General features: G+C 68.5%; 81 protein-coding genes and 1 riboswitch (2 of these 82 cut by a window edge). Of the genes, 45 read left to right on the forward strand and 36 right to left on the reverse strand.

Going from position 1 to position 115,343, the window contains the following annotated elements:
- On the forward strand, window positions 1-33,109 hold the 3' portion of the coding sequence (locus tag MTBSS4_RS19140) for a LamG-like jellyroll fold domain-containing protein (protein WP_173984963.1). 2,114 nt of this gene lie to the left of the window's left edge; 33,109 of the gene's 35,223 nt are visible here — the last part of the coding sequence; its start codon lies beyond the left edge, outside the window; it ends in the stop codon at window positions 33,107-33,109.
- A gap of 65 nt (window positions 33,110-33,174) precedes the next feature.
- Here MTBSS4_RS19140 and MTBSS4_RS19145 read toward each other — a convergent pair whose 3' ends face one another.
- Window positions 33,175-34,551, reverse strand: coding sequence for a carbohydrate porin (locus MTBSS4_RS19145; RefSeq protein ID WP_254432664.1), 1,377 nt, complete (start codon window positions 34,549-34,551; stop codon window positions 33,175-33,177).
- A 330-nt stretch (window positions 34,552-34,881) separates the two neighbouring features.
- On the opposite strand from MTBSS4_RS19145, the gene MTBSS4_RS19150 reads away from it, so the two are divergent.
- Together MTBSS4_RS19150 and MTBSS4_RS19155 are read left to right on the forward strand one after the other, a co-directional pair.
- Window positions 34,882-36,435 carry an alginate export family protein gene (locus MTBSS4_RS19150; protein WP_173984964.1) on the forward strand — a complete coding sequence of 518 codons (1,554 nt, stop codon included), beginning with the start codon at window positions 34,882-34,884 and terminating at the stop codon, window positions 36,433-36,435.
- Between the two features lie 128 nt (window positions 36,436-36,563).
- The gene (locus MTBSS4_RS19155; RefSeq protein ID WP_173984965.1) at window positions 36,564-36,920 is read left to right on the forward strand and encodes a PilZ domain-containing protein; all 357 of its coding nucleotides are present in this window, start codon (window positions 36,564-36,566) and stop codon (window positions 36,918-36,920) included.
- Window positions 36,921-36,938: 18 nt separating this feature from the next.
- On the opposite strand, the gene MTBSS4_RS19160 is transcribed toward MTBSS4_RS19155, so the two are convergent.
- Window positions 36,939-37,400: an FxsA family protein gene (locus MTBSS4_RS19160; RefSeq protein WP_173984966.1), complete on the reverse strand. Its 462-nt coding sequence runs from the start codon at window positions 37,398-37,400 to the stop codon at window positions 36,939-36,941.
- A gap of 78 nt (window positions 37,401-37,478) precedes the next feature.
- On the opposite strand from MTBSS4_RS19160, the gene MTBSS4_RS19165 reads away from it, so the two are divergent.
- The 5 genes from MTBSS4_RS19165 to MTBSS4_RS19185 all read left to right on the forward strand — a co-directional run bounded on the left by MTBSS4_RS19165 (window position 37,479) and on the right by MTBSS4_RS19185 (window position 41,045).
- A complete protein-coding gene (locus MTBSS4_RS19165) occupies window positions 37,479-38,141 on the forward strand; it encodes a Tim44/TimA family putative adaptor protein (protein ID WP_173984967.1) in 663 nt (220 codons plus the stop codon).
- A 4-nt stretch (window positions 38,142-38,145) separates the two neighbouring features.
- Entirely contained in the window at window positions 38,146-39,333 is a 1,188-nt protein-coding gene (locus MTBSS4_RS19170) for a murein transglycosylase A (protein WP_173984968.1), read from the forward strand.
- A gap of 85 nt (window positions 39,334-39,418) precedes the next feature.
- Window positions 39,419-40,105: a hypothetical protein gene (locus MTBSS4_RS19175; RefSeq protein WP_173984969.1), complete on the forward strand. Its 687-nt coding sequence runs from the start codon at window positions 39,419-39,421 to the stop codon at window positions 40,103-40,105.
- Window positions 40,102-40,686: a Smr/MutS family protein gene (locus tag MTBSS4_RS19180; protein WP_173984970.1), complete on the forward strand. Its 585-nt coding sequence runs from the start codon at window positions 40,102-40,104 to the stop codon at window positions 40,684-40,686. Before MTBSS4_RS19175 ends, MTBSS4_RS19180 begins: the two co-directional genes overlap by 4 nt.
- On the forward strand, window positions 40,683-41,045 hold the full coding sequence (locus tag MTBSS4_RS19185; RefSeq protein WP_173984971.1) for a helix-turn-helix domain-containing protein: 363 nt from the start codon (window positions 40,683-40,685) through the stop codon (window positions 41,043-41,045). Before MTBSS4_RS19180 ends, MTBSS4_RS19185 begins: the two co-directional genes overlap by 4 nt.
- A 9-nt stretch (window positions 41,046-41,054) precedes the next feature.
- On the opposite strand, the gene MTBSS4_RS19190 is transcribed toward MTBSS4_RS19185, so the two are convergent.
- The 5 genes from MTBSS4_RS19190 to MTBSS4_RS19210 form a co-directional block, all read right to left on the reverse strand.
- Window positions 41,055-41,702, reverse strand: coding sequence for a phosphoribosylanthranilate isomerase (locus MTBSS4_RS19190; RefSeq protein ID WP_173984972.1), 648 nt, complete (start codon window positions 41,700-41,702; stop codon window positions 41,055-41,057).
- A gap of 2 nt (window positions 41,703-41,704) precedes the next feature.
- Window positions 41,705-42,418, reverse strand: a complete 714-nt coding sequence (pyrF, locus tag MTBSS4_RS19195; RefSeq protein ID WP_173984973.1) for an orotidine-5'-phosphate decarboxylase — start codon at window positions 42,416-42,418, stop codon at window positions 41,705-41,707.
- A 1-nt stretch (window position 42,419) separates the two neighbouring features.
- Window positions 42,420-42,713: a lipopolysaccharide assembly protein LapA domain-containing protein gene (locus tag MTBSS4_RS19200; RefSeq protein ID WP_173984974.1), complete on the reverse strand. Its 294-nt coding sequence runs from the start codon at window positions 42,711-42,713 to the stop codon at window positions 42,420-42,422.
- Window positions 42,713-43,003 (reverse strand): integration host factor subunit beta, encoded by a 291-nt coding sequence (gene ihfB / locus MTBSS4_RS19205; protein WP_173984975.1) that lies wholly within the window; start codon window positions 43,001-43,003, stop codon window positions 42,713-42,715. The genes MTBSS4_RS19200 and ihfB overlap by 1 nt, the downstream gene beginning before the upstream one ends.
- Window positions 43,004-43,118: 115 nt before the next feature.
- On the reverse strand, window positions 43,119-44,111 hold the full coding sequence (locus tag MTBSS4_RS19210; protein ID WP_173984976.1) for an NAD(P)H-dependent glycerol-3-phosphate dehydrogenase: 993 nt from the start codon (window positions 44,109-44,111) through the stop codon (window positions 43,119-43,121).
- A 262-nt stretch (window positions 44,112-44,373) separates the two neighbouring features.
- Between MTBSS4_RS19210 and MTBSS4_RS19215 the strand changes: the two genes are divergently transcribed.
- From MTBSS4_RS19215 to gyrB, 5 genes are all read left to right on the forward strand, one after another.
- Window positions 44,374-44,883, forward strand: coding sequence for a MarR family winged helix-turn-helix transcriptional regulator (locus MTBSS4_RS19215; protein WP_173984977.1), 510 nt, complete (start codon window positions 44,374-44,376; stop codon window positions 44,881-44,883).
- 80 nt (window positions 44,884-44,963) lie between these two features.
- Window positions 44,964-47,282 (forward strand): bifunctional salicylyl-CoA 5-hydroxylase/oxidoreductase, encoded by a 2,319-nt coding sequence (locus MTBSS4_RS19220; RefSeq protein WP_173984978.1) that lies wholly within the window; start codon window positions 44,964-44,966, stop codon window positions 47,280-47,282.
- A gap of 104 nt (window positions 47,283-47,386) precedes the next feature.
- On the forward strand, window positions 47,387-48,505 hold the full coding sequence (dnaN, locus tag MTBSS4_RS19225) for a DNA polymerase III subunit beta (RefSeq protein ID WP_173984979.1): 1,119 nt from the start codon (window positions 47,387-47,389) through the stop codon (window positions 48,503-48,505).
- Entirely contained in the window at window positions 48,505-49,665 is a 1,161-nt protein-coding gene (gene recF, locus MTBSS4_RS19230) for a DNA replication/repair protein RecF (RefSeq protein WP_173985174.1), read from the forward strand. Before dnaN ends, recF begins: the two co-directional genes overlap by 1 nt.
- Window positions 49,666-49,669: 4 nt before the next feature.
- Complete coding sequence (gene gyrB, locus MTBSS4_RS19235) at window positions 49,670-52,120, forward strand: DNA topoisomerase (ATP-hydrolyzing) subunit B (protein ID WP_173984980.1); 2,451 nt, start codon at window positions 49,670-49,672, stop codon at window positions 52,118-52,120.
- Between the two features lie 66 nt (window positions 52,121-52,186).
- On the opposite strand, the gene moaA is transcribed toward gyrB, so the two are convergent.
- Both moaA and MTBSS4_RS19245 read right to left on the reverse strand, forming a co-directional pair.
- Window positions 52,187-53,173 carry a GTP 3',8-cyclase MoaA gene (moaA, locus tag MTBSS4_RS19240; RefSeq protein ID WP_217425585.1) on the reverse strand — a complete coding sequence of 329 codons (987 nt, stop codon included), beginning with the start codon at window positions 53,171-53,173 and terminating at the stop codon, window positions 52,187-52,189.
- A 67-nt stretch (window positions 53,174-53,240) separates the two neighbouring features.
- Entirely contained in the window at window positions 53,241-54,008 is a 768-nt protein-coding gene (locus MTBSS4_RS19245; protein WP_173984981.1) for an enoyl-CoA hydratase, read from the reverse strand.
- A 153-nt stretch (window positions 54,009-54,161) separates the two neighbouring features.
- Here MTBSS4_RS19245 and MTBSS4_RS19250 point away from each other — a divergent pair, with 153 nt between their 5' ends.
- Together MTBSS4_RS19250 and MTBSS4_RS19255 are read left to right on the forward strand one after the other, a co-directional pair.
- A complete protein-coding gene (locus MTBSS4_RS19250; protein WP_173984982.1) occupies window positions 54,162-54,896 on the forward strand; it encodes a 3-deoxy-manno-octulosonate cytidylyltransferase in 735 nt (244 codons plus the stop codon).
- A gap of 14 nt (window positions 54,897-54,910) precedes the next feature.
- Window positions 54,911-55,768: a prephenate dehydratase gene (locus MTBSS4_RS19255; RefSeq protein ID WP_173984983.1), complete on the forward strand. Its 858-nt coding sequence runs from the start codon at window positions 54,911-54,913 to the stop codon at window positions 55,766-55,768.
- On the opposite strand, the gene MTBSS4_RS19260 is transcribed toward MTBSS4_RS19255, so the two are convergent.
- Genes MTBSS4_RS19260 through MTBSS4_RS19280 form a run of 5 tightly spaced genes read right to left on the reverse strand, consistent with a single transcriptional unit; the run spans window position 55,769 to window position 60,969 of the window.
- Window positions 55,769-56,500 (reverse strand): SDR family oxidoreductase, encoded by a 732-nt coding sequence (locus MTBSS4_RS19260; RefSeq protein WP_173984984.1) that lies wholly within the window; start codon window positions 56,498-56,500, stop codon window positions 55,769-55,771.
- A complete protein-coding gene (locus tag MTBSS4_RS19265) occupies window positions 56,497-57,810 on the reverse strand; it encodes an FAD-binding oxidoreductase (protein WP_173984985.1) in 1,314 nt (437 codons plus the stop codon). Before MTBSS4_RS19265 ends, MTBSS4_RS19260 begins: the two co-directional genes overlap by 4 nt.
- A complete protein-coding gene (locus MTBSS4_RS19270; protein WP_173984986.1) occupies window positions 57,807-59,291 on the reverse strand; it encodes a radical SAM protein in 1,485 nt (494 codons plus the stop codon). Before MTBSS4_RS19270 ends, MTBSS4_RS19265 begins: the two co-directional genes overlap by 4 nt.
- Window positions 59,292-59,299: 8 nt before the next feature.
- The gene (locus MTBSS4_RS19275; RefSeq protein WP_173984987.1) at window positions 59,300-60,022 is read right to left on the reverse strand and encodes a bifunctional 2-polyprenyl-6-hydroxyphenol methylase/3-demethylubiquinol 3-O-methyltransferase UbiG; all 723 of its coding nucleotides are present in this window, start codon (window positions 60,020-60,022) and stop codon (window positions 59,300-59,302) included.
- A complete protein-coding gene (locus MTBSS4_RS19280; protein ID WP_173984988.1) occupies window positions 60,019-60,969 on the reverse strand; it encodes a glycosyltransferase in 951 nt (316 codons plus the stop codon). The genes MTBSS4_RS19275 and MTBSS4_RS19280 overlap by 4 nt, the downstream gene beginning before the upstream one ends.
- A gap of 149 nt (window positions 60,970-61,118) precedes the next feature.
- Here MTBSS4_RS19280 and asnB (MTBSS4_RS19285) point away from each other — a divergent pair, with 149 nt between their 5' ends.
- The 5 genes from asnB (MTBSS4_RS19285) to MTBSS4_RS19305 are packed head-to-tail and all read left to right on the forward strand — an operon-like array spanning window position 61,119 to window position 67,839.
- Complete coding sequence (gene asnB / locus MTBSS4_RS19285) at window positions 61,119-63,011, forward strand: asparagine synthase (glutamine-hydrolyzing) (protein ID WP_173984989.1); 1,893 nt, start codon at window positions 61,119-61,121, stop codon at window positions 63,009-63,011.
- Window positions 63,004-63,957: a glycosyltransferase gene (locus tag MTBSS4_RS19290; RefSeq protein WP_173984990.1), complete on the forward strand. Its 954-nt coding sequence runs from the start codon at window positions 63,004-63,006 to the stop codon at window positions 63,955-63,957. The genes asnB (MTBSS4_RS19285) and MTBSS4_RS19290 overlap by 8 nt, the downstream gene beginning before the upstream one ends.
- Window positions 63,945-65,795: an asparagine synthase (glutamine-hydrolyzing) gene (gene asnB / locus MTBSS4_RS19295; protein WP_173984991.1), complete on the forward strand. Its 1,851-nt coding sequence runs from the start codon at window positions 63,945-63,947 to the stop codon at window positions 65,793-65,795. Before MTBSS4_RS19290 ends, asnB (MTBSS4_RS19295) begins: the two co-directional genes overlap by 13 nt.
- Window positions 65,792-66,898, forward strand: a complete 1,107-nt coding sequence (locus MTBSS4_RS19300; protein ID WP_173984992.1) for a DegT/DnrJ/EryC1/StrS family aminotransferase — start codon at window positions 65,792-65,794, stop codon at window positions 66,896-66,898. The genes asnB (MTBSS4_RS19295) and MTBSS4_RS19300 overlap by 4 nt, the downstream gene beginning before the upstream one ends.
- Window positions 66,895-67,839: a GNAT family N-acetyltransferase gene (locus tag MTBSS4_RS19305; protein ID WP_173984993.1), complete on the forward strand. Its 945-nt coding sequence runs from the start codon at window positions 66,895-66,897 to the stop codon at window positions 67,837-67,839. Before MTBSS4_RS19300 ends, MTBSS4_RS19305 begins: the two co-directional genes overlap by 4 nt.
- Here MTBSS4_RS19305 and MTBSS4_RS19310 read toward each other — a convergent pair.
- The gene (locus tag MTBSS4_RS19310; RefSeq protein ID WP_173984994.1) at window positions 67,826-68,413 is read right to left on the reverse strand and encodes a regulatory protein RecX; all 588 of its coding nucleotides are present in this window, start codon (window positions 68,411-68,413) and stop codon (window positions 67,826-67,828) included. The two genes, MTBSS4_RS19305 and MTBSS4_RS19310, sit on opposite strands and share 14 nt — an antisense overlap.
- Before the next feature lie 15 nt (window positions 68,414-68,428).
- Here MTBSS4_RS19310 and MTBSS4_RS19315 point away from each other — a divergent pair, with 15 nt between their 5' ends.
- Together MTBSS4_RS19315 and MTBSS4_RS19320 are read left to right on the forward strand one after the other, a co-directional pair.
- On the forward strand, window positions 68,429-69,241 hold the full coding sequence (locus MTBSS4_RS19315) for an ABC transporter permease (RefSeq protein ID WP_254432665.1): 813 nt from the start codon (window positions 68,429-68,431) through the stop codon (window positions 69,239-69,241).
- Window positions 69,242-69,348: 107 nt separating this feature from the next.
- Window positions 69,349-70,767 (forward strand): trypsin-like peptidase domain-containing protein, encoded by a 1,419-nt coding sequence (locus MTBSS4_RS19320; protein WP_173984996.1) that lies wholly within the window; start codon window positions 69,349-69,351, stop codon window positions 70,765-70,767.
- Window positions 70,768-70,782: 15 nt separating this feature from the next.
- Here the strand turns inward: MTBSS4_RS19320 and shc are convergent, their stop codons facing one another.
- From shc to MTBSS4_RS19350, 6 genes are all read right to left on the reverse strand, one after another.
- On the reverse strand, window positions 70,783-72,708 hold the full coding sequence (shc, locus tag MTBSS4_RS19325) for a squalene--hopene cyclase (RefSeq protein WP_256367424.1): 1,926 nt from the start codon (window positions 72,706-72,708) through the stop codon (window positions 70,783-70,785).
- A gap of 135 nt (window positions 72,709-72,843) precedes the next feature.
- Entirely contained in the window at window positions 72,844-73,698 is an 855-nt protein-coding gene (hpnD, locus tag MTBSS4_RS19330) for a presqualene diphosphate synthase HpnD (protein WP_173984998.1), read from the reverse strand.
- Window positions 73,695-74,879, reverse strand: coding sequence for a glycosyltransferase (locus MTBSS4_RS19335; RefSeq protein ID WP_173984999.1), 1,185 nt, complete (start codon window positions 74,877-74,879; stop codon window positions 73,695-73,697). Before MTBSS4_RS19335 ends, hpnD begins: the two co-directional genes overlap by 4 nt.
- Window positions 74,876-75,868, reverse strand: coding sequence for a hopanoid-associated sugar epimerase (gene hpnA / locus MTBSS4_RS19340; RefSeq protein WP_173985000.1), 993 nt, complete (start codon window positions 75,866-75,868; stop codon window positions 74,876-74,878). Before hpnA ends, MTBSS4_RS19335 begins: the two co-directional genes overlap by 4 nt.
- Window positions 75,869-76,065: 197 nt before the next feature.
- The gene (locus MTBSS4_RS19345) at window positions 76,066-77,772 is read right to left on the reverse strand and encodes a methyl-accepting chemotaxis protein (protein ID WP_173985001.1); all 1,707 of its coding nucleotides are present in this window, start codon (window positions 77,770-77,772) and stop codon (window positions 76,066-76,068) included.
- Between the two features lie 215 nt (window positions 77,773-77,987).
- Window positions 77,988-78,548 (reverse strand): gamma-glutamylcyclotransferase, encoded by a 561-nt coding sequence (locus MTBSS4_RS19350; protein WP_173985002.1) that lies wholly within the window; start codon window positions 78,546-78,548, stop codon window positions 77,988-77,990.
- Window positions 78,549-78,687: 139 nt separating this feature from the next.
- Here MTBSS4_RS19350 and MTBSS4_RS19355 point away from each other — a divergent pair, with 139 nt between their 5' ends.
- A complete protein-coding gene (locus tag MTBSS4_RS19355) occupies window positions 78,688-78,951 on the forward strand; it encodes a hypothetical protein (protein WP_173985003.1) in 264 nt (87 codons plus the stop codon).
- A gap of 35 nt (window positions 78,952-78,986) precedes the next feature.
- On the opposite strand, the gene MTBSS4_RS19360 is transcribed toward MTBSS4_RS19355, so the two are convergent.
- Window positions 78,987-79,604: a class I SAM-dependent methyltransferase gene (locus tag MTBSS4_RS19360; protein WP_173985004.1), complete on the reverse strand. Its 618-nt coding sequence runs from the start codon at window positions 79,602-79,604 to the stop codon at window positions 78,987-78,989.
- 116 nt (window positions 79,605-79,720) lie between these two features.
- Between MTBSS4_RS19360 and MTBSS4_RS19365 the strand changes: the two genes are divergently transcribed.
- Both MTBSS4_RS19365 and MTBSS4_RS19370 read left to right on the forward strand, forming a co-directional pair.
- Window positions 79,721-81,106 carry a class II 3-deoxy-7-phosphoheptulonate synthase gene (locus MTBSS4_RS19365; RefSeq protein ID WP_173985005.1) on the forward strand — a complete coding sequence of 462 codons (1,386 nt, stop codon included), beginning with the start codon at window positions 79,721-79,723 and terminating at the stop codon, window positions 81,104-81,106.
- Between the two features lie 78 nt (window positions 81,107-81,184).
- Window positions 81,185-81,586, forward strand: a complete 402-nt coding sequence (locus MTBSS4_RS19370; protein ID WP_173985006.1) for a Rieske (2Fe-2S) protein — start codon at window positions 81,185-81,187, stop codon at window positions 81,584-81,586.
- Between the two features lie 3 nt (window positions 81,587-81,589).
- Here the strand turns inward: MTBSS4_RS19370 and hemW are convergent, their stop codons facing one another.
- From hemW to asnB (MTBSS4_RS19385), 3 genes are read right to left on the reverse strand one after another with little or no spacing between them, the layout of a single operon-like run.
- Window positions 81,590-82,711, reverse strand: coding sequence for a radical SAM family heme chaperone HemW (hemW, locus tag MTBSS4_RS19375; RefSeq protein WP_173985007.1), 1,122 nt, complete (start codon window positions 82,709-82,711; stop codon window positions 81,590-81,592).
- Entirely contained in the window at window positions 82,708-83,526 is an 819-nt protein-coding gene (locus tag MTBSS4_RS19380; RefSeq protein WP_173985008.1) for a polysaccharide deacetylase family protein, read from the reverse strand. The genes hemW and MTBSS4_RS19380 overlap by 4 nt, the downstream gene beginning before the upstream one ends.
- Window positions 83,523-85,283, reverse strand: a complete 1,761-nt coding sequence (gene asnB, locus MTBSS4_RS19385) for an asparagine synthase (glutamine-hydrolyzing) (protein ID WP_173985009.1) — start codon at window positions 85,281-85,283, stop codon at window positions 83,523-83,525. The genes MTBSS4_RS19380 and asnB (MTBSS4_RS19385) overlap by 4 nt, the downstream gene beginning before the upstream one ends.
- A gap of 145 nt (window positions 85,284-85,428) precedes the next feature.
- Between asnB (MTBSS4_RS19385) and MTBSS4_RS19390 the strand changes: the two genes are divergently transcribed.
- Both MTBSS4_RS19390 and MTBSS4_RS19395 read left to right on the forward strand, forming a co-directional pair.
- A complete protein-coding gene (locus tag MTBSS4_RS19390; RefSeq protein ID WP_173985010.1) occupies window positions 85,429-87,327 on the forward strand; it encodes a nucleoside-diphosphate sugar epimerase/dehydratase in 1,899 nt (632 codons plus the stop codon).
- A 65-nt stretch (window positions 87,328-87,392) separates the two neighbouring features.
- Window positions 87,393-88,343, forward strand: a complete 951-nt coding sequence (locus MTBSS4_RS19395) for a UDP-glucuronic acid decarboxylase family protein (protein WP_173985011.1) — start codon at window positions 87,393-87,395, stop codon at window positions 88,341-88,343.
- 3 nt (window positions 88,344-88,346) lie between these two features.
- On the opposite strand, the gene MTBSS4_RS19400 is transcribed toward MTBSS4_RS19395, so the two are convergent.
- The 4 genes from MTBSS4_RS19400 to MTBSS4_RS19415 all read right to left on the reverse strand — a co-directional run bounded on the left by MTBSS4_RS19400 (window position 88,347) and on the right by MTBSS4_RS19415 (window position 92,912).
- Entirely contained in the window at window positions 88,347-89,816 is a 1,470-nt protein-coding gene (locus tag MTBSS4_RS19400) for a hypothetical protein (protein WP_173985012.1), read from the reverse strand.
- Window positions 89,817-89,969: 153 nt separating this feature from the next.
- Window positions 89,970-90,770, reverse strand: a complete 801-nt coding sequence (locus MTBSS4_RS19405) for a glycosyltransferase family 2 protein (protein WP_173984900.1) — start codon at window positions 90,768-90,770, stop codon at window positions 89,970-89,972.
- On the reverse strand, window positions 90,767-91,834 hold the full coding sequence (locus MTBSS4_RS19410; protein ID WP_173985013.1) for an NAD-dependent epimerase/dehydratase family protein: 1,068 nt from the start codon (window positions 91,832-91,834) through the stop codon (window positions 90,767-90,769). Before MTBSS4_RS19410 ends, MTBSS4_RS19405 begins: the two co-directional genes overlap by 4 nt.
- 13 nt (window positions 91,835-91,847) lie before the next feature.
- Window positions 91,848-92,912, reverse strand: coding sequence for an NAD-dependent epimerase/dehydratase family protein (locus MTBSS4_RS19415; RefSeq protein ID WP_173985014.1), 1,065 nt, complete (start codon window positions 92,910-92,912; stop codon window positions 91,848-91,850).
- Window positions 92,913-93,112: 200 nt separating this feature from the next.
- Here MTBSS4_RS19415 and MTBSS4_RS19420 point away from each other — a divergent pair, with 200 nt between their 5' ends.
- Window positions 93,113-93,871: a trans-aconitate 2-methyltransferase gene (locus MTBSS4_RS19420; protein ID WP_173985015.1), complete on the forward strand. Its 759-nt coding sequence runs from the start codon at window positions 93,113-93,115 to the stop codon at window positions 93,869-93,871.
- Here the strand turns inward: MTBSS4_RS19420 and MTBSS4_RS19425 are convergent, their stop codons facing one another.
- The gene (locus MTBSS4_RS19425; RefSeq protein WP_173985016.1) at window positions 93,872-94,519 is read right to left on the reverse strand and encodes a hypothetical protein; all 648 of its coding nucleotides are present in this window, start codon (window positions 94,517-94,519) and stop codon (window positions 93,872-93,874) included.
- A gap of 129 nt (window positions 94,520-94,648) precedes the next feature.
- Window positions 94,649-94,752: riboswitch (glycine riboswitch) on the forward strand.
- A gap of 195 nt (window positions 94,753-94,947) precedes the next feature.
- On the opposite strand from MTBSS4_RS19425, the gene gcvT reads away from it, so the two are divergent.
- From gcvT to MTBSS4_RS19460, 7 genes are read left to right on the forward strand one after another with little or no spacing between them, the layout of a single operon-like run.
- Window positions 94,948-96,063 (forward strand): glycine cleavage system aminomethyltransferase GcvT, encoded by a 1,116-nt coding sequence (gcvT, locus tag MTBSS4_RS19430; RefSeq protein WP_173985017.1) that lies wholly within the window; start codon window positions 94,948-94,950, stop codon window positions 96,061-96,063.
- 3 nt (window positions 96,064-96,066) lie between these two features.
- The gene (gcvH, locus tag MTBSS4_RS19435) at window positions 96,067-96,444 is read left to right on the forward strand and encodes a glycine cleavage system protein GcvH (protein WP_173985018.1); all 378 of its coding nucleotides are present in this window, start codon (window positions 96,067-96,069) and stop codon (window positions 96,442-96,444) included.
- A gap of 11 nt (window positions 96,445-96,455) precedes the next feature.
- Window positions 96,456-97,808 (forward strand): aminomethyl-transferring glycine dehydrogenase subunit GcvPA, encoded by a 1,353-nt coding sequence (gene gcvPA / locus MTBSS4_RS19440; protein WP_173985019.1) that lies wholly within the window; start codon window positions 96,456-96,458, stop codon window positions 97,806-97,808.
- Between the two features lie 25 nt (window positions 97,809-97,833).
- Entirely contained in the window at window positions 97,834-99,330 is a 1,497-nt protein-coding gene (gene gcvPB / locus MTBSS4_RS19445; protein ID WP_173985020.1) for an aminomethyl-transferring glycine dehydrogenase subunit GcvPB, read from the forward strand.
- 49 nt (window positions 99,331-99,379) lie between these two features.
- Complete coding sequence (locus tag MTBSS4_RS19450) at window positions 99,380-99,664, forward strand: BrnT family toxin (RefSeq protein WP_173985021.1); 285 nt, start codon at window positions 99,380-99,382, stop codon at window positions 99,662-99,664.
- Window positions 99,645-99,929 carry a BrnA antitoxin family protein gene (locus tag MTBSS4_RS19455; protein ID WP_173985022.1) on the forward strand — a complete coding sequence of 95 codons (285 nt, stop codon included), beginning with the start codon at window positions 99,645-99,647 and terminating at the stop codon, window positions 99,927-99,929. Before MTBSS4_RS19450 ends, MTBSS4_RS19455 begins: the two co-directional genes overlap by 20 nt.
- Window positions 99,930-99,938: 9 nt before the next feature.
- Window positions 99,939-100,892, forward strand: a complete 954-nt coding sequence (locus MTBSS4_RS19460; protein ID WP_305792035.1) for a GDP-L-fucose synthase — start codon at window positions 99,939-99,941, stop codon at window positions 100,890-100,892.
- Here MTBSS4_RS19460 and MTBSS4_RS19465 read toward each other — a convergent pair.
- The 3 genes from MTBSS4_RS19465 to purH all read right to left on the reverse strand — a co-directional run bounded on the left by MTBSS4_RS19465 (window position 100,879) and on the right by purH (window position 104,570).
- On the reverse strand, window positions 100,879-102,078 hold the full coding sequence (locus MTBSS4_RS19465) for a nitrate/nitrite transporter (protein WP_173985023.1): 1,200 nt from the start codon (window positions 102,076-102,078) through the stop codon (window positions 100,879-100,881). The genes MTBSS4_RS19460 and MTBSS4_RS19465 overlap by 14 nt on opposite strands.
- 179 nt (window positions 102,079-102,257) lie before the next feature.
- Window positions 102,258-102,971, reverse strand: coding sequence for a glycosyltransferase family 2 protein (locus MTBSS4_RS19470; RefSeq protein WP_173985024.1), 714 nt, complete (start codon window positions 102,969-102,971; stop codon window positions 102,258-102,260).
- Window positions 102,972-102,989: 18 nt separating this feature from the next.
- Window positions 102,990-104,570 carry a bifunctional phosphoribosylaminoimidazolecarboxamide formyltransferase/IMP cyclohydrolase gene (gene purH / locus MTBSS4_RS19475; protein WP_173985025.1) on the reverse strand — a complete coding sequence of 527 codons (1,581 nt, stop codon included), beginning with the start codon at window positions 104,568-104,570 and terminating at the stop codon, window positions 102,990-102,992.
- A gap of 123 nt (window positions 104,571-104,693) precedes the next feature.
- Between purH and wecB the strand changes: the two genes are divergently transcribed.
- From wecB to MTBSS4_RS19495, 4 genes are read left to right on the forward strand one after another with little or no spacing between them, the layout of a single operon-like run.
- A complete protein-coding gene (wecB, locus tag MTBSS4_RS19480; RefSeq protein WP_173985026.1) occupies window positions 104,694-105,803 on the forward strand; it encodes a non-hydrolyzing UDP-N-acetylglucosamine 2-epimerase in 1,110 nt (369 codons plus the stop codon).
- Between the two features lie 9 nt (window positions 105,804-105,812).
- Window positions 105,813-106,433: an SIS domain-containing protein gene (locus tag MTBSS4_RS19485; protein ID WP_173985027.1), complete on the forward strand. Its 621-nt coding sequence runs from the start codon at window positions 105,813-105,815 to the stop codon at window positions 106,431-106,433.
- 29 nt (window positions 106,434-106,462) lie between these two features.
- Window positions 106,463-108,109, forward strand: a complete 1,647-nt coding sequence (locus MTBSS4_RS19490; RefSeq protein ID WP_173985028.1) for a hypothetical protein — start codon at window positions 106,463-106,465, stop codon at window positions 108,107-108,109.
- Window positions 108,106-108,450 (forward strand): hypothetical protein, encoded by a 345-nt coding sequence (locus tag MTBSS4_RS19495; RefSeq protein ID WP_173985029.1) that lies wholly within the window; start codon window positions 108,106-108,108, stop codon window positions 108,448-108,450. The genes MTBSS4_RS19490 and MTBSS4_RS19495 overlap by 4 nt, the downstream gene beginning before the upstream one ends.
- Here MTBSS4_RS19495 and MTBSS4_RS19500 read toward each other — a convergent pair.
- On the reverse strand, window positions 108,431-109,384 hold the full coding sequence (locus tag MTBSS4_RS19500; protein WP_173985030.1) for a bifunctional 2-polyprenyl-6-hydroxyphenol methylase/3-demethylubiquinol 3-O-methyltransferase UbiG: 954 nt from the start codon (window positions 109,382-109,384) through the stop codon (window positions 108,431-108,433). The genes MTBSS4_RS19495 and MTBSS4_RS19500 overlap by 20 nt on opposite strands.
- Before the next feature lie 111 nt (window positions 109,385-109,495).
- Window positions 109,496-110,518, reverse strand: coding sequence for a Fe(3+) ABC transporter substrate-binding protein (locus MTBSS4_RS19505; protein ID WP_254432666.1), 1,023 nt, complete (start codon window positions 110,516-110,518; stop codon window positions 109,496-109,498).
- A 170-nt stretch (window positions 110,519-110,688) separates the two neighbouring features.
- Here MTBSS4_RS19505 and hisB point away from each other — a divergent pair, with 170 nt between their 5' ends.
- The 6 genes from hisB to MTBSS4_RS19535 all read left to right on the forward strand — a co-directional run bounded on the left by hisB (window position 110,689) and on the right by MTBSS4_RS19535 (window position 114,221).
- A complete protein-coding gene (gene hisB / locus MTBSS4_RS19510; protein ID WP_173985032.1) occupies window positions 110,689-111,288 on the forward strand; it encodes an imidazoleglycerol-phosphate dehydratase HisB in 600 nt (199 codons plus the stop codon).
- Window positions 111,285-111,935: an imidazole glycerol phosphate synthase subunit HisH gene (gene hisH, locus MTBSS4_RS19515; RefSeq protein ID WP_173985033.1), complete on the forward strand. Its 651-nt coding sequence runs from the start codon at window positions 111,285-111,287 to the stop codon at window positions 111,933-111,935. Before hisB ends, hisH begins: the two co-directional genes overlap by 4 nt.
- 3 nt (window positions 111,936-111,938) lie before the next feature.
- Window positions 111,939-112,658 (forward strand): 1-(5-phosphoribosyl)-5-[(5-phosphoribosylamino)methylideneamino]imidazole-4-carboxamide isomerase, encoded by a 720-nt coding sequence (hisA, locus tag MTBSS4_RS19520; RefSeq protein WP_173985034.1) that lies wholly within the window; start codon window positions 111,939-111,941, stop codon window positions 112,656-112,658.
- 5 nt (window positions 112,659-112,663) lie between these two features.
- Complete coding sequence (gene hisF / locus MTBSS4_RS19525) at window positions 112,664-113,422, forward strand: imidazole glycerol phosphate synthase subunit HisF (protein ID WP_173985035.1); 759 nt, start codon at window positions 112,664-112,666, stop codon at window positions 113,420-113,422.
- 80 nt (window positions 113,423-113,502) lie between these two features.
- Complete coding sequence (locus tag MTBSS4_RS19530; RefSeq protein ID WP_173985036.1) at window positions 113,503-113,832, forward strand: phosphoribosyl-ATP diphosphatase; 330 nt, start codon at window positions 113,503-113,505, stop codon at window positions 113,830-113,832.
- Window positions 113,833-113,852: 20 nt separating this feature from the next.
- A complete protein-coding gene (locus MTBSS4_RS19535; RefSeq protein ID WP_173985037.1) occupies window positions 113,853-114,221 on the forward strand; it encodes a histidine triad nucleotide-binding protein in 369 nt (122 codons plus the stop codon).
- A 31-nt stretch (window positions 114,222-114,252) separates the two neighbouring features.
- Here the strand turns inward: MTBSS4_RS19535 and MTBSS4_RS19540 are convergent, their stop codons facing one another.
- Window positions 114,253-115,343: the 3' end of a [protein-PII] uridylyltransferase gene (locus MTBSS4_RS19540; protein WP_173985038.1), read on the reverse strand. 1,672 nt of this gene lie beyond the right edge of the window; the window shows 1,091 of its 2,763 coding nt (coding positions 1,673-2,763); its start codon lies beyond the right edge, outside the window — the gene reads right to left on this strand; its stop codon occupies window positions 114,253-114,255.

Consider the following 115,343-nt stretch of genomic DNA (forward strand, 5'->3'; position numbering starts at 1 on the left):
GTCGGTGCTGGACGCCTGGACCACCGGCGCCGCCGCCGCTGCCGAGGCCAGCGCCGAGACCGCGCGCGAGGCCGCCGAGGCGCTGGTCGTCCAGGACCAGGCGGCGCTGACCACCCTGGTCGGCGAATTGCAGACGCTGCGCGATGGCGAGACCACCGTGCTGAACGCCTACCAGACCGCCCTGGCGGTGCAGGCCGCCTATGACGTGGCCGAGGCCGCCGCGCTGGCGCTCCGGACCAAGGCGCAAAGCGCCCTCGACGCCTGGGGCTCCTCGTTCCTGACCACGCTTTCCGGCGCCTCCTCCGACCTCGACAACGCCGTCGCAGTAATGGCCGGGGCCATCCGCGACGACTTCGCCGCCGACGCCGCCGCCAAGATCGACCAGGCCGTCGCCCTGGCCGAGGCCGGCTACAATCAGGCGGTCCTCGACCACTACAACGCCAACAATCCCGACTGGGCCGACACCCTGGCGGCGTTCGTCGCCGATTCGGGCGGCGCCACCTTCACCGCCGCCGTCACCGCCGCCGCCGCCGATTTCGCCGTCAATTCCTGGTCGGTGGCGGTGCAGGTCGCCACCACCGCCCAGACGGCGCTGAGCGGGCTCGACACCGACGACGACGTGGCGACCGGCGCCGCCGCCATCGTCATCTCGCAGGCCTCCAGCGCGGCGGTCAGCCTGGAAGGCTATTACGACGGTCTCTACGACCTCTACGACGATTCCCACGCCGACATCCAGGCCGACGCGGCGACGCAGCGGGCCGCCACCGACGCCGCCGAGGACGACTACAACGACTACGCCGCCCTGATCACCGCCAAGCAGGCGGCGATCGAGGCCAAGCTCGGCACCACCCTCGACCATCTCGACGACGTCGGCGAGGCCCGCGCCACCGAGGCCTCGGCGGAATGGTACCTGGACGCCGCCCACGTCGCCGCCCAGGCCAAGGCCGAGACCGATCTGGCCGCCGCCCTGGCCGCCGCCACCGCCCATGCCGCCACCGCCGTGGCCAAGGCCGGCGCGCCCGGCACCTCGAACGTGGACGGCAACGGCGACCCGCTGGACGCCGCCACCGCCGCCGCCCAGGCCAAGACCGCCGCCGACAGCGCCTATGCCCTGTTCCAGGGCGACCAGAACTATTCGTACGTTAACCCCGGCCTGAGCGAGCCCGACCTGTCGGCCCCGGCCAACAAGGCCCCCGCCTATACCAACCTGTACGATTCCGCCCTGGAGGCCGACACCCTGGCCGACGGCTTCGACGCCGCCGCCGCCGCCGCCCTGGCGCAGGCCCAGACCGCCCTGGCCGCGGTCGAGGCCGCCATCGCCTGGGCCCAGACCTACGCCGTCTATTCCGCGTCCATGGCCGCCAGCCTGACCGCCGCCCAGGCGGCGGTGTCGAAGGCGTCGCAGGCCGCCGCCGCCGCCCATTCGGTGGCGCTGTCGACCCAGGCCGCCCTGGATCTGGTGATCGCCACCGATCCCGATCCGGCGGCGGTGGCCAGCGGCATCATCGAGAAGAACGCCGCCGAGGCCGCCGCCAACAGCGCCGCCCTGGCCAAGCTGAAGCAGGAGGCCGCCGCCGCCGCCAGCGAGGCCGCCTACCAGGACCAGCAGGCGGATTCCGCCATCGCCCTGGCCGACGCCGCCCACACGGCCTTCGGCGGTTATTCCGACGAGGCCGGCGCCGACGTCGCCGCCCTGGCCACCCATCGCACCGATGCCCTGGCCGCCGAGGCCGCCGCCGACGCCGCCGCCGACCGAGCCGCCGCCCTGGCCGCCCAGGTCCAGGCCGCGACCACCGTGATCGACGCCAAGACCCTGCTGGGCCAGGACCGCCACCTTCATACGGACACCGGCGACACGGTGCTGGACGCCAACGGCGATTACGCCAGCGGCGACCCCATCGCCACCACCATCGCCGGCATCGCCGACGACGTCGTCACCGCGCTTTACATCGCCACGGTCCAGACGACGCTGGCCCAGGCCAAGACCGTCGCCGCCATCGCCTCGGCCGCCGCCATCGTCGACGCGCTGGTCGACGCCGCCGCCACCGACGCCGCCGCCGCCGTCACCGCCGCCGCCACCGCCGCCACCGAGGCTGACGCCGCCCTGGCCGCCGCCAAGGCGGCGCTGGGCGACATGACCCTGGCCGACAATTCCGCCGATGCGGTCAACACCGCCGTCGCCCTGGTTCTGGCCCGCAAGACCACCGCTGCCGAAAAACTGGCCGAAACGCAGGCCCACCTGTCGGTCATCGCCGCCGCCGCCGAGGATCTGGCGGCGCTGGGCGGTGGCGTCGAGAACGAGGCACTGGCCGTCGCCCAGGCCCGCGCCGCCCTGGAATCCCAGGTCGCCACCCTGCTGAAGCACAGCCAGACCGCGTCGACCGCCTACGATCAGGCCCTGACCGTCGCCACCGCCGCCGCCGCCAAGCATGACGCCCTGGTGTTCGCCCAGACCGCCCAGGATGCCGCCGAGGCCGCCGCCGAGGCCGCCGCCGCCGAGGCCCAGGCCCAGATCACCGCCCGCCAGCAGGCCCGCGCCGCCGCCGAGGAACAGGCGCACGAAACCGCCGCCGCCCATGCCGCCACCGCCGCCGCCAAGGCCGGCAGCGCCAGCCTGCTCGACGGGCTCGACACCGCCGCCAAGACCTATACCGAGGGCGGCCAGCTACGGACCAGCGTCACCGTCGCCGACGCGGTCACCGCCGAAATCCAGACCTATCTGGATTTCTGGTCGGGCAACCTGGAAAAGATCGCCGCCAACGCCGCCCTGGCCAAGAGCTATGCCGCCGAGGCCCAGGCCGCCTTCGACGCCGCCGCCCTGGCCGGACAGGGCTACCAGACCGCCGCCCAGGACGTGGCCGCCGCCAGCACGGCGCTGACCCGCGCCAAGTCGGCCGCCGCCATCGCCGAGGCCTTGTCCGACACCGCCGACGACCTGGCCACCGCCGCCGAATCCTGGCGCGCCGGCACCCTGATCAGCGACCGGATCGCCGCCGACGCCGCCACCGTCACCGCCAATGCCGCCTGGACCGCCGCCAAGGCCGCCTATGACACGGCCTATGCCGCCGCCGCCCAGGCCGAGGAGGACACCAACGATCCGCTGGTGGCCCAGGCCGCCGCCGACGCCACCCTGGTCTCGCAGCAGGATTCGCTCCATACCGCGCTGTACAAGCTGCTGAACGCCCTGGGCCAGACCCCGGCCTCGACCGCCCTGGCCGACCTGGTGGCCAAGGTCAACGCCTGGGCCGGAACCGCCCTGGCCGACGCCGCCACCGAGGCCCAGATCAACGCCGCCGTCACCGCCAAATGGGCCGCCGCCCCGGGTGACGTGGTGGCGGAAGCCTGGCACGACGCCTACGATTCGTCCTACGCCGCCTACGAAAACGCGGCCACCGCCGCCGCCGAGGCTACCGCCGCGGTCGAGGCGGCGGTGGCCCGCGCCGCCACCTTGCAGCTTCAGGCCACCGAGGCGGCCACCGCCTTCACCCAGGCACAGAACAACCTGTCGTCCGCCGCCGCCGCCGAGGCCTCGGCCGAGACCCTGGAAATCGCCGGCGAGTCGGTGGCGGAAAAGCAGGCGCTCAGCCTGCTGGCCGATGCCCTGGCCGATGCCGCCGCCGCCCTGGCCACCGCCTCGGCCAAGGCCGACGAGGCCGCCGACGCCGCCACGACCGTCGCCGCCAAGGCCACCGCCGCCGCGACCGCCTTCGGCCTGGACGACGATGCCGCCCTGGCCCTGGCCGTCACCGAGGCCGATGCCGCCCTGGCCCTGGCCGTCGCCGCCGATCAGGCCGCCGAGAACGCCGTCCTGGTCGCCGATACCGCCCTGGCCGACGCGCTGAAGGCGCTGAACTGGGCCAACACCACCATCGCCAATCTCGACGACGCCCTGGCCCAGGCCAAGACCGCCTGGACCCAGGCGCTGGCCCAGGCCCAGGCCGACTACGCCAAGGTGGTGGCCATCAGTGCCGAGGTCAACCGCGAGGCCGACGTGGCCGACGCCCAGCGCCTGGCCGCCGTCAACGCCTATTCCCAGGTGCAGGCGGTGCAGGAACAGCAGGAGGCGGCCGACGCCGCCGACGTCGCCGCCGCGCGGCTGGCCACCGAGGCGGCTGTCACCAAGGCCCAGGCCGCCGAGACCGACGCCGCCACCGCCGCCGCCAAGGCCGATCAGCTGGCCCACATGCTGGACGGCGCCGCCGATGCCGGCGACGGCGGCCTCGCCGATGTCCGGGCGCAGTTCGACGCCGCCTCGACCAGCGCGGCAACCAAGCTGGATGCGTTCGAGGCGACCCTGGCGGGCCTGGTGTCCAGCGGCGCCGGCCAGACCAACGCCCAGGCGGTGCTGACCCACTACAACGCCAACAATGACCCCGATTTCGCCGGAACCCTGACCGAGTTCCTCGCCAGCGCCGGGTTCGAGGCCGCCGCCCTCGCCGCGCGGACCGCCGGCGCCATCACCACCGCCTGGGAAACGGCGCTGAACGGCATCGCCGCCGCCTATGATTCCATTATCGAGGCCGAGGGAACCCTGGCCGGCCTCGATACCCTGGCCGACACCGCCCTCGGCGATGCCCAGGCGGCGGCGACCCTTGCCGGCCAGAAGGCCGCCGACGCCACCGCCAACGCCGATACCGCCGAGGCGCAGGACGCCATCGCCGACGCCACCAGCGACGACGGCGTCGCCGCCACCGCCGCCGCCACCGCCGCCGCCGCCGCCAAGGACGCCGCCGACGCCGCCTTCGCCGCCCGAACCCAGGTCGCCATCGCCGCCGCCAAGGTCTCGACCGTCGCCAACCTGCAAACCCAGATCGGCGCCGACGTCTCCGACGCCGCCACCCTGGTTTCGTCGGCGGTCAACAAGACCACCATCCTGGCCGCCATCACCAGCGCCACCGACTACCACGCCGCCGCCGACGCCAACCGGACGCTGGCCCAGGCCGACATCGCCACTATCGCCAGCGCCGTCGGCACCTCGGGCGACGCCAACACCGCCGCCGGCAGGCTGGCGACCCTGACCGCCCTTTACAACACCTGGGTGGTGAACCAGACCGCCGCCGCCTCGGCCGATCCCCAGACCCGCGCCCTGATCGATTCCGCCTACAAGCTGGCGGTGCAGGCCGACGGAGTGATCCAGTCCGCCAGGACCAAGGCGGCCGATCTGTTCGACAAGACCGGCTCCGCCCTGGACGTGGAGGGCCAGCTGGCCGCCGCCCTGGCCGCCAAGACCGCCGCCGCCGCCGCCGCCACCGCGTCGGACGCCGTCAAGGCCGCCACCGACGCCAAGGCCGCCGCCGACCTGGTGGCGCAGTACACCGTGCTGATCGATTCCGCCGCCGCCACCGCTACCGGCAATACCGGCGTCATCACCACCCAGCTAAGCAACGCCACCACGGCGGCCTCGGTGCTGACGGCGGCGACCAACACCAAGGTTCACGCCGACACCGCCGCCGCCCAGGCGGCCATCGCGGCGACGCAGGAAGCCATCGCGACGGCCAAGGCCGCCGAGGCCAAGGCCGAGGCCGCCCTGGCCGGCGACGCCGCCGCCAATGCCGCCAACGCCATCATCGCCGATCCCCTTGCCGACATTTCCGCCCTGATCAATTCGGCGGCAAGCCATGCCGCCCTGGCCCACGCCGCCGCCGTCGCCGCCAGCGCCGCCCAGGATGCGGCCAGCGCCGCCAGCGTCGCCGCCGATGCGGCCGCCGCCAGCGCCGCCACCGCCGCCAGCGGTCAGGCGGTGGGTTCGGCCGCCGCCAGGCTGGCGACCGCCGCCCAGACCTCGGCCACCGCCGCCCAGGCCTCGGACACCGCCGCCACCGCCGCCGAGACCGCCGCCATCGCCGCCGATTCCAAGGCGGCCGACGCCGCCGACGCCGCCGCCGACGCCGCCACCGACGCCACGGCGGCGCTGGCCAGGGCGATCGACGCCATCGAGGGCGACATCGCCTCGCGGGCGCTGGCGTCCGAGGCCAACAAGACCATCGCCCAGGCTCAGGCCACCCTGGCGGCCAACACCTACGACGCGGCCGGGTCCACCGACGACGTCAAGGGACGCCTTGCCGCCGTCATTGCCGACATGCAGGACTGGTACAACGATCACCTGACCGATCTGGGAACCGCCACCCTGTCGACCCTGTCGACCCTGATCGGCAAGGCGGGGCAACTGGACGCCCTGGCCGCCGCCAGGGCCACCGCCGCCGACGCCGCCGCCCAGCTGGTGACCACCGCCGACGCCGCCATCGACCAGAACGTCATCGACATCGCCGCGCTATCGGCCGAGGCGACCCCCGACGCCGCCGACATGACGGCGGCCCAGGCCGAACGCGCCGACACCAACGCCCAGGCGCTGGTCGCCGCCAACCAGACCGCCATCGCCCAGGCGGCGACCCAGGCGGTGTTGCAGGTCCAGGCCAATGTGGGCGCCATCGAGACCGGCTTCGCCAATTTCAAGTCGCAGGTCAGCGCCACCATCAAGGCCGCCAACGCCCAGGCGATCAAAACCGCCGAGACCGGCGCGGCGCCGGTGGCGGCGGCCGATTCCGCCACCCTGAACGAGAATATCGGCCTTGCCACCAACAAGGTGACGGTCGGGGTGCTGTCCAACGACACCTATCTCGGCACCGCCACGGTGTCGGCGATCAGCGGCGCCGCCAACGGCACCGTGGTGCTGAATTCCGACAACACCATCACCTATACGCCCAACAAGTATTTCTCGGGCACCGAGACCATCACCTATACCCTGACCAACACGGCGACCCTCAACGTCGCCCAGAGCAAGGTCGAGGATTCCGACCCCGATTCGGTGACGCTCAACCGGGTGTTCACCACCACCGGCACCCTGACGGTGACGGTCAACCACGTCAACGTGGCGCCGACCATCACCAACCTGACGGTGGTGGGGCTGGAGAACACCTCCGGCTCGCAAAGCGTCGCCTTCACCGCCAGCAGCTTCACCAACGCCTATACCGACCTGAACGGCCAGGCGCTGTCCAAGGTGATGATCTCGACCCTGACCGCCCACGGCACCTTGCTGCTGAACGGAACGGCGGTCACCCTGAACCAGGAGATCAGCGCCGCCCAGCTGGGCAACCTGACCTATCGGCCGAACCAGTACTACAACGGCATCGACACCTTCCAGTGGAAGGCCTCGGACGGCGAACTGTATTCCAGCGCCGCCGCCACCGGCTCCATCAGCCTTCAGGCGGTGGTCACCGCGCCGACCGTCACCACCGTCAGCGCCAGCGGCAACGAGAACACCACCGCCACGTTGCAGCAGGTTCCGCTGTCGATCACGGTGGCGGACGCCGACACCAGCGATTTCATCAAGTCGGTGGTGATCACCGGCGTGCCGGCCAATGTCAGCCTGTCGGCCGGCACCATGACCAGCTCCGGCACCTGGAGCCTGACCGCGGCGCAGCTGACCGACCTGAAGCTGATTCCGGCCCAGAACTACAACGGCAGCTTCGATCTGACCGTCACCGCGACCTCGGCCGACCTGACCGACGTCAACAAGACCTCCAAGACCGTCAAGACCCTGCATGTGGACGTGGCGCCGGGGCTCAGCGCCCCCACCGTCGTCCTGTCGGCCGCCGGAACCGAGGCGTCGACCGGAATCGCCCATGCCGCACCGATCGCCATCACCACCGCAGACACCGTCAACTCCATAAAGATTTCCGGCCTGCCCGCCGGCACCAGCCTGTCGCTGGGCACCACCGCCCTGACGGCGGTGGGCGGCACCTATACCCTGTCGGGCAGCAGCAACCTCGCCGCCCTGAACGACACCCTGGCGACGCTGAAGATCAACACCCCGGCCTATTTCAACGGTACCGTCAGCCTGAACGTGGCGGTCCTGGTCAGCGACGGCGGCCTGAGCCAGACCTATGCCAGCGTCAAGCCGTTCGTCATCGCCCCAGTCGCCAGCGCCGCGACCCTGACCACGCCCACCGCCGCCGGCGCCGAAACCGCGCTTGGCGCCGTCATTCCGCTCAGCGTGTCGGCGGTGAACGCCGATACCTCGGACGATTCGCTGACCATCCGGATTTCCGGCCTGCCGGCCGGCGCCACGCTTTCGGCCGGCACGCTGTCGGGGGGCACCTACACCCTGACTCCGGCCCAGCTGAGCGGCCTCGCCATGCAGGTGCCGGCCTATTTCAACGGACCGGTCGACCTGACGGTGCAGGCCGTCACCGTCGACGGCGCCTCGACCCAGACCGCCACCTCCACCTTGCATGTGGACGTCGCCAACACGGCAAGCCTGCCCACCATCACCGCCCCGGCGGCGTCCGGCAATCAGGACGGCGACATCGCCCTGTCGCTGTCGGTGGCCAATCCCGACACCTCCGACACGGTGGCGGTCAAGATCTTCGGCCTGCCGGCCGGCGCCACCTTGTCGGCGGGAACCCTGTCGGACGGCACCTATACCCTGACCCCGGCGCAGCTGTCGGGGCTGTCGCTCACCCCGGCCGCCGGCTATTACGGCTCGTCCACCCTGACCGTCCAGGCGATTTCCACCGACGGCAGCGCCAGCCAGACCGCCACCTCGCCGCTGCTGCTGGAGGTGCTGCACCCCAACGAGGCGCCATCGATCAGCGTCGGCGGCAGTTTCAGCGTCGGCGAGGACAGTCCCTCCTCGCTGTCGGGCCTGTCCATGTCCGATCCGGATTCCCTGCCGACCGACGATGTCCTGGTCACCCTGACGGTGGAGCACGGGGTCCTGACCCTGTCCACCACCGGCCTGACCTTCACCGTCGGCGACGGCGCCGGCGACGCCACCATGACCTTCACCGGCGCCAAGACCGCCGTCAACGACGCGCTGGCGACGCTGTCCTATCTGGGCAACCCGGATTTCAACGGCAGCGACCAGCTGACCGTCACCATCGACGACCTGGGTCATTTCGGCACCGGCGGCCCGCTCACCGCCACCGAGACGCTCAGCTTCACCGTCGACGCCGTCAACGACGCCCCGGTCATGATCGGAGCATCGGTGCTCGACGTCGCCAACATCGCCACGGCGACCGATACCGCCATGGCCACCGACGTCGATACCGGCGACACCGTCACCTATCATTTGTGGGACGGCAGCTCTCCGACCGGCAGCCTGGTCACCCTGCACGGCACCGTCACCATCGATTCGGTCACCGGCGTCTATACCTATACCCCCGCCCCCGCCACCAGCGAGATGGAGGTCGGCGACAGCCAGGCCGATTCGTTCCAGGTGGTGGCGATGGACAGCCATTCCGAGCTTTCCAGCCCGGTCACCGTCAACGTGTCGATCACCGCCCCGGCCATCGGCACCGTCGGCGACGACACCTTCCACAGCGGCGCCGGCGACGACGTCATCAACGGCGGAGCCGGCTCCGACGCGGTGGTCTATGACGGCCAGATGGCGGATTACGCCATTTCCACCGATGCCGGCGGCACCCTGACCGTCGCCGATGGCGGGGCCAACGACGGCACCGACAGCCTGACCGGCATCGAGACCCTGATCTTCGCCGACGGAACCCTGACGGTGGCCGGCGGCGCCGGAACCCAGACCCTGCTGGGCGGCATCGGCGTCGAGCACGTCACCGGCGGCGGCGGCTTCGCCGTGATCGACCTGGGCGACGGCGACGACTCGCTGACCCTGGCGGGAGCCGACCTCGCCGGCCTCGCCACCCTGAGCGGCGGCCTCGGCGCCGACACCCTGACCCTGACCGGCCTGCCCGGCCTGGTGACGGATTCCGTCTTCGGCCAGACCTCGGGCTTCGAGACGGTGAAGCTGCCCGCCCTGGGCGGTCCGACCCTGTCGGTGGGAACGCAGGCGGGGCTGTCGGGCATCGGCACCATCGACACCTCGGCCGTCACCGGTCCGCTGACCCTGGCGGGCGGCGGCGACCCGGCCCTGGACATCACCCTGATCGGCGGCAGCGGCGATCTGGTCCTGCCGGCGGCGATGAGCGGCACCCTCACCCTGGTCGAGACCGGCGACACCCATGTGCTGGACGCCTCGGCGGTGCCGGATTCCGGATTCAAGGGCGCGCGGCAGATCGGCGACGATCTGGCGCTGATCCTGTCGCCCGCCGCCGGCGGCGGCACCTTGGTGGTCCAGGACCAGTTCGCCGGCACCGGCACCGGCATCAGCCATGTCCACACCGGTTCCGAGAACGACCCCGACGAGACCTTCATCGGTTCGGTCGGGGGCCAGACCACCCTGACCGGCGGCACCGGCTCCGAGATATTCGTGTCCAATCCCAACGTCGCCACCATGATCGGCGGCGGCGGCGACGACACCTTCTTCATCGCCGAGGCCGATCAGACCGTGATCGGCGACGCCGCCGCCCAGCATGGCGGCATCGTCGGCGGCGAGGTCAACTTCACCTTCGCCACCGGGCCGGTGGTGGGCGACAACCTCGGCGCCAGCTTCGCCGGGGTGACGACGACGATGGTCGATATCGACCACATCGTCGGATCGGCCTTCGACGACACCCTGAGCGGCGGCACCGGCTACGTCACGCTGGAGGGGGCGGGCGGCGACAACACCCTGAGCGGCGGCGGCACCACCACCGTCAGCTACCAGCACGCCATCGCCGGCATCGTCGCCAACCTGTCGGCCACCGACCTGACGGTGGGAACCATCACGGTCGCCTCGGGAACCGTGCTCAACGGCTTCGGCGGCACCGACAGCCTGACCGGCATCTACCGCATTCGCGGATCGGAAGCCGCCGACGTGATCAGGGGTGGCGATTCCGGCTTCCACGTCCTGGACGGCAGGGGCGGCGCCGATACCCTGATCGGCGGCGCCGGCGACACCCAGTTCCGGACCAGCCTGGGCGGCGGGGCCACCGTCATCGGCGGCGCCGGCTTCAACTCGCTGGCCTTCGGCAATTACATGGGCGGCGCGGTGGGCGATGCCGCCTTCGCCAACGTCAGCGCCATCCAGACCCTGAGCCTTTACGGCAACGGCACCACCGCCACCGCCGCCTCGATCACCCTCGGCACCGCCTCGGCGGCGGCGGGAATCACCACCGTCGACGGCCAGGGCTGGACGGCGGGGGTCACCATCGACGCCTCGGCGCGGAGCAACGCCCTCACCTTGCGCGGCGGCGCCGGCGACGACACCCTGATCGGTGGAGCCGGCATCAACACGCTGGTCGGGATGAATGCCGGCAGCGGCGGCGAGATGGAGATGGGCAGCAGCGCCAATGCCGCCATCACCGTCAACGCCGCCGCCACCACCATCGTCGGCGCTGGCGGCATCGACGTGATTGTCGGCGCGTCCCAGGACATCGTCTTTTCCGACGGAACCGTCGCAATCCGGGGCGGCGGCGCCACCGTGACCGGCGGCGGCGGCAACGACCATCTGGTGGTGGGCGCCACCACGACCCGCGTCGAGGCCGGCTTCGGCGACGACGTCATCATGGCCGATGCCGGCGATCAGGTCTTCGCATTCGACGCATCGCAGATCAACGCCCAGGACACCATCGCCGGCGGCAGCGGCGTCGACACCATCGCGCTGACCGGCTTCGCCATGCTCGACGACGACGCCTTCGCCAATGTGAGCGGGGTGGAAAGGCTGAGCCTGGATGCCGGGGCGACCCAGGCCGGACTGATCCTGGGGGCCGAGGCGCAGGCGGCCGGCATCGCCGCCGTCGACGCGGCGCTGACCACCGGTTCGGTGGCGGTGGACGCCTCGGCCATGTCGTCGGGAATCACCCTGATGGCCGGCAGCGGCGTCACCTCGCTGCTGGGCGGGGCGGGAACGGATCGCGTCCAGGTGCTGGCCGATCAGGCCGACGCGGCCCTGTCCAGCTTCTCGGGCGGATTCCAGGCCTCGTTCTCCGGGGCCTACGCCACCGCCAGCCTGATGGCCGCCGGCGTCGAGGAACTGTACTTTGCCGACGGCAAGAGCCTGACCCTGGCGCACAACGCCGGCCTCGCCACCGTGATCGGCGGAACCGGCGACGACGTCATCCGGACCAATTGGGGCGTCAACGTCATCGACGCCGGCGCGGGCGGGTCCGACACCCTGATCAGTGGCGGCGGCAGCCCCGCCACCTTCCGCCTCCACGACGGGCTGGAATCCACCGACACCATCATCGGCGGCGTATCCTCCGGCGACGTGATCCAGCTTGGCGGCGGCGTCATCGCCGACGCCGCCTTCGCCAACGTCACCGGCATCGAGACCCTGTCCCTGACCGGGGCCGCCACCGTCACCCTGGGGGCCGAGGCCCAGGCCACCGGCATCATGATGGTCGACGCCTCGGACTCCGTCGGCGGCGTCACCATCGACGTCGGTTCCGGCGGAACGCCGATCTTCGCCACCGGCGGGTCGGGCGACGACACCTTCACCGGCGGCGTCGGCAACCACAGCTTCGACGGCGGCGACGGCATCGACACGGTGACGTATGGCGGCACGATGGCCGGATACCGCATCGGCGCCGTCAACGGCGTCCTGACGGTCGAGGATATCAATCCCGGCGACGGCGACGACGGCGTCGACACGCTTGCCAATGTCGAGCAACTGCTGTTCACCGACGGCACGCTGAGCGTCGCGATGGGCAATGGCAGCCTCGGCACTCTCACCGCCGCCGGGACGCTCGCCCTGGTCAATACCGTCACCACCAGTAATCAGGAAATGCCGCATGTGGCGGCGCTGAGCGGCGGCGGCTATGTCGTCACCTGGCGGAGTATCGCGCAGGACGGCGACAGCTGGGGCGTCTATGCCCAGCGCTACGATGCCGCCGGTGCTCCGGTGGGAGTCGAGACCCTGGTCAACACCACCACGGGGTCCGAGCAGTGGGGCGAGACCGTGGCCGGGCTGGCCGGTGGCGGCTTTGTCGTGTTGTGGCACAGCAACGGCCAGGACGGCAGCGACTGGGGTGTCTACGGCAAGGTGTTCGACGCGAACGGCGTCCCCAACGCCGCCGGCGAGTTCCTGGTCAACACCACCACCACCGGCTTCCAGGCTTGGCCGGCGGTCACCGCCCTTGCCGATGGCGGTTTCATGGCGACCTGGGACGGCGGCAACCCCCGCCAGATCTACGGCAAGCGTTTCGATGCCGACAGTTCCATGGTGGTCGACGAGTTCCAGATTTCCACCAACACGGTCGCCGATCCGGTCGAGTCCCTGATCACGCTGCCTGGCGGCGACATGGTGGTCTTCTGGCACGCCGATGGCCAGGAAACCGGCGCAAGCCCCACGTCCGGCGTTTTCGCCCAGCGCTTCAGCCCATCCGGGGCCAAGGTGGGAAGCGTCTTCCAGGTCAACACCACCGAGGCCAGTGTCCAGCATGGCGCGGCGGCGCAGCCGCTGAGCGGCGGCGGCTTCGTGGCGATGTGGCACAGCGACCAGCAGGACGGCGACAACTACGGGGTGATCGGGAGGGTTTACGATTCCTCCGGAGTGCCGGGGGCGGAATTCATCGTCAACACCACCACCGCCGGCTTCCAGGCCTACCCCGCTGTCACCGCCCTGCCCGATGGAGGCTTCCTGGCGGTGTGGGACGCCTATCCACCGGCCTCCACGGCGCACAACGTCTTCGGCCAGCGCTTCAGCGCGCTGGGCCAGAAGGTCGGAAGCGAGTTCCAGATCACCACCGACAACTTTACCGGCGAGCATCATCCGGTGATCACCACGCTGACCAACGGTGATGTGGTGGTGGCGTGGTATGCTCCTGACGCCGATCAGACCGGCATTTACACTCAGCGCTATACCTTAACCGGCGGTGTGGCGGATGGGGCCACCCTGACCGGCGGCGACGGCGCGGACCAGATCAATGTCGGCAGCGGCATCGCCGCCATCGACGCCGGCATGGGCGACGACACCATCGCGCTGGCGGTGGGCGGCCTGACCTCGGCGCTTACCGTCAACGGCGGCAGCGGCGTCGACACCATCGCGCTGACCGGCTTCGCCATGCTCGACGACGCCGCCTTCGCCAATGTGAGCGGGCTGGAAAGGCTGAGCCTGGATTCCGGGGCGACCCAGGCCGGACTGATCCTGGGGGCCGAGGCGCAGGCGGCCGGCATCGTCGCCGTCGATGCGGCGTTGACCACCGGTTCGGTGGCGGTGGACGCCTCGGCCATGTCGTCGGGAATCACCCTGATGGCCGGCGGCGGCGTCACCTCGCTGCTGGGCGGGGCGGGAACGGATCGCGTCCAGGTGCTGGCCGATCAGGCCGACGCGACCCTGTCCAGCTTCTCGGGCGGATTCCAGGCCTCGTTCTCCGGGGCCTATGCCACCGCCAGCCTGATGGCCGCCGGCGTCGAGGAACTGTACTTCGCCGACGGCAAGAGCCTGACCCTGGCGCACAATGCCGGCCTCGCCACCGTGATCGGCGGAACCGGCGACGACGTCATCCGGACCAATTGGGGCATCAACGTCATCGACGCCGGCGCGGGCGGGTCCGACACCCTGATCAGTGGCAGCGGCGGCCCCGCCACCTTCCGCCTCCACGACGGGCTGGAATCCACCGACACCGTCATCGGCGGCGCGTCCTCCGGCGACGTGATCCAGCTTGGCGGCGGCGTCATCGCCGACGCCGCCTTCGCCAACGTCACCGGCATCGAGACCCTGTCCCTGACCGGGGCCGCCACCGTCACCCTGGGCGCCGAGGCCCAGGCCGCCGGCATCGCCGTCATCGATACGGCCTTCAACAGCAGCGCGGTCACCATCAACGCCGCCGCCATGTCGAGCGGCATCACCATCTTCGACGGCGCCGGCAGCGACACCGTCATCGGCGGCAACTTCATCCAGTTCAACATGCCCGGGCCGGCCGAGACGGTCACCGTGGCCGGCGGCACCGTCGCCATCAGCAGCGGCGGATCGGACGACCTGCTGTCCGGCGCCAATGTCTGGCTCGACTATGGCGGCGGCGACCACCTGTCGGTCAACAGCAACGGCACCGAGATCATCGGCGCCGTCGCCGACGACAATCTGATCGTCGGGACGGGAGTGGCCTATGCCGACGGTAGTTTCGGCAACGACACCATCACCTTGCAAAACGGCGGCATGACCCTGGCGGTCGCCGGCGTCGAGACCCTGATCGGCGGCGACGGCAACGACGCCGTGACCCTGGCCGGCGAATTCTCGGGCGGCAGCATCGATCTGGGCGGCGGGATCGACACCCTGATCCTGACCAATCTGCCCGGCTCGACCGTGGCCGACGCCGCCTTCGCCGACGTTTCCGGGGTCGAGAGGCTGGCCCTGGCGGCGGGCGTGACCACCGCGACCATCGCCCTGGGGGCCGAGGCGCAGGCGGCCGGCATCGCCGCCGTCGACGCGGCGCTGACCACCGGTTCGGTGGCGGTGGACGCCTCGGCCATGTCGTCGGGAATCACCCTGATGGCCGGCAGCGGCGTCACCTCGCTGCTGGGCGGGGCGGGAATGGATCGCGTCCAGGTGCTGGCCGATCAGGCCGACGCGACCCTGTCCAGCTTCTCGGGCGGATTCCAGGCCTCGTTCTCCGGGGCCTACGCCACCGCCAGCCTGATGGCCGCCGACGTCGAGGAGCTTTACTTCGCCGACGGCAAGAGCCTGACCCTGGCGCACAATGCCGGCCTCGCCACCGTGATCGGCGGAACCGGCGACGACGTCATCCGGACCAATTGGGGCATCAACGTCATCGACGCCGGCGCGGGCGGGTCCGACACCCTGATCGGTAGCGGCGGCCCCACCACCTTCCGCCTCCACGACGGGCTGGAATCCACCGACACCATCATCGGCGGCGTATCCTCCGGCGACGTGATCCAGCTTAGCGGCGGCGTCATCGCCGACACCGCCTTCGCCAACGTCACCGGCATCGAGACCCTGTCCCTGACCGGGGCCGCCACCGTCACCCTGGGCGCCGAGGCCCAGGCCGCCGGCATCGCGCTGGTCGACGCCTCGGACTCCGTCGGGGCGGTGAACGTCAACCATGCCGGCGGTGGCCCCGGCATCCAGATCAGGGGTGGCAGCGCCAACGACATCCTGGTCGGCAACGGCGTCGCCATGGATGACGCCAGCCCGTATTTCCCGGATTTCCTCGACCTGTCGGCGGCGACCGGGGCGGTCACCGCCGACCTGACCGCCGGCAGCGCCAGCGGTTCGGGAATCGGCGCCGACAGCGTTAGCGGCTTCCACGCCGTCATCGCCGGCTGGTACGGCAACACCCTGACCGGCAGCGCCGCCGGCGATCTGTTCTGGACGACCCATCTCGCTAGCCTGGGAACCGGCGACACCATCCACGGCGGCACCGGCGCCGACGCCTTGCAGGTCAACGCCACCACCGATCTGCGCGGCGCGACGATCGACGGCATCGAGATGATCACCGCCGGGGCCAGCCAGGGGTTGAACCTGACGGTCAACCTGTCGCAACTTTCAGCCATGGCCGCCTCGGCCCTGACCGAGGGCACCGGCGTCCTCGGCATCGATTTCGGTCTGGATGCGGCGCCGACCTCGCTGACCATCGCGGTGGACGGCTCCGGCAGCCTGACCGACATCCTCAACACCAGCTCTCCCCAGCTTTACAACCTTGACCGCGTGATCCTCGACGCCTCGGCCCTGACCACCGGCCAGACCCTGGGCGAGGGGATCAACACCGTCACCACCATCCTGGGCGGCAGCGGCAACGACACCATCAGCGTCCATGCCGGCGTGGTCCATGACGGCTGGATACTCGACGGCGGCGGCGGCTCCGACACGGTCCTTGTCGCCGATGGCGGTCTGGTCGACCTGACCCAGGCCACTCTGAACGGCGTCGAGACCATCGCCATCCAGGCGGGCAACAGCGCCGCCACGGTGGCGCTGACCCTGGGCCAGGCCGCCGGCGTCACCCTGGACGGCGGGAACACCGATTCGGCGCTGACCGTGGACCTGCGGCTGGCCGACGGCGGCGCGACATTCGATGCCGCCACCCTTGCCCTGGTCAATTGGGGGGCCGAGGACGCGCTGCGCATCACCGGCGGCGGCGGCGACGACACCATCACCGGCGGTTCGGGCAACGACGTCTTCGGAATCAGCGGAGGAGCCGACACCATCGATGGCGGCGGCGGCGATGACCTGCTGGACCTCTATGGCCTGTCGGGAGGAGCCACCGTCAACCTTGCCTCCGGCACGGTGATGTCCAGCCTGGGCACCACGGCCGTTTCCTCGGTGGAGCGGGTGGCCGACAGCGCCGATGTGGACACCTTGATCGGCGGTTTCGGGGCCGATGTCTTCCAGTTGCACGGCGGCGTCCACGAGGCCGACGTGATCGACGGCGGCAGCGGCGGCGACACCATCTGGCTGAGCCAGGGCGCCGACCTGCGGGCGGCAAGCATCGCCAGCATCGAGACCCTGGCGGTGAACGGCTCGTATTCCACCGTCACCCTCGGCAAGGACCAGTTCGGCACCGGCCTGTCCAGCGCCCTTCAGCTTACCGGCACCGGCATCGGCAGCCGGCTGGAGGTCGAGGTGCTGACCGCCGGCTTCGACGCCTCGGGCTTCACCTTCGCCAACTGGACCGACCTGAGCGACTGGAGCACGTCCAACGGCAATTCCGTCAAGCTGAACGCCGCCTCGGCCAGCGGCCTGGTGACGCTGACCGGCAGCAGCGGCGCCGATTACCTGCTGGGCTCGGGCTATGCCGACACCCTGACCGGCGGCGCCGGAGCCGACAAGATGGATGGCGGCGGCGGCAACGACGTCTTCCAGCTGTTCGCCAACGACGCCCAGGCCGGCGAGACCATCATCGGCGGCGGCGGCCTCGACACCATCAGGCTGATGGGCGGCAACGACCTGCGCGGCGTCGGCTTCACCGACGTCGAGACGCTGAGCCTGAACGGCTATTCCGCCATGATCCGGGCCGACCAGATTCCGTCGGGCTCGGTGCTTTCGGTGGTGGCCGGGACCGGCAACGAGACCTTGTACGTCTACGGCGACGACAGCGTCGGCACCGATTTCCGGACGGTCATCGGCAATCTCAGCCTGTCCGGCTTCGCCATCGGCGACCGGGTCTCGTTCATCGGCGGCAGCGGCGACGACGTCCTCAAATCGACCATGGTGATCGATGCCCTGGACGGCGGCGAGGGCAACGACACCCTGATCGCCACCTCCGGCGCCGACACCTTCCTCGGCGGCGGCGGCGACGACCTGTTCGACTTCACCACCAGCGGCCTCAACCTGGGAGTCGGCACCACCATCAGCGGCGGCGACGGTTTCGACACGTTGCAGGCCAACGGCAACGGCGCCAACGGGAGCAGCAACTACAGCTTCTACAGCAACTCGATCTCGATCAGCGGCATCGAGCGCATCGTCGTCCGCGACACCCAATACACCTTCAACTCCGCCGATTTCAACGGCCAGGCCGTCGAGTTCCAGGGCCTGGGCGCCCTGGGCACCGCCTCGGCCCAGCTGGTGTTCAAGATGACCGGCGGCGCCAGCGCCGATCTGTCGCAACTGACCTTCGGCGGCACCATTCCGGTTTCCGTCACCCTGGATTACGCCGGTTCCGCCATGGCCGGCGACATGGTGGCCCTGGTGGGATCGACCATCGGCGATTCCATCGTCGGCGGCGTCGCCAACGACACCATCACCGGCGGACTGGGGGCCGACATCCTGGCCGGCGGGAGCGGAGCCGACGTCTACCGCTATACCGCCGCCACGGACTCGACTGGCGCCGATACCGACGTCATCAACGGCTTCGTGTCGGGCCAGGACGTCATCCGGTTCGAAGGGATCGGCGGCATCGTCTACGACTCCACCGCCTATTCGTGGCAAGGTTCGCTGGCGGCGTCGCTGGGGGCGATCTCGGCCATCGACAATAAGCTGGTGTTCTTCACCGACGGGACCGACGGCTGGCTGCACGTCAAGGGCGCGGGAACCGGCACCAGCTTCGACGGCACCCTGATCAAGCTGGCCGGAATCATCGCGCCGCCGTCGCCGTCCAGCCTGGACGGCGTGACCCCCAATGCGGCGCCGGTCCTGACCCAGGTCGGCACGCAGACGACGCTTTACACCTTCGACAACCTGATCGCCGGCCAGACCATCGACGGTCAGGACGGCTGGGTCGCCAATACCACCGACCTGACCGGGGTGGCGGCGGCGACCGCGTCGGGCGACTATGCCGGATCGACCGCCTTCATCGCCGGCAACAGCGGCGGCAACACCACCCGCGGCGCCTCGCACCTGTCGAACGGTTCGCTGATGATGCCGAGCCTGACCCAGGGCACCAATCTGGCCCTGGAATTCGACATGTCCCATAATTATTGGGGCAGTTCCTTCCGGGTCGGCCACGACGCCAACGCCAACGGCAGCATTCTGGAATACGGCCCCAATCACGAGACCCCCAACGTGGGCGAGCAGGCCATCGGCCTGTTCCTGAACCCCCAGGGCAGCAGCCTGACCCTGTTCGCCGCCGACGGAACCCCGACCACCATCGCCTTCACCCCGCCCGGCCAGTGGCTGCGCTTCCACATCGACCTGGACACCGGCGCCAACGGCGGCCAGGGAACCGTCAGCCTGTCCTACCGCGATCTCAGCAATTCAGGGCCATGGACCCCCATCACCGGCTTGCAGGGCCTCGACGCCCATCTGGATTGGGTGTCCTCGACGGCGACCAACCCGACCCTGTGGAACGGCGTTCAGTTCTGGGGCGAAAGCGGCACGTTCGCCATCGACAACATTTCCATGACCAATTCGCCGCTGTCTCCCATCGCCGAGGATAGCGGCGATGGCGCCGGCAATGCCGGCACCCTGGTCTCGGCCCTGCTGGCCGGCCACGGCAGCGACGCCAATGTCGGAACCGTCCTGGGCGCCGCCATCACCTGGGCCGACGACACCCATGGCGATTGGGAATACAGCACCGACGGCGGCGCCACCTGGGCCGACATGGGCATGGTGTCCGGCACGGCGGCGCGGGTCCTGGACGCCGCCGCCAGGGTGCGGTTCGTGCCCGATTCCGATTTCAGCGGCAACGTCGGACTCATGTTCCGCGCCTGGGACCGCTCGGACAACGCCGCCAGCGGTTCCACCGTCGACCTGACCGCCGCCGACCCGGTTTACGGCGCCTACAGCACCCTGACCGCCAACGCCACCCTGGCCGTCACTCCGGTCAACGACGCCCCGGTCCTGTCGGGCGTCACCCACGGCGCCCAGATGACGCCGAGCCTGCTGTTGAACGCCGAACCCGGCATGGTCCGGTCCGGTCATGTCGTCGCCACCGACGCCGACATCGTCACGGGCGACATCCTGACCTATTCGCTGGGCGGCGGCACCCTGACCGCCCATGGCACCGTCACCATCGATTCGATGACGGGGACCTTCAACTATCAGGCCAATGCCGGCTACCAGGGCAGCGACAGCTTTTCGGTCACCGTCACCGACAGGCATGGCGGCAGCGATACCGAGACCATCAATGTCGCCGTCTATCCCTATCACAGCCTGACCATCCCCGGCACCATCATCCCCCATGTGTCGCAGGGCGGCACCCTGAGCATCGGCGCGGCCTATCTGAAGGCCTTGGAAACGCTGCCGGTGGACGATTCCACCATCGTCTACACCCTGACCGACACGGTCGATCACGGCACCCTGACCCTGTCGGGCGCGTCGCTGGGCGTCAACGGCACCTTCACCCAGGCCCAGATCAACCAGGGATTGGTGAAGTTCGCCGCCGACGCGGGCTATGCCGGAACCGACATGTTCATGGCCTCGCTGTCGGACGGCATCGGCGGCACCGGCAGCGGCAGTTTCTCGCTCAGCATCTATGCCGGCACCAACGAGGCGCCGGTGATCTCCACCGGTGCGCTGACCGCCGACCAGGGCGCCATCACCGCCATCGGCGCCGGACAGCTGAACGCCACCGACGCCAATACCGCCAACGGCATGCCGGCCAGCCAGCTGGTCTACACCATCACCGCCCTGCCGGCCCATGGCGCCCTGATGGTCAACGGCGCCGTGCTGTCGGTGGGATCGACCTTCACCCAGGCCGACGTCAACAATGGCGGCGGCGGCATGGCGGGGCTGAAGTATTTCAGCGACGGCAGTTCCTATCACCCCGGCGATTTCTTCTCGGTGACGGTCTCCGACGGCCAGACGACGACCGCCGCCGCCTCGGTCACCATCGGTATCGACGCCGTCGACCAGGCGCCGGTGGCCGGCAACGGCGCCGGCCACGCCCGCTATTTCGACGGCACGTCGCCGTCGTCGATCATCGTCGCCGATCCCAACAACCGGCTGGCCTTCACCGATTCGGTAACGCTGGAAGCCTGGATCAAGCCGGACTGGACCGAATCGCCCGGCGCCCGGACCCTGTTCGCCAAGGGCATGAGCACCCTGTCCATGGATTACGGCCTGCTGGTCAAGGAAGGGCCAGACGCCGAGTCCTTCACCCTGGTGCCGGTGGTCAACGGGGTCGAACTGGCCGAAAGCTCCATCGTCTTCGGCAATGACGCCTGGCATCATGTGGCGCTGTCGCTGAACGCCGCCACCGGCGTCGCGATGGTCTACGTGGACGGCGTCGCCGCCGACCCGGCCAGCTTCGCCGCCGGCTCGCTGCCCGCGACCATGAGCAACCTCCACATCGGCCAGTCGCCGGCCGGCAGTTCGTTCTATCGCGGCCTGGTCGACGAGGTGCGGATATGGCACGACGTCCGCACCGAGGCCGAGATCACGGCCGGCATGACCGGCCGCCTGAGCGGATTCGAAACCGATCTGGCCGGTTACTGGCGCCTGGACGAACAAAGCGGTTCCATCGTCGCCGACCTCACCCCCAGCCAGCTTCACGGCACCACCGCGACCGGATACACCCCCGAGGTGTCGGACCGGGCGCCGGTCACCCCAACGCTGGATGCCGGCGGCAACGGCCAACTGACCGGATTCGATCCCGAATCGGGCAGCCTGACCTATGTCATCGTCGATCAGCCGACCCACGGAACCATCACCCTCAACCCCAGCACCGGCGCCTTCGTCTATACCCCCGATTTCGGCTTCGACGGCGCCGACCGGATCACCTACAAGGTGTTCGACGGCACCCATTATTCCGCGCCGGCGGTGGCCGACCTAATTCCGCTCGACGTCAACGACGCCCCGCTCCTCCACGGCGTGAGCGCCCGCGGCGGAGCGCTGGTCATGAACGGCGGCGTCGCCGGAGCCACGGCGGCGATGCCCAGCAGCCTGTTCCCGAGCGTCGCGGCCACGTTCGAGTTCGACGTCAACCTCAACGTCGCCAACGTGACCCAGCAACTGATCAGCCTGTCGTCGACCCAGTCGCCGACCGACAAGATGATCATCGGGGTGAATGCCAGCGGCCATATTTACGTCCAGGAGGGCAATACCTCCCAGGTCAGCACCGCCACCCTGTCGCCCGATGGCTGGCATCACGTCTCCGTTTCCGTCTCGATCGAGACCGGAGTCGCCACCATCGTCGTCGATGGGCAGGGATACGGCCACGTCGACGCCTTCCCCATCAGTCTGATGAATGTGGACCGGATCTCCATCGGCGGCCCCGCCGACGGCTCCGCCATCGAGACCCTGAACGGCATGATCGACAATGTGCGGGTGTGGTCGACGGAAAGAACCCCGCTGGAAATGGCCGCGCAGGCGGGCGTCTCGCCGACCGGAGACGAGCCCGGACTGGTCGCGGCCTGGACTTTCGACGCCGCCGGCGGCGGCATGGTCGCCGACCTGACCGGCCGCCATCCGCTGACCCTGTCGGGCGGAGCCGCCACCCTGGCCCCGCCGGTCGAGGCGATGCATTTCAACGGGTCGAGCCAACTGGCCACGACCAGCGTGGTCAGCTTCGCCGACCACACCGTCGAAACCTGGATACGGACCGGCAGCGGCGCCTCGCAGGCGCAGATCATCGGCACCCACGACCCGGCGACGGATGGCGGCGCCAGCCTGTACCTGATGTCCGGCGGCACGCTGAGGGTGCAGGTGCAGACCGGCGCCGGCGATTACCAGACCTGGGACACCTCCACCCCGGTGGCCGACGGCCAGTGGCACCACGTCGCCTACAGCTTCGACTCCGTCGGCAAGACCGCCGTCATCTATGTCGACGGCGTCGCCCAGGCCACCACTCCCGGCGGCGGCGGCAGCCTCGGCACCCTGGCGGTGACCGGCAAGGAACTGGACATCGGTTCCGCCCAGAACCTGTCGCTGCGCTTCACCGGCGATCTGGGCGACGTGCGGATATGGAACGACATCCGGACCGGAGCCGAGATTTCCGGCGGCATGAACCGCGACATGATCGGCGACGAGCCCGGCCTGCTGTACAATTGGGTGGTCGAGGCCGGCGGCCTTGTCCGGACCACGCCGTCCGCCATCGGCGTCGGCCTGTCCGGCATCACCATGATCGCCGACGGCGCGCCGTCCGGCGCGTTGACCGAACCGACCCTGCGCGAGGGCACCACCCTCAACGGCCGGGCGGTGGCGTTCGACCTGGACGGCGACACGCTGACCTTCTCGATGGCGACCGGCGGCGATCCGCTGCACGGCAGCCTGACCGTCAATCCGGACGGCACCTACGCCTACACCCCGACCGCCGGCTATGTCGGCGGCGACAGCTTCACCCTGCGGGTCACCGACGGCACCCTGAGCGCCGAGCGGACCATCGCCGTCACCGTCACCGATTCCACCGTGGTGCACGGCGTCGCCTCCGCCACCGGGGTTCTGTTCGCCGACGGAGCCGGACAGGCGGCGCTCGCCCGGCTGGACAGCCGCGACTTCAGCGCCAATCAGGCCAGCATCGAATTCGACGTCTCGCTGTCCGGCGCGGTTTCGGGAACGCAGCGGCTGGTGGCCCTGGCCAATTACAACGGCGTCGCCGATCTGGAGGTCACCGCCAACAACGACGGCTATATCAGCCTCCGGCTGGGCGCGACCAGCGTCGCTTCCGCCGAGTTCGAATACCAGGACTGGAACCGCGTCACCGTCACCTTCGACGGCGCCGGCGCCAACCTCTACCTGAACGGCCGGCTGGTCGGCGGCTCGACCACCGGCGTCACCGCCGACATGCTGACCGACGCGGGCAAGCTGCTGATCGGTCCGGAGACCAGCGCCACCTCGCTGTCGGCGATGTTCGACAATGTCAAGCTGTGGAACCGGACGCTGAACCCGGACGAGATCGCCGGCGGCGGCGACATCCCGGCCACCGGACTGGTTGGGCACTGGAGCTTCGACCAGCCCGGCTCGACCGCCGAGAATCTGGCCGGCAATTCCTGGAGCGACCTGACCCTGTCGTCCTCGGCCCATATCGGGCAGCCGCCGCTGCGGGCGGCCCGCTTCGACACCGGCCAGGCGGTGGACATCGCCGGTGGCCTGGCCAGCGGCACCGGCCCCGTCACCTACGAGGCCTGGGTCCGCACCACCATGGTCGGAACCGGCACCATCTTGTCGCTGGGCGACACCAGTTCCGCCACCGGCGGCGTCTCGATGATCGTCGATGACGGCCAGCTCGCCCTGATGAACCATCTGGGTACCCAGATCGTCACCTCCACCGCCGTCATCAATGACGGGATGTGGCACCATGTGGTGGTGACCATGGTGGGGCAGGACGCCCGCGTCTACGTGGACGGCGCGCTGGACACGATGCTCGCCTCCGCCGAGCCGGCGCTGAACATCACCAATGGCGCCGGCCGCATCGGCAGCTGTCTTGATAGCGGCACGCCCAATCCGTTCACCGGCGACATCGCCGATGTGCGGGTGTGGAACGTCGCCCTGACCAGCGGCGCCGTCGAGCGCAACATGAATACCCAGCTGACCGGCCAGGAGGCTGGGCTGGTGGGCTATTGGAAGCTGGACGAGGGCGGCGGCGCCACCGCCTACGATCTGGCGGGTACGGCGCAGAATGGGACCTATTCCGGCACCCCCGCCTGGGTGACGGCCGATCATGGCGACCTTACCGGCGGCGGGATCGTGAAAACCGCCCTCACCTTCGCCGGCGATCAGGCGGCCAATGCCGGCGACATCTTCGACCTGGGCCGGGGCGATTTCTGCATCGAGGCCTGGGTCAGGCCGACCAGCATCACCGGCGAGCACGTCATCGTCAGCAAGGACGCGGTCGGCGCCACCCAGCCGGGCTTCAGCCTGAGGCTGGACGAGGGCATTCCGGTCCTGAGCGTCGCCGGCACCGACATGGTGTTCGGCAACGTGGCCCTGACCGCCAGCCTGTGGACCCACGTCTCGGTCAGCCGCTGGAACGACATGTACATGCTGACCGTCAACGGCCAGCCGGTGGGGGTGGTCCAGGGTCCGGACCTCAACCTCGCCAACGATTACGACCTGCTTCTGGGGGCCCGCGCCGGCAGCGGCGGCACCGGCATCGACAACGCCACCAGCTTCCAGGGCCAGATCGCCGGCGTCAGGCTGTGGAACGACAGCCGCGACCCCGAGGATATCGCGGAAAACATGTACCGCGCCGACATCGCCGACCACGACCTCGTGGCGTCGTGGACCGGCGACGGCGTGGCCGACGCATCGGGCAACAACCATGTCCTGACCCTGGACGGGGCCACGGTGGCGGCTGTCGCGGGCACGCTGTATCTCGGCGACAGCATCCTGGAGATCGACAGGAACCAGCCCTATCACGGCACCCTGCTGGCGACCGACGACAGCGGCGCCGCGTTGACCTATTCGGTGGCGACCAATCCGGAGCATGGCGCCATCGCGCTCAATGCCGACGGCAGCTTTGCCTATACGCCGAATGCCGGCTATGTCGGCCCCGATAAATTCGTGCTGAAGGTCAATGACGGACGCGGCGACACCACCAAAGAGGTGATGCTGACAGTGCGCGACACCACCGACATCCTGGGAGCGCGCCAGCAGGATGCCGTACTGGCCTTCAAGGCCGGCCAGACCGCCGCCATCGCCAATACCGGGGCCATGGCGCTCCTGGGACAGGGTGACTTCACCATCGAGGCCTGGATCAATCCGGTCACTATCGCGGGCGCCCAGACCCTGGTCTCCAAGGGCAGCGGCGGCGAGGCCCTGTCGCTGTCGCTGGTGGCTGGCAAGCTTTCCTTCACCGTCACCGACAATAGCGTCACCTCCACCGTGCAGGCCCCGGCGGCGCTGACCGCCGGCCAGTGGGCGCATGTGGCGGTCACCCGCCACGGCAGCGAGTTCGCCCTGTTCGTCGACGGGCAGCAGATGGCGGCCGACACCATCGCCGGCATCACCTCGCTGCTGCCGGCCGGCAGCCTGACGCTGGGCGGCAGCTTCACCGGCATGATGGACGAGATCCGGGTATGGGATCGCGGCCGCACCGCCTTCGAGATCGCCGATTCCGCCCATGAACGGATCGATTACGACAACGGCCTGATCGCCCAGTTGAACGGCCAGGATTACGGCGGCAACATCTTCGAGGACCAGTCCGGCAACTACGACGTCGATCTGTCCACCGGGCTTGCTCCCAACACCTCGTCGCCGTTGAACAAGGCGCTGCATTTCGACGGCTCGGCCTCGGTCAACATCGGGAACAATCTCGGCCTGAGCACCGGGCCGTTGACCATGGAAGCCTGGATCAGGTGCGAGACACTCGGCAGCAACAAGGCCATCATGGCCGTCGGCTCCGGAGCCTCTCATAACGGACTCGCCCTGTTTGTCGGCCCCACCGGCAAGCTGGGGGTGGAGATGTCCGGTTGGGGCGATGTACAGGGCAATGCCGTGGTCGCCGACGGAAATTGGCATCTGGTCACGGCCTCCATCGCCAGTAACGGCGCCGTCAGCTTCTACGTCGACGGCATCGCCGACGGCACCGGCTCCATACCATTTACCTACGACCTCACCGCCGGCGTGGCCCGCATCGGCACCTCCTACGACGGCACTGCCTACACGTTCGTGGGTGATATCGCTGATACCCGCATATGGGGCTCGATCCGCACCGCTGCCGAGATTCAGGGCAGCATGAACACCCAGTTGACCGGCTCCGAGGGATCGTTGCTGGGCAATTGGCAGATGAACGAGATCGTTGGCGGCACCGCCGTGGTGGATGTGGCGTCGGTTCCTCACAACGGCACCATCATCGGGACCGTGACCGTCATCGATAATGGCGGGCCGCGCATCGTCGAACCACCCAGCGCGGCCATGCATCTCGCCAGCGGTACTGTCATTGACCTGGGCAACACCACCGTTCCCCAGGGGGTCCACGACTTCACCTTCGAGACCTGGGTGCGGACCTCCGCCACCGGGCAGGCGCAGAATCTCTATGTCGCCGGCAATGGCTCTGCCTCCAGCGAGTTCCTGGTCAATACAACGACAGCCAGCATCCAGGATCAGCCAAGCGTAACGGGGCTTGATGGTGGCGGCTTCGTGGCGACGTGGCGGGATTTCAGCCAGAGCGGCGACGACACCAGCAGCTACGCCATCCGCGGACAATTGTTCACGGCCAGCGGCGCCAAAAGCGGCGGCGAATTCGTGGTCAACACCACGACCGCGTCGCACCAGGAAGAGCCCAGCGTCGCGAAGCTGGATGGCGGCGGCTTCGTGGTGACGTGGACGGACAGCAGTTTCAGCGGCGGCGACACCAGCCTCTATGCCGTGCGCGGGCAGATGTTCAATGCCAGCGGCACCAAGACCGGCAGCGAATTCCTGGTCAACACCACGGTCGACAATGCCCAGGACCAGTCCAGCGTGACGGGGCTTGATGGCGGCGGCTTCGTGGCGACGTGGCGGGACTACAGCCAGAGTGGCGGTGACGCCAGCAGCTATGCCGTGCGCGGACAGCTGTTCGATTCCAGCGGCGCCAAGACCGGCGGCGAATTCCTGGTCAATACCACGACTACTGGAGGGCAGTACGCCCCCAGTACGGCGGCGATTGACGGTGGTGGATTCGTGGTGACTTGGTTTGACGCCAGCGCGACCGGCGGCGATACCAGCGGCAATGCCGTGCGTGGGCAGATATTCGATTCCAGTGGCGCAAAGTCTGGCGGCGAATTCCTGGTCAATACCACGACTCTTAATGGCCAATTGGCTCCCAGCGTATCGAACTTGGCCGGTGGTGGTTTCGTGGTGACGTGGGAAGATTTCAGCCAGACCGGTAGCGATACCAGCGACTATGCTGTGCGCGGCCAGGTGTTCGCAGCCGGCGGCACTAAGATCGGGAACGAGTTCCAGGTCAACACCACCACTTCCGGCGCTCAGGATGCAGCCAGTGTGTCGGGACTGGCGAACGGCGGTTTCGTGGTGACGTGGGAAGATTACAGCCAGACCGGCGGCGACGGCAGCGACGCCGCCATCCGGGGACAGGTCTTCAATGCCAGCGGCACCAAGATCGGCGGAGAGTTCCTGGTCAACACCACGACATCCGGAATCCAGAATATCCCAAGCGTTACCGGGCTTACCAACGGCGGTTTCGTGGTGACGTGGCAGGATTACAGCCTGAGTGGCGGCGACACCAGCGCCGCCGCCATCCGGGGGCAGGTGTTCAACGCCAATGGCGAACCCGCCTCCGGTCAGGGCGCGGCCATCCAGATCCTCGCCGATGGCCGGATCGGCATCGGCTCCGGGTTCTCGGGGACCGGGGCACTTGCCTCCAACGATGTGGTCAATGACGGACTGTGGCACCATGTGGCGGTCAGCGTCACCGGCGCCACCGGCGATTACCAGATCGTCATCGATGGCCAGACCAGTGGCATCGGCACCTTGGGAACCTCCATCGACCTGACCGGCCATGCCGCCGTCGGCAGCGGCTGGAATGCCGGCGCCCCGGGGGCGAATCCCTTCGTCGGCGATCTGGCCGATCTCCGGGTGTGGGATACGGTTCGCACCGCCGCCCAGATTGAGGACGCCATGGGCCGGCAACTGGGCAGCGTTCCCGATCTGGTGGGTAATTGGCACCTGGACGCGGTCGACGGAGTCTCGGTGACGGATTCCTCCGCAACGCCCCACAACGGTACCGTCACCGGTACCCTGACCCCGGTTTCCACCGGCTCGCCCATTTACGAGCAGGTGATCCACGCCGATTTCGGCGCGCCCTATCACGGCGTTCTGGCGGCGGAATCGTCCATGGGGGCCATCGCCTGGGCGCCGGCCGGCGGCAGCGCCGGCACGGCGTTCGACACCGCCCACGGCACCATCACCATCCAGGGCGACGGCAGCTTCGTCTATGTGCCGGACGCCGACTGGCACGGCATCGACAGCGTCATCGTCGAGGCCATCGGCGCCGGCGGCTCCATCACCAAGAAAGCCATCGCCATCGAGGTCGGAAGCCCGGTCGAGCCGGTCGGCATCGGCGCCGCCGGCGCGACGTTGCAGTTCAACGGCACCAGCCAGTATGCCCAGAGCAGCGCCATCTCTCTGGCCAACACGTCCTTCACCTTCGAGATATGGGCCAACCGCACCCGGACCGACGCCGACGAGATGCTGATCGGCCAGGGAACCTCGGCCAGCCTGGATCAGTCCCTGCATATCGGCTATCAGGTCAATTCCAACACCTTCAAGATGGATTTCTGGGGCGACGCCATCACCTATACCGACGCATCGCCCAATCTGAACACCTGGGTGCACTGGGCCGGCAGCTACGACGCCGCCACCAACCAGGCGGTCTTGTATAAGAACGGCGTCGAGGTGGCGCGCCAGGCCATGGCCGGCGACTTCAACGGCACCGGTCCACTGACCATCGGCCAGGCGTTCGGCGGGAATTTCTTCGCCGGCCAGCTGGACGAGATCCGCATCTTCAACGACGTGCGCAGCGCCGCCGAGATCGCCGACGATTACCGCCGCCGCGACCTGGAGGACGCCGACCACCTGCTGGCCCAGTGGTCGATGGACCGTGTCCTGAACGCCAGCCAGGGCGTGGCCCATCCCTTTGTCCCGGATTCGTCCGGGGCCGGCCGTCATCTGGTCCTGGGCAGCGGAACCGCCTATGACTCGACCGTGCCGCAATTCGTCAATGTCGGCGGCCGGGCGACGTCGTTCAACGGAACATCGTCGAAGATCACGGTCCCCGACACCGGCGACATCGCCAGCCTGGGCAGCGGCGATTTCACGCTGGAGGCGTGGGTCAACCTCGCATCCGCCAGCGGCGAGGCGACGCTGCTGTCCAAGGAGACCGCCGGGCATGAATTCCGCCTTGGCGTCAAGGACGGCAGCCTGTTCTTCCAGGCCAACGACGGACTGGGGCAGACCCTCTGGAACACCGGCGGTTCGGACTATTACCTCAAGGCGGCAAGCGCGCTGAGCGTCGGCCAGTGGAGCCATGTGGCGGTCACCGGTTCCGGCGACACCTTCACCTTGTGGATCAACGGCGGCGTGGCGGCGACCTACACCGCCGCCGGCATGGGCGAACTGGCCACCGCCAGCGCCCTGGCGATCGGCGCCCGTGTCGTCGACGCCAGTTCCTCGGATTATTTCTCCGGCATGATCTCGGATGTGCGGGTCTGGAACCACGCCCGCAGCCAGTCCGACATCATGAGCTACATGAACACCCGCCTGTCCGGCGACGAATACGGCCTGGCCGGCAACTGGCGCCTTGACGACCTGTCGGCCGGAACCGCCCCCGACACCACCGGAACCGCCGCCGGAACCGGCACCAGCGTCAGCATGTCGGGCGTCAAGCCGCTGGTCTACGCCGACACCGTCACCACCCGCGAGGGAACCATGGTGCGTGGCGGCCTGCTGGCCATCGACGGCGATCCCGACGCCGCCATGACCGCCGCCGTCGCCCAGCAGGCGAACAACGGCACCGTCGTCATCACCGGCAGCGGCGCCAGCCTGGCCTACGCCTATACGCCCAACGACAATTTCGCCGGCAGCGACAGCTTCATGATCGGCATCAACGACGGCAGCGGCAACCTGACCTACGCCACCATCGGCGTCCTGGTGCGCCAGGTGCATCAGGCGCCGCAGATCAGCGGCGCTACGTCCTACACCACCGATTGCTGCGGCGCCCAGGTCCTTGGCCTGACCGTCACCGACGACATCGGCGACGTCGGCTATCAGAAATACCAGCTGGAGCTGGACGCCGGACACGGCATCATCACCCTGGCCGCCACCGGCGGGCTGACCTTCGGGTCGGGAACCGTCAACGGCTCGTCGGCCATCGTGGTCACCGGCACCCTGGACCGGATCAACGCCGCCCTGGCCACCGCCACCTACGCCGCCGATCCCTATTGGAACGGCGGCGGCGGCGACAACCTCGCCGTCAAGGTATGGAACATTTCCGCCGATGGCGCCGGCCACACCCTGGTGACCGAGACCGCCCTGCCGATCACCGTCGCCGACCGCACGCCGGTCGCGACCTCGGCCGCGCTGGCGGCGGCCATCGACGGCGCCGCCGTCACCGGAACCTTCACGGTGCTGGACCCCGAGGGCGCGCCCCTGACCTTCGGCACCATCAGCGGCCCCAGCCACGGCGTCCTGACCCTGAATTCCACGACCGGCGCCTACAGCTATGCCGCCAGCGACGCCAATTTCACCGGAATCGACAGCTTCACCTGGAGCGCCAGCGACGGCACCCGGACGCTTCAGCACACCGAGCGGGTCGAGGTGTACGGACACCAGACCGCCTACGCCTTCGAATCGAACCCGCTGGCGGCCGATCCCCTCGGACTGGCGGCGCTGGACAACGCGACCCTGTGGCACAGCGCCGGCAACGATGCCGTCGGCGGCCTGTCCCTGACCTCGTCCACCCTGTCGGTAAGCGGCGGAAGCGTCACCATCGACGTGGGGGCCTCGATCAACGCGGCGTCGCTGCTGTCGGTCGAGTCCGGCGGCAGCGTCGAACTGGCGGCCGGCGGCCTGATGACGTCCGGCGGCCTGATCAGCCTGTCCGGCGGCACCCTGACCGGCGCGGGCACGGTGTCGCAGACCGGCGGCACCATCGCCATCCGCGGCGCCGACAATTATTTCGGCGCCGCCTACCAGAACGCGGCCGCCACCGTGCTGTTCATCGGCCACGAGATCGATTCAGATTCGACGGTGGTGTTCGAGCACGGATTCGCCAATCAGGGAACCCTCAACCTGCATTCCGGCAATTCCTATTCGTGGTCGGGCGTCAACGTCCTCGGCGCTCTCGACAATCACGGCGTCTTGCTGTCGTCCGGCGCCGAAGCGGGCCACAACTTCATCAATGCCGCCAGCCTCGACAACAACGCCATCTTCCAGGTGGACCGCACCCTGGAACTGACGGTCGCCGACTTCGACAACCATGGCCGGCTGATCCTGGGAGGATCGGGGACGGGGGCCGCCCTGACGGTGGCGGGATCGTCGCCGTCCACCGCCGCCCTGTTCGACAGCCACGGCAACATCCAGGGCAACGGCACCATCGACGTGACCAACGCCACCTTCGTCAATCACGGCTACATCACCCCCGGCGCCGCCGGAATCGCCGGCACCTTGCATGTGAGCGGCGACCTGATCCTGAGCGGCGAATCGCACGTCGTCCTGGACGTCTGCCCCACCGGCATCGGTTCGGGAGCCAGCGACCAGCTATGGGTAGACGGCAACCTGACCCTGGACGGCGTCCTGCACGTCTCGGCCTCGGCCCGGCCGGACCTTCCGGTCCTGGCGCTGAACTGGGGGTCCTACGACGGGGCGTTCGATTCCATCACCGGCCTGGACAACAGCGCCGGCGGCTGGCTGCTGGACCCGGTGTTCAGCAATACCGGCCTGACGCTGACGGCGCAAACCGCCACGGTGATGACCTCGAACGCCTCGTATTCCGACACCGGCATCACCGACAGCTACGTCATCGCCACCGGCAGCGGCAACGTCGCCCATCTGGGCGGCGGCAACGATGTGTTCATCGGCAAGGGCGGCAACAACGTGGTCGGAATCGGCGACGACGACTTCCACTTCCTCAACGGCGGCTCGGGCGGCGGCAATCAGTTGTGGTGGGAAAGCGCCGACCTCAACAAGGCGTTCGACATGACCCAGTTGCAGACCAACGCCTTGCAGAATTTCGACGTGCTGGACCTCAGCCGCGCCGGCAACGGCAGCGCCATCCTCGACCTGGCCCACATCCTGTCCATGACCAATGGCGTCAACGCCGTCACCGGCCAGGCCAACCAGCTCGTGGTGATCGGCGCCGACAGCGGCTCGGTCAGCTTCGCCGACAACGGCTGGCAGGCGGTGGGACAGGTGGAGCTGGTGGTCAACGGCCAGCAGGACAGTTACACCCAGTACAGCAAGAACGACACCCAGGTGCTGGTCAGCAGCGACACCCATGTAAGCTGACAGGAAGAAAGGCCCGGAGCCGTCGGCTCCGGGCCTTTCATTTTTCCGCCGTGACGGCTTTCCGGCTACAGCTTGAAGACGGTCCTGAGGCCCAGCACGGTGGCGTCGGGAATGGCCTTGGCGCCATTGTCGGGCAGGGTGGCGCTGCCACCCGGATTGAACAGGTACTGGGCGTCGCCGACCAGGGTCCACCACGGTGTCACCTGATAGCTGTACATCAGCTCGACCACCGCCTCGTAATCGTGATCAGGCGCGTTGGCGGTGCCGAAACGGCGGGCGTCGGCGTCGCGGGCGGCCAGTTCGTCGCTCATCCCGCCATAGGCGAAGGCGATGGCGGCGACGTCGTCGTCGCGACTCTCGAACGTGCCCTTCAGGGTCAGGCCGGTGTCGAACCAGAACGACATCTGGTTGCGGTCCTCCGGCATGGCGGTGGTGCGGAAGAAGGCGCCGAGGCCGCTGTCGACGGTGCCGGAACGCTTCCACAGCATGTGGTCGACAATGCCGTAGACGGCCCAGTTGCCGTGATGGGTACGGGCGTTGCCGCTGGAGGCGGCGCTGCCCAGCGACAGCCCGTCCTCGTCGTAATGCTGATCGGTGGCGCGGCCGTTGTAGTAGAAGCCGCCCAGCTTGAAGGTGGCGGGCAGGCCCTTGGATTCCTTGTCCTGATTGATGGAATAGCTGGCCTCGCCGAACCACACCGGCGGCTGGTCGACGGTGAAGTCGAGACCGCTGCGATTGCGCTTCTGGGCGTCACCGCCCACATTGGTTCCGGGGGCGACGTTGCCGCTGAACACGGCCGCCATCAGGGCGATTTCCTCGGTGGGCTGCACCTTGAGGCGCACGCCGGCGTTGGACAGCGGATAGCCGCCGCCGCCCGAGGGCAGGTTGGCGGCATAGATGGCCGGCCAGCCAAAGGCGCTGTTGACCATGTAGGCGGCGTAGGTGCTGGTGTAGAACTCTTCTTGCATCGGCACGCTGCCGAAGCGGACCGAGACCTTGTCGTCCAGCAGGCTCTGTTCCATCCACAGCGAGAACAGACGGGTCGAGGGGGCCGCCTCGATGCTGCTGACCGGGATCAGGCCGCCGATAAAATTGGCGGTCAGCTGACGGCCCTGGATGTGGAAGCCGGTGGCGTGGATCTTGCCACCCTGCCAGCCGACCGCCTTCTCAAGGTCGATGTCCAGGTCGCCCTGGAGCAGCCCGGCGGCGATGGTGCGCTTGCGGATGCCGCCGCTCATGGTGCGCATGGTCTCGGCGGTATAGGTGGCGGTCAGTTCGATGCCCCGGTCGGCGAGGCTGGTGCGCAGGCCGCCCCAATCGCCGGTCAGTTGCTCGCGCTCCCAGAATCCCTGGCCGGCCTCTTCGGCCCGCCCCGCCGACGGCGCCAGAAGCAGCCCGGCGAGCAGAAGCGGCGCCAGCGCGCCGCGTCCTTGAGTTGTCATGCTGATCCCCTTCGGATGTGACTGCGAATTATCCTCAAATCTGAGGCTGGAGGTAACGGGTTTTCGACCGGCCTGTCAAGGGTCATTGATAATAATTCTCACATGCTCATCGACCTATATGCCAAAATTTTAGGCTGTTTTGGCGACATCGTCTACAAAATGCGCAACCTCCGATCAGGCTGAGAAAAATTCCAAGATGAATCAATACGATCTGGTTGGCACGGTGGTTGCTTTTCTCCCCGGCATGTCGCGTGCGATGCACCATAACAAGCCGAAGCAAGTGTTATAACATAACATTTAGCCGAGGCGGTTGCGAGAGGGGAATTTACGATGGTTGGAATTGGTCTTCGGCCCCGCTGCCTGATCTCGGGCGCCATCCTGTCCGCGGTTCTGGGCGCGGCCGCCATGCCGGCCCGGGCCGACGTGTCACTGTTCGAGCAGGGCGGCCTCAAGGTCGACGGCGCCCTGACCGCCGGCCTGACCGGCTTCGTCTCCCCCGGCGCCCAGTTCGGGGTCGGCTCGTTCACCAACAACCAGGGCGCCACCGGCAAGCGCATTTCCGGCCGGCCGGTCTGGTCGGAATGGTTCATCCATCCGGAACTGAAGGCCTCCTACGCCAGCGAGGGCTTCGGAACCTTCTACGGCAATGTCAGCGGCCAGGTCACCGCCACCGGCGGCGACGGCGACCCCAGTCTGATTTCCACCACCTACGGCCATCCGGTGCTGGTCGATATCGAGAACCTGTACGCCGGGTGGCGGTCGGCCAAGCTGTTCTCCGGCCTCGACGAGAACGCCATCGACATCTCGGGCGGCCGCCAGAGCTTCCGCATCGCCGACGGCTTCCTGATCAGCAACGGCGTCAGCAACCAGGGCAAGCGCGGCGGCTGGTGGACCCAGTCGCGTACCGCCTTCTCGCAGACCGGCATCGTCCGCGCCGCCCACGGGCCGGTGCGCGGCGACCTGTTCTATCTGCAAAATGAATCCGCCAACGGCAAGATGCCGGACGGCCTGTTCGACAGCGCCCGGACCAAGGTGTTCGGCGGCAACGTCGAACTGTTCGAAAGCGTCGCCGCCGAACCCGGCGGAGCGGCCAAGGACGGCGCCCGCACCTATGGCGACCGCAAATGGTATGCCGGCCTGACCTATTTCACCGTCCTCGACGCCAACAGCGCCGGCAATCTCGGCTTCAACAGCCCCGGCAACGGCGGCAACGCCTCGGTCACCAACACCATCTCGTCCAATCGCGACGGCATGAACGTGTTTTCGGCCCATGTCGGCGGCAACATGCTGCCGTTCCTGCCCGATTTCTCGCTGTACGGCAATTACGTCTACCAGCACAACGGCAAGGCCAACCGCAAGGTCGAGGCCAACGCCTGGTACATCGAGCCGGGCTACCAGTTGTCCGAACTGCCGTGGACACCGAAGCTGTCCTACCGTTACGCCCATTTCAGCGGCGACAAGGACCCCACCGACACCACCAAGAAGGCCTATGATCCCTTCTTCTACAACGCCGTCACCCGCGGCTTCGGCACCTGGTTTATCGGCGAGATCATCGGCAATTACGTCATCGCCAACAGCAACGTGAACATCCACCAGCTGACCCTTTCGGTCAATCCGCTGGACAACGTCAAGCTGAGCGTCCTCGGCTTCACCTACAACTACGACGCCAAGGAGCAGACCGCCGGCGTCACCTCCGACAACCTGGCGCGCGAGATCGACTTCGCCGCCGAATGGGCGGTCAACGATCACGTCACCCTGGTGGCGGCGTTCGGAGCCGCCCGCATCGGCAGCGGCTACCGCCAGGTGCTCAACGCCAATGCCGCCGGCTGGCCGGCCGACCGCACCTGGCTGCTGGGCGAGACCTCGGTGGTCGTCAAGTTCTGACCGGTTCGGGGCCGGTCCTTCCCCCATCCGGGGAAGGGCTGGCCCCGTCACCCGCGAACGGCTCTGGACAGCGGCCTTCCCACACCCTACCTTTGGAGTAGGGATGATTGTCGAAGGCGGCGTGGCAAGTGACACAGGCTTTCACGGATCAGGGCTCGCGCTCGTGGCAGCGCCACAATTGCGGCAATGACGGAACGATCCTGATCGGCGACGCCCAGTCGCGGGCCTTCATGATCGACGCCTCGCGCGGCGGCTTCAAGCTTCGCTTCGAACAGGTCGAATCGGCGATGGCGGCGCTGTCGCCGCTGCCCCGCGACATCAACGTCGTCAACAACGCCAACTCCACCTTCGCCGCTTCCGCCATCTGGGCCAAGGACGGACTGGCCGGCTGCCGGTTCTACCAGCACCTGTCGCTGGACGAGGTGGTCAGCCTGATGACCGGCCGGTTCAAGATTCAGCTGGCGCGGATCAACACCCCGTCCTGAATGCCGCCACGCCGGCTCTCACGCGCGGTCGGGGCGGTCGGGATCGATGATTTCATACTCGGCGTCGATCACCATCGGACGGGAACTGTCGGCATCGCCGCCCGCCGGACGGGACGCGGCGCCGACCACGGTCATCCGGCCGCCGAACCGGCGGAACAGGACGCCCCGCACCGGCGGCAGCAGCAGCGGCAGCGCGACGCAATCGGTCACCAGGCCGGGCACCGCCAGCAGGACGCCGGCGACGGCCAGGCACAATCCGTCGAAGGCCGCCCGCACCGGCGTCTCGCCCAGTTCCAGCCGGGCGCGGGCGTCCAGAAGCATCGCCAGCCCCTGCCGGCGCAGAATCGCCAGTCCGGCCATGACGGCGGCGACCGACACGATCAGCGTCCACCAGCCGCCGATCAGCTCGGCCAGCCTGATCCACGCCATGATTTCCACCACCGGAACCGCAACCAGACCCGCAATGATCAGCCAACCCATGCTTGCTCTTTCCCTCCACTCGCCTTATCTCTTGAACTGAGCCGACATTCCCGTGTCAGCCTACTCCGGACGAGGTTCATGAACGACGGTTTCCACATCCTCGACATCGTTTTTTTCGCCATGGTCGCCGCCTTCCTGGTTTTACGGCTTAGAAGCGTGCTGGGCCGCCGGACCGGAACCGAACGGCCGCCGGAACAGTGGACCCCGCCCGAAGCCGCCACCGGCGCCACGGTGATCGATCTGGCGACGGCGCGGCGTTCGGCCTCGGAACCGCCGCCGACCTCGCCGGTGGGCATGGGCCTCGCCGCCATCCGCGCCGCCGACCGCGCATTCGACCTGGACGGTTTCCTGGGCGGCGCCCGCGCCGCCTTCGAATTCATCGTCGGAGCTTTCGCCGCCGGAGACAAGGCCGCCCTGCAACCGCTGCTGACGCCCGAGGTGTTCCGCCAGTTCGCCGACGCCATCGACGCCCGCCAGCGCAATGGCGAGGTTCTGACCACCGAATTGATCGGCATCCGGTCGGTCGAGCCGGTGGAGGCCCGGCTGGACGGCAGTTTCGCCATCCTGACCCTGCGCATCGTCAGCGAACAGATCAACGCCCTTCGCAATGCCGAGGGGGTGGTGGTCGAGGGCAGCGCCGAACGGGTGATCGAGGTCGTCGACGACTGGACCTTCCGTCGCGACACCCGCTCCGCCGATCCCAACTGGGCCTTGTCCGCCACCCATATCCCGGAGGACTGAGCCCATGCTCCGCCGCGGCCTTGCTCCGGCGGCGCTGTTGCTGCTCGCCGCCGCCTGCGCCCCGGTCGCGCCGCCGCCGCCGGGACCGCCCGCCGTCACCGGGCGCATGGAGCTTGTTCCCCTCGGCTTCGGGCAACTGGCGGGATGGGCCGGCGAGTCCGTCGCCGCCGTGCTGCCGGCCATGCGGAAATCCTGCGACCGCATCACCAAGCTGCCCGTCGACCGTTCCATCGGCTTCGACGGCATCGGCGGCACCGCCGCCGACTGGTACGCCCCCTGCGCCGCCGCCGCCCGCGTGCCAGCCGGCGACCATCAGGCCGCCCGCCTCATGTTCGAAACCTGGTTTTCGCCCTGGCAGGTGCTGGCCGACGGCAAGCCCGACGGATTGTTCACCGGCTATTTCGAACCCGAGATCAAGGGATCGCGCCATCGTCAGGGCCGCTTCACGGTTCCCATCCACGGCAGGCCGGTCGATCTGGTGACGGCGGATCTGGGCCGGTTCCGCCCCGATCTGGCCGGCGAGCAACTGGTGGGGCGGCTGGACGGCTCGCGGCTGCTGCCCTACGCCACCCGCGCCGAGATCGAGGCCGGCGCCATCGACGCCAAGGCGCCGGTGATGGCCTGGACCGACGACGTCACCGATTTCGCCATCATGCAGATTCAAGGCTCCGGAAGGGTCCGGCTGGAGGACGGCAGCCAGATCCGCCTCGGCGTCGCCGGCAGCAACGGCCACAAATTCGTCGGCATCGGCAAGCTGCTGAAGGAATCGGGCAAGCTGGGCACGGATGGCTCCATGCCCGCCATCCGCGCCTGGCTCAAGGCCAATCCCGGCGAGGGCCGCGCCATGCTGGCCAGAAACCCCCGCTACATCTTCTACGCCGTCAACGCCGGCGACGGGCCGCTGGGCACCGAGGGGGTGGCGCTGACCCCGGAACGGTCGCTGGCGGTGGACCCGCGCTACATTCCGCTGGGCGCGCCGGTCTGGGTCGAGACCACCGATCCCCGGGGGCAGGCGCTGAACCGCCTGATGATGGCCCAGGATACCGGCGCCGCCATCAAGGGGCCGGTGCGCGGCGACGTGTTCTGGGGCGCGGGTGAAGCCGCCTTCGATCAGGCCGGCCGCATGAAGAGCGCCGGCCGGCTGACCCTGCTGCTGCCCAAGGCGCGCAGTCCGCGCATGGCCGGACGCTGAGCCGCACCCGCCTCTTGCCAAGCCGCCCCCGCTTGGTCATCCTTCGCACCGGATCGGAACGCTGAATCGGAATGGACGGGGGCCGATGAGCCGGTTGCTGAGCGAATGGCGCGATCGCAAGGTCCGCGAGGACGAACTGCTGCACGACCAGTTGCGCGGCGGACTCGCGGCCGGCCGCGTTCAGGTGTTCACCGACCCCCGCATCCTGGATTTTCCGGGCTCGCCGGTACATCAGCACTGGGACCACCTGCTGCCGCTGACCCTGCTGATGACCCTGGCGCTGATCATCTTGCTGGCCGCCGGCATCGCCATCGGCATCGTGGTGATGACCCTGTGCGTGCTGGCCCATCTGTTCGGCAACAAATACTACGTCGCCTGGCGGCTGAAGATCCGCGCCCTCGCCTACCTGACCGACAATGTCGCCCAGTTCCAGGCGCTGTGGCAGCTGGGCGGCGTCGCCCTGGTGATGCGGAACGGCAACGAACCCCCCTGCCTGGCCCCCAGGGGCGACTGGCGCAAGTTCATCCGCCGCAATCTCGGCGAGGGCGAAACCCAGCGTCCCGAGCCCCTGGCCAACGCCCCTGCGGTCAGCAGGGCCGCCCCCCCCCGGCCCGAGCCGGAACCGGAGCCGGAACCGGTCCCCCAGGCCGAGCCCATGGCCGATTCCCTTCAGCCGGACCCGGTGGAATCGGCCGCGCCCCGCACCCATTGGGAATCCATCGACGACCCGGCCCCCCGCGACGAGGTGGTCCCCCCACCGCCACGGCCATGAGCCGGCCGCGTCTGGTCGAACCGCGCCAGCCGCGCCGCCGGACGGTCACCCCCGACGAGATTCAGATCTGGCGGGCGGTGATCCGGGACGCCAATCCGCTGCCCGGCCGGACGGTGCCGCCCGAACCCGACAGCGTGCCGCCGGAGACCGTGCCGTCGCCGCCGCCTCCCCCCGGCCCGCCGCCTGCCCGTCCCTCGGCCACGCCGCATCCGCCCCGCCCGCGGGCCGCCCAGACCGAGCTGAGCCATGGCCATGCCCCCGGCCTCGACCGCCGCTCCGCCGACCGCATGAAGCGCGGCGAAATGACCATCGAGGCCAGCCTGGACCTGCACGGGCACGGCCAGGACATCGCCCATGCCGAGCTGATCGCCTTCATCCAGCGCAATTGGGCGGCGGGTCGCCGCTGTGTCCTGGTGGTCACCGGCAAGGGGATCAAGGGCGCCGGAATACTGAAGGGCCAGGTGCCGCGCTGGCTGAACCAGAGCCCCCTGCGCGAGCGCATCCTGGGGTTTTCCCACGCCCGTCCCCACCATGGCGGCGACGGCGCCCTTTACGTCTTGCTGCGACGGCAGCGCCCATGACTCCGTTCGGCGCCAGGATCAGGGAATTGCGCGACGCCAAGGGCATCCAGCTGACCCGGATGGCGGCCGACCTGAACATTTCCGCCGCCTATCTGTCGGCACTGGAACACGGCCATCGCGGCAAGCCCGCCCCCGGGCTGGTCATGCAAATCTGCGGCTATCTGGACTGCATCTGGGACGAGGCCGAGGAGTTGAAGCGCCTTGCCGAGCTGTCCCATCCCAAGGTCACCCTGGACACCTCGGGGCTGTCGCCGGCCCGGACCGAGCTGGCCAACCGGCTGGGCCAGGGGCTGCGCGCCATGCCCGACGAGCAGGTGGAGCGGCTGCTGGCCATCCTGCGGCCGGCCCGGACGGAGTGACGCCGCCCCCTATTCCCCCCGCGCGGCACGGATGAAGGCCCGGATCCGCTCGGGGTCCTTGACGCCGGGGGCGCTTTCGACCCCGGACGAGACATCCACCGCCCGGGCGCCGGAAATGCGCACGGCATCGGCCACGTTGTCCGGGGTAAGGCCGCCGGCCAGCATCCACGGCAGCCCCCAGCTGCGTCCCTTGAGGATGGTCCAGTCGAAACTGACGGCGTTGCCGCCGGGCAGGACCGCGCCCCTGGGCGGCCGGGCGTCGAACAGCAGCCGGTCGGAAACGGCGAGGAACGGTTCGGCTGCCGCCAGATCGGCCGCCTCGGCCACCTGAATCACCTTCATGACCGGCAGGCCGTATTCCAGGCGGATGGCCTCGATGCGCTCGGGCGTCTCGCCGCCGTGCAGTTGCAGCAGATCCAGCCGCACCTGGGTCAGCACCCCGTCCAGGGTGGCGTTGTTGGGATCGACGAACAGGCCCACCTTGGTCACCTCGCCGGGGGTGAACTCCACCAGTTCGGCGGCCCGCTCGGCCGAGACCGCCCGCGGGCTGGGGGGGTAGAACACCAGACCGATATAATCGGCGCCGGCCTCGATGGCGGCATCCATGGATTCGTCGTCGGTGATGCCGCAGATCTTGATCTCGACATGCGCCGTCATGGTCACAGTCCCAGTTCCCGGTTGATCCGCCGGGCGGCCTCGGCCGGATCGGCGGCGCCGGTGATGGGGCGGCCGATCACCAGCACGTCGGCGCCCTTGGCGCGGGCCTCGGCCGGCGTCAGGAAGCGCTTCTGGTCGCCGGCCTCGCTCCAGGCCGGGCGGATTCCGGGAATCACCAGCTTGAACGAGGGGCCGCACTGGGCGCGCACCGCATCGGCCTCCAGCGGCGAACAGACGATGCCGTCGGCGCCCGAATCCTGCGCCAGGGCGGCAAGGCGCCTGACCTGATCCGACACCGGTCCGTGGAAGCCCACCGCCTCGGCGGCGGCCTGATCCAGGCTGGTCAGGATGGTGACGGCCACCACCGCCGGCGGCGCCACCCCCAGCCGGGCGGCCTCGTCCCGGGCGGCGTCAGCGGCGGCGCGGATCATGGCGGCCCCGCCCGAGGCGTGGATGGTGGTGATGGCGGCGTTCAGCCGCGCCACGCCGCGCATGGCGGCGGCGACGGTATTGGGAATGTCGTGCAGCTTGAGATCGACGAACAGCGGCATGCCCAGGCTGGACACCGCCCGCAGGCCGGCGGGGCCGTTGGCGACGAAATATTCGAGGCCGAGCTTGAACCCGCCCACCAGACCGGCCAGGCGGCCGGCCAGGGCGGCGGCGGTTTCGGATTCGGTGGTGTCGAGGGCGACGAAGACGGGATTGGAAGCGGGCATGTCAGTCCTGAACGGGAGGGGAAATCCGGGTGGCGGCCAGCCGCCGTTCGAGGCTGGCGGCGCGGCGCCGGTCGCGGCCGGCGCGCAGGCGGCCCGGCACGGCGGTCAGCCACACCAGCAGGGCGCCGGCCAGCAACCCCGCCGCCAGCGGCCCCAGCACGGCCAGATAGGCGGGTATCTCCAGGCCGACGGGCAACGGCCACAGGTCGAGCCGGATCTCCTGCCGGTTGGCGACGGCGAACACCGCCGCCACCGCGGCCAGGGGCAGGCCGACAAGCCAGGCCAGGACCCTCATCAGTCCTTACCGTCGATATTGAGCTTCTCGCGCAATTGCTTGCCGGTCTTGAAGAACGGTATGGCCTTGCCCTCGACGCTCACGGTCTCGCCGGTGCGGGGATTGCGGCCCTGGCGCGGCAGCCGCGTCTTGACCGAGAAGGCGCCGAAACCGCGCAGCTCGACCCGGTCGCCACGAGCCAGGGCGCCGGCGATCTCGTCGAAAATGGTGGTGACGATGCGTTCAACGTCCCGCTGGTAGAGGTGTGGATTGCGCTCGGCCAGACGGGCGATCAGCTCCGACTTGGTCATGGGTCTGAACATCCTTGGAAAGTGACGCCGCTCATCGGGGAAGGATGACCGAGCCTTGGGCTATCGTCAAGCCAAGCCTTTGACCAGGAACGGTTTTTCGAGTCCTGATTCCCGCTCATAGCCCCTCGTTGCGGAAGGGGCGCGACAGCAGCGCCCGAATCGCCTCGTCCAGGCCGACGTGATGGTTGATCACCGCGTCGACGGCGGCGCAGATCGGCATCTCCACCCCCAGGACGGCGGTCATCTCCATCACCGCGCCAGCGGTGGTGACCCCCTCGGTCACCGAGCGGCGCTCGCCCAGGATGTCGGCGAGGCTCCGCCCCTGGCCAAGGGCAAAGCCCAGCGAGTAGTTGCGCGACTGGGTCGACGAGGCGGTCAGGATCAGATCGCCCATGCCCGACAGCCCCATCAGGGTTTCCGGCCGCCCCCCCTTGGCCATGGCGAGGCGGGTCATCTCGGCCAGCCCCCGGGTGATCAGGGCGGCGCGGGCGTTGTCGCCCAGGTCGCGGCCCTCGACGATGCCGCAGGCGATGGCCAGCACGTTCTTGACGGCGCCGCCGATCTGGGCGCCGGTCAGGTCGTCGGACAGATAGGGCCGGAAGCTGGCGGTTCCCAGCGCCTTGACCAGGGCCGCGCCCAGCCCGGCGTCGGCGCAGGCCAGGGTGACGGCGGTCGGCAATCCCCGCGCCACCTCGATGGCGAAGGTGGGGCCGGACAGCACCGCCACCACCGCGCCCGGCAGTTCGGCGGCCACCGCCTCGGCCATCAGGGCGGAGGTGGACAGCTCGATCCCCTTGGCGCAGATCACCGCCGGAACCCCTTTGCGCCAATGGGGCGCCAGGGCGCGGCAGGTGGCGCGCAGATGCTGGGCCGGCGGCACCAGCAGCACGGCGTCGGCCCCGGCGACCTCGGCGTGGTCGGCGGTAGCGCGGATGGCGGGGTCCAGCGCCACCCCGGGCAGGAAATCGGCGTTGACGCAAGCGGTATTGATGGACTGGATCACCGCGTCCTCGCGGGCCCACAGCACCACGTCGCGGCCGGCGCGGCGCGCCGTCAGCGCCAGCGCCGTGCCCCAGGCTCCCCCACCGACCACGCCGATCCTGTTCATGCCGCCCCCGTTGCTGATCGGTCCGGTTTACCCTGTCGGACCGGCGCGGGCAAGCGCGGCTCTTGCCCCGGCGCCCGGCATGGCCCATGGCGAGGCCATGATCGCCATCCCGTTCCGGCAAGGAGGCAGGTCCTGGAAGTCGCTGACCATGTCCAATATTGACCATGGCAACAAATCCAGGCCCCGATCATCCCGATGATTGGTCTTGAACACCTATTCAGGACCGATTATTCCTGGACAGATACGTTACAGAGGGTGGGACATGATCGATAATTCAAATCCCGATGGCGGCAATACAAAGGAAGGACTGCTGCCAATTCGAGCGTGGCTCGCCCTGTTCAGCGCCGTCAAGCAGATCGAGGCGGTCGTCCGCATCAACCTGCGGGAATCCTTCGATTCGACCCTGCCCCGTTTCGACCTGCTGTCGCAGCTCTACCGCGCCCCCGACGGCATGACCATGGGGGAATTGTCCAATCGCCTGATGGTCACCAACGGCAACGTCACCGGCCTGATCGCCCGGCTGGCCGGAGAAGGGCTGGTGGAGCGCCTGCAAGACAGCGGCGACCGCCGCGTCCAGCGGGTTCGCCTCAGTCCCAAGGGGCGGCGGCTGTTCGACGACATGGCGCCCGCCAATCAGGCCTGGATCTCCTCGGTGATGGCCGGGCTGAGCGAGGAGGAACTGCGCCAGCTGCACGGATTGCTGGGCAAGTTGAGAATCTCGGTGGCCGCGTCCCCGGCGGCACGGCGTGGCGGCGGCGGCGAACCGGCCTGAATATGCTTTACATATAAAGCTACCATGCGACCTCGAATTAGTTTATATATTAACTATCGAGGTCACCCAGGAGAGCCGCCATGCGCATCGTCTGTATCGGAGGAGGCCCGGCCGGGCTGTATTTCGCGCTGCTGATGAAGAAGCGCCATCCCGCCCACCATATCACGGTGGTCGAGCGCAACCGGCCCTACGACACCTTCGGCTGGGGCGTGGTCATGTCCGACGCCACCATGGAGGGGATGCGGGCCAACGACCCGGAAAGCGCCGACGAGATCCAGCAGGCCTTCAACCACTGGGACGATATCGAGGTGCTGTTCAAGGGCCGGCGCATGCGCACCAGCGGCCACGGCTTCGTCGGCATCGGCCGCAAGAAGATGCTGAACATCCTGCAAGCCCGCTGCGAGCGGCTGGGGGTGGAGCTGGCGTTTGAACGCGACGTCGAGTCCGACCTCGACTTTCCCGACGCCGACCTGATCATCGCCAGCGACGGCATCAATTCCAGGATTCGCGCCCGCTACGCCGACGTGTTCCGGCCCGATCAGGTGGTGCGGCCCAACCGCTACATCTGGCTGGGCACCGGCAAGCTGTTCGACGCCTTCACCTTCGATTTCCGCCGCACCGAGCACGGCTGGTTCCAGACCCACATCTACAAGTTCGATGACGAGACCTCCACCTGCATCGTCGAGACCACCGAGGACACCTTCCGCGCCCACGGCATCGAATCCTTCAGCCTGGACCAGTCCATCGCCTTTTGCGAATCCCTGTTCTCCGAGGTGCTGGGCGGCGAGAGGCTGATGTCCAACGCCCGGCATCTGCGCGGCTCGGCCTGGCTGAACTTCAACCGGCTGATCTGCGGCACATGGCACCTGCACAACGGCCGCAGCCATGTGGCGCTGATGGGCGACGCCGTTCACACCGCCCATTTCGCCATCGGCTCGGGGACCAAGCTGGCGGTGGACGACGCCATCGAGCTGGCGCGGCAATTCGACGCCAGGGGACATTCCGCCGCCGCCATTCCCGAGGCGCTGGCCGCCTACGAATCCCTGCGCAAGGTCGAAACCGCCCGCATCCAGAACGCGGCCCGCAACGCCATGGAATGGTTCGAGGTGGTGGGGCGGCGCTATGCCGACGCGCTGGAGCCTGAGCAGTTCATGTATTCGCTGCTGACCCGTTCGCAGCGCATCGGCCACGAGAACCTGCGGGTCCGCGACCAGGCTTGGCTGGAGGACTATGAGCGCTGGTACGCCGGCCGTTCCGGCCTGACGGTCCCCCAGGCCCGCCGCCCGCCGCCGCCCATGCTGACCCCCTTCGCCCTGCGGGGCATGACCGTGCCCAACCGGGTGGTGGTGTCGCCCATGGCCATGTATTCCTCGGTCGACGGCGTGCCGGGCGATTTCCATCTGGTCCATCTCGGCGCCCGCGCCCTGGGCGGCGCCGGCCTGATCTACGGCGAGATGACCTGCGTGTCGCCCGACGCCCGCATCACCCCGGCCTGCGCCGGCCTGTGGACCGAGGAACAGGCGGCGGCGTGGAAACGCATCGTCGCTTTCGTCCACGCCAACTCGGCGGCGAAATTCGGCATCCAGCTGGGCCACGCCGGCCGCAAGGGGTCGACCCGGGTGGCGTGGGACGGCATGGATCAGCCCCTTGACAGCGGCGGCTGGCCGCTGATCTCGGCCTCGGCCCTGCCCTATCTTCCGCACAGCCCGACGCCGCGGGCCATGGACCGGGACGACATGGACCGGGTGATCGCCGATTTCGTCCGCTCCACCCGGCTGGCGGCCGAGACCGGCGCCGACATCCTGGAACTGCATTGCGCCCACGGCTATCTGCTGTCGGCGTTCCTGTCGCCGCTGACCAACCGCCGCGACGACCAATATGGCGGCGACCACGCCGGCCGCGCCCGCTTTCCCCTGGAGGTGTTCCGCGCGGTGCGGGCGGCATGGCCGGCCGAACGCCCCCTCTCGGTGCGGCTGTCGTGTCACGACTGGTTCGAGGGCGGCAACACCCCCGACGACGCCGTCGTCTTCGCCGGGATGTTCCGAGACGCCGGCGCCGACCTGATCGACTGTTCCTCGGGCCAGGTGTGGAAGGACGATTCCCCGGTCTATGGCCGCATGTACCAGACGCCGTTCTCGGACCGCATCAGGAACGAGCTGGGTGTTCCCACCATCGCGGTGGGCGCCATCTCGGACGCCGATCAGGCCAATTCCATCATCGCCGCCGGCCGCGCCGACCTGTGCGCGGTGGCGAGGCCGCATCTGGCCGATCCCGCCTGGACCCTGCATGAAGCCGCCCGCATCGGCTTCGCCGACATCGCCTGGCCACGCCAGTACCTGTCGGGCAAGGGCCAGTACGAGACCAATCTGGCCCGAAGCCTGGAGGCGGGACGAGGGTAGCGGCGGCCGGCGAAAACGCTTTTGGAGTCCGACGCCTGTGATATACTGCCCAGCCCTGCCTCGGGGGGCAGTCCTCGTTCACTTCAGGTAGTCAGCAAACCGCCATGAAACTGACCATCGAGCGTGCCGCGCTGTTGAAGTCGCTGGCCCATGTGCAGAGCGTCGTCGAGCGTCGGACCACCATTCCGATCCTGTCGAACGTCAAACTGGAAGGCCGGTCCGGCGCGCTGTCCCTGAACGCCACCGACATGGACCTGGACATCGTCGAATCGGTCGCCGCCGACGTGGTGCGCCCCGGCGCCACCACCGCGCCCGCCCACACCTTCTACGAGATCGTCCGCAAGCTGCCCGACGGCAGCCAGGTCGAGATCGAATTCAACGCCGACGATTCCCAGCTGACGCTGCGCTCGGGCCGGTCCAAGTTCTCGCTGTCCTGCCTGCCGGTCGAGGATTTCCCGGTCCTGTCGGGCGGCGATCTGCCGTTCAGCTTCACCCTGGCCGCCGCCGAGCTGAAGACCCTGATCGACCGCACCCGCTTCGCCATCTCCACCGAGGAGACGCGCTACTACCTGAACGGCATCTACCTGCACGCCACCAACGCCGGTGGCGGCGACGTCATGCGCGCCGTCGCCACCGACGGCCACCGTCTGGCGCGGGCCGAGATCACCCTGCCCAATGGGGCCGCCGGCATGCCCGGCATCATCATCCCGCGCAAGACCGTCACCGAGATCCGCAAGCTGATCGACGAGACCGAGTGCGAGATCACGGTGTCGCTGTCCGAGACCAAGCTGAAATTCGCCTTCGGCGACGCGGTGCTGACCTCCAAGCTGATCGACGGCACCTTCCCCGATTACGAGCGAGTGATCCCGGACGGCAACGACAAGATCCTGGAAGTCGACTGCAAGAGCTTCGCCCAGGCGGTGGACCGCGTTTCCGCCATCTCCACCGAGAAAAGCCGCGCCATCAAGCTGAGCCTGGAAAAGGGTACCGCCACCCTGTCGGCCTCCAGCCCCGAGAACGGCAGCGCCGTCGAGGAGATCGAGGCCAATTACGACTCGACACCGCTGGAAATCGGCTTCAACTCGCGCTACCTGATGGACATCCTGGCCCAGGTCGAGGGCGAGACCGCCCTGTTCGCCATGGCCGACGCCGCCTCGCCGACGGTAGTGCGCGAGGTCGCCGACAGCGGCGCCGTCTATGTCCTGATGCCGATGCGGGTGTGATCGGACCGGACGCCGACAAGACGGGCGGCGGCTTGAACCGGCTGGCGGTCCTCCGCCTCAGCCTTGGCGATTTCCGCTGCTACAGGCGCCTGCGCCTGGAGGTGGAATCCCGGCCGGTGGTGCTGACCGGACCCAACGGCGCCGGCAAGACCAATCTGCTGGAGGCGCTGTCCTTCCTGGTTCCCGGCCGGGGCATGCGCCGCGCCAGCCTGGGCGACCTCGCCCGCCACGGCCTGGAGGCCGGAGCGCCCTGGGCGGTGGCGGCGGTGCTGGCCGACGGCACCGAGATCGGCACCGGCCGCGAGGCGGGAGCCGAGCGACGGACCGTCCGACTGGACGGGCAGCCGGCCCGTCCGGGCGATCTGGCGGCCAAGGTTTCGGCGCTGTGGCTGACCCCGGCCATGGACCGCCTGTTCACCGAGGGGGCCGGCGGCCGGCGCCGCTTCCTGGACCGCATGGTGTTCGGGGTCGAACCGGGCCACGCCGCCCAGGCAAGCGCCTACGAGCACGCCATGCGCGAGCGCTCGCGCCTGCTGAAGGCCGGAGGGGGCGATTCCTCCTGGCTGGCGGCGCTGGAGGACGGCATGGCGCGCCACGGAATCGCGGTGGCCGCCGCCCGGCTGCGGACGGCGATCCGGCTGGACGCGGCCTGCCGCCAGGGACTGGGGCCGTTTCCCGCCGCCAGTCTGGCGGTGAAGGGCGACGTGGAGACCTGGCTGGCGGCCGGCATGGACCCGGCCCAGGCCGAGGAACGGCTGCGGGCGGCGTTGCGCCAGGCGCGGCCGCGCGACGAGGCGGCGGGCGGCGCCACGACCGGACCGCACCGCAGCGACATGGCGGTGCGGCACGCGGCCAGGGACACGCCGGCGGCGCAATGCTCCACCGGCGAGCAGAAGGCGGTGCTGGTGGCGATGGTGCTGGCGCAGGCCAGGGTGCAGGCCGCCGAAACCGGACGGGCGCCGCTGCTGCTGCTGGACGAGGTGGTGGCGCATCTGGACGATATCCGGCGCGCCGCCCTGTTCGACGAGCTTTGCGTCCTGGGGGCGCAAAGCTGGATGACCGGAACCGACGATGTCCTGTTCGACGGCTTCGGTGAAAGGGCTCAGTTCTTCCGGGTGGCGGACGCGACCGTTCTGCCCCGGCAACATACAGCAAGGTGACGTTATGACGACCCAGCCTCCCGTGCCCGAACTGACCGCCACCCAGGCGGCGGCCGAGGAATACGGCGCCGATGCCATCAAGGTGCTGCGCGGCCTGGAAGCCGTGCGCAAGCGGCCGGGCATGTATATCGGCGACACCGACGACGGCTCGGGCCTGCATCACATGGTCTACGAGGTGGTGGACAACGCCATCGACGAAAGCCTGGCCGGCTGGTGCACCCGCGTCGACGTCACCTTGAACGGCGACGGCTCGGTGACGGTGCGCGACGACGGCCGCGGCATTCCCACCGACATCCACAAGGAAGAGGGCATATCGGCGGCCGAGGTCATCATGACCCAGTTGCATGCCGGCGGAAAGTTCGACCAGAACTCCTACAAGGTGTCGGGCGGCCTGCACGGCGTCGGCGTCTCGGTGGTCAACGCGCTGTCCGAAATCCTGGACCTGCGGGTCTGGCGCGCCGGCAAGGAGCACGCCATGCGCTTTCGCATGGGCGAGGCCGAGGCGCCGCTGAGGATCGTCGCCGATTGCGGCGACAGGACCGGCACCGAGGTCACCTTCCTGCCCAGCCCGACCATCTTCACCAAGACCGAGTTCGACTTCACCACCCTGGAGCACCGCCTGCGCGAGCTGGCCTTCCTCAATTCCGGCGTCCATCTCCGCCTGACCGACCTGCGCCATGGCGAGGCGGTGATCTCCGACCTGCATTACGAGGGCGGCACCGAGGCCTTCGTCCATTATCTCGACCGGTCCAAGACGGCGCTGCACAGCCCGCCGATCGTGGTCCGGGGCGAGAAGGACGGCATCACCGCCGAGGTCGCCATGGAATGGACCGACAGCTATCACGAGACCCAGCTGTGCTTCACCAACAACATCCCGCAGCGCGACGGCGGCACCCATCTGGCCGGCTTCCGCGGCGCCCTGACCCGGACCGTCAACAACTACGCCAACGAATCCGGCATCGCCAAGAAGGAGAAGGTGGCGCTGTCCGGCGACGACATGCGCGAGGGCCTGACCTGCGTGCTGTCGGTCAAGGTCCCCGACCCCAAGTTCAGCAGCCAGACCAAGGACAAGCTGGTATCGTCCGAGGTCCGCCCGGTGGTCGAAAGCGTCGTCGGCGAGAAGCTGGCCGAGTGGTTCGAGGAACATCCCCAGGAAGCCCGCAAGATCGTCACCAAGGTGGTCGAGGCCGCCGCCGCCCGCGAGGCCGCCCGCAAGGCGCGCGAACTGACCCGGCGCAAGGGCGTGCTCGACATCGCCACCCTGCCCGGCAAGCTGGCCGATTGCCAGGAGCGCGATCCGGCGCTGTCGGAACTGTTCATCGTCGAGGGCGATTCCGCCGGCGGCTCGGCCAAGCAGGGGCGCAACCGCGCCAATCAGGCGATCCTGCCGCTGCGCGGCAAGATCCTCAACGTCGAGCGCGCCCGCTTCGACAAGATGCTGTCCTCGGCCGAGATCGGCACCCTGATCGCCGCGCTGGGCACCGGCATCGGCCGCGAGGATTTCAACGTCGACAAGGCGCGCTACCACAAGATCATCATCATGACCGACGCCGACGTCGACGGCAGCCATATCCGCACCCTGCTGCTGACCTTCTTCTATCGCCAGATGCCGGAACTGCTCGACAGGGGCTATCTCTACATCGCCCAGCCGCCGCTGTACCGGGCCAAGCGCGGCCAGAGCGAGGTCTATCTGAAGGACGACCGGGCGCTGGAGGAATACCTGATCGACGCCGGCCTGACCGACGCGGTGCTGCGCCTCGCCGGCGGCGCCCGCATGCTCGGGGCCGACCTGCGCGCCCTCACCGACCAAGCCCGCACCGCCAAGACCCTGCTGGGTCCGCTGTCGCGCCGGGTTCCCATGAAGGTGGTGGAACAGGCCGCCATCGCCGGTGCCCTGGATTCCACCGTGCTGACCGATTCCGTCCGCGGCGCCCAGGCGGCGGAGACGGTGGCCGGCCGTCTCGACGCCCTGGAAAATCCCCTGGAACGCGGCTGGCGCGGCGAGTGGACGGAAGGCGACGGCTTCACCTTCACCCGCACCCTGAGGGGCGTCACCGAGACCCACCACCTGGATTCCGCCATCGTCCGATCGGCCGAGGCGCGCAGGCTGCACGATTCGGCGCCGGTGCTGCGCGAAACCTTCCAGGAGGCCGCCACCCTGATCGCCAAGGACAAGGAGACCACCCTGTCCGGCCCGGTCGCCCTGGTTTCCGCCATCATGGAACAGGGCCGCAAGGGCATCGGCATCCAGCGCTACAAGGGCTTGGGCGAGATGAACCCGGAACAGCTGTGGGAAACCACCCTGGACCCGCAGGCGCGCTCGCTGCTTCAGGTCCGCGTCGCCCAGGCCGACGACGCCGAGCAGGTGTTCTCGACCCTGATGGGCGACGTGGTCGAACCCCGGCGCGAGTTCATCCAGACCAACGCCCTGAAGGTCTCCAACCTGGACGTGTAGTTATTTGCACGGTGTGTCGGGCGCCCCATAACCCGCAAATGATGAAGGCGGGCGTCGCCCCGCGCCCTATCCCCCGGTGACGCTCATGTGACGGCCGACCGCCGGGTGGGCGGCGCGGTCGATGATGAAGTCGTGGCCCTTGGGCTTGCGGCCGATGGCCTCGGTGATGGCGGCGTCCAGCAGGTGGTCGGATTCCGAGGCGCGCAACGGCGTCCTGAGGTCGGCGGCGTCGTTCTGGCCCAGGCACATATACAGCGTGCCGGTGCAGGTCACCCGCACGCGGTTGCAGGATTCACAGAAATTGTGGGTCATGGGGGTGATGAAGCCGATGCGCCGGCCGGTTTCCTCGACCCGCACATAGGTGGCCGGCCCGCCGGTGCGGTAATCGATGTCGGTCAGGGTCCAGCGGTGCTCCAGCCGCTGGCGCACCAGGGTCAGCGGCAGGTACTGTTCCGTCCGGTCGGCGTGGATCTCGCCCATGGGCATGGTCTCGATGAAGGTGAGGTCGAAGCCGTGCTCGCCGCACCATTCCACCAGATGGTCGTGCTCGTCCTCGTTGCCTTCCTTCAGGGCCACCGTGTTGATCTTGACGGCGAGGCCGGCGGCCTTGGCCGCCATGATGCCCTCGATCACCTGATCCAGCCGGCCCCAGCGGGTGATGGCCTGGAAGCGTTCGGGGTTCAGGCTGTCGAGCGAGATGTTGATGCGCCGGACGCCCGCCGCCGCCAGCCCGTCGGCATATTTGGCCAGCTGGGTGGCGTTGGTGGTGAGCGTCAGCTCGTCCAGCCGGCCGTCCTTGACCAGTTGGCCCAGATTGTCGATCAGGCTCATGATGTTGCGCCGCACCAGCGGCTCGCCGCCGGTCAGCCTCAGCTTGCGGACCCCGGCACGGACGAAGGCGGCGCACAGCCGCTCCAGCTCCTCCAGCGACAGCACCTCGGCCTTGGGCAGGAAATGCATGTCCTCGCCCATGCAATAGACGCAGCGCAGGTCGCAACGGTCGGTGACCGATACCCGCAGATAGCTGACGACGCGGCCAAACGGATCGATCATGGAAATGTCCTCGGCGAAACGGGCCGCCTCACTATATGGGAAGCCGATGGGCGTTCGTGAATGATCGTCATCGGGGACATTTGGAAAAATCCGGCGGACGCTTCTCGGCGAAGGCGGCGACCGCCTCCTTCAGCTCGGGACGCTTCAGGCAGAGGTCGAACACCGCCGCCTCGCGGGTCAGGCGGTCGAGGATCGGTTCCGGAGCGGTCTTCATCAGCGCCTTGACCATCAGCAAGGTGGCGCGCGGCTTGGCCGCCAGTTTGCGGCAGGCGGCCATGGCGACCGCTTCCAGCTCGTCGTCGGGCACCACGGCGTTGAGCAGGCCGGCCGCCAGGGCGGTGGCGGCGTCGAACGGCTCGCCCAGCATCAGCAGCTCGGCCGCCTTGCGATGCCCGGCCAGCTGGGCCAGGGTCTGGCTGGACCCGGCCTCGGGCACGATGCCCAGATTGATGAACGGCGTCAGGAAGCGGGCGGTGGGACTGGCATAGGCCAGATCGCAATGGGGTAGGATGGTGGCGCCGATCCCCATGGCGGCACCCCGCACCATGGCGACCACCGGCTTCTTCGCGGTGACCACGGCGCGGATGAAGGCGTCGGCCACCGAACCGGTCAGCGCCTCCCAGGTGAGGAAGTCCTTGAGGTCGTTGCCGGCGGTGAAATCGGCGCCGACGCCGGCCAGCAGGAAGACGCCGATGTCGTCGTCGGCCTCGCCCCTGGCGAAGGCCTCGGCCAGGGCGGCGTACATCTCGCCGACCAGGGCGTTCTTCTTGTCGGGCCGGTTCATGCGAATGATCATGACGCCGCCGTCTACCTGGGTAAGCACCAACTCGGTCATCCTTGGGCTCCTTGCGCGGGGGGTCTCCCTCGTCCACCCCTTCATGCCTGCCGGGGCTGTCGTTTTTCCGAAGGTTGCACGGTCCGGCGCGGCTGGCAAGTCGCAGCCGCCCGATATATGGTTGACGCCAGCGCAGAGGAATTGGAAACCGCCATGGCCCTCAACCCCGTCGTCATCATTCCGGCCCGCATGCACGCCACCCGCCTGCCGGGCAAGCCGCTGGCCGACATCCATGGCGAGCCCATGATCGTCCATGTCTGGCGCCGCGCCGTCCAGGCCGGCATCGGGCCGGTGGTGGTGGCCTGCGCCGAGACCGAGGTGTTCGACGCCGTCCATGCCCATGGCGGCAACGCGGTGATGACCGATCCCGACCTGCCCACCGGTTCGGACCGGGTGTGGCAGGCGCTGTGCGCCATCGATCCCGAGCACGGCTTCAACGCCGTGGTCAATGTCCAGGGCGACCTGCCCACCATCGATCCGGCGGTGATCCGCGCCGTGTTCACGCCGCTGAAGACCAAGGGCGTCGACATCTCCACCCTGGTGACCGAGATCGCCGTGGAGGAGGAACGCGCCAACCCCAACGTGGTCAAGGCGGTGGTCGGCCTCGCCCCCGGCCAGGCCATCGGCCGGGCGCTGTATTTCTCGCGCGCCACCGTGCCGGCCAATGCCGGACCGCATTACCACCACATCGGGCTGTACGCCTATCGCCGCAAGGCGCTGGCCAAATTCGTCCAGTTGCCCCAGGGCGTGCTGGAACGGCGCGAGAAGCTGGAGCAATTGCGCGCCCTGGAGAACGGCATGCGCATCGACGCCGCCCTGGTTGACACCGTTCCGCTGGGTGTCGATACTCCCGCCGACCTCGAACGGGCCCGCGCCCTGCTGCGCTGAACGGTGAATTCCAAATGACCAGCACCCCCGATCCCAGCCGCGCCATTTCCTTCCAGGGTGAGCCCGGCGCCTATTCGCATCTGGCCTGCCGCAACGCCTATCCGGCCATGCAGCCGCTGCCCTGCGCCACCTTCGAGGACACCTTCGCCGCCGTGCGCGAGGGCCGCGCCCGCTATGCCATGATCCCCATCGACAATTCGGTGGCGGGGCGGGTGGCCGACGTGCATCACCTGATGCCCTATGCCGGGCTGCACATCATCGGCGAGCATTTCGAGCGCATCAGCCACCATCTGCTGGCGGTGCCGGGCGCCTCGCTGGAAACCATCAAGACGGTGAAAAGCCACGTCCACGCCCTTGGCCAGTGCCGCAACCTGATCCGCGAACTGGGCCTGAAGATCGTGGTCGGCGCCGACACCGCCGGCTCGGCCGCCGAGATCGCCGAGCGCAAGGACCCCTCGGTCGCCGCCATCGCCTCGGAACTGGCGGCGGAGGCCTATGGCCTGGTGTCGCTGAAGGCCGGCATCGAGGATGCCGAGCACAACACCACCCGCTTCGTGGTCATGGCCAGGGACGCGCTGGAGCCCAACCCCAACCAGCCCTGCATCACCACCTTCGTGTTCCGGGTGCGCAACGTGGCGGCGGCACTGTACAAGGCGCTGGGCGGCTTCGCCACCAACGGCATCAACATGACCCGGCTGGAAAGCTACATGGTGGGCGGCGAGTTCGCCGCCACCCAGTTCTTCGCCGACGTGGAGGGCCACCCCGCCAACCGCAACCTGCGCCAGGCGCTGGAGGAACTGGACTTCTTCAGCCACGAGGTGCGGATACTCGGGGTCTATCCGCTGCACCCCTACCGCATGCGGTCCAGGTGACTACCGCCGCATCCTGCGGAACAGCGGCCACGGCAACAGCCTGAGAATCAGCGCCGCCAGCAGCCAGCGGCGCGGCAGATAGGCCATGCCGGACGGACCGCCCAGGCGCGCGACCATGGCGCGGGCCACGGCTTCCGGGCGGACCACCAGCGGACCGGGACGCTCGTTTCCCAGCATGGTGGTGTCCATGAAGCCGGCCCGATAGAACTGGACGCGGCAACCGCCACCGTCCAGGCGATGCCGCAACGCCTCGAAATAGAATTCCAGGCCGCGCTTGGCCGAACCGTAGACCATGTTGCGCGAACGGCCGCGAACGGCGGCCACCGACCCCACTCCCACCAGATGGGACTGACCGTTCCGCATCAGGTCGGGCAGGAAGGCGTTGATGATCGATGCCGGCCCGGTGAGGTTGACGTCGATCAGGCGGCGCAGCGCCACATCCTCCATGATTCCGGCATCGGCGTCATCGCCTAGACCGGCAACCATGAACAACGCATCGAGTCCCCCCATCCGTTCCAGCACCCCGGTCCGCAGTTCCGCAACGTCGGGGGCGGCCAGATCCGCCTCCAGCCACTGGACGCGGGCATCGAAGCGTATGGAGAGATCGCGGGCCACCGGGTCGAGATCGCGGCCGTCGCGGGCCACCAGCATCACCTCGTGCCCGGCCTCGGCCAGACAGCCGGCCAGGGCGCGGCCCAGTCCGGCCGAGGCGCCGATCACCACCGCCTTCACAGCCCGATCCTCCGCGACAGCGAGGACTGCATCAGCCGGTCGGGATCAAAGGCCAGCAGGCGGGACCGGAACGTCTCCAGCCCGGAATACTGCGCCGCCACGGCGGCGGCGGGCAGGCGGGCGTCCTTCAAGATGTTGGCGCGGCAGCCCAGTTCGACGTCCAGCGCGTCGAGATCGGCGAACAGCGCCAGGGCGGCGCGCCCCCGCGCCACCTCGATGGCGAGGCTGAGCCCGTCGCCCTCGAAACGCAGCAGGCACGGCGCGCCGCCGAACGGCTTCATCACGCACAACCCCGGCGTGACCGAGTGACGGTCGAGCAGATGGCGCAGGCGGGCGATGTAGGCTTCGGCCATGTCCCAGGGGATCAGGGTCTGATGCTCGATGAAGCCGTTACGGCCATAGAGATAGAAATATTCGGGATTGGCCGCGAAGGGGAAGGTGGCGGCGGCGGCGTCCTGGCTCTTGGTGCCGCGCCACCGCCACGCCTGCATCCGGTTGAGGACGGCGATACCGGCACGGTTCATCACGCCCACCGGCAAGGCACGACGGTCCTGATCCAGTGCCCGGCAACGCCCCGGAATGGCGGCGACCTTCGGTTCATCCAGGTGACGGCCGACAAACACCAGCCCGGCGCCGGATCGGCCGGGCATCGCCAGATCGTGCCAGGAATACAGCAGGTCGGCCCCGTCCTTGCGGACCGCCAGAATTTCCGCCGCCTGCTCCAGCGAGTCCACCTTGACCGGCTCGGTCACCACCGGCCCGCCCGGCAGCGGCAGCAGCCGCAGGGTGACCGACAAAATCCAACCGGTCAGGCCAAAACCGCCGATGGTCAGCTCCAGCAGGTCGGGCCGTTCATCCGCCGACAGGCGCAACCGGCCATGGGCGGGATGGGCCAGTTCCAACGCCGTCACCCAACGACCGAAGCAGCCATGGGCCAGCGGATTCTTGCCGTGGACGTTGCCGGCGACGCAGCCGCCGACGGTGATGTCGGGATAACCCGGCTGCACCGCCACCAGCCAGCCGCGCGGCGCCAGGAACTCGAACAGACGGCCCAGGGTGATGCCGGCCTCGACGGTGATGGCGCCCTGGACCGGGTCGAAATCCAGGATGCGGTCGAAACGACGCATCTCGACGCTACGCACACCCTCGCCGAAGCTGGCGCCGGCCAACGACAATCCGGCCCCCATGGGAATGCATGCCCCCTGCGGCATCCGGTCGAAAAAGCGGTAGCGGTCAGGGCTTTCACGCCAGCCCAGCGCGCTTTCGCCAAAGCCCAGGCAGTGGAAAAGACGCCGGGCGGGAACCGTCATCCCGCCATCCGCATGTTGGTCTTGATCAGCTTGATGGCGCCCTTGGCCTTGGACATGAACTGATAGAGCGAGCCGGTCTGGATCACGCTGCGCAGAATGTAGCGCGGCCGGAAATAAAAGCGGCGATAGGACCATTTCTGAAGATTGACCAGGGTGGCGAGGTCCATGAACTCGTTCCAGTGATCGACGATGAAGTCCTTGGACGGCGCCTTGGCGAAATCCTGCCAACGGCCGGCGGCGATCACCCCCTGCCTGACCGCGTTCTCATACATCTCGGTATTGGGATAAAGCTTGAGGACCGACACCTGGGCGTAATCGGGGTCCAGTTCCATCAGGAATTCGATGTTGCGCCTGACGTCGGCCGGGGTCTTCTCGAACGGCTGGCCGATGATGAAATCGGCGACGGTGAGGATGCCCAGCTCGCGGCACCACATGAAGGCGTTGCGCACCTTCTCGGTGGTGGTGGCCTTCTTGAGGATCTTCAGTCCCTCGTCGCTGCCGGTCTCGACGCCGAACGAGATCATCCGCAACCCCGAAGCCTTGGCGCGGACCAGCGAGGCGCGGCTGACGGTATTGACCCTGCCGCGGAAATCCCAGGTGATCTTCAGCTTGCGGCGGTCCAGTTCGTCGCAGAACGCCAGCACCTTCTTCTCGTTGATGTTGAACAGATCGTCGTAGAAACGGAATTCCTTGTAGCCCATGGCCAGGCATTCCTCGATCTCGTCGCAGACGCTGGCCGGCGAACGTTCGCGGTAGCTCTTGATGGGAACGTCGCAGAAGGTACAGAGATAGGGGCACCCCCGCGACGACAAGATGGTGGCCAGATCGTCGGTCGAGCCGATGATGTTGTGATAGCGGTATTGGCGGATGTACTTGCGGTTGACGCGAGGCAGGCTCTCCAGGTCGTCGACATAGGCGGCCGGCACGTTGACGCGGGCCAGGAACCGCTTGTCGCGCACCGGGTTGTTGAGGTGATGCTTGATGGTCTCGCTGGTATAGACGCCCTTGATGTGGGTAAAGTCCTCGCCCTTCTCCAGGCAATCGACCAGCTGGGTGAACACCTCTTCGCCTTCGCCCACCACCACCGAATCGAATTCCGGCAGTTCAGCCGCCTCCTTCGGATAGGCGATGGGATGATGACCGCCCAGGCAGAGGTGGACGTGGGGCACCACCTCGCGGATCAGCCGCGCCGTCAGCACCACGTCCATCAGGCAGACGGTGAAGCTGGTGATGCCGGCCACGTCGGGACGGATCTCCTCGATATAGGCCTTCAACTCCGGATACCCGATGCGCTCGGCGACGCAATCCTTGAAGAACAGCTGGTGACCGGTGGTCCTGGCCTCCAGATGCGACAGCACGTACAGCGCCCCCAGCGGCGGAAAGTCGCCGAACGAATCGGCCTCCAGAAACTCCTCACCCTTTTCGTCGGGGTTCTCGATGACCTTGTTCCGATCCGGGGGGTTGATGATCAGGATGCGCATGGACCTGCCTATTTCTGCCAGACGGCGAGGACGGAGCGGCCGAAGGAATACCCGGCCAACGGGTCGGCCAGACGTGACAATGGCACCATCAGACGGTCCCAGGTCAACACTTGGCTTTGTGTGGGCATTCCCGACCGCAGCAGCAGGCGGTTGGCCAGCGAGGCCAGCAGCCCCACCGAATCCAGATAGCGGACCCGGACCGGCCGCGCCGCCGACGGAGCGATCGCCAGCAGGCCGGCGCGATGATAGCGGCGGAAGTGCCCGACCGCCTCGTCGAACGGAGTGAACAGCCACGCAAATGCCGGCGACAATACGATCAGATGGCCGCCGGGCCGCAGCAACCGCCATGCCCCCTCAAGCTCGGCCGCGTCGTGCTCGATATGCTCCAGCACGTCGATATAGACGACGCTGTCGCAGCAGGCCTCCCGCCCCTGGGCCAGAAGATCGGCGACGATTCCAGCTTCGACCCGGCAGGCGGCGGGCAGGCGGCCGGCGGCGATGCCGTCCCCGATGGCGGCGGCCATGGCCGGATCGGGTTCGAGGCACAGCCACGAGCGTTGCCCGGAAAACAGCAGGGCGGTGGTCCCCCCCAGGCCGGCCCCCACCTCGATGGCCTCGTCTCCGAGATAGGGCCGGATCTGGCCGGCGAAATAGCGCTTCCAGTTCAGGGCATGGGCGAACAGCGTCAGTTCGGCGCCCTGGTAGTCCATGGTGGTGGCGGAATCGCTCATTCGACCAGCGTGTCGATGCTTTGCACGTACATGTCGGCGTGCAGATGGGGAATCATCGGCATGTTGCTGCGTTCCTGCAAGGTCAGCAGGCTGGTGGACAGCAACCCGAACAGCACCGTCAACAGCGACAGCGCCAGAAAACCGATCATGTTCGACGCCCAGCCCGGAATCATCCAGTCGCTGCCGCTGAAGCGGATGATCACCACGCCCAGGGCGGCGATGCCCGTCACCGCCATGGCCGCCAGCGACAACCGCACCAGGACCGTATCGGAAAAGACGGTGATGGCCTGCATCCCATGCAGGATCAGGCTGACGAAATTCATCTTGGGCTGCCCCTCGTAGCGCCGCCCGCGAATGGTGGAAACGGTGTGGATGGGCAATTTGGAACGCAGGCAGGTGGCCGGCAGGCTGTTCCACAGATTAGGCATGAAGGACAGCCGCCGCGCCGCCGCCACCGTCATGGCCGAATAATTGCCGAATGACAGCCCGACTCCGGTCAGGCGGCGGAACAGCGACTTGTAGATGGCGTAGAACACCCGAAACACCCTGCCTTCGGAGCGCTTGGCCCGATGCGCCAGCACGATGGGCGCCTGACGCCGGGCCAGTGCCTCCAGCAGGCGGGGCAGGTCGGCGGGATCGTCCTCGCCGTCGCCATCCATCACCACCACGGCATCGACGCCGTCGCGCTTGGAGGCCAGGCTGAGACCGATGGTGATCGCCTTCTGATGGCCCAGATTGCAGGCAAGGCGGACAATGTCCACTCGCGCCACCCGCTGGAAGGCCGAACCGGCCCATTGGGCACGGTCCACCTCCACCGACGATCCGTCGTCGATCGCCAAAATCGTGGCACTGCCATCGAAGCCGGCAAGAGTGGCGTCGATATCATTGACGAGATGGCGAAACGACGCCCAGTCATTGAAGATCGGAATGACGAAAAGAATATTCATGGAACCATGCATCGCCGGATTTGCAGCGGCAGAATACGACGTATCCCCCCCCGCTGTTCAAGTTTTCGTTTCGGCCGGCCCGGGCTTGCCGCTGAGGATGCGGCAGAGTACAAGCATCCCCATGCGCAACCGGCCGGAATCATCCTGACATGTGCGGCCTCGCCGGCCTTTTCCTGCCCCGGACCGTTCCCGTGGTCGAGGCCGACATCGCCGCCATGCTGGCGGTGATGCGCCATCGCGGCCCCGACGGCGCCGGCCGCCACGTCTCGGACGACCGCCGGTTCCAGGCCGGCTTCACCCGCCTCGCCATCATCGACCTCGCCACCGGCGACCAGCCGCTGGTCCGGAACGGCGGCGAGACCGTGCTGCTGGGCAATGGCGAGGTCTACAACTACCGCAAACTGCGTTCGGAGTTGAGTATCCGGGGCCATGTCTTCCGCACCCAGGGCGACATGGAAGCGGCGCTGGAATGCTTCATCGCCCGGGGACGGGGCTTCGTCCACGACCTCAACGGCATGTACGCCATGGCGCTGTACGAGCGCTCGTCCCACCGCCTGCTGCTGATCCGCGACCGCCTGGGCGTCAAGCCGCTGTACTGGGCGAAAGCGGCGGGCGGCGGCATCGTCTTCGCCTCCGAGATCAAGGCGCTGTTCGCCTCGGGCCTGATCGCGCCCCGGATCGACCAGGACGCGGTGGCCACCTTCCTGGCGCACGGCTACGTGCCGGCGCCGGCCACCCTCTATGGCGGGGTGTTCAAGCTGCCGCCGGCCTCGATCCTGAGCGTCGAATCCGATGGCACCATCGCGGTCGAGCGCTATTGGCGGCCTGCTCCCGCCGCCGGCCTGCCCACCGACGAGGCCGGCATCCGCGCCCATCTGGTGGAGATCCTGGACGACGCGGTGGGGCTGCAACTGCGCTCGGACGTGCCGGTGGGCGCCATGCTGTCGGGCGGCCTGGATTCCGGGCTGCTGGTGGCGCTGGCGGCCGGGCGGCTGGACCGGCCGCTGAAGACCTATACCGTGCGCTTCCTGGGGGCCGGCGTCGACGAGACGCCGCTGGCGGCGGCGGTGGCACAGCGCTACGGCACCGACCACACCGTGTTCGAGCTGGAGACCGGCAGCGCCGCCCAATTGCTGCCCCGCCTCGCCTGGCACGCCGACGAGCCGTTGGCCGACGCCTCGCTGCTGCCCAATCACCTGATCAATCAGGTGATTGGCCGCGAAACCCGGGTGGTGCTGAACGGCACCGGCGGCGACGAACTGTTCGCCGGCTACGGCCGCTATTTCCGGCTGCCGGTGGAAGCCCGCTGGCTGCGCCTGCCGCGACCACTGCGCCGGCTGGCCGAATCCCTGGTGGGGACCGTCAACCCCTTCCTGGCGTGGCAACTGGCCCGCGCCGAAAAGTTCGACACCGATCGCGGCGGCTATTTGCACGACCATTCCACCTTGTTTCCGCCGCCGGTCCGCGCCCTGCTGGGCGGCAGCCTGCCCGGCGCGGCGCCGGCCCAGTCGCGCTTCTTCGCCGAGTTCGCCGGCCCCGCCGACAGCGGCGCGCTGTATGCCGAGTTGCAGACCTATCTGCCGGAAGACCTGCTGTGCCTGCTGGACCGCACCACCATGGCCCATTCGGTGGAGGGCCGGGTGCCGCTGCTGGACCACCGGCTGGTGGAGGCCGCCCTGGCGGTGCCGCCCGCCATCCGCACCCCCGGCGGCCGCCAAAAGGCGCTGGAACGCGCCATCGCCGCCGATTACCTGCCCGAGGCGCTGCTGAGCGCCCCCAAGCAGGGCTTCGCCTCGCCGGTGCCGGCCTGGTTCGCCCAGGGCGGGCTGACGCCGCTGGCGCGGCGGCTGCTGACCCGGAAGGAAACCCTGGAGCGCGGCTGGTGGAGCCGGGACGGCATCGAACGCCTGCTGCGTGATCCCGGCCGCCACGCCTTCCGCCTTTACGCCCTGCTGGCGCTGGAGCTGACGGTGCGGCTGCATGTGGAAGGATCGCATGCCGAGGCGCCCGCCTTCGGACTGGCGGAGATGGCCGATGGCTGACCTCGCCGACGTCTCGGTGGTGATGCCCGCCTTCAACGCGGCGGCGACGGTGGAGCGCGCCCTGGCCTCCATCGCCGCCCAGACACTCCGGCCGCGCGAGGTCATCGTGGTGGACGACGGCTCCACCGACGACACGGTGGCGCGGGTCCGGTCCATGATGGGGCACATGAACGGCATCCGGCTGCGGCTGTTCACCCAACGCAACGCCGGCGCCGGAGCGGCCCGCAACCGGGCGGTGGCGGAAGCGGCGGGTGGCTGGCTGGCCTTTCTCGATTCCGACGACGAGTGGCTGCCGGCCAAGCTGGAGCGTTCGCTGCGGGTCTCGCAAGACGGCGGCCTGATCATGTCGTCGCACAACCTGTTCAACGTCGCCCCCGACGGGACCGAGACCCTGAACGACAGCCGTGCCCGCTGGCTGCGCGATCCCTCCGATCCCTACCGCACCTTGTTCCTGCGCGGCTTCATCTCGTCGTCCACCGTGCTGGTGCGGCGCGACGCGGTGGTGGCGGTGGGCGGCTTCGACGACACCTTGCGCTCGGCCCAGGATTACGAATTGTGGCTGGCGGTGCTGGCCGGTGCCGGCCGGCGGTTCGAGACCTTCGCCGATCCGCTGCTGCGCTATACCCTGGCACCCGAGGGCATCACCAGCCGCATCGACCGCAAGGTGGCGTGCTCGCTGGCGATTCTCCACCGCCACATGGGCATCCTGAAGCGCCTGCCCGGTCCGGTGCTGGTTCCGGTGCTGCTGCGCGCCCTGATCATCCATTACGAGGCGGTGCAGGGCTACCGCGTCCGGGGCGAGTGGGCCGGCGTCGTCCGTCAGCTGGCGCTGTGCCCGCTGCGCCTTGCCGAAATGCTGATCCGCCTGCCCTTCGCCGACGGCGACCGCCCCGATTTCCTGGCGCGGCTGAAACCGGCCGAGGAGGTGAGCCCATGTGCGGCATAGCCGGCCTGTCGGCCGCCACCCCCGACATCCTCGCCCGGCTGGGAGACATCCTCGCCCATCGCGGTCCCGACGGGTCGGGGACGTTGGTCTGCGAGCGTACCGGCTTTGGACTCGTCCATACCCGCCTCGCGGTGATCGACCTCAGCGAGGGCGGCCGCCAGCCCATGGAATCGCCATGCGGCCGCTGGGTGATCGCCTTCAACGGCGAGATCTACAACCACGCCCAGTTGCGGGCCGAGTTGGAGGGGCGCGGCCATTCCTTCCGCAGCGCCAGCGATACCGAGGTGCTGCTGGCCCTGCTGGCCGGCGAGGGCGAGGCGGCGCTGAGCCGGCTGGTGGGCATGTTCGCCTTCGCCCTGCTGGACCGCCACACCGGGCGGGTGCTGCTGGCCCGCGACCGGGTCGGCATCAAGCCGCTGGTCTATGGCGCCCTGCCCGGCGGCGGACTGGCCTTCGCCTCCGAGATCGCGGCGCTGAAGACGGTGCCGGGCATCGACCTGGACACCGACCGCCGGGCCATGAGCGAATTCCTCGCCTGCCTCTACGTGCCGGCGCCGCGCACCATCCATGCCGGCATCAGGAAGCTTCCCCCCGGCCATGTCCTGCGCTGGAGCCCCGGAACCGCCCCGGTAATCGAGTGCTGGTGGCGGCCCGCCTTCACCGGAGGCCGCGCCCTGTCGGTGGACGAGGCCACCGAGGAGCTGATGCCGGCCCTCCGGGCCGCCGTGCGGTCCTGCATGGTGGCCGACGTGCCGGTGGGTTGCTTCCTGTCGGGCGGCATCGATTCCTCGGTGATCGCCGCCCTGATGGCCGAGGCGCGGGGCCGCAATCAGGTTTCCAGCTTCACCATGACCTTCGATCAGGCCGCCTATGACGAGCGCGACGCCGCCAAGGTGGTGTCGGCGCATGTGGGAACCCTGCACACCGAATTGCCGGCCTCGGCCGGGCTGGTGGACGGGCTGGACCGCATGATCGCCGCGTTCGGCGAGCCGTTCGGCAATCCCACCGCCCTGCTGATCGGCGATCTCGCGGCCAGCGCAAGACGCCACGTCACCGTGGCGCTGGTGGGCGACGGCGGCGACGAGGTGTTCGCCGGCTATCCCCGCTATCACGGCGGCCTGCTGGCGGCCAGATGGCGGCGGATTCCGGTATTCCTGCGCAAGGGAGTGATCGAGCCCGCCGTGGCCCTGCTGCCGGAAAGCTCGTCGGGCAATCATTCCCTGCGCCGCATCCGCGAATTCGTCGCCGGCGCTGGCCTGGAGGATGCCGAGATGTACGCCTCGTGGGTGGAATACTTCCCGCCCGGGGAGCGCCGGGCCCTGCTGGGCGGCGGCCTGCCGTCCAGGCCCATCGCCGATCTCTACCGCGCCACCGGGCGGACCGATCCGCTGGATGCCATGCAGGAGACCGACCTGCTGTCGTTCCTGCCCGGCAATCTGATGGCCTATGGCGACGCCATGAGCATGATGCACGCCCTGGAACTGCGGCTGCCGCTGCTGGATCACCGGCTGATCGAACTGGTGCAGGACCTGTCGGCCGGCCTGCGCTTTGCCGCCGGCAAGAAGACCCTGCTGAAATCGGCGGCGCGCCGCCTGCTGCCCGCCGCCATCGTCGACCGGCCCAAGCTGGGCTTCAACCCGCCCATGGGGTTGTGGCTGAAAAATGAACTGGCCGCCATGGTGGCCGAACGGCTGGTGCCGGAGCGCATGGCCGCCCTTGGCCTGGACTGGCCGGCGGTGGAGCGCCTGCTGGCCGAGCACCGCGCCGGCCGCCGCGATTGCTCGCTGGCGGTGTGGGCGCTGCTGGTGCTGGAACGCTGGGAGGCGACGGCGGCATGATCACCACCGCGCCGCTGCCCCGATGGTCCGACCTCGCCCGGCTGGCCCGCGCCGTTCCCGCCGATCCGGTGGCGATCTCGCCCTGGCTGAAGCCGTGGGATTCGGGATTCCTCACGCCCCGCACCGCGTGGTCGCTGGCCGCCATCGCCGGGGCGGTGTCGACGCGCGCCGGCCTGCCGGCCCGCGTCCTGCTGCCCGGCTGGATCTGCGATCAGTCGCTGTGGCCGCTGCGCCGGACCGGGGCGGAGCTGACGTTCCTGCCGGTGCTGCCCGACGGCGGCATGGACTGGGCCGCCGCCGAGGCGCTGGGCGGCATCGACGTGGTGGTGGTGGTTCATACCTTTGGCCGTCCCGCCGGGATGGATGCGGCCCGCGATTTCGCCAGCCGGCGCGGCGCCCTGCTGGTCGAGGACGCCGCCCATGCGCTGATGCCCGGCCCCGGCATTCACGAGGCCGGCGACATGGTGCTGTATTCGCCGCACAAGCTGCTGGCGGTGCCGGAGGGCGCCGTCCTGGCGGTGCGTCCCCGCGCCGGGGAGTGGAGCGGCTCCATCGCCGATTCCCTCGGCCGGCCGGCGACGGCGGCCAATGACCACCGCTGGCTGGCGCGGCGCCTGATTCAACGGCTGATTCCCGACATGGCGCGCCGCTGGCTGCCCCAGGGCGGCCAGACCGATTTCCTGACCGATCCGCCGACCATGGACATGGCGCCGCCCGAGGCGCCGTCGGGGCTCTCCCGCCGGCTGCTGGCGGCGGCCGACCCCGAGCGCGAGGCCGGGCGGCGCCAGGACAACGATGCCGCCCTGCGCGAGGCCCTCGCCCCCCTGCCCGACCTGCGGCCGCTGTTCGCCGCCGGCGATTGGGTACCCTACCGGCTGGCGCTGCGGGCCGCCTCGCCCAAGGCGGCGGCCTTGCGCTACCAGGCGCTGCGCCGGGCCAGGCTGCCGGTGGAAAGCTGGCCCGACCTGCCGCCCGAGGTGCTGGCCGATCCCGCCCATGCCGAGGGCGCGGTGCTGCTGCGCCGCTCGGTCCTGCTGCTGCCGGTTCACGGCGCCCTGGAGCCCGGCCGTCTGGCGGCGGCCTATGCCAAGGTGTTGCGATGAGCCTTCTGGTCGAGTGGAACCTGCTGGACCGTCCCGCCTGGGAATCCCTGTTCGCCCAGGCCGGGCGCTCGACCCTGGTGCAGAGCTGGGCCTGGGGCGAGGCCAAGCGTGCCGTCGACGGCTGGCGGCCCCATCGGGCGGCGGTGATCTGGGCGGGCCAGCCGGTGGCGCTGGCCCAGGTGCTGGAAAAGCGGGTGGGTGGGCTGGTCCGGATCGGACGGCTCAACCGCGGCCCGGTCTGGCTGCGCCACGACCTGTCGGCCAAGGACAGGCTGGTGGTGATCGAGGCGCTACGCTCGCGCTGGCGCTGGTACAAGCTGGCGGCGCTGGCGCTGGCCCCGGAACTGCCCGAGGGCGTCGTGGTGCCGGGATTCCGGCCGCGCGCCGCCGATCGCTGGTGCTCGGCCTGGCTGGACCTGACCCAGCCGCCCGAGACCCTGCGCAAGCGCCTGGACGGCAAATGGCGCAACATGCTGAACGCCTCGGAAAAGGCCGGCCTGCTGGTGGAGGCCTCGCCCGGCTATCTGCCCTGGCTGCTGGACCGTTACCGCGAATTGCTGCGCGACAAGGGCTTCGGCGCCACGCCCCCGGCCCTGGTGGAAGCGCTGGCCGAGCACGCCTTCCGCCCCGACGACATGCTGGTGCTGCGCGCCCAGAGCGCGGCCGAATCGGGTGGCGGCCACGATTCGGTGGCCGGCATCCTGCTGGCCCGCCATGGCGATGCCGCCACCTATCTGATCGGCTGGAGCGGCGACGACGGCCGCCGCCTCAAGGCCAGCAACCGGCTGCTGTGGCAGGCGGTGGTGGACTTGCCCCGGCTGGGGGTGCGCTGGCTCGACCTGGGCGGCATCGACGACAAGCTGACGCCGGGCATCGCCGCCTTCAAGCGCGGTATGAACGGCGAGGAATACCGGCTGGCCGGCGAATTCATCGGGGCGTGACGCCCTGTTCCTCGGCCAGCATCTCTTCCAGCGCCGCCGCGTCCTCGGCCTCGATCACGGCGCGGCAGATTTCCCAGGGAAAGCCGGCCCGGCCCAGGGCGGCAAGGTCGCGGTCGCGGAATTCCGCCCGCTTGCCGCCGGCGCGGAACGGCCCCAGCCGCCGCCGCCGCGCCAGGGCGATGGCGGCGGCCCGGTCGGGAACCGGATGGGATTCGGCCAAGGTCTCCAGCGCCGCCTCGGCGGTTTCGGCCTCGACCCCCTTGGCCGCCAGGGTGGCGCGGATGGTCCGCAGGCTGCCGCCCCGGCGGTGCAGGGCGCGGACCCTGGCCTCGGCATAGGCGCCGTCATCGAGATAGCCCAGCCCCGCCAGCCGGGCGATCACCGAATCCACCACCTGGGCGGCGTCGGACCGCTCGCCGCCCCAATGGGCCAGCGAGCGGTCGGCCTTGCGCATCAGCACCCGGCGGAGATTGGCCCTGGACGACGCGAAGCGTTCGAGATAATGCAGCGCTGCATTCTCGATATAGGATGCGGTGATCTTGGGCGGCGGACGCCGCTCGGTCCGGGTGGTCATGGGAAGAGGTATAGCATGAGAGACGACGCCAATCCCCTGCCCCCGCCGCCGCGCAGCTACGGCGCCGTCAACTGGCTGGGAGCCTGGACCCTGTTCATGAAGGAGGTCCGCCGCTTCCTCAAGGTCTATTTCCAGACCATCATGGCCCCGGTGGTCACCACCTTGCTGTTCCTGGCGGTGTTCTCGCTGGCGCTGGGCCCGGTCGCGGCCGAGGTCGGGGGGGTGCCGTTCATCCAGTTCCTCGCCCCCGGCCTGATCATGATGGCCATGGTCCAGAACGCCTTCGCCAATACCTCGTCGTCGCTGATCATCGCCAAGGTCCAGGGCAACATCATCGACATGCTGATGCCGCCGCTGTCGGGCATCGAGATGACCCTGGCGGTGGCGCTGGGCGGCGTCGCCCGCGGCCTGGCGGTGGGCTGCGCCGTCACCGCCGCCATGGTGGTGTTCGTGCCCATGCAGGCCTCGGCCCCCGGCCTGATCGTCTATCACGCGGTGATGGGCTCGCTGATGCTGTCGCTGCTGGGCATGCTGGGCGGCATCTGGGCCGACAAGTTCGACCACATGGCCGCCGTCACCAATTTCATCGTCACGCCGCTGTCGTTCCTGTCGGGCACCTTCTATTCCATCGAGCGCCTGCCCGAGAATCTGCACGCCTTCGCCCTGGCCAATCCGTTCTTCTACATGATCGACGGGTTCCGGGCCGGCTTCATCGGCCACGGCGACGCCCCGGCGGCGGTGGGCGTGGCCGTGGTGGCGGTGGCCGACTGCCTGCTGCTGGCCGCCACCTGGCGCATGCTGGCCACCGGCTACAAGCTCAAGGGATAGGCCCGATTTTCGAACCATGCCAAAAATTAAAATAGGGTGAAGACCTGAGGGCAGTGTCCGCGCTATGATGCGTCCTCAAAGTCTGTCAGAGCATCAGGGGAGAAACCATGGGCTCGTGGCGGGGATGGGTCCTGGCGGCTTCGTTCGCCCTTTGGCCGGGAATTCCGGCCGAGGCGGCGTGCACGGCGAAGCCAGCCAGCCCCTCGGAACTCGGCCAATGCACCGTCGCCGCCCAAGCGGGCGACACGGTCGCCGCCTTATGGCTGGGCGACGTCCTGGCCAATGCCGCCAGCCCGGCCTACGACCCCGCCGCCGCCATCGGCTGGTGGGAGCGGGCGGCGAACGGCGGCGGCACCACCGCCCTGCGCCGCCTGTTCGACGCCTACTGGTATGGCCGTGGCGCCGATAGGAACGCCGCCCTGGCGCGTTCCTATCTCGACCGGGCCGCCGCCCAGGGCGCGCCCTGGGCGCGGCTGGTCCGCGCCTACCTGCTGGAAGGCGAGGACGGCGCCGCCGCCGCCGAGCTGTATTCCTCCCTCGCCGCCGAGGGGAATTGCCTGGCCCAGCTGCGGATGGCCCACGGCCACGATCGCGGCGGCTGGCTGGAAAAGAACCGGTCGCAGGCGCTGTTCTGGGTGATGGTGGCGGCGGGCAGCCGCCGCGACCTGGGCCGGCCGGAAAGCCATCCCCTGTTCGAAAGCCGTTTCCGCTACGGCGATTGCGCCGCCGAATCCTATTTTCTCAAGGCGGAGCTGGCCAAGGCGATTCCCTCCGACCTGCTGGCCAAGGTCGAGACCTCGGCGGCGGCGTGGCGTCCCGGACGCCTGCCCGAACGCCAGGGGCCGGTCGAGGTTCCCGCCGCCCTGGGAGTTCCCCCCGCCGGCCATGGCGCCGTCGCCGCCGAGGCCGCCAAGCTGCCGCAATGGCAGCCGCTGCCGGCATCGCTGCGCCGCTCGCCCGGCCGCGCCCGGATGGGGGCCGAAGACGTGTTCGCCACCGTCGGCCGGTCCGTCCATGTGGTGGTCGCGGCGCGCAACGACGACGATCTCAGGGAACGCAAGGTCCGCTATGGCTCGGCCGTCGCCATGGATGAACGCACCCTGGTCACCAATTGCCACGTCATCGCCGAAATGGCGTCGGTCTGGCTGCGCCAGGGCCGCCAGATGGTCCGCGCCACGCCGTCGGGCGGCGATTCCGAAACCGACCGCTGCCAGCTGACGGTGTCGCCGGGCCGGCTGTCGGCGGTGCCCGGCGTGCGGTCGTGGGACGACCTGAAGGTGGGCGAGACCGTCTATTCCATCGGCGCCCCCAGGGGATTGGAGGCGACGCTGGGCCAGGGGCTGGTGTCCGGCCTGCGCAGCATCAAGGGCATCCGCTACGTCCAGACCAGCGCCCCGATCTCGGCCGGCTCGTCGGGCGGCGGCCTGTTCGATTCCGCCGGCAATCTGGTGGGCATCACCACCTTCCACATCCGCGACGCCGACGGTCTCAACTTCGCCATCGCGGTGGACGATTTCTTCCGCTGATCCGGCGCCCCGGCGTCACAGCGCGTGCATCACCGGCCCGGCATTGCCGGTGGTCAGGTTGCGGTAGCGGGCCAGGGCCCACACCGGGAAGAACTGCCGGTAACCGTGGTAGCGCAGGTAGAACACGCGGGGAAAGCCGACGGCGGTGTAATGCGCCTCGTCCCACAATCCCTCGTCGTTGCGGGTGCGCATCAGATAGTCGACGCCACGCGCCACCGCCGGATTGGCGACCTCGCCGGCGGCCATCAGGCCCAGCAGAGCCCAGGCGGTCTGGGACGGCGTCGACACCGTCGCCTCGCCGCGCGGCTGGTCGGTCCAGTACGAGCGCCCGTCCTCGCCCCAGCCGCCGTCCTCGCGCTGCTTCGATTCCAGCCAGCGCACCGCCTTGCGCATGGCGGGATGGTCGTGGGCGATGCCGGCGGCGTTCAGCGCCGCCAGCGACGACCAGGTGCCGTAGATGTAATTGGTGCCCCAGCGGCCGAACCACGAGCCGTCGGCCTCCTGCTCGCGCAGCAGGTAATCGACGCCTTCATGCGCGGTCACGTCGGAATGACGCTTGCCCAGGACCGACAGCACCGAGACGCAGCGGGCCGACACGTCGGCGGTGGGCGGGTCCAGCAGGGCGCCGTGATCGGCGAAGGGAATGTGGTTGAGGTAATAGGCGGTGTTCTCGGCGTCGAACGCCCCCCAGCCGCCGTCCTTGCACTGCATGCCGCGCAGCCACACCGCGCCCTTGCGGATGGACTCCCCGTAAGCCTGCGGATCGACCCGGTCCAGCGCCGCCATCACCACGGCGGTGTCATCCACGTCGGGGTAATGGGGATTGGCGTACTGGAAGGCCCAGCCGCCCGGTTCCAGCCCGGGGCGCTGCGCCGCCCAGTCGCCGACCACGTCGGTGATCTGGCGTTCCACCATCCAGTCGCAGGCCTTGCGGGCGGCCGCCTCGGCCTCGGGGCCGCCGACCTCCAGCATGGCGTGGGTGGCCAGGGCGGTGTCCCAGATCGGCGACAGGCAGGGCTGGACCCAGGCGCGCTCGCCCTCCTCGACGATCAGGTTGCGGATCGACTGCTTGGCGATGACCACGCGGGGATCGTCCTTGGGCACGCCCAGCACGTCGTACATCAGCACCGAATTGACCATGGCGGGAAAGATGGCGCCCAGTCCGTCGATTCCGTTCAGGCGTTCGTCGACGAAGGCGACGGCCCTGTCGATGGCCCGCCGGCGCAGTCCCTTGGGAAAGAAGGGGAAAACCTTGTGCAGCACCCGGTCCAGCGCCCGGAACACATAGGCCCAGTTGGAGCGCGCCTCGTCCAGGTACCAGTTGGTCACGGTCTCGGGCGGGGTGACGAACAGTTCCGGGATATTGACGTTCAGCGGGTTGCGCGCCCTGGGGCGCAGGCTCATCAGCACCACCAGCGGCACGATGACGGTGCGCGACCAGTAGCTGACCTTGTCCAGGTGGAACGGGAACCACTTGGGCAGCAGCATGATCTCGACCGGCATGATCGGCACGCCCCGCCACGGGATCTGTCCGAACAGCGCCAGCAGGGTACGGGTGAAGACGTTGGAGGCGGCGGCGCCGCCATGGGCCAGGATCGCTTCCCGCGCCGTCCTCATGTGGGGCGCGTCAACGTCGTCGCCGATGGCCTTCAGCGCGTAATAGGCCTTCACCGAGGCGCTGATGTTGAGGTCGCCGCCGTGGAACAGCGGCCAGCCGCCGTGGGTCCGGTCCTGGATGTCGCGCAGATAGACGCCGATGCGCCGCTCCATCTCGGGATCGCGCTCGTCGAGATAGTGCAGGTACAGCACGTATTCGGCCGGGATGGTGGCGTCGGCCTCCAGCTGGAACACCCAATGGCCGTCATCCCTCTGCTTGGCCATCAGGGCGGCGGCGGAGTCGCTGATCACCTTTTCGAGGGAAATCTTTTCGCTGAACGACACGGTCGACCTCTTCGAATAATTGCCCTCAATCGCCGGGCGCCGCCTCCGGCGGCTTGGCTCCCGCGGCATAAGCCGCGCCGGGCTTTGCCCGCAACTCCTCGCCAATGACGTCGTCATCGGCTCGTCGATCATTGCCTACAGCAAGCCGTGGCGGATGATGCACCACACCTTGAATCCCTTGGACAGCTTCACCGGCGGGTCGCGGGGAACGAAGCCCTCGGCTTCGACCTCGCGGAATATCGCCCGGTACATTTCCTTCATCAGGGTCGCCGGCCGCATGGCGGCACGCGAGCATTCGGCCATGCCCCGGTCGGAGTCCTCGAAATAGCGCCGGGCGGTGGCGCCGAGATCGCGGCACGCCGCCACCAGGTTCGGATGCGCCAGCACCTCGGCCGGATCGCGGCTGGCGATGCCGTGGGCGCTCAGCAGCTCGTCGGGCAGGTAAAGACGGCCGATCCGTGCGTCCACCGCCACGTCGCGCAGGATATTGGTCAATTGCAGCGCCATGCCGGTGGCGTTGGCGACGTCGAGCGAGCGCGGCCGCATCTCGCCGAACACCCGTACCGACAGCCGCCCGACGGCGCAGGCGACCCGGTCGCAATACAGCTCCAGATCGGCCATGGAGGGACGCACCATCTCGTTGCGGCCGTCCATCTCGCAGCCGGCGATGACCGCGATGAAATCCTCCCTGGGCAAGGCGAACTGCCGCACCGGCCCCGCCAGGGCCAGGGCGATGGGATGGGCGGGGCGGCCCTGGTAGAGGCGGTCGATCTCGTCGCGCCATTCGGCCAGCTGACGCCGCTTGGTCTCGGGATCGCCCGGCTCGTCGGCGATGTCGTCCACCTCGCGGCAGAAGGCGTAGATGGCGTACATGGCGAAGCGGCGCGGCCGGCTCAGCAGCCGCATGCCCCAGTAGAACGACGACCCGGAGGCGCGGACCTTGTCGGCGACCATGGCGTACTGGCCGGCGTCGATCGCCAGGGCGGTCATGACGACGGTCCCCCGGACCCCTCGGGCGCGGCGCCGGCAAGGCCGTCCTGGATGCGGCCCTTCCACTCGCCGCCACCGCCCTGCCAATAGCGGACCGCCGAGTGGATGGTGGCGCCCAGATAGAACAGCGCCACCGCCGGCAGCAGCGGCGCCCAGAACGGCGGCAGGCGGTAATGACGGATCATGGGCAGATAGGCCAGGGTCATGGCCGCCCAGGCCAGGGCGCCGGCGGTCGAGCCGCCGTGGCCGCGCAGCGCCAGCAGCGGCGGCGCCACGAATACCAGCAGCATGGACGCCACCGTGCCGGCCAGCAGCACCGGCGAATGGCGCAGCTGGGTGTAGGCGGAACGCGAAATCATCCGCCACAGGCCCTCGGGACCGTCATAACCGCGCAGGGACACGGTCTCCTCGGCGAGATCCAGCGACAGCCTTCCGCCCTTCTCCTTGACCCTGGCGGCCAGGGTGCAGTCGTCGATCAGGGCGTCCCGGACGGCCTTGACGCCGCCGATGCGCTCCAGCATGGCCGGGCGGATCAGCACATAGCCGCCCGCCGCCGCCGCCGTGGTGCTGCGCGGATCAGACACCCACGAGAACGGATAAAGCATGCGGAAGAAGAACACGAAGGCCGGCACGATCGCCTGTTCCCACAACGTGCGGGCGCGCAGCCTGACCATCAGCGACGCCATGTCCAGGCGTTCGCCCAGCAGCCGGGCCACCATGTGGCGCAGTTCGCCCTTGCCGTGGCCGATATCGGCGTCGGTCAGCAGCAGCAATCCGGCATCGGGACGCAATGCCCGCGCCGTGGCGACGCCGTGATGCTGCGCCCACATCTTGCCGGTCCAGCCCGGCGGCAGGTCGGGAGCCCGAACCACGGTCAGCCGCGCCGCCACCCCCAGGGATTCGGCGCGGGCCTGGGCGATCTCGGCGGTGCCGTCGCCGCTGTGATCATCCACCACCACCACCGACACCCGACCGGGATAGTTCTGCGACAGCAGCGATTCCACCGCGTCGCCGATCACCGTTGCCTCGTCGCGGGCGGGAATCACCGCCACCACCTCGGGCCATTCGGCCGGAGGGGGCCGGCGGACAGCCGGCTCGACCCGCCAGAAGCCGCCCCGCATGGTCAGCAGCCAGCCCCAGGCGGCCAGCGCCATCAATCCGGCGAGGGACGCGAGACTCATGACACATCCCCCTTGGCCTGGAACCATTCCACCGCCGCCTTCAGCGCCTCGTGCGCGGAACGGTGGCGGTAGCCCAGCTCGCGCTCGGCCTTGGCCGAGGAGAAGAACATGTGCCATCGCGACATCCTAAGGCCATCGACGGTGACGAACGGCTCCTTGCCGCTGATCCGCGCCCAGGCCTCGGCCGCCACGGCCAGCGGATAGAGCGGCGCCCGGGGCAGCTTCATCACCGGCGGACGTCCGCCGGTGATCCGGGCGATCTCGGCCAGGATGCCGGCCAGGCTCATGTTGTCGCCGCCCAGGATGTAGCGCTCGCCGACGCGGCCCTTCTCCATGGCCAGCAGATGCCCCTCGGCCACGTCCTCCACATGCACGATGTTGAGGCCGGTATCCACATAGGCCGGCATGCGCCCCGAGGCGGCCTCGACGATCATGCGGCCGGTGGGGGTCGGCTTGACGTCGCCGGGACCGACGGGGGTCGAGGGATTGACGATCACCGCCGGCAGGCCGTCCTCGGCCACCATGCGGCGCACCGCCTCCTCGGCCAGGAACTTGGACTGCTTGTAGGGGCCGACCTTGTCGGCGATGGTGCTGGGCGTGTCCTCGTCGGCCGAGCCGCCCTCCACATGCCCCAGGGTGGCGACCGAGGAGGTGTAGACCACCCGTTCGACCCCTTCCGCCAGGGCGGCCCGCATCAGGGCGCGGGTGCCATCGACATTGGCCGCCATCATGGCCGCCGGATCGGGAACCCAGATGCGGTAATCGGCGGCGGCGTGAATCAGGCGGGCGCAGCCGTGCATGGCCCGGCGGAGCGAGGCCTCGTCCTCCAGCCGCCCCTCGACCACCGCCACCTTCAGGCTGGCGACGTTGTGGCGGTTGGAGCCGGGCCGGGCCAGCACGCACACCGTCTCGCCGCGCGCCAGCAGGGCGCGGACGATGGCCGAACCGACGAATCCGGTTGCCCCGGTGACGAGATACTTGCCGGTCATGCGCGAACAACCCGAAAAACCCGGACGAGGAATCGTCCAGGCGAACGGCAGCTAGTTACAACGTTTGTGGGGCGATTCGCCACTGATTCTTTGTATCGCCGGGCAGGGTCGCCGACGGCGGCGGATACGCAAGCGGGGCGGCCGGTCAGACCGGCCGCCCCTGCCCAAGGACGATGATGGTTCCGGACGGAAAGGCCCTACCCCGCCCGGACCTGCTGGATGAAGCCGTCCACGGCGCCGCGCAGGCTTTCCGATTGCTGGGCCAGTTCGCTGGCGGCGCCCAGCACCTGATTGGCGGCGGCGCCGGTTTCGGTGGCGGCGTCGCGGACCCCGGCGATATTGCTGGAAACCTCCTGGGTGCCGGCCGCCGCCTGTTCCACATTACGGCTGATCTCGCCGGTGGCGGCCGCCTGCTCCTCGACCGCCGAGGCGATGGCCGAGGAAATGGCGTTGATGTCGCGGATAGTGCCGACGATGTTGCCGATGGCGTTGACCGCCAGATTGGTGGAGGTCTGCACCGCGCTGATCTGCTGGGAGATCTCCTCGGTCGCCCGCGCGGTCTGGTTGGCGAGGTTCTTGACCTCGCCCGCCACCACGGCGAAGCCCTTGCCGGCCTCGCCGGCGCGGGCCGCCTCGATGGTGGCGTTCAGCGCCAGCAGGTTGGTCTGGGAGGCGATGTCGGTGATCAGGCTGATCACCTGGCTGATGCGGGTCGCCGCCTCCGACAGATCCTGCACCCGCCTGTTGGCGTCCTCGGCCTGGCCCACCGCGCTTTGCGACGAACTGGCCGCCTGACTGACCTGGCGCGATATCTCGCCGATGGAGCTGCTCAGTTCCTCGGTGGCGGCGGCGACGGTCTGGACGCTGGCCGTCGCCTGATCCGACGCCGAGGCGACGACGGTGGACTGGCGCGAGGTCTGTTCGGCGTTGGCGCTCATGGCGCCGGCGGTGGTCTGCATCTCGGTCGCCGCCGACGACACCGAATGGACGATGCCCTTGACCGAGGCCTCGAACGAATCGGCCAGGGCCAGCATGGCGCGGCGGCGCTCCTCGGCGGCGCGAAGCTCAGCGGCCTTGGCCTCCTCCTCCATCTGCCTGTTGCGGATCATGTTGTCCTTGAACACCTGCATGGTCCGCGCGATGTCGCCGACCTCGTCGCGGCGCGACGCGCCGACCACCTCGGTGGTCAGGTCGCCCTGGGCCAGACGCTGAAGCGCCGCTACGATCATCCGGATCGGCTGGGCCACTCCCTTGGTGGAAATCAGCATCCCCAACACGACGCCGATGACGATTCCGGCCAGCGCCGCCGCGATCAGCAGGGTGCGCATGCTGTCATAGGTCGCGTCGGCGGATTGGGCGAACTGTTCCGACTTTCCGTCGGTGAACTCGATATAGGCCCGCATGGAGTCCTGGAGCCTGGCGGCGGCGGCCCGGCTGGCCATGGCCGAGGCCGAGACCTCCTGCTGGCCGCCGGTGATCTCCACCTTGCCGGCATGCTGTTCGGCCTTGGCCAGGGTGTCGTCCAGCTCGCGCAGATAGGCCTTGTAGGCCGTCTCGACCGTCTTCAGCAATTCGGTCTGGCGCGGGCCGGCGGTGGCCATAACCTGTTTCAGCCGGCTTTCCACCAGGGCGCGCTGTTCGGCGACGGCGCTCTTGGCCTCGCGGACGTTCTCCTCGGTCAGGGCGGCGGCGGCGCGGAATTCGGCCCGGTTGAGCGCCAGCACGTTGCCGTTGATCCGGGCCCCCAGGACCGCCTCGGTCCCGGCCAGATGCATCTCCTCGGAGGCATTGTGCATGCTGGACAGGGATGAAACGCCGGTGACGGCGATGCCGGCCATGAATGCCGCCATCAATCCGACGATCAGAAGGATTTTCGCGCCGATTTTGATGTTTGACAGAGTCATGTCCCTAGCTCCGACCAGTGATGTTCATTCATCATCATACTGTTCGGATATGGGCCAAGGTTGAATACGGGCAATATTCTACATACATACGCCCTATATCGAATTACAATAATACCGGAGCATCCATATTACATTCTGTTCAAAGGACAATTTCTCCTGTTCGGCGCCTGTTAATACTTAAGCGCCGGCCCATAGTAATACCATTGCCCCTTGGATCAGATGCCCGATCCGGCCTCGATGATGCCGGTCTGGCGTTCCACCTCCACCAGCAGGCGGTGCAGGCCGGGTTCGGCGAACCCGTCCTTCTCCAACTGGCGGATGGTGTTGATCAGGTAGTCGCGGTTGAGGCCGGCCCGGCCCTCGGCGTCCATGATGATGGCCGCCGCCCGTTCCAGCGGCATGGCGCCGGCATAATGGTGGTGGGCGGTGTCGGCGACGAAGGTATAGGCCTCCACCGTCGCGCCCCCATCCAGCCGCACCGGCAGGGTGCGGGCCTGGTAGGCGTAGCCGATCAGTTCGCGTTCGTCGAGGTAGTCGATCACGGCGGCGGCCCGCTCGCCCGGCACCCGGAAGGCCAGTCCCCGGCACGACCCCCCTTTGTCCAGCCCCAGCACCAGCCCCGGACGCTCGGGCGTGCCGCGCCAGTGCCGCGACCAGACGCAGAAGTCGCGGCGCCAGCCCTCCAGCACGGCCGGGCGGACCTCGTCGTACTCGAAGCCGGGCCGCCACATCAGCGAGCCGTAGCCGAACACCCAGAGGTCGTCATGATTTTTCATGGCGGCACAATGACAGATGGCGCGTCCGCCATCCAGGGCCGAGAAACGGCTTCTCCGGCCCGAATCATCAGAGTACCATGCTTTTGGCCTGAACGAAGGCCATAGGCGCTCGGGGGCAATCTCTGTCGGGAGGAATACCATGAAATTCACGATTGGCGCGCTCTGTCTTTCCGTGGCCGTGCTGGCGGGCGGCGCCGCCCATGCCGGCGCCGACGATGTCAAGTGGGTCGCCAAATGCGTCAGCGACAATGCCGACGCCAAGGTGTCCGTGGAGGTGGTGACCAAGTATTGCACCTGCATGAACAACAAGATGGACGATAACGAGACCCTGTCCATCACCGCCTGGGAAAAGAAGAACCCCGCCGAAATGAAGGCCTGCGAAAAGGAAGCCGGCTGGAAATAGGTCGCGGCGGGCCGCCCGGCCCCGGCCGGGCGGCCTCAGACTCTGGCGAAGCGGCACCATGCGAAATTCTGGGTGGAGCCGCCCGGAGTGACGTGGGCCTGGCGCCGTTCCTCGATCAGGCGGAAGTCCGGACCCAGCAGCGCCGACAACGTGGCCCCGTCATGGCGGCGCACCGGCAGGCCGGAACATTTTTCCGGACCGTCGGGAGCGAAGGTGGCCAGGATCACCGTCGCCCCCGGCCCGGTCGCCCGCTTCAGCACCGCCGCATAGGCCGCCTGCTCGGCCGGGTCGGTCAGGAAGTGCAGCACGGCGCGGTCGTGCCACAGGTCGAACAGCCCCGGTACCGGCGACCACGACGTGACGTCGGATTCGATCCAGTGAACGTCGTCGCCCAGCGGCCCCAGCCGCTCCGCCGCCACCCGGAGCGCCGCGCCCGACACGTCGAGCACCGCCACATGGACGTGGCCCCGTTCCAGCAGCCGGTCCACCAGCACCGATGCGCCGCCGCCCACGTCGACGATGGCGGCGTCCTTGCGCAAGCCGGCCGCCTCGATCATCGCCAGGGACGGCGCCGGATCGTCCTGATGCCACGACACCGCCTCGGGCGACTTGGTGGTCCACACCGTTTCCCAATGATCCCTGCGTCCGGTCATGATCCCGCCCATCCTCGATTCGCCGACATAATACAGGATGAGAGAGGTACTGGAAATATGACGCCGGGAGTCGTATAGAAGCCCATTGTTCTTCGCAGTCGCGAGAAAGGGAGTCCATGTCCGAGAACTGGTCGCCGGAAAGCTGGCGCGCGAAGCCGATCCATCAGGTTCCCACCTATCCCGACCAGGACGCCCTGGCCGAGGCCGAGGAGACGCTGCGCAACTTCCCGCCGCTGGTGTTCGCCGGCGAGGCCCGGCGCCTGAACGCCGCCCTGGCCAATGTCGCCGAGGGCAGGGCCTTTCTGCTGCAAGGCGGCGATTGCGCCGAAAGCTTCGTCGAGTTCCGCGCCAACAACATCCGCGACACCTTCCGCGCCCTGCTCCAGATGGCGGTGGTCCTGACCTATGGCGCCGCCATGCCGGTGGTCAAGGTCGGCCGCATGGCCGGCCAGTTCGCCAAGCCGCGCTCGGCCGATACCGAGACCATCGACGGCATCACCCTGCCCAGCTATCGCGGCGACAACATCAACGGTATCGAGTTCACCCCCGAATCCCGCATCCCCGACCCGCAGCGCATGATCCGCGCCTACAACCAGTCGGCCGCGACCTTGAACCTGCTGCGCGCCTTCGCCCAGGGCGGCTATGCCGACCTGCACAAGGTGCATCAGTGGACGCTGTCCTGCGTCGCCGGCACCCTTCAGGGCGCCCGCTATCAGGACCTGTGCGCCCGCCTGGACGAGACCCTGGCCTTCATGGAGGCCTGCGGCCTGACCTCGGAGACCACGCCGCAACTGCGCGAGACCGATTTCTTCACCTCGCACGAAGCGCTGCTGCTGCCCTACGAACAGGCGCTGACCCGCGTCGATTCCACCAGCGGCGAGTGGTACGACTGCTCGGCCCACATGCTGTGGATCGGCGAGCGCACCCGCCAGCTCGACGCCGGACATGTGGAATTCCTGCGCGGCGTCCGCAACCCGCTGGGCTTCAAGGCCGGCCCCGGCATGGCCCCGGACGAGTTGCTGCGCCTTTTGGACCAGCTCAATCCCGGCAACGAGCCCGGCCGCATCACCGTCATCACCCGCATGGGGGCGGAGAAGATCGCCTCCGCGCTGCCGCCGCTGATCCGCGCCGTCCAGCGCGAGGGCCGCTCGGTGGTGTGGTCGTGCGATCCCATGCACGCCAACACCGTCAAGGCGGCCAGCGGCTACAAGACCCGGGTGTTCGATTCCATCCTGGCCGAGGTCCGCGCCTTCTTCGCCGTCCACAAGGCCGAGGGCTCGCACGCCGGCGGCGTCCATTTCGAGATGACCGGCCAGGACGTCACCGAATGCGTCGGCGGCATGACCGCCGTCACCGAGGCCAGCCTGGGCGACCGCTATCACACCCATTGCGACCCCCGGCTGAACGCCACCCAGGCGCTGGAACTGGCCTTCCTGATCGCCGAGCAGCTCAAGGACGAACGGGTGCAGGCCCGCGCCAAGGCCAGGGCGGCGGCGCGGTAGCCGCGCCCAGGCCGGACAATCGGTCGGGTGAGCCGGCGGCACTGGCCGTTTCACCCGCCGCGTCCCATATGGGATGTCATGAGCATCCCACCCACCGTTCTTTGCGATTTCGACGACCTCGACGACCCCGGCGCCAAGGGCTTCGTGGTGGACCGGAACGGGGCCCGGCTCCGGATATTCGTGGTGCGCCGCGATGGGCGGGTGTTCGGCTACGTCAATTCCTGCCCGCATGTGGGAGCGCCGCTGAACCTGGAGGACGATGCGTTCCTCGATCTGTTCAAGGCCAACATCCTCTGCGCCAATCATTTCGCCCTGTTCGAGATTCATAGCGGCCGCTGCGTGCGCGGCCCCTGCTCGGGCCGCGGGCTGGAGCCCTTTCCGGTCGCGGTGCGCGACGGCAAGGTGGAGGTGGCGGCCGCCTCGCGCGCGCCGGACCGGCCGGAGGAGCCGCGCCACCGGTCCGGCAGCGGAAAATCATAGAAATCAGCCGGCCACCAGCGCCGCCAGCACCCCGTTCAGCACCAGCCGGCCGCGGGCGGTGGCCCGCAATCCGGCGGCGTCGCGGGTGACGAAACCGCCGTCGATCATACGCTTCAGCCCGGCGGCGTCCAGGACCGGCTCCAGCCCGGCCAGCCGGTCCGGCCCGATTCCCTCTGTCAGGCGCAATCCCATCAGCAACCGCTCCTGGCGCAGGGAATCCGCGTCCAGCATCTCGCGGGTCTCGGTGGCGTGGCCGGCGGCCTCCACCGCCGCCAGCCATTGGGAGGGTGAACGCGCCTGGGCCGTGGCCTCGCCGTTCAGCCGGCCATGGGCGCCCGGCCCGATCCCCACCCAGTCGCCGCCCCGCCAATAGATCAGGTTATGGCGGCATTCGGCGCCGGGGCGGGCGTGGTTGGAAATCTCGTAGGCCGGCAATCCGGCCAATGCCGTCATCTCCTGGGTCAGCTCGAACAGGGCGGCGGCCTCGTCGTCCCCAGGCAGGGCGAAGGCCCCGGCCCGATGGAGCGGGGCGAAGGCGGTGCCGTCCTCGACGGTGAGCTGGTAGAGCGACAGATGCCCGCCGGCCAGGGCGAGGGCGAGGGCCAGTTCGTCGCGCCACCGCTCGCGGGTCTGGCCGGGGCGGGCGTAGATCAGGTCGAACGAGACGCGGGGAAACACCGCCCGGGCGGCGGCCAGCGCCGCCAGCGCCTCGGCGCCCGAATGGCGGCGGCCGAGAAAGCGCAGCGACTCGTCGTCCAGCGCCTGGATGCCCAGCGACAGCCGATTGATGCCGGCCTCGCGGAAGGCGCGGAAGCGGCCGGTCTCGACGCTGGTGGGATTGGCCTCCAACGTCGCCTCCAGATCGGGGGCGAGGCTCCAGTGCCGGCCGGCTGCTTCCATCAGGGCGGCGACGGTGCCGGGCTCCATCAACGACGGGGTGCCGCCACCGAAAAACACCGAGTCAAGCCGGCGGCCCCTGGTCTCGGAAGCGAAATGATCCAGCTCGGCCAGCAGGGCGCGGCGCCAGCGGGCGTGGTCGATGACGCCGGCGGCGTGGCTGTTGAAATCGCAATAGGGACATTTGGAAAGGCAGAACGGCCAGTGAATATAGAGGCCAAAACTCATGGAACCATTCCGTCCAGCCGCCGCCGTTGCTTGCGATAGAGCGGGTCGAGGCCGCCCTCGACGGTCAGCGCCCGCCAGACCGCCGAGGCCTCCAGGTCCACATGATCGCCGCGCAACGCCAGCCTGGGGGTGTCGGCGGTGTTGAGGCCGCGCACGCCGGAGCGGCACAATCGGTGATGGCGGCCGATCTCGGCCAGGGCGGAGCGGTCGATGCTGTCGATGTCGCCGAAGGTGTAGGCGAACCAGTCCGGCGCCGCCCCCAGCCTTGACGCCAGCAGCCGGGCGGCGTCGCCGACCTGTTCCGCCTGACGGTCGGGGCTCAGTCCGGCCAGCCGCAGATGGTCGCGGGTATGGCTGCCGATGGTGTGGCCCAGCGCCGCCAGGCGCTCGACGCCGCGCCAGTCCATCAGGCCCTCCGGGGCCGGCCTTTGGCCGCGCAGGATGTTGGCGGCGATGGCGGCCCGCTGCTCGGCCTCGCCCAGATCGATCAGGCCGGGGCAGACGAAGAACAGCGCCCGGACCTCCAGCGGCGCCAGGATGGTCTCGGCCGCCTCCAGGTTGGAGGCGAAGCCGTCGTCGAAACTGAGCAGCACCCCGCCGGGGCCGGGCTCGCCCTCCAGCCGCCGGCGGGCGGTGGCGGGGTCGAGCAGGGTTCCGGCAGCCTTCAACCCGGCCACCAGGGCGGCCAGGGCTGGCCGTTGCGATATCGGAACGTCATGCAGCATCAGGATGCGGATGCCGCCGTCCGGCCTGAACCGCCGCAACAGCCGGGTGGCCGCCAGGGCGGGCGGAGCCAGCAGCTCGCGCGGTCTCATGTCCGCCCCAGGGCGGCGGCGTGGACCCGCCCGGCCCAGCCGCGCAGCGAGGTCTCGCCCAGCCATTGGGCCACCGGCACGAAAAAGCCGGTCTTGGGCCGTCCCAGAATGGCGGCGGGCAGCGCCGGACTGGCGCACAGCGCCATGTCCCGCTTGGTGGGCGCCCGGTCGGCGGCGTGCAGGGCCAGCACGCCGCGCAGCAGGGCGGTGTCCACCAGCGGCACCCGGATTTCCAGCGAATGGGCCATGCCGGCCCAATCGGCGTCGCGCAGCAGCTGGTTGCGCATGTAGAACTGCATTTCCAGCGCCGAGATGGCCAGCCGGTCGTCGGCTATGCCGCCGGCCGCCTCGGCCAGCCGCAGGCGCGGCGCCAGCGCCTCCAGCCCGGCATGGGCCATGTCGGCGTCCATCACCCGGTCCAGCTCCCACGGCATGAACAGGCCGCGCCTGAGCAGATAGGCGTCCGGCAGCGAGGTGCCGTATTCGAGAATGCCGGCCAGCTTGGGCGAGGCGAAGCGGCGGACCAGCCCGGCGCTGACCCTTCGGAAGCCGCGTCCAAGCGCCGGCATCGCCCCGAACGGCCCCAGCGCCGAGACCATCCGGGGAATCTGGCGGAAAGTGTCGTAGCCGGCGAACAACTCGTCGCCGCCCAGCCCCGACAGCGCCACCTTGAGGCCGCGGGCGGCGGCGGCGCGGGCGACGAACCAGACGTTGACGCCATCGATGGAGGGTTGATCCATGTCGGCCAGGATTCGGCCGCGCTGGGCGGCGAAGGCGGCGGCGGGAATGCGGGCGGTGACGTGATCGGTTCCGAAATGATGGGCGGCCAGCTCGGCCAGCGGCGCCTCGTCATGTTCGGTGCCCTCGAATTCGGCGAAGGCCAGGGTGACCGACAGCAGCCGGCCGCCGGCCTGGCGCGCCGCCATGGCGCAGAGCGTGGTGGAATCGAGGCCGGCCGACAGGAACACCCCCACCGGCACGTCGGCGATCAGGTGATGCGCCACCGAATCCTCCAGCGCCGCCTTCAGGTCGACGCCGGCCACCGGCTGGGGGCGGCGCAGTTCGGCCCCCAGGTCGAAGAAGGTGCCGCCGTCCCGGCCGCCCGGCCCCCACCATTCCCAGGCGCCGGGCCGGGCGGCGCGGATGCCCCGGTACAGGGTATGCGGCTCGGGCACATGGCCCCACAGGAAGAAGCCGGCATGGCCAGCCGGATCGGGAGCGGTGTCGATGCGGCCCCCGGCCAGCAGCGCCTTGACCTGCGACGCCACCCGCACCGTCTTGCCGTCATCGGCGATATAGAGCGGCTTGATGCCCAGGCCGTCGCGGGCCACCAGCAATCCCTGGCGGCGGCCGTCCCAGATGGCCAGGGCGAACATGCCGCGCAGGCTGGCCAGCATGGCCGGCCCCTCGCGGCGGTACATCTCCAGCACCACTTCCGTATCGGAACCGGAACGGAATTTGACGCCCTGAATCTCCAGCCGCTTTTTCAGCGCCCGGTAATTGTAGATCTCGCCGTTGAAGACGATGGCGGTCTCGTCCCGGCCCTCGCCCGCCACCATGGGCTGGGCGCCGGCCGGGCTGGGATCGATGATCGACAGCCGCCGATGCCCCATCACCACCCGGCCATAGGCCCCCATCCAGGCGCCGTCGCCATCGGGGCCGCGCGCCCGCATGGCGTCCCGGATGCGGATCATCTCCATGGGATCGACCAGACGGGCGTCCGGGCCGTGGGCGAAGAGGGCGACAAGACCACACATGCGGGCGCGGGGCTCCGGGAATCGGGACGGCGGAGCAAAGCCATAGCGCATTTCCCCGCCACGTTCCAGGGAAGGCGTTTCGACTTGGACCGGGCGGCGCTGTCGGCTAAACATGGGGTCCGTCTGGCATCCCAGGGTCGGGGGAATGAAGGAAACGCTGTCTCGCGCCCATGTGGCCTTCGTCCATGACGTCGTCATGGCGGCGGTGTCGTTCGTGGCGGCGCTGTACCTGCGCCTGGGCGACGACATCTGGCTGTACTGGGGCAGCGGCGACCTGGCGCTGGGCACCGGGCTGTTCGCCCTGGTGGCCATGCCGGTGTTCCTGTCGCAGAAGCTGTATCGCGGCGTATGGCGCTACGCCTCGGTCAACGACCTGCTGGCCCTGGTCCGCGCCGCCACCCTGACGGTGCTGGTGTTCCTGGCGGTGCTGTTCCTGATGACCCGGCTGCAAAGCATGCCGCGCTCGGTGCTGGTCATCAACTGGTTCGTGCTGCTGGCTCTGCTGGGTGGGCCCCGATTCCTCTACCGCACCGTCAAGGACCGCCTCCAGGCGGCGCGTTCGGCCCGCGGCGATTCCATTCCCGTCCTGTTGGTGGGCGCCGGCGACGAGGCCGAGCTGTTCATCCGCGCCACCCGCGCCGATCACGGCGAGTATCGCGCAATCGGGCTGGTGGCCGAGCGCGGCGGTCGGGTCGGCCGCAACATCCACGGCATCGACGTGCTGGGCACCATCGACGACCTGGACGAGGTGGTGGCCGGGCTGGCGCGCCGGGGCCAGACTCCGCAGCGCCTGATCATCACCGATCACCGGCTGGACGGCGCCGTGGTGCGCGACCTGCTGGACGCCGCCGACCGGCTGGGGATGAGCCTGGCCCGCATTCCGCGGCTGACCGACCTGAAGGACGGCATCGCCGACACGCTGACGCTGCGCCCGATCGCGGTGGAGGACCTGCTGGGCCGGCCCCAGCTGGCGCTGGACCGCGCCGACATGGAACGCCTGATCAGGGGCCGCCGGGTGATGGTGACCGGCGCCGGCGGCAGCATCGGCTCGGAACTGGTTCGCCAGATCGGCGCGTTCGGGCCGGAACGGCTGGTGCTGTTCGAGGCCTGCGAGTTCAACCTCTACACCATCGACCAGGAGCTGTCGCGCCAGGAGGACGGGCCGGAACACGTGCCGGTGCTGGGCGACGTGCGTGACGCGGTCCGGGTCCGTTCGGTGATGGAGCGGCACCGGCCGGAACTGGTGTTCCACGCCGCCGCCCTCAAGCACGTTCCCATGGTGGAGTACAATCCCGAGGAAGGCATGCTGACCAACGCGGTCGGCACCCGCATCGTCGCCGATGCCTGCGTCGCCGCCGGCGTGTCGCTGATGGTGCAGATTTCCACCGACAAGGCGGTCAATCCCACCAACGTCATGGGCGCGTCCAAGCGGGTGGCCGAGATGTACGCCCAGGCGCTGGACCTGGTGGCCGGCCAGACCCCCGGCGGCACCCGCTTCGTCACCGTGCGTTTCGGCAACGTGCTGGGCTCGACCGGTTCGGTAGTGCCCTTGTTCCAGAAGCAGCTGGCCGAGGGCGGCCCCATCACCGTCACCCATCCCGACATGACCCGCTATTTCATGACGGTGCACGAGGCGGTGGAACTGGTGCTGCAAGCCTCGGCCTTCGGGGTGGAGCATCCCGATTATCGCGGCAAGATCTTCGTGCTCGACATGGGCGAGCCGGTCCGGATCGTCCATCTCGCCCGCCAGATGATCCGGCTGGCCGGACTGCGCCCCGACCATGACGTCGGAATCGTCTTCACCGGCCTCAGGCCCGGCGAAAAGCTGTTCGAGGAAATCTTCCACGGCGCCGAGCCGCCGGTCGCCACCGGCCGCCCCGGCGTGCTGGTGGCCTCGCCCCGCGCGGTGGACGCCGAGGAGCTAGGCATCGCCATCGACGAGCTGGCCCAGGCCTGCCGGGCGCACCAGCCGGAACCGGCCCTGTCCATCGTCCGCCGCCTGGTGCCGGAATACCGGCCCGGCGAGAACGGAACCGGAGAGTGACTTCGCTTGTCATTTCCAAGCCATTGCCTTAGGAAGGCGGGGCATCATTCTGGGGATTCACATCCATGAAATACGGTCGCAAGCGGGTTCTGGTGACGGGTGGGGCCGGGTTCCTGGGATCGCATCTGTGCGAACGCCTGCTGGCCGAGGGCTGCGACGTCATGTGCGTCGACAACCTGTTCACCGGCGTCAAGGACAACATCGCCCACCTGCTGGGCAATCCCTATTTCGAGCTGGTCCGCCACGACGTCACCTTCCCGCTCTACGTCGAGGTGGACGAGATCTACAACCTGGCCTGTCCGGCCTCGCCGATTCACTATCAGCGCGATCCGGTCCAGACCACCAAGACCTCGGTGCACGGCGCCATCAACATGCTGGGCCTGGCCAAGCGGGTCCGCGCCAAGATCTTCCAGGCCTCCACCTCCGAGGTCTATGGCGATCCCGAGATCCATCCCCAGACCGAGGATTACCGCGGCAGCGTCAATCCCATCGGGCCGCGCGCCTGCTACGACGAGGGCAAGCGCTGCGCCGAGACCCTGTTCTTCGATTACTGGCGCCAGCACGGCCTGCGCATCAAGGTGGCGCGCATCTTCAACACCTACGGCCCGCGCATGCACCCCAACGACGGCCGCGTGGTGTCCAACTTCATCGTCCAGGCGCTGGAAGGCCGTCCGATCACCATGTACGGCGACGGCAGCCAGACCCGCTCGTTCTGCTACGTCGACGACCTGATCGAGGGCTTCGTCCGCCTGATGGGCTCGCCCGACGACGTCACCGGCCCCATCAACCTGGGCAATCCCGGCGAGTTCACCATGCTGGAACTGGCCGAGACGGTGCTGCGCCTGACCAAATCCGCCTCGAAGCTGGAATTCCTGCCGCTGCCCGCCGACGACCCGCGCCAGCGCCAGCCCGACATCGCCCTGGCCGGGGAAAAGCTGGGCTGGGGACCGACCATCCCGCTGGAACAGGGGCTGGAGCGCACCATCGCCTATTTCCGCGAGCGCATGAAGGCCTGAGGATCAGCGCCTCAGATAGAGGTCGAGCCCGTTGCAGGTCTCCGGCAGCCGCCGGTAGCGCTCCAGGGTGGCGCCGTCGATGACCGCGCGGCCGCCGGGCAACGCCAGCGACGCGAACCAGCCGTCGCGGATCAGCCCGCCCACGCCGCCGCCCTCGAAGACGCGGCCCTTGGCGCGTTCCATGTCGTATTGGTAGGCCAGCACGAAGCGCGGCCCGTCTTCCCGCATCCACGGCAATTGCAGATAGGGGTCGTGGGAATACATCGGCGCCGGCAGGGCGGCGACGCAGTCGCGCAGAACCCGATAGCGGGCATCCATGTCGCGCACGCTTCTGACGCCGCCGATGCCGGCCACCACCAGGGCGCAGGCGGCCAGTTCCAGCAGCCACGCCGCCGTCAGGGCGATGGTGGGCAGGCGCGGCCAGCCGCGCTGCTCCAGGCCCGCCACGCCGCGTCCCGCCAGCAGGGCCAGAAAGAACACCAGCGGAAAGTAATAATTCTCCGCCGCGCCGACCTTGGCGCTGGCCGGCAGCACCGGCAGGCAGGCCAGCACGCAGCACAGGCCGAGCAGCAGCGGGGTGTCGTCCTGCACCGCCCGCCAGCGCCGCAGCAGCGGCAGGACCAGCAGGGCGCCGAGCACCACCGGCACGATCTTCGGCGCGGTGTTGAGCAGGTTGCGCTCCAGTTGCCACCATGCGAAATCCGAGCCCTGGAAGGCCAGCAACATGCCCCGGTATTCGGGACCGCCCAGCAGGACCGGCGCCGCCACCCCCGCCGCGAACACCGCCGCCAGCACCATGATGGCCCTGATCTCCAGGCGCAGCAGCAAGAACAGCCCCAGGCCCAGCGGCACGAACAGATAGGATTGCTTGAAGCCCCAGGCCGCCGCCGCCAGGGCGGCCGCCAGGGCCACCGAGGCCAGCCGGCGCCGCTCGTATCCCGTCAGCACCGCCAGGATGGCGGCTTCCGACAGGGCGGTGGCCCACAGTTCCGGATTGAGCGACAGCGCCCACCACCCCACCAGGGGGCCGATGGCCAGCCAGACGGCCAGCAGCCGGTTGTGGGCGTTGACCAGCGCATTTCCCGACGGCGCCGCCCGGCGCAGGCAGGCCCAGGCAATCCAGCCGCACAGCAGCGCCCCGGCCAGCCCGACGAAGCGGCCGATGGTGGGAACCCAGGCGACGTCGAGGCCCAACGCCCCCTTGACCGCGCCGATCGCGGTGGCGAACAGGCCGAAGAACAGCCAGTTGTAATAGCTGGCGGCGAACGGAATCCGCGACGGATCGGTATAGGCGGCGCCGTCCATGGCGCGCAGGATGCCGAGCACGCCTTCCTCCTCGGCGCCGCTGGTCACCACCAGCAGCGGCCGGGCGAACGAGATGGCGGATTCGGCGCGGACCAGCAGCAGCAGCAGGGCGGCGGCGACCGCCAGGGCGGCGGCGGCGACCAGGGCGCGGCCGCGCAGGGGAATCATGCTGATCAACCCTCGACCTGACTCATTGCCAATAGCCTCATCCTGAGGTGCGAAGCCTCGAAGGATCGAGGCGGGCCAAGACCTCGCCCTTCGAGACGGCCCCCGAAGGGGCCTCCTCAGGGTGAGGTCGGCTGTGACAGAACGACATCGGCCTTATCCCCGTTGGGTCGGCCGGGTGCGGTAGTCGCCGCGCGACAGCAGCCGCTCGATCAGGCAATAGAGCACGATGAACAGATAGCGCGAGCCCATCTCGCGAATGCGCAGCTTGGAAACGCCGGTCTTGCGGTTGTGCCACGAGATCGGCACCACCGCGTAGGAATAGCCGCGGATGATGGCCTTCAGCGGCAGTTCCACCGTCAGGTTGAAATGGTGCGCCAGGATCGGCTGAACCCCGGCGATCACCTCGCGGCGGAAGCACTTGAAGGCGTTGGTGGTGTCGTTCAGCTTCAACCCGAACAGCACCCGGATGAAGGTGTTGGCCATCCGGTTCAGCAACAGCTTGTGCAGCGGATAATCCACCACCTTGCCGCCCTTGATGAAGCGCGAGCCGAACACGCAGTCGTGGCCCTGCTGCAACGTCTTCCAGTACACCACCAGATCGTCGGGGGAATCCGACATGTCGGCCATGACCACGGCGACCGCCTCGCCCCGGAATTCCGCCAGTCCGCGCCGGACCGCGAAGCCGAAACCGTTGGGGGGCGTGTTGTCGACGTGGCGCAGCGCCGGATAGCGGGATTCCAGGTCCAGCAGCTCGGCCTTGGTGCCGTCGCTGGAATTGTCGTTGACCACCACGATCTCGTGGGCGATGCCGGCCGCCTCCAGCGCCTGGATCAGCGCCGGCACCGTGACGCACAGATTGCCCTCTTCGTTGTGGGCGGGAATCACCACCGACAGCAGGCCGGGCACGCCGGCCGCCACCCAATCCGCCCGCGACGGGACGGCGATGTCGCTCACGCCCTGGCTCTTTCGGACATGGCCTGATGAATCTCGGCCAGGATGGAGCGGATGTCGTGGGTATAGGCCCAGTCGGGATAATGCGACTGGAAGCGGCGCACGTCGCTGATCCACCAGATGTGGTCGCCGGCGCGGTTGCCGTCGGCGTAGCTCCAGTTCATGGGCCGGCCGGTCAGGTCCTCGCACACCGCGATGGCTTCCAGCATGGAGCAGTTGGAATGGCGCGAGCCGCCGATATTGTAGATCTCGGCCGAGCGCGGCTTTTGCACCACGTGCCAGAAGGCGTTGACCAGATCGAAGGCGTGGATGTTGTCCCTGACCTGCTTGCCCTTGTAGCCGAACACGGTATAGGGGTCGCCGGTGACGGCGCACTTGACCAGATAGGACAGGAACCCATGCAGCTGGGCGCCGGAATGGTTGGGGCCGGTCAGGCAGCCACCCCGGAAGCAGGCGGTCTTCATGTCGAAATAGCGGCCGTATTCCTGGACCATCAGGTCGGACGCCGCCTTGGACACGCCGAACAGCGAATGCATGCAGCCGTCGATGCTCATGCTCTCGTCGATGCCGTGCCTGGCATAGGGATGCGACGGGTCCAGCTCCCAGCGGGTTTCCATCTCCACCAGGGGCAGGCGGTTGGGGGTGTCGCCGTAGACCTTGTTGGTCGAGCAGTGGATGAAGGGCGAATCCGGGCAATGCCTGCGGGTGGCTTCCAGCAGCGACAGGGTGCCGTTGGCGTTCACCGTGAAATCGGTGTGGGGATCGCGGGCCGCCCAGTCGTGCGACGGCTGCGCCGCCGTATGGATCACCGCCGCGATGGACTTGCCGTGGCGGGCGAACAGGGCGTCGATGGCGGCGGTATCGCGGATATCGATGGTCTGGTGGCTGTAGTTCCTCAGCTCGGATTCAAGCTGGGTCTGCGACCATGCGGTGCTGGCGCCGTCGCCGAAGAACACCCGGCGCATGTCGTTGTCGATGCCGACGACGTCCAGGCCCTTGCCGTGGAAGAAGCGGGCCGCCTCGGAACCGATCAGCCCGGCCGAGCCGGTAACGATCACAACGCTCATCTGCTTGATATCCTTACCGTAGAATCGGTTCCAGCCGGGCGCGGTTGTCCACCAGCCAGCGGGCGATGTCGTCGACGATCCGCTCTATCGACCGGGTCGGACGCCAGCCGGTGGCCGCGGTGACGCGGGCGCAATCGGTGACGTACCAGGGAATGTCGGCGTCGCGGGTCTCGGCCACGCCGCCGATCTCCAGCGGCCGGCCGGCGGCCTTTGCGCACAGGGCGGAAAGTTCGCGCAAGGACACCGAATTGGCCGCGCCGCCGCCCACGTTGAACAACGAACCGTCCCAGCGCTCCAGATCGCTCAACTGCAAACGCAGGATGTCGTAAAGGTCATCGACGTGCAAGACGTCGCGCACCTGATGGCCGTGTCCGCCGAACCCCATGTAGGACAGGCCGCCGCCATACAGGTGGCGGGACGCCCACAGCACCATGAAACCCTGATCGACCTTGCCCATCTGCCACGGCCCGGCCAGCACGCCGGAACGGTAGACCAGGGTCCGAAGGCCGTAGGCGGCGCGGTATTCCTCCACCAGCATTTCCGAGGCCAGCTTGGTGGCGCCGTAGAGCGAGCGCGGCCCGGCCAGGGGAAAGTCCTCGGCGATGCCGGCCCTGGACCAGCCGGGGCCGGCGGCGTCGGCGGGAAGGTCCAGCCGGTCGCCGCTCACCGCCAGCGGCAGGGCGCGCAGCGGCGCGATGGGATAGACCCGGCTGGTGGAGATCAGCACGAAGGCGGCGCCATGGGCGCGGGCGTGCTCCAGCCCGTTGATGGTTCCCAGCAGGTTGGTGTTGATCAGATAGGCGGGGGAACCGCCATAGCCGGCGTGGACGCTGGGCTCGGCCGAGCAATCCAGGAACAGGTCGCACGGCCCGGCGGCGGCCAGGTCCTCGGGACAGCGGATGTCGCCGTGGGCGAATCCGACGCCGCATTCGCGCAGCCGTTCCAGCGCCAGTTCGCTGCCGCGCCGCTTCAGGTTGTCGAGGGCGATCACATCGCTGTCCGGATGATCACGCTTGATGGACAAGGCGAGGGATGAGCCGACGAACCCGGCACCTCCGGCGACGATGACCCTGTTCACCTGTTTCCTCGCTGCGCCCACCTCTGGATGGGGCTACCCATTAGTTCAAAACGTCCCCAGGCGCAACCACGGCCTTCTCGGCCCGGCCGATACGACGCCCGCCCCAGGCGCGACCCGGTCCCGGCGTCCGGCCGGCGATTGACAGGAATTGGCCTTTCCTCTCTACTGCGGGCCGCTGAACCGCCTGTCGGGGATATCCCATGACCACGCCGAATCAGGTCCAGAAAGAGCTCTACGAATCCATCCACGAGGATTACGAGCGCCATTACTACGACCCGTCGTCCATGGCCTACCGCCGCGAGTTCATCTACGATCCCATGTTCGGCGACGTGAACTTGAACGGCAAGACGGTGGCCGATCTGGCCTGCGGCAGCGGTCACAATTCGGTGTCGCTGAAACAGCGCTATCCCGGCGTCGCCACCATGGGCTTCGACATCTCGGACATGGCGGTGGAGGGCTACCGCAAGAACGTGGGGGCCGAATGCCGCCAGTTCGACCTGTGCAGCCAGACCCCGCCGGACATCCAGGTGGACGCCGCCATGATCGTGGTCGGCCTGCACCATTGCGTCAGCGACCTGACCGCGGCCCTGCGCAACGTCGCGGCCATGGTCAGGCCCGGCGGGCATTTCTTCATGGTGGAACCCAGCAGCCAGTGCTTCCTGGAGCTTGGCCGCAAGATCTGGTACCGGATGGACAAGTATTTCGACGCCTCGACCGAGGCGGCGCTCAACCACGACGCGGTCGCCCGGCTTGGCGAACCGTGGTTCGAGGTCGAATACAGCCGTCACATGGGCGGACCGGCCTATTTCCTGATTCTCAACAGCCTGCTGTTTCGCATCAGCGTCGAACGCAAGGCTGGCATGGCCCCCGCCCTGTTCGCCGCCGAGCGGCTGTACAACCGCCTGCCCGGCAAGCTGTGGTTCCCCTACTTCGTCGCCCGCTGGCGTCGCAAGGGCTGATCAGGTCTTGCCGGCGCCAGCGTCAGCAGGCGCGGCGGCAAGGGTTCCGGCGCCGACCGGCTTGACCGCCGTCGCCGCCAGGGCGGCGGCGACGTCATCGGAACCGGCGGGGGAAACGGCGGGGTCGGCCGGCGGAACGGCGCCATTGGCCGCCGATTTCGCCGCCAGGGCGGCGGCGGCATCCAGGGCGGATTCGGCGGCGAGTGGACCGCCCCCCGGACCCTTCGTTTCCAGCTGCTTGAGATCGCGCCGCAGCACTCCGATCTTGGCGTCCAGCTTGGTCAGGTTCTCGCGATCGCTTTCGATGGCCTTGACCCATTCGTCGCGTTCCTTGCGGACAAGCTGGTCCATCTCCTCGATGCGCTTGACCACCGGTTCGGCCAGTTCCTGGAACTTGCGGGCGTTGTCGGCCTCCAGGTTGGTCTTGATCTTCTCGATCTCCTCCAGCAGGTCGCGCTTGATCCAGCGGCTTTTCTTGTCGAGATCCTCGGTCATCTTGCCGAGGCGCTCCTCCATGTCGCTGTTGAGCTGGACCTTCAGTTCGTAGGCGTTGCGGACCAGGCCGGCCATGTATATCACTAGGCCGCCGCCGACCACGAGTATGATGCCGGCAGCCAGGGAGACGATGAGGACGGACGACATGCTCATGGATGAAGCGCCGGACCTGCACGGAACTGAGGTGGGGACCGCCCCACTGTCGTTCAAACCCCGCCCCGATGCAAGCGCGCTGGACTTTGATTGACACCATGGCCGCGGCGGCTAAGATGGCCGGCGCAGACGAACCCCGTGGGAGAGACCGCCCCCGCCCGCAAGGGCCGAAGGCGGCGCCGAAGGAGCAACCGCCCCTGGAAACTCTCAGGCAAACGGACCGCGGGGGGATGAGCCTCTGGAAAGCGTGTCGATAGGCCGAGGACGGCAGATCGGCCCACCGACGATGTAAGCCGCGACCGCCCCCTGGGGCCGACGCGGTGAATCTTTCAGGTTCCCAGACAGAGGGGGGCAAACCGGGCGACGCCACAGCTACGCCCGCGCCCCTCAACCACGGCGGGCCGCCATGCCCGTCAAGGAGGAACCCGGTGAACGAATCCGAGTCCCCGTTGCTGACCACGCCGCTCGACGCGCTGCACCGCCGGCTCGGCGGCAAGATGGTTCCGTTCGCCGGCTACGCCATGCCGGTGCAGTATTCCGCCGGCATCATGACCGAGCATCTCCACACCCGGGCCAAGGCGTCGCTGTTCGACGTCTCGCACATGGGACAGGTGGAGATCAGGGGCGAAGGCTGCGCCCGCTGGCTGGAAACCCTGGTGCCGGGCGAGATTCAGGGCCTTGGCGTCGGCAAGACCCGCTACACCGTCTTCACCAACGACCAGGGCGGCATCCTCGACGACCTGATGGTCAGCAAGCTGGCCGAGGACCACCTGTTCGTGGTCATCAACGCCGCCTGCAAGGCCGCCGATTTCGCCCACATGCAGGCCCGGCTCGGCGGCAAGGTCGATCTGCGCCTGATCGGGGACCGGGCGCTGGTGGCGCTGCAAGGCCCCAAGGCGGCCGAGGCCATGGCCAGGGTGGCGCCGGGCGCGCTGGACATGACCTTCATGACCATCCGCGAGATCGATATCGCCGGCATCGCCTGTCTCGCCACCCGGTCGGGCTATACCGGCGAGGACGGCTGGGAAATCTCGGTGCCGGCCGGCCGCGCCGAGGACCTGGTCCAGACCCTGCTGGCCCTGCCCGACGTCATGCCGGCCGGCCTGGGCGCCCGCGATTCGCTGCGCCTGGAAGCCGGGCTGTGCCTCTACGGCTCGGACATCGACGCCGCCACCACGCCGGTCGAGGCCAACCTGTCCTGGATCATGAACAAGCGCCGCCGGGCCGAAGGCGGCTTTCCCGGCGCGGACGTCATCCAGAAGCAGCTGGCCGAGGGGCCGGCGCGCCTTAGAATCGGCATCCAGCCGCTGGGCCGCGCGCCGGCCCGCGCCCATACCGAGATCACCGACGCGGCCGGTAACCGGCTGGGGGAAATCTGCTCCGGCGGATTCGGTCCCTCGGCCGACCGGCCCATCGCCATGGGCTATGTGCCCCGCGCCTTCGCCGCCATCGGCACCAGACTGACGCTGATGGTGCGCGGCAAGCCGCTGGACGCCGAGGTCGCGGCGCTTCCTTTCGTTCCCCACCGCTACGTCAAGGGCTGAGTCATGAGCGATACGCGCTTCACCAAGGATCATGAGTGGATTTCCGTCGCCGGCGACATCGGCACAATCGGCATCAGCGACCATGCCCAGCACGCCCTGGGCGACATCGTCTTCGTCGAGCTGCCCGAGATCGGCCGCCACCTCGCCCAGGGGGCCGAGGCCGCCGTGGTGGAATCGGTCAAGGCCGCCTCCGAGGTCTATTCGCCGGCCTCGGGCGAGGTGATCGCCATCAATCAGGCCATCGCCGACCAGCCGGGGCTGGTCAACGAGGGCGCCGAGGGCGCCGCCTGGTTCTTCAAGATCCGCCTGTCCGATCCGGCCGAGCTGGCCGGCCTGATGGACCGCGCCACCTATGACGGCTACCTGAAGACCCTGGAATAGGCTTTCACCCCATGCGCTACCTGCCGCTGACCGAGTCCGACCGCCGCGCCATGCTGGACGTGATCGGGGCCAAGGACGTGGACGAGCTGTTCCGGGACGTTCCCGCCGCCGCCCGTCTCGCCGAGGCCTTGCCGCTGCCCCGCCACCAGGGCGAGATGGAGGTGGAGCGCGCCTTCACCCGCATGGCCCACAAGAACCTGTCGGCGGGATGCGCGCCCTTCTTCATCGGTGCCGGGGTGTATCGCCACCACATTCCGGCCAGCCTGGACCAGCTGCTGCTGCGCGGCGAGTTCCTCACCGCCTATACCCCCTACCAGCCCGAGGTCAGCCAGGGCACCCTTCAGGCGCTGTTCCAGTTCCAGACCCAGGTGGCGATGATCACCGGCATGGACGTGGCCAACGCCTCCATGTACGACGGCGCCACCGCCGCCGCCGAGGCGGCGATCATGGCGTGCCGCGTCACCAAGCGGAACAGGGTGATCCTGTCGGGCACCCTGCACCCCCATTACGTCGAGACCACCGAAACCAGCCTGCGCTACACCGAGATGACGGCCGAGGCGCTGCCGCCCGACCCGCTGGGCTTCGAGGACCTGCTGGGCCGGATCGACGCCGCCACCGCCTGCGTCGTGGTCCAAAATCCCGGCTTCTTCGGCGGCGTGAAGGACCTGCGGCCGCTGGCCGCCGCCTGCCACGGGGCCGGCGCCCTGCTGGTGGTGATGGTGGCCGAACCCACCAGCCTGGGCCTGTTCGACTCGCCCGGCGCCATGGGGGCCGACATCGTGGTGGCCGAGGGCCAGTCGCTGGGCATCGGCATGAATTTCGGCGGGCCGGGTCTCGGCCTGTTCGCCACCCGCGACAAGTTCGTCCGCCAGATGCCGGGGCGTCTCGCCGGCCAGACGGTGGACGTGGACGGCAAGCGCGGCTGGGTGCTGACGCTGTCGACCCGCGAGCAGCATATCCGCCGCGAGAAGGCCACCAGCAACATCTGCACCAATTCCGGCCTGTGCGCCCTGGCGTTCTCGATCCACCTGACCCTGCTGGGCGAGACCGGCTACGCCCGGCTGGCCGAACTGAACCACGCGGCGGCGGTGCGGTTGGAAGGCAAGCTGAAGGCGGTCAAGGGTCTGCGGGTGCTGGCGGGCAGCTATTACAACGAATTCGCCGTCCATCTGGGCGACGATGTCGATGCCGCCCAGGTGGTGGACGCGCTTGCCGACCGGGGCATCCTGGGCGGCGTGCCGGCGTCGCGCTTCTGGCCCAGCTGGCCGGAATTGCGGCCGGTGCTGATCCTGGCCGCCACCGAGACCAATACCGAGGCCGACATGGACAGTCTGGTTTCCGCCCTGAAGGAGGTGCTGTCATGAACCCGGCGTTTGAGGGGCATCAGCAATGAGCGGACAACCGACTCTCAGCGGCAATCGCGGCCTTCAGATCGAGGAGAAGCTGATCTTCGAGATGGACAATCCCGGCTCGGTCGCCGTCGACCTGCCCGAGCCCGGCCCCATCGACCTCGACCGCATGGGCGGCGTCGCCCGGCGCGGCCGCATCGGCCTGCCCGACCTATCCGAGCCGCAGGTGGTGCGTCACTTCACCCGGCTGTCGCAGAAGAATTACGGCATCGATTCCGGCTTCTATCCGCTGGGCTCGTGCACCATGAAGCACAATCCCCGCCTGTCGGAAAAGATGGCCCGCCTGCCCGGTCTGGCCGACCTGCACCCGTTGCAGCCGCAAAAGACCGTCCAGGGCGCGCTGGAAGTCATCGACTCGCTGGCCTTCTGGCTGAAGGAGCTGACCGGCCTGCCCGCCATCGCCATGAGCCCCGCCGCCGGAGCCCATGGCGAGTGGTGCGGCCTGATGGCGATTCGCGCCGCCCACGAGGACAGGGGGGAAGGCCATCGCCGCCGGATGCTGGTGCCGGAAAGCGCCCACGGCACCAATCCGGCCTCGGCCGCCATGTGCGGCTTCACCGTCGATCCCATTCCGGCCAAGGACAACGGCCGGGTCGATCTCGACGCGATGAAGGCCAAGCTGGGTCCCGACGTCGCCGGACTGATGCTGACCAACCCCAACACCTGCGGCCTGTTCGAATCCGAGATCATCGAGATCGCGGCGGCCATCCACGGGGCCGGCGGCTATTTCTACTGCGACGGCGCCAATTTCAACGCCATCGTCGGGCGGGTGCGCGTCGCCGATCTCGGCATCGACTGCATGCACATCAACCTGCACAAGACCTTTTCCACCCCCCATGGCGGCGGCGGCCCCGGCGCCGGCCCGACCGTGCTGTCGGCGGCCCTGGCTCCCTACGCGCCGGTCCCCTATGTGGTCCACGGTCCCCAGGGCCTCGAACTGGTGGAAGGCGCCCGCGAGGGAGCCAAGCCGTTCGGCCGGGTCAAGGGCTTCCACGGCCAGTTCGGCGTGTTCGTGCGCGCCCTGGCCTATATCGCCTCCATGGGCGCCGACGGCCTGCGCCAGGCCTCGGGCGACGCGGTGCTGAACGCCAATTACCTGCAAGCCTCGCTGAGCGACGCCCTGACCGCCTCGTTCGACGGCCCCTGCATGCACGAGGCGCTGTTCGACGACCGCTTCCTCAAGGATACCGGGGTGACCACGCTGGACTTCGCCAAGGCGCTGATCGACGAGGGCTATCATCCCATGACCATGTACTTCCCGCTGGTGGTGCACGGCGCCCTGCTGATGGAGCCGACCGAGACCGAGTCCAGGGAAACCCTGGACCAGTTCATCGCGGTGGTGAAGGGTCTGGCCGGACGAGCCAAGGCCGGCGCCGCCGAGGACTTCAAGGCGGCGCCCCGCCTGACGCCGCGTCGCCGTCTGGACGAGACCCTGGCGGCCCGCGCGCCGGTCCTGCGCTGGAAGGCGTCGACTTGACGATGGAGATCATCGGCACTACATTTCTGTAGTTACAAACGGATTCGCCATGCGCTGGGCCTGGGACCCCGACAAGGCGCGAGCCAACCTCGCCAAGCACGGGGTCGGTTTCGATCTGGCCCGGCGGGTGTGGGATGATCCGCTGCATGTCATCGTTCCCGATCGCATCGAGAACGGCGAGGAACGGTGGCATGCGATCGGAATGGTCGGGGGCGTGGCGATTCTAGTGGTCGTCCACGCCTATCGCGGGGATGATGGCGGGATCATCCGGATCATCGGCGCGCGAAAGGCGACCCCGCACGAACGGAGGCGTTATGAGCAAGAAGCCCCTTAGGCCGGACGAACAGGCGGAACTGAAGGCGCTGGCGGCGTTACCGGACGAGCGGATCGATACCGGTGACATTCCCGAGGCGCCGGCCGGGAACTGGGCCTTCGCCCGGCGCGGTCGGTTCTACCGGCCGGTCAAGCAGCAGATCACCTTGCGGATCGATGCCGACCTGATCGCCTGGTTCAAGGACCACGCCGCCGGCGAAGGCTACCAGACCCGAATCAATGCCGCCTTGCGGGATTATGTCCTGCACCACACCCAAGCAGGATGATCCCCAATCATGACCACCGAGAACTTTTCCCTGGCCGGCAGGCGCGTCTACGTGGCCGGGCATCGCGGCATGGCCGGCTCGGCCATCTGTCGCCGGCTGGAGCGGGAGGGCTGCACCCTCCTGACCGCCACCAGGGCCGAGCTTGACCTTCGCCGGCAGGCCGAGACCGAGGCCTGGATGAGGGCCAACCGGCCCGAGGCGGTGTTCGTGGCCTCGGCGACGGTGGGCGGCATCATCGCCAATTCCACCCGGCCGGCCGAGTTTCTCTACGACAACCTCGCCATCGAGGCCAACATCGTCAACGCCGCCCGCGAGGTGGGGGTGGCCAAGCTGCTGTTCCTCGGCGCGTCGTGCATGTATCCGCGCGAGGCGGCCCAGCCGGTGGCGGAAGACGCCCTGCTGACCGGGCTGGTGGAACCCACCAACGAGTGGTACGCCCTGGCCAAGATCGCCGGGCTGAAGCTCTGCCAGGCCTATCGCCGGCAATACGGCTGCGATTTCATCACCGTGGTGCCCAACAACCTGTTCGGCCTCAACGACCGCTTTGACCCCACCCACGGCCATGTGGTGGCGGCGATGATCATGAAGTTCCACACCGCCAAGACCGAGGGCCGCGAGGCGGTCGAATTATGGGGCACCGGCTCGCCGCTCAGGGAATTCCTTTATTCCGAGGACATGGCCGACGCCTGCGTCTTCCTGATGCGGACCTATTCCGGCGAGGCGCCGGTCAATGTGGGATCGGGCATCGAGATCACCATCCGGCAACTGGCCGAGACCATCGCCCGGACGGTGGGCTATGAGGGCCGGCTGGCGTTCGACGCCTCCAAGCCCGACGGCATCCCGCGCAAGCTGTTGGACTGCACCCGCATCCACGATCTCGGCTGGCGCTCGTCGACCTCGCTGGAGGCCGGCATGGCGGAGGCCTATCGCTGGTATCTGGACAACGTGGTCAGCGCAGCCTGAGGGCCAGCGGTCCCAGCGCCGCCACCACCCCGAGCGAGGCGAAGGCCAGCCCCCAGGCCAGCGAGCTGCTGCCGCCGCCGGCCATGTCCAGCACCATGCCGAAGGCCAGCGGCCCGACGAAGCCGGCGCCGAAACCCAGCAGGGAATGGATGGCGATGGTGGCTCCGCGCCGCGCCGGATCGGCCATCTGCACCGCGCCGGTGGTCAGGGCCGCCGAATCGATCTGAACCAGGGTGGCGTGCAGCAACACCAGTCCGGCGACCACGCCATAGGGCAGGCCGCCGGTGAACCCCAGCGCCAGAGCCAGCGCCGCCGAGGCCAGCATGGACAGGGCGCAGACCCGGCGGCGGTCGAAACGCACGGCGAGGTCGGCTCCGACCATGCTGGCAAGCATGGCCAGCAGCGCCGAGATGGTGGCGACCGTGGTGGGCGACGGCCCGGCGGCACCGGGCTGCGACGCCAGCACCCAGACCAGGAAGGCCACCATCCACGAGCGGGCGCCAAACAGTTCCCAGACATGGGTGGCATAGCCCAGCACATAGCCCATGGCGGCGCGGTTGCGCAGCACCGGGCCGAAATCGAACGGATTGCTCTTCACCGCCGGAGCCTGCGGCCGGGCCGGGACCAGCATGGCCAGCACCAGCACCGCCGCTAGCGCCGCCGCCAATCCGGACAGGGCGAAGGCGGCGGGCCAGCCGAACGCCTCGGCCACCCAGCCGGTGATCAGGAACGAACCCGAGGTCCCCAGCGAGAAACTGGCGGTGTAATAGCTGATCCAGCGGGCTTGGCCGGAGCCGGACACCCGGTCCACCAGCGCCTTGAGACCCGGCATGTAGGTGCCGGCCAGCCCGATTCCCGCCAGCGCCCGCCACGCCAGGGCCGACCAGAAGCCTTCGGCGGCCACGGCGAAGCCCAGCCCCGACAGGGCGGCGACCAGGGCCCCGAAGACATAGACCCGCTTGGCGTCGACGCGGTCGGTCAGCGTGGTCAGAATCGGCACCGCCACGGTATAGCCGGCGAACACCACCCCGGAAATCCAGCCGGCCTCGGTATTGCTCAGCGACCACTCGGCGACGAAGCCGGGCAGCAGGGCGGGAAACGCGAACACGCCCACCATGGTCAGCACCTCCGCCACGCACAGGCAGAAGACGGCCCTGGTCTCGGACGGAGGGAAGGCAGTGGTCATACCAGCATGGTAGCAAGGACCCCGCTGGATCGAGAAGGGGGAAAGATGGCCGGACCCGTCTGGTTCAGCGCAGCCAGATCCTCGCCAGCACCGGCGCGATGTCGCGGAACTGGGCCAGCCAGGCGACCAGCACTCCAATCACCCAGACCCAGGCCAGGACCGGAAGGACCCGCTTCATGTCAATCCAGCAGGTTGTAGCGGACGATGCAGTAAAGCGCCCGCACCCCGTCCCTCCAGCCGATCTTCTTGCCTTCCTCGTAGGTGCGGCCGGAATAGCTGATGCCGACCTCGTAGATGCGAGGACGCGGACGCAGCCGGGCGACCTTGGCGGTGATCTCGGGTTCGAAGCCGAACCGGTTCTCGACGATGGCGATGCCCTGGATGATCTCGCGGCGGAAGGCCTTGTAGCAGGTTTCCATGTCGGTGAGGTTGAGATCGGTGAACATGTTTGACGCCAGCGTCAGCACCTTGTTACCGATGGAATGCCAGAAATACAGCACCCGGCTTTCGTCGCCGCCCTTGAAGCGCGAGCCGAACACCACGTCGGCGCGGCCGTCCAGGAACGGCTTCAGCAGCTTCGGGTAATCGGCGGGGCTGTATTCCAGGTCGGCGTCCTGCACCAGCACGATGTCGCCGGTGGCCTTGGCGAAGCCGGTCCTGAGCGCGGCGCCCTTGCCCTGGTTGACGGCGTGGCCGGCGGTGGTGATCTCGGGATGGCGGGCGGCAAGCTCGGCCATCACCTCCACCGAGCGGTCGCGGGAGGCGTCGTCGACAATGACGATTTCCAGGTCGAGACCGCAGCAATCGGCCGCCAGCACCCGCTCGACGATGGCCGCCAGCGTCTTTTCCTCGTTATAGCAGGGAATGACGACGGTCAGCTTGGTGGCGGTCATTGGCCCAACTCCCCAGGTTCAGTGGCGGAAGTGACGCATGCCGGTGAACACCATGGCAAGGCCCTTTTCGTCCGCCGCCGCGATCACCTCGGCGTCGCGCATGGAGCCGCCGGGCTGGATTACCGCCGTCGCGCCCGCCGCCGCCGCCGCCAGCAGGCCGTCGGCGAACGGGAAGAAGGCGTCCGAGGCCACCACCGAGCCGATGGTGGCGGGCTGGGCCAGACCGGCGGCGGTGGCGGCCTCCTGACTTTTCCAGGCGGCGATGCGCGAGCTGTCCACCCGGCTCATCTGGCCGGCGCCGATGCCGACGGTGGTGCCGTTCTTGACGTAGATGATGGCGTTGGACTTGACGTGCTTGCAAACGCGGAAGGCGAACAGCAGATCTCGCATCTCCTGCTCGGTGGGCGCGCGTTTGGTCACCACCTTCAGCTCCTGAAGGCTGACGCGGCCGTTGTCCTTGGTCTGGAACAGATAGCCGCCGGCCACCGGGCGCAGCGTCATGCCGGGCTCATTGGGGTCGGGCATGCCGCCGGTGACCAGCAGGCGCAAATTCTTCTTGGCGGCGAAGGCGGCCACCGCCGCCTCGTCGGCATCGGGGGCGATCACCACCTCGGTGAACAGCTTGGCGATCTCCTCGGCGGTGGCGCCGTCCAGCTTGCGGTTGATGGCGACGATGCCGCCGAACGCCGACACCGGGTCGGTGGCCAGCGCCGCCTTGTAGGCGGTGACGATGTCCGTGCCCACCGCGACGCCGCAGGGATTGGCGTGCTTGATGATGGCGACGGCGGGCTGGTCGAACTCGGCCACCAGCTCGTAGGCGGCGTCGGTGTCGTTGAGGTTGTTGTAGCTGAGCTCCTTGCCCTGCAATTGCCGGGCGGTGGCGACGCCCGGGCGGTGCTGGCCGTTGACGTAGAAGGCGGCCCGCTGGTGCGGGTTCTCGCCGTAGCGCAGGCTCTGCTTCAGCTCGCCCGCCACCACCACGCGACGGGGAAAGGTATCGCCCAGTTCGCGGGCGAACCACTGGCTGATGGCGGCATCGTAGGCGCCGGTGCGGGCATAGGCGGTGGCGGCCAGACGCTTTCTCAGCGCCAGGGTGGTGGCGCCGCCATTGGCCTCCATCTCGGCCCGGATCACGGCGTAGTCCTCGACGTCCACCACCACGGCGACGGCGGCGTGATTCTTGGAGGCGGCGCGGATCATGGCCGGCCCGCCGATGTCGATGTTCTCGACGCATTCGTCATAGCCGGCGCCCTTGGCCACCGTCGCCTCGAACGGATAGAGATTCACCACCAGCAGGTCGATGGGGGCGATGCCGTGCTCGGCCATGGCGGCCTCGTGCTCGGCGTTGCCGCGAATGCCCAGCAGGCCGCCATGCACCTTGGGGTGCAGCGTCTTGACCCGGCCGTCCAGCATCTCGGGAAAACCGGTATGGTCGGCCACTTCGGTCACCGTGATGCCGGCGTCGCGCATCGCCTTGGCCGAACCGCCGGTGGAGAGGATCTCGACCCCCCGGCCCTCGAGGAAACGGGCGAAATCCAGCAATCCGGTCTTGTCCGAGACCGAGATCAGGGCGCGGCGGATGGGTGACGGGTCGGACATGCGAAGGGACCTCCGGCAAGACGGGTTTGCTGGGGGCATATAGCAAATCGCGCCCGGCGTAAACGCTGGATTCGCCTGATCGCGGCGGCTATATACAACCGGCACCGCAACAGGCTGGAATTCATGGTCAAAGGTCCCAGGACGGTCATCTGCGTGGTCGGCGCCCGGCCGAATTACATGAAGGCGGCCCCCATCGTGGCGGCGCTGAGGCGTTCGGCCCGGCTGGCGCCGCTGCTGGTCCACACCGGCCAGCACTACGACCCCGACATGAACGAACGCTTCTTCGCCGAGCTGGGGATGCCGGCGCCCGATTCCAACCTGGAGGTGGGCTCGGCCAGCCACGCGGTGCAGACCGCCCAGGTGATGATGCGGTTCGAGCCGGTGCTGGATTCCGCCCCCGATCCCATCGTCCTGGTGGTGGGCGACGTGAACTCCACCATCGCCTGCGCCCTGGTCGCCGCCAAGAAGGGAATCCCGGTGGTGCATGTGGAAGCCGGGCTGCGCTCCGGCGACCGCGCCATGCCGGAAGAGATCAACCGGGTGCTGACCGACCAGATCTCGGACCTGCTGTTCACCACCGAGAAAAGCGCCGCCGCCAACCTGGCCGCCGAAGGCATCGCCGCCCAGCGCGTCCATTTCGTCGGCAACGTGATGATCGACACCCTGGTGGCCAACCTGCCGCGCGCCATTCCACCGGCCGAGACCCTGGCCACCGCCGGACAGATCCCGGCCGGCCGCTTCGCCCTGTCCACCTTGCACCGCCCCGCCAATGTGGATGATCCGGTGGTGCTGGGACGGCTGCTGGACTGCCTCGCCGAGATCGGCGCCGGCCTGCCGGTGGTGCTGCCGCTGCATCCCCGCACCCGCGCCCGCATCGACGCGGCCGGACTGACCGGCCGGCTGGACGGAACCCGCATCCTGGCGCTGGGACCGCAGGGTTACCTGGCCATGCTGGGGCTGATGAAGGCGGCGACGCTGGTGCTGACCGATTCCGGCGGCATCCAGGAGGAAACCACCGCCCTGGGCATCCCCTGCCTGACGCTGCGCGACAACACCGAACGGCCGTCGACGGTGGAGTTCGGCACCAATACCCTGGTGGGACGCGACCCCGCCCGCATCCTGGCCGCCGCCAGGACGGCGCTCGCCACCGGCGGCAAGGCCGGCCGCATTCCCGAATTCTGGGACGGCCATGCGGCGGACCGCATCGTCGCCGTGCTCGAAGACAGCTTCTGAGGATTCCCCATGACCTTTCCCGCCAAGCAATATTCCAGCATCGCCGCCTATTTTGAAACCTATGCCGAACAGATCGCCCAGGCGCTGGCCTCGGTGCCCAAGAGCGCCCTGGCGGCGGCCGATATCCTGCTGGGCGACGCCATGGACGCCGACGCCCATGTCTATGCCTGCGGCAACGGCGGTTCGGCCGCCATCTCCAATCATCTGGTCTGCGACCACGTCAAGGGGATACAGACCGACACGGCGCTGAAGCCCCGGGTGCATTCACTGTCGGCCACCATCGAGATGATCACCGCCATCGCCAACGATCTGGATTACGCCGAGGTGTTCGCCTATCAGCTGAAGAGTTACGCCCGGCCGGGCGACGTGCTGATCACCATCAGTTCGTCGGGCGATTCGGAAAACGTGGTCCGCGCCATGCAATGGGCCAAGGACAACGGATTGCGCACCATCGCCATGACCGGCTTCACCGGCGGACGCACCGCCAAGCTGGCCGAGGTCAACCTGCACGTCGCCGCCGACAATTACGGAATCGTCGAGGACGTGCACCAGTCGCTGATGCACGTCCTGGCCCAGTTCATCCGCATGCGCCGCATGCCCCGCGACCTGGTGGCGGCCCGGAAATTCTGAACACGGGAAATTGAAGGATCGGGAAGGCAATGTCGTTCCTGGCGGATTGGCCCTACTTCTATCCCCTGGTGATCCTGGCCGGAATCGGCTGCCTGGGCCTTGGCCGGGCATTGCTGCCGGATTCTCCGCCCTGGCGCCAGTTCCTGGCCGGTCTGATCCTGATTTCCGCCGTCAACGCCAGCCTGGCCTGGTTCGCCCCATTGCTGATGTTGCCGCTGGCCCGCATCGGCATCCTGGCCGGCTGGGTGATCCTCGGCCGCCAGATCGCCGTCGGCGCCCTGACATGGCCGGACCGTCCAGACAGGCGAACCATCCTTTGTGTCCTGCTGGCGATGGCCCTGGGACTGGCCATCTCGATCCGCTTCGCCTTTCCCTTCATCGTCATGGGTGAAGAGCCTTATTTCCTGGGACCGCTGGTCGAGTTCTTCCAGGCCGATTATTTCGGACCGGTTCGGGTTCCCAGTCATTATCCCTGGGAGATGACCGCCAACCACATCCTGCCGCCGGCGGTTCTGACCACCCTGGCGGCGCTCTTGCCCAGGGGCACCATGCTCCAGGCCATCGAAATCCGCTTCCTGCTATTGTTCCTGGCGTTCTCGCGCTTCGCCTTCGTGATGATGCGCCGCTCCGACATGACGCCATATGGATCGGCGGCGATCATCGCGGCGGGCCTGCTGGTCTTCCATCGCGAGATCGATACCTGCATCAATTATTCCACCTTCCTTTACGTCATCCTGGTGATGGAGGTGGGAATCATCATCTTCCTGGATCGCGACCCTCCCGAGCGTGGCGCCCGCGACCTTCTGTTCCTGCTGGCGGCCATGGTCGCGGCCAAGACCTCGATCTTCTACCTGCCGGCCCTGGCCTTCCTGTGGGTGGCGGCGAGATTTCCCCGCCAGGCGCTACAGCCGGTGACCATCCTGGCCGGCCTGGTCACCACCGCCCAGATTCTGACGGTGGCGTCCCGGCCCAAACCGTTTCCCGACGTCAGCATCAAGCTGACCTTGACCAATCCGCTGGGTGGGCGGCCAGCATTGGATTACTACCCCAATATCGGCGACGCCCTGATCAATCAGGACAACATCCTGGCTCTGCATCACCAGCATTATTCACTCGGAATCATCGCCATTCTGGCCCTGGTGACGGTAAAGTGCTGGCTGCTGCCCATTTGGGCCACCGGCCGGTTGATCGCCAGGGAACCGGAACGCCGCGAGATTCATCGCGTGGCCGAGGTGTTCCTGCTGATCCTGCTGGCCGGCTGGGTGCTGATTCGCCATGATCAGCACGGTATCACCCATCAGGTCTGGCTGACCCTGGCCAACGCGCCGCTGTTCCTGGCGGCGATCCTGTCGGTCGCCCTTGCGCCGGGTGGACGGCCGTGGCGAAACGGATTGCTGGCGGTGGCGGTGGCGATCATGTTGCTGGGTTACCGGCCCTGGAGCTCGGTCAATTCACCGGTCGCCGCCAATATGGGGGGGGTCACTCCCGCCGAATTGGTGCGGATGAGTCCAGCCGAAGCCAGGATTCGCCGCCCGAACGAATCCGAGGTGGATTATTGCATCCGCTCGCTACTGCACGGCCACCGCCTGATGGCGGGTGAGGTGTCGCTTTCCTGCGCCGGAACCCTGGGGGTCATGGCGATAAAGCCTCGCCAGGCCGAGGGAGGAAAGCCATGAAGTGGCTGATGGAGGGCTTGCTGCGCCTGGGAGAACGTACCTCGGGGCCGCTGGATGAGTCGGCGTGGCGACGGCGACGCAACCGGACGGCAACGTGGCTGCTGGTGCTGGCCGGAGTGCTGGCGGTGCAGACCGCCATCCTGCAAAGCCCCGATTACATGATCAATGGGCTCTACCACAACCGTCGCGCCATCAACATCCAGCTCCAAACCATGCCCGAGGCCAAGCGGGCCAAGCTGCTGGAGCGGCTGTGCCTGGCCGACGGACTGTTCGGGCAAGGCGGCGTCGACCCCTACCAGATCGCCAAGGCAGGGGAATGCGCTAAGCTTTCGAAGCGATGATGTACTGAAAGGGCGCCACCGCCGCCGGCAGGATATGGCGGAATAGCATCTCGTCCAGTTTGAATATGGCTCGCGCCAGACCGGTATCTTCCCTGATCCAGTACTGGGTGAAATAACCCAGGAAATTAGGATCCTTGAAGGTCGCATCGATCTTGAATCCGGCATCAAGTAACTGGCGGCGCATACGTGGAAAGATGATGGCCTTTTCACCTTTTTCGATCAGGTCATTACGAACAAAATAATCCTTGACGAAGTTGAATGGATCCAGGGAATCCGTCTCGATCATCCAGCGCGGTGGATAGTAATAATTGGGTTCGACAATGATCAACTTGCCATCATCCTTGAGATGACGATGGACACGCTCGAACACTGCCGGCCTGTCATCGATGTGATGCAGCACGTTATTGATATCAACGATGTCGAATTTTTCGCCCAACTCCAGCCGGGTGGCGTCAGCCACCGCCAGCTCCAGCCGTTCGGTGGGAGCGCCGATACGGCCCAGGATTTTGCGCAGGAAATCGACGCTGCCCTTGCAGATGTCGAAGGCGAACACCCTGTTGCCGTTCAGCAGGAAGGACGGGACGATATAATTGACGCCGCAGCCGATCTCCAGGACCGCCTTGTCGCGGATCGGGCCGATATGGGGTTCCCACCAGAACTTGCGGGCGATGCCGACCCGCTTGTTGGCCCAATCCATTTGCCACAGATGGACCCGCTTCAGGACCTCCTGGAACTTGTCGGCGTCATAATCGGCATAGAACCTGTCCAACCGCTCAATGGCCTGCTTTTCAAAAAAGCTCTCCTTGTCGGTGCAGCCGTCAAATTCGATCATGCCATCGATCAGACTGGCGTGCCCGCCGCCGCAAGGAGAGCAGACAAGGCGGTCGCCGCTGAGTTCCAGCGGGCTGCGGCATGACGGACACAGATACTTCACGGCCGAACTCCTCGAGACCCTGTCAGGTGACGGATCTGTCATAGCAAGCCGGCCGGCCGCCGTCCATATCGCCGCAAACGGACCCTGTCCAGTCTTGGCCGCCGCCGCCCCTCAGCGCCAGCCGACCCGGTCGAAGATGCGGACCGCGTTGGCGTTGTTCTCGCCCAGCATGGCGACGTTGATCTCCTCGCCCTTGAACCGGCCCCACCCGGCCACCAGCGGCGAGACGCTGGCCGAGGGCAGTACCGGAAACTCGCTGTTGACCTCGGCGAAGGCCTTCTGGGCCTCGGGACCGGAGAGGAAGGCGATCAGCCGGACCGCCGCGTCCTTGTTCTTGGCCGACGCGGTCACGCCGGCTCCGGCCACGTTCATGTGGGCGCCGCGACCTTGCTGGTTGGGAAAGAAGATGCCGACCTTGGCGGCGGCGTCGCGTTCCTCGGCCTTGGCGGAGCTTTGAAGGTTTCCATAGTAATAGGTGTTGGCGATGGCGATGTCGCACTGGCCGGCGGCGACGGCGGTGATCTGGTCGCGGTCGCCGCCCTGGGGCTTGCGGGCGAAATTGGTGACCACGCCCTTGGCCCAGGCTTCCGCCTTGTCGGGACCGTGAACCGCGATCAGGTTGGCCAGCAGCGACTGATTGTAAGACGACGAGGACGAGCGGACGCAGATGCGGCCCTTCCACCTGGGATCGGCCAGGTCCTCGTAGGTGGACAGCTCGGCCGGCTTGACGCGGTCCTTGGCGTAGAACAGCACCCGGGCGCGGGCCGACAATCCGAACCAATAGCCCTGGGGATCGCGGAAATGAGCGGGAATGTTGCGCTCGATCTCGGCCGAGGCGGTCGGCTGCAACACGCCGGCGACGCGCGCCTTGTGCAGATGCGCGACGTCGGTGGTGATCAGAACGTCGGCCGGGCTGTTGGCGCCCTCGCTCTTCAGGCGCTCCAGCAACTGATCCTCGCCCGCCGGCAGCAGGTTGACCTTGATGCCGGTCTTGCTGGTGAATTCGTTCAGGACCGGCTTGATCAGGTGATCCTTGCGGGCCGAATAGACGTTGACCTCCTGGGCCGAGGCGAGGCCCGGCCCCAGCAGGGCGGCGGCGAGGGCGAGAGCGGTCAGGCGAAGGGGAGCGTGCATGGGGCGAATCCTCGACGGGCGAATGCAAATGAGTTGCATGATGCCTTGCGTTGATATCACATTTTCCCGCCGAGTAAAGCCCCCTCGGCGAGGACCCGGCCCCGCTTTGCGTTCTCGACACTGCGAAAAATACGGGCTACTAGAGAATTCCTTGCGATCAGGAGGCTTCCATGCGCCAGGGCAGCATCGCGCGCAACACCACCGAGACCAGCATCTCCGTCTCCCTCGACCTCGATGGCGGCGGACGCTATGCGGTCGATACCGGCATCGGCTTTCTCGACCACATGCTGGAGCAGCTGTCGCGCCACTCGCTGATCGATCTTGAGGTCAAGGCCAAGGGCGATCTTCACATCGACGCCCACCACACCACCGAGGACGTGGGCATCGCCATCGGCCAGGCGGTCAGCCAGGCGCTGGGCGAGCGCAAGGGCATCCGCCGCTATGGTTCGGCCTACGTCCCCATGGACGAGGCGCTGACCCGCGTCGCCCTGGACCTGTCCAACCGGCCCTACCTGATCTGGAAGGTGGCGTTCGGCCGCGACAAGCTGGGCACCATGGACACCGAGCTGTTCAAGGAATGGTTCCAGGCCTTCGCCCAGGCGGCCGGCGCCACCCTGCATGTGGAATGCCTGTACGGCGACAACGACCACCATATCGTCGAAAGCTGCTTCAAGGCCCTGGCCCGCGCCCTTCGCGACGCCGTCGAGATCGACCCGCGCAAGGCCGACGCGGTTCCCTCCACCAAGGGGACGCTGGGGGGAACCCTGTGAGCGGTCTGGTCGCCATCATCGATTACGGCTCGGGCAATCTGCGCTCGGCCGCCAAGGCGTTCGAGCGGGTGGTCGCCGAAACCGGCCTCGGCCTGACCGTCGAGGTGACCTCGGACCCGCAGGTGGTCGACACCGCCGAGCGCATCGTCCTGCCCGGCGTCGGCGCCTTCGCCGATTGCAAGGCCGGGCTGTCGCGCCTGCCCGGCATGGTCGAGACCCTGATCGGCCAGGTGCTGGTGCGCCGGCGTCCGTTCCTTGGCATCTGCGTCGGCATGCAACTGCTGGCCACCATCGGGCGCGAGCATGGCGAGCATGCCGGGCTGGGCTGGATCAAGGGCGAGGTGGTGCCGCTGGACGTCGAGGGCCAGGGACTGAAGGTGCCGCACATGGGCTGGAACCAGCTGGAGCCCGACCAGCCGGGCCATCCCCTGCTGGCCGGGCTTGATTCCGAGGCCCACGCCTATTTCGTCCATTCCTATCGTTTCGTCTGCGCCGACCCGGCCCACCGGATCGCCCATGTGGGCTATGGCGGCGCCATCGCCGCCATGATCGGCCGCGACAACATCGTCGGCACCCAGTTCCATCCCGAGAAGTCCCAGGCGACGGGACTGCGGGTGATCGCCAATTTCCTGACCTGGACGCCCTAGACAATGATTCTCTTTCCCGCCATCGACCTCAAGGACGGCGCCTGCGTCCGGCTTAAGCTGGGCCTGATGGAGGACGCCACCGTCTTCAACCTCGATCCCGGCGCCCAGGCGAAAAGCTTCGCCGACGCCGGGGCCGAGTGGATTCATGTGGTCGACCTGAACGGCGCCTTCGCCGGCAAGCCGGTCAATGCCGGGGCGGTGGACGCCATCCTGAGGGCCGTTTCGGTTCCGGTTCAATTGGGTGGCGGCATCCGCGACATGGCCACCATCGAACGCTGGCTGGAGCAGGGCATTCGCCGGGTGATCCTGGGCACGGTGGCGCTGAAGGACCCGCAGCTGGTCAGGGACGCCTGCAAGCGCTTTCCCGGCCGGGTGGCGGTGGGCATCGACGCCAAGGGCGGCAAGGTGGCGGTGGAGGGCTGGGCCGAGACCTCGGACCTCGGCGTGCTGGACCTGGCCCGCAAGTTCGGAGATTGCGGCGTCGCCGCCCTGATCTACACCGACATCGACCGCGACGGCGTGCTGGCCGGTCCCAATGTCGCCGCCACCGCCGCCCTGGCCGATGCCATCTCCATTCCGGTGATCGCCTCGGGCGGGGTGTCGTCGCTGGACGATCTCCGGGCGCTGAAGGCCCATCCCAAGCTGGAGGGCGTCATCTCGGGCCGCGCCATCTATGACGGCCGCATCGACGTCGCCCAGGCCATCCGGCTGCTGAAGGAGTAGGCGCGGTGCTCAAGATGCGCGTCATCCCCTGCCTGGACGTCAAGGACGGCCGCGTCGTCAAGGGGGTCAACTTCGTCGATCTGATCGATGCGGGCGATCCGGTGGAGCAGGCCAAGATCTATGACAGGGCCGGCGCCGACGAACTGACCTTCCTCGACATCACCGCCAGCGTCGACAACCGCGACACCATCTACGACGTGGTCCGACGCACCGCCGAGGCCTGCTTCATGCCGCTGACGGTGGGCGGCGGCGTCCGGGTCAACGACGACATCCGCAAGCTGCTGCTGGCCGGCGCCGACAAGGTCTCCATCAACACCGCCGCCGTGCATCGCCCCGAATTCGTCAAGGAAGCCGCCGAGAAGTTCGGCAGCCAGTGCATCGTCGTCGCCATCGACGCCAAGCAGGTGGCGTCGGGCAGGTTCGAGATCTTCACCCATGGCGGCCGCAACCCCACCGGCATCGACGCGGTGGAATGGGCGAGGCGCATGGTCGCCTACGGTGCCGGCGAGATCCTGCTGACCTCCATGGACCGCGACGGCACCAAGCAGGGCTTCAACATCCCACTGACCCGGGCGGTCGCCGACGCGGTGCCGGTGCCGGTTATCGCCTCGGGCGGGGTCGGCACCCTGGACCATCTGGTGGAGGGCATCCGCGACGGCCACGCCACCGCCGTGCTGGCCGCCTCGATCTTTCATTTCGGAACCTTCACCATCGCCCAGGCCAAGGCCCACATGCGGGCCGCCGGAATTCCGGTGCGGCCATAAAGGGTGACAGGCTCTCCGCCATCTGATAGGCAGATGCGCGGAAAATGACATTATCGAGTTGTTCCAGAAAGGCCCGGGCCATGGCTCAGACAAGCGCTATCCTCGAAGAGCTGTACGGCACCATCGCCAGCCGCAAGGGGACCGACCCCGACAAGTCCTATACCGCCAAGCTGTTTTCGCGCGGGCGCGGCAAGATCGCCCAGAAATTCGGCGAGGAGGCGGTGGAAACCGTGGTCGCCGCCCTGTCCGAGGGCAAGGAGCAGCTGGTGGCGGAAAGCGCCGACACCCTTTACCACCTGCTGGTGCTGTGGGCCGATTGCGGCGTCGAGCCGGCCAAGGTCTGGGCCGAGCTGGCGCGCCGCGCCGGCACCTCGGGCATCGACGAGAAGAAGTCGCGCGCCAAGAAGTGATTTCCGTGGCGGAGGAACCGATGACCTACGATTCCAACAACATCTTCGCCCGCATCCTCAGGGGCGAAATCCCGTGCGGCAAGGTCTACGAGGACGAGTTCGCCCTCGCCTTCCACGACATCAATCCCCAGGCCCCGGTCCACATCCTGGTGATTCCCAAGGGCGCCTACGTCTCGATGAACGATTTCAGCGCCAGGGCCTCGGAGGCCGAGATCGCCGGGCTGATCCGGGCGCTGGGCAAGGTGGCCGAGATGGCGGGCGTCGCCGCCGATGGCTGGCGGGCACTCAGCAATGTCGGCGCCAACGGCCACCAGGAGGTGCCGCACCTGCACTTCCACATATTCGGCGGCCGCCGTCTGGGCGCCATGATCGGCAAGGCCGATCATTGAGATTTGAGCGGAATACCGAGGCGGCGGCGGATCACTCCGCCGCCCTGGCCGCCTCGGGATCGTCCAGCGCCTTCAGCAAGGTGGCGCGAATCTGTTCCAGCTTGCGGCCATGCTCGATCTTGTGGCCGAACACGTCCTTGACATAGAACACGTCCACCACCCGCTCGCCATAGGTGGAGATGTGGGCCGACGAGATTTGCAGGCCCAGATTGGTCATGGCGTTGGTAATGTCGTAAAGCAGGCCGGGCCGGTCGCGGCCGTTGACCTCGATGACGGTGTGCGAGCGCGACGGCTTGTTGTCCACCAGGGCGCGCGGTGGCACCTTGAAGACATGGGCCCGCGACGGCAACTTGCCCTTGCGGGTCGCCAGCTCGCGATCCAGCCGCAGCCGGCCCGACAGCACCTGCTCGATGGTGGCCGACAGCTTGGCCAGCCTGGACGGCCCGGCGAACGGCCCGCCGCCGGAATCCTGGATGAAGAAGGTGTCGAGCGCCATGCCGTTGGCCAGCGTGATGATCTTGGCATCGACGATGTTGGCGCCCGATACCGCCATGGCCCCGGCGATCTGCGAGAACAGGCCGGGATGGTCGCCGGTATAGACGATGATCTCGGTGACCGCCCGCTGGGTGTCGACCCGGGGTTCGACCGTCAGCGGCGCCCGCACCGCCTCGGCTTCGCGCACCAGACGGGCATGGCGAAGATGGGTGGCGAGATCGCAGGTGGTCCAGTAGCTGGGATAGCCGCGCCCCAGATGGGCGTCGATCTCGTCGCCGGTCCAGCCCAGCCGCTCCAGCTCGGCCCGCAGACTGGCCTGGGCCGCCTTGACCCGGGTGCCGTGGGCGGCGGCGGACAGCCCGCCGGTCATCACGTCCAGCGCCCGCTGGAACAGTTCGCGCAGCAGCCCGGCCTTCCAGGCGTTCCACACCGTCGGGCCGACGGCGCGGATGTCGGCGACGGTCAGGCACAAGAGCAGGCGCAGCCGCTCGGGTGACTGCACCAGGGCGACGAAATCCGAGATGGTCTTGGGATCGTCGATGTCGCGCTTGAAGGCGATGCGGCTCATGGACAGGTGTTCGCGCACCAGCCAGGCGCTGGTCTCGGTCTCCTCGTCGGTAAGACCCA

Origin of the sequence: Magnetospirillum sp. SS-4 (assembly GCF_902729425.1) — a bacterium.
In the GTDB taxonomy this organism is placed as follows: Bacteria; Pseudomonadota; Alphaproteobacteria; order Rhodospirillales; family Magnetospirillaceae; genus Phaeospirillum.

What these genes read in the sequence shown, in the direction of transcription:
- MTBSS4_RS19145 (WP_254432664.1), bottom strand. Translation starts at nt 34,551, where the DNA reads ATGACAACTCAAGGACGCGGCGCGCTGGCGCCGCTTCTGCTCGCCGGG.
- MTBSS4_RS19150 (WP_173984964.1), top strand. Translation starts at nt 34,882, where the DNA reads ATGGTTGGAATTGGTCTTCGGCCCCGCTGCCTGATCTCGGGCGCCATC.
- MTBSS4_RS19160 (WP_173984966.1), bottom strand. Translation starts at nt 37,400, where the DNA reads ATGGGTTGGCTGATCATTGCGGGTCTGGTTGCGGTTCCGGTGGTGGAA.
- MTBSS4_RS19165 (WP_173984967.1), top strand. Translation starts at nt 37,479, where the DNA reads ATGAACGACGGTTTCCACATCCTCGACATCGTTTTTTTCGCCATGGTC.
- MTBSS4_RS19170 (WP_173984968.1), top strand. Translation starts at nt 38,146, where the DNA reads ATGCTCCGCCGCGGCCTTGCTCCGGCGGCGCTGTTGCTGCTCGCCGCC.
- MTBSS4_RS19175 (WP_173984969.1), top strand. Translation starts at nt 39,419, where the DNA reads ATGAGCCGGTTGCTGAGCGAATGGCGCGATCGCAAGGTCCGCGAGGAC.
- MTBSS4_RS19180 (WP_173984970.1), top strand. Translation starts at nt 40,102, where the DNA reads ATGAGCCGGCCGCGTCTGGTCGAACCGCGCCAGCCGCGCCGCCGGACG.
- MTBSS4_RS19185 (WP_173984971.1), top strand. Translation starts at nt 40,683, where the DNA reads ATGACTCCGTTCGGCGCCAGGATCAGGGAATTGCGCGACGCCAAGGGC.
- MTBSS4_RS19190 (WP_173984972.1), bottom strand. Translation starts at nt 41,702, where the DNA reads ATGACGGCGCATGTCGAGATCAAGATCTGCGGCATCACCGACGACGAA.
- pyrF (WP_173984973.1), bottom strand. Translation starts at nt 42,418, where the DNA reads ATGCCCGCTTCCAATCCCGTCTTCGTCGCCCTCGACACCACCGAATCC.
- MTBSS4_RS19200 (WP_173984974.1), bottom strand. Translation starts at nt 42,713, where the DNA reads ATGAGGGTCCTGGCCTGGCTTGTCGGCCTGCCCCTGGCCGCGGTGGCG.
- ihfB (WP_173984975.1), bottom strand. Translation starts at nt 43,003, where the DNA reads ATGACCAAGTCGGAGCTGATCGCCCGTCTGGCCGAGCGCAATCCACAC.
- MTBSS4_RS19210 (WP_173984976.1), bottom strand. Translation starts at nt 44,111, where the DNA reads ATGAACAGGATCGGCGTGGTCGGTGGGGGAGCCTGGGGCACGGCGCTG.
- MTBSS4_RS19215 (WP_173984977.1), top strand. Translation starts at nt 44,374, where the DNA reads ATGATCGATAATTCAAATCCCGATGGCGGCAATACAAAGGAAGGACTG.
- MTBSS4_RS19220 (WP_173984978.1), top strand. Translation starts at nt 44,964, where the DNA reads ATGCGCATCGTCTGTATCGGAGGAGGCCCGGCCGGGCTGTATTTCGCG.
- dnaN (WP_173984979.1), top strand. Translation starts at nt 47,387, where the DNA reads ATGAAACTGACCATCGAGCGTGCCGCGCTGTTGAAGTCGCTGGCCCAT.
- gyrB (WP_173984980.1), top strand. Translation starts at nt 49,670, where the DNA reads ATGACGACCCAGCCTCCCGTGCCCGAACTGACCGCCACCCAGGCGGCG.
- moaA (WP_217425585.1), bottom strand. Translation starts at nt 53,173, where the DNA reads ATGATCGATCCGTTTGGCCGCGTCGTCAGCTATCTGCGGGTATCGGTC.
- MTBSS4_RS19245 (WP_173984981.1), bottom strand. Translation starts at nt 54,008, where the DNA reads ATGACCGAGTTGGTGCTTACCCAGGTAGACGGCGGCGTCATGATCATT.
- MTBSS4_RS19250 (WP_173984982.1), top strand. Translation starts at nt 54,162, where the DNA reads ATGGCCCTCAACCCCGTCGTCATCATTCCGGCCCGCATGCACGCCACC.
- MTBSS4_RS19255 (WP_173984983.1), top strand. Translation starts at nt 54,911, where the DNA reads ATGACCAGCACCCCCGATCCCAGCCGCGCCATTTCCTTCCAGGGTGAG.
- MTBSS4_RS19265 (WP_173984985.1), bottom strand. Translation starts at nt 57,810, where the DNA reads ATGACGGTTCCCGCCCGGCGTCTTTTCCACTGCCTGGGCTTTGGCGAA.
- MTBSS4_RS19270 (WP_173984986.1), bottom strand. Translation starts at nt 59,291, where the DNA reads ATGCGCATCCTGATCATCAACCCCCCGGATCGGAACAAGGTCATCGAG.
- MTBSS4_RS19275 (WP_173984987.1), bottom strand. Translation starts at nt 60,022, where the DNA reads ATGAGCGATTCCGCCACCACCATGGACTACCAGGGCGCCGAACTGACG.
- MTBSS4_RS19280 (WP_173984988.1), bottom strand. Translation starts at nt 60,969, where the DNA reads ATGAATATTCTTTTCGTCATTCCGATCTTCAATGACTGGGCGTCGTTT.
- asnB (WP_173984989.1), top strand. Translation starts at nt 61,119, where the DNA reads ATGTGCGGCCTCGCCGGCCTTTTCCTGCCCCGGACCGTTCCCGTGGTC.
- MTBSS4_RS19290 (WP_173984990.1), top strand. Translation starts at nt 63,004, where the DNA reads ATGGCTGACCTCGCCGACGTCTCGGTGGTGATGCCCGCCTTCAACGCG.
- asnB (WP_173984991.1), top strand. Translation starts at nt 63,945, where the DNA reads ATGTGCGGCATAGCCGGCCTGTCGGCCGCCACCCCCGACATCCTCGCC.
- MTBSS4_RS19300 (WP_173984992.1), top strand. Translation starts at nt 65,792, where the DNA reads ATGATCACCACCGCGCCGCTGCCCCGATGGTCCGACCTCGCCCGGCTG.
- MTBSS4_RS19305 (WP_173984993.1), top strand. Translation starts at nt 66,895, where the DNA reads ATGAGCCTTCTGGTCGAGTGGAACCTGCTGGACCGTCCCGCCTGGGAA.
- MTBSS4_RS19310 (WP_173984994.1), bottom strand. Translation starts at nt 68,413, where the DNA reads ATGACCACCCGGACCGAGCGGCGTCCGCCGCCCAAGATCACCGCATCC.
- MTBSS4_RS19315 (WP_254432665.1), top strand. Translation starts at nt 68,429, where the DNA reads ATGAGAGACGACGCCAATCCCCTGCCCCCGCCGCCGCGCAGCTACGGC.
- MTBSS4_RS19320 (WP_173984996.1), top strand. Translation starts at nt 69,349, where the DNA reads ATGGGCTCGTGGCGGGGATGGGTCCTGGCGGCTTCGTTCGCCCTTTGG.
- hpnD (WP_173984998.1), bottom strand. Translation starts at nt 73,698, where the DNA reads ATGACCGCCCTGGCGATCGACGCCGGCCAGTACGCCATGGTCGCCGAC.
- MTBSS4_RS19335 (WP_173984999.1), bottom strand. Translation starts at nt 74,879, where the DNA reads ATGAGTCTCGCGTCCCTCGCCGGATTGATGGCGCTGGCCGCCTGGGGC.
- hpnA (WP_173985000.1), bottom strand. Translation starts at nt 75,868, where the DNA reads ATGACCGGCAAGTATCTCGTCACCGGGGCAACCGGATTCGTCGGTTCG.
- MTBSS4_RS19345 (WP_173985001.1), bottom strand. Translation starts at nt 77,772, where the DNA reads ATGACTCTGTCAAACATCAAAATCGGCGCGAAAATCCTTCTGATCGTC.
- MTBSS4_RS19350 (WP_173985002.1), bottom strand. Translation starts at nt 78,548, where the DNA reads ATGAAAAATCATGACGACCTCTGGGTGTTCGGCTACGGCTCGCTGATG.
- MTBSS4_RS19355 (WP_173985003.1), top strand. Translation starts at nt 78,688, where the DNA reads ATGAAATTCACGATTGGCGCGCTCTGTCTTTCCGTGGCCGTGCTGGCG.
- MTBSS4_RS19360 (WP_173985004.1), bottom strand. Translation starts at nt 79,604, where the DNA reads ATGACCGGACGCAGGGATCATTGGGAAACGGTGTGGACCACCAAGTCG.
- MTBSS4_RS19365 (WP_173985005.1), top strand. Translation starts at nt 79,721, where the DNA reads ATGTCCGAGAACTGGTCGCCGGAAAGCTGGCGCGCGAAGCCGATCCAT.
- MTBSS4_RS19370 (WP_173985006.1), top strand. Translation starts at nt 81,185, where the DNA reads ATGAGCATCCCACCCACCGTTCTTTGCGATTTCGACGACCTCGACGAC.
- hemW (WP_173985007.1), bottom strand. Translation starts at nt 82,711, where the DNA reads ATGAGTTTTGGCCTCTATATTCACTGGCCGTTCTGCCTTTCCAAATGT.
- MTBSS4_RS19380 (WP_173985008.1), bottom strand. Translation starts at nt 83,526, where the DNA reads ATGAGACCGCGCGAGCTGCTGGCTCCGCCCGCCCTGGCGGCCACCCGG.
- asnB (WP_173985009.1), bottom strand. Translation starts at nt 85,283, where the DNA reads ATGTGTGGTCTTGTCGCCCTCTTCGCCCACGGCCCGGACGCCCGTCTG.
- MTBSS4_RS19390 (WP_173985010.1), top strand. Translation starts at nt 85,429, where the DNA reads ATGAAGGAAACGCTGTCTCGCGCCCATGTGGCCTTCGTCCATGACGTC.
- MTBSS4_RS19395 (WP_173985011.1), top strand. Translation starts at nt 87,393, where the DNA reads ATGAAATACGGTCGCAAGCGGGTTCTGGTGACGGGTGGGGCCGGGTTC.
- MTBSS4_RS19400 (WP_173985012.1), bottom strand. Translation starts at nt 89,816, where the DNA reads ATGATTCCCCTGCGCGGCCGCGCCCTGGTCGCCGCCGCCGCCCTGGCG.
- MTBSS4_RS19410 (WP_173985013.1), bottom strand. Translation starts at nt 91,834, where the DNA reads ATGAGCGTTGTGATCGTTACCGGCTCGGCCGGGCTGATCGGTTCCGAG.
- MTBSS4_RS19420 (WP_173985015.1), top strand. Translation starts at nt 93,113, where the DNA reads ATGACCACGCCGAATCAGGTCCAGAAAGAGCTCTACGAATCCATCCAC.
- MTBSS4_RS19425 (WP_173985016.1), bottom strand. Translation starts at nt 94,519, where the DNA reads ATGAGCATGTCGTCCGTCCTCATCGTCTCCCTGGCTGCCGGCATCATA.
- gcvH (WP_173985018.1), top strand. Translation starts at nt 96,067, where the DNA reads ATGAGCGATACGCGCTTCACCAAGGATCATGAGTGGATTTCCGTCGCC.
- gcvPA (WP_173985019.1), top strand. Translation starts at nt 96,456, where the DNA reads ATGCGCTACCTGCCGCTGACCGAGTCCGACCGCCGCGCCATGCTGGAC.
- gcvPB (WP_173985020.1), top strand. Translation starts at nt 97,834, where the DNA reads ATGAGCGGACAACCGACTCTCAGCGGCAATCGCGGCCTTCAGATCGAG.
- MTBSS4_RS19450 (WP_173985021.1), top strand. Translation starts at nt 99,380, where the DNA reads ATGCGCTGGGCCTGGGACCCCGACAAGGCGCGAGCCAACCTCGCCAAG.
- MTBSS4_RS19455 (WP_173985022.1), top strand. Translation starts at nt 99,645, where the DNA reads ATGAGCAAGAAGCCCCTTAGGCCGGACGAACAGGCGGAACTGAAGGCG.
- MTBSS4_RS19460 (WP_305792035.1), top strand. Translation starts at nt 99,939, where the DNA reads ATGACCACCGAGAACTTTTCCCTGGCCGGCAGGCGCGTCTACGTGGCC.
- MTBSS4_RS19465 (WP_173985023.1), bottom strand. Translation starts at nt 102,078, where the DNA reads ATGACCACTGCCTTCCCTCCGTCCGAGACCAGGGCCGTCTTCTGCCTG.
- MTBSS4_RS19470 (WP_173985024.1), bottom strand. Translation starts at nt 102,971, where the DNA reads ATGACCGCCACCAAGCTGACCGTCGTCATTCCCTGCTATAACGAGGAA.
- purH (WP_173985025.1), bottom strand. Translation starts at nt 104,570, where the DNA reads ATGTCCGACCCGTCACCCATCCGCCGCGCCCTGATCTCGGTCTCGGAC.
- wecB (WP_173985026.1), top strand. Translation starts at nt 104,694, where the DNA reads ATGGTCAAAGGTCCCAGGACGGTCATCTGCGTGGTCGGCGCCCGGCCG.
- MTBSS4_RS19485 (WP_173985027.1), top strand. Translation starts at nt 105,813, where the DNA reads ATGACCTTTCCCGCCAAGCAATATTCCAGCATCGCCGCCTATTTTGAA.
- MTBSS4_RS19490 (WP_173985028.1), top strand. Translation starts at nt 106,463, where the DNA reads ATGTCGTTCCTGGCGGATTGGCCCTACTTCTATCCCCTGGTGATCCTG.
- MTBSS4_RS19495 (WP_173985029.1), top strand. Translation starts at nt 108,106, where the DNA reads ATGAAGTGGCTGATGGAGGGCTTGCTGCGCCTGGGAGAACGTACCTCG.
- MTBSS4_RS19505 (WP_254432666.1), bottom strand. Translation starts at nt 110,518, where the DNA reads ATGCACGCTCCCCTTCGCCTGACCGCTCTCGCCCTCGCCGCCGCCCTG.
- hisB (WP_173985032.1), top strand. Translation starts at nt 110,689, where the DNA reads ATGCGCCAGGGCAGCATCGCGCGCAACACCACCGAGACCAGCATCTCC.
- hisA (WP_173985034.1), top strand. Translation starts at nt 111,939, where the DNA reads ATGATTCTCTTTCCCGCCATCGACCTCAAGGACGGCGCCTGCGTCCGG.
- MTBSS4_RS19530 (WP_173985036.1), top strand. Translation starts at nt 113,503, where the DNA reads ATGGCTCAGACAAGCGCTATCCTCGAAGAGCTGTACGGCACCATCGCC.
- MTBSS4_RS19535 (WP_173985037.1), top strand. Translation starts at nt 113,853, where the DNA reads ATGACCTACGATTCCAACAACATCTTCGCCCGCATCCTCAGGGGCGAA.